Raw genomic sequence first — 112,011 nt, 5'->3', positions numbered from 1 at the left:
TCAGCGTGTGATAGATCGCGCCGATGCCGAGGATGCCGTACCAGCATTCGAGGTGGCGCCAGGTATTCCAGGCCAGGGTGGCAACGCGATCGCCGAGCTTGATGCCGTCGCGCTCCAGCCGCTGGGCGAGTTGCAGGGACCGCGTCCGGACCTCGCTGTAATTGGTGCGGTGGATCGGCCCCTCGACCGAGCGCGTGACGATTTCACGGCGCGGATGATAGGTCGCGGCGTGATCGATCACCTTCGAGCAAAGCAGTGGCCATTGCTGCATCAAACCCTGCATGAATATTCCTCCCTGGCGTCGAGGGTTCCAGACGGTTCCCGTTCGCGACGCCAATGTCGGCAACGGCCCGGCGTTTGTCCAGACGCCGCGAGCGAGACCTGACCGTCGCCACAGTTCGGCCGCTTGCCGGAGTCAGGTTTCGATCCCACGCGAGTAGGGACTAGGAGCGATACGATGCAGGTGGACGCACAGACGGCAATCGGCGCGGGGTCTGGAAACGAGGCTCTCGGCGCGGTCGAGTTCGAACTGGCCCTGGACATGCAGGATCCGACACGGATCGCTTTCGACGAATGCGTGCGTTCGGCTGCCGCCGTGGTCGGCGGAGAGCTCCTGTTCGACATGCCGTCGGATGGCTCTGTCGAGGATGCATCCCGCATTGCCGCAGTGCGCGTCGCCACCCCTCAGCGCGAGGACATTCTGTTCGCGATATTGAACGAGGCCGGCGACACCATCCGCAATCCGGATCGCGAGGAGATCGGCGAGCGCTTTTATGGCTTCGCCCGCGCCTTCGTCGGCGTCCTCACACGCATTCGCGACGCCATGCCCTTCGGCGGCATGGAAACCGAAGGCTCGGCCTGACGAGCGGCAGTCCCGTCTCGGTCGGACGAGTCGAGGACGGAACCGACCGCCCCGACGAACGACGCCGCAGCGGCCGAATTCAGGTCACGCCGGGAACCCTTACCGAATAATCGATATTTATCCGGCGTGATTGGCACAGCGGTCTTGTCAAACCGCCCGTTCGTCGCAGTTCTGAGTTCTGCCGGGACCTCCTCGCCGACGGAACCTCATGAACGCCTTTCTCACGGACTATTCCTCCTACATCGCGCTGGCGGTGATAGGCGTCGTTTTCGTGGCCTTCGCCCTCGAGCTCTACCCGCCGGAGGTGATCGCGGTCGGCGGCGCCGTGAGCTTCCTAGTGCTCGGCTATCTGGACGCGGACGAGTTCGCCTCGGTCTTTTCCAATCCCGCGCCGATCACCATTGCGGCGATGTTCGTGCTGTCGGGCGCATTGGTGCGAACCGGCACGCTGGAAGGGGCCGCGGGCTGGCTCGTCGCCAGCGTCGAGCGATACCCCCTCATGACCCTTGCCGTCATGGGTCTCGGCGTGATGGTCGCCTCCGCCTTCATGAACAATACGCCGGTGGTGATCGTGTTCATTCCGATCATGATGGAGATCGCCAAGAAACTGGGTGTGGCATCGACGCGGCTGCTGATCCCGCTGTCGTATCTGACCATTCTCGGCGGCACCTTGTCGTTGATCGGCACGTCGACCAATCTTCTGGTCGACGGCGTCGCGCGCGGCCAGGGGATGGAGCGATTTTCGATCTTCGAGATCACTCCGGTCGGCATCGTCGCGTCGATCACCGGAATTGTTTACCTGCTGATCGTCGGGCGGTTTCTCCTACCCGACCGCAGCTCGGCCGAAGACGTCCTGGGCGACGACGCAGGCAATCTCTATTTCAGCGAGATCGTCGTGCGGGACGGCGCGAGTTCGATCGGCAAGCGACTGAAGGACGCCGCAACCTTTTCAGCGCGCGGCATCCAGCCGATGGCCATTTTGCGCGGCTCGGAGACGCTTCGCCGCGACATCGGCGATATCGAGATCCAAAAATCCGACCGCATCGTGCTATTCGCGACAGCCGAGGAACTCTTGACGCTGAACGCCAACCAGAACGTCCGGATCGCCCGCGTCACGCTCTCCGCAGAGAAGGATGAAGAACGGGTCGTCGTCGAAGCGACCGTGGCGCCGCACCGGCGCGGCATCGGCCGCCGCATTTCCGAACTAACAGGAATTTCAGGATCCGGCGTCGCGGTTCTCGGCGTCCAGCGTCATCGGCACGTGCCGGGTCCCACGCTGCACGGTACGAAATTGCGTCCCGCCGATCGTCTGCTTCTGGAAGGACGTCCGGAGGCGCTCGCCCGCATCGCCGAGGCCAATGATCTCATCGGCATCGACGTCAGCGAGGCACGGCCGTTCCGGCGTCGCAAGGCGCCTATTGCCATCGGCGCGCTCGCCGGGGTCGTGGGCGTCGCCGCCTATGGGCTGGCGAGCATCCAGGTGCTTGCGTTCGTCGCGATCGCCGCCCTGCTTCTGGTGCGGGTGATCGATGCCGACGAAGCCTGGCACTCGATCCGAGGCGACATCCTCATCCTCATCTTCGCCATGCTGGCAATCGGTCTTGGGATGCAGAATTCGGGGGCCGTCGACTTGCTGGTCGGGGCGATAGAGCCGCTCCTGCGCGATGCCTCGCCCTTCATCGTGCTGTTGAGCATCTACGCGATCTCGTCGATCCTGACCGAGATCGTCACCAACAATGCCGTCGCCGTGGTGGTGACGCCGATCGCGATCAGCCTGGCTACCGCGCTCGGGCTTGATCCGAGGGCTGCCGTCGTCGCCGTGATGTTCGGCGCTTCCGCCTCCTTCGCGACGCCGATCGGCTACCAGACCAACACGCTGGTCTATGCCGCCGGCAACTACCGGTTCTTCGACTTCGTCAAGATCGGCGCGCCGATGAACCTGATCGTCGGCTTCACGACCTGCATTGCGATCTACTTCTACTACGGTTCCTGACGCCGCCCCCGGCCACGGAGCGAACGGCCCGCCCGGATCGCCGACTGGGCCGCGGCAAGCCGGGCAATCGGCACGCGAAACGGCGAACAAGACACGTAGTCGAGTCCAGTCTGTTCGAAAAAGGCGATCGAGGCCGGATCCCCGCCCTGCTCGCCGCACACGCCGAGCGAAATGTCCGGACGCGTGCGCCGCGCTTTCTCGACAGCGAGACCGATGAGTTCGCCGACGCCTTCGACGTCGATGGTCTGAAACGGGTCTCGCTCGATGATCCCCTGACGGACGTAGGTCGACAGGAAATTGCCGGCGTCGTCGCGCGAGATGCCATAGACGGTCTGGGTCAGATCGTTGGTGCCGAAGGAGAAGAACTCGGCGACCTCGGCAATCGTATCGGCGCGCACGATGGCCCTTGGCAACTCGATCATCGTGCCGACGAGATAGTTGATGCTGCAGCCGCGCTCAGCCATGACCAGTTCGGCGACCCGATCGACACGCTCCTTCACGAAGTCGAGTTCCTTGCGCAGGCTGACCAGCGGGACCATGATTTCGGGAACGACCGCGGCGCCGGTCTTTTCGCCGGCCTCGACCGCCGCCTCCAGGATCGCGCGCGCCTGCGTCTCGACGATCTCGGGATAGGAGATCGCCAATCGGCAGCCGCGATGGCCGAGCATCGGGTTGAATTCCTCGAGCGCCGCGATCCGGTGCTTCACGACTGTTTCGTCGACGCCGAGCATCGCCGCCGTCTCGGTAATCTCCGCATCGCTCTTGGGCAGAAACTCGTGCAGCGGCGGATCGAGCAGGCGGATCGTCACCGGTAAGCCCGCCATGATCTCGAACAACTCGATGAAATCGGAGCGTTGGATGGGCAAAAGCTTTTCGAGCGCCGCCCGCCGCCCGCTCTCGTCCGATGACAGGATCATCTCGCGCATGGCGCGGACGCGGTCGCCCTCGAAGAACATATGCTCGGTCCGGCACAAGCCGATGCCCTCGGCGCCGAAGGAGCGGGCGGAACGGGCTTCGACCGGTGTGTCGGCATTGGCCCGCACCCGCATGCGCCGCGCTCGATCGGCGAATTCCATCAATGTTGCGAAATCGCCGGTCAGTGACGGCCGGACCAAAGGCACTGCTCCCTCGATCACATCGCCGGTAGAGCCGTCGATGGTGATCCGGTCGCCCTCCCTGAGTACGCGGCCGGCGGCGTGAAGGGTTCCCTTTTGAGCATTGATGCGCAGTGATCCAACGCCGGTCACGCACGGTTTGCCGATGCCGCGGGCGACCACGGCCGCGTGACTTGTGGTGCCGCCACGAATGGTCAGGACGCCCTCGGCGACATGCATGCCGTGGATATCTTCGGGGTGGGTCTCGTTTCGCACCAGGATCACCGGGCGCTCTTCGTTCGCCAGTATCTGAGCCCGCTCGGAGGTGAACACGATCTCACCCGTCGCCGCACCCGGTGACGCCGGCATGCCCCGGCCGAGCACGACGAAATCCGCCGAGCGTTCGATGGTCGGATGCAGCAACTGATCGAGCGACGCCGGGTCGATTCGCAGAATCGCTTCCGATTCCTCGATCAGCCCTTCCTTGACGAGTTCGACCGCGACGCGGATTGCCTCCGGCGCGGTCCGACGGGCAATCCGCGACTGCATCAGGAACAGCTCGCCGTCCCCGACCATGAAATCGACCTCGACCGCATCGCCGGCATGGGCCTCGATGCGGCGAACATGACGGGTCAACTCGCTCAAATCGGTCGGAAAATCGCGACACTCGCCATTCGCGAGGTCCGCCAGGTCGAGGACCGGCGGCTTCTCGCCGATGGCGCTAGACCCCCTGGCGCCCAGTCCGAACTCTCCGGACAGCCGGGATTGCCCGCTACCCAGATCGCGGGAGACCGCGCGACCCGTCCCGGAGTGGTAGTTGCGCTCGTTGAAGATCATCGCATGCACGGTGACCGCGAGACCGGCATTTTCCGGGATACCCTGGATCAATCGGTGCGACACCGCCAGCGGATTGCGCCAGCTCGCATAGCTGGCGGCCACGACGCTGAATAACTGCTCGAGCGGCGTCTGCGGCAGCACCGCGCCGATCTCGCTGTCGAGATGGCCCTGATAACGCGCGATCAGCGCGCGCCAGTCGGCGGGCATCTCCGGCTCGACGGCCCAGCCCGCGCGATCGCGTTCCTCGTCCGCGATTTCTTCGAAGTGGGATGAATCGACGTCGAAGACCAGCGCGGCATAGCTTTCGATGAAGCGCCGGTAACTGCGATAGGCGAATGCGGGATCCTTGAGCTCGGTTGCCAGAATCTCGACGGTCCGGTCGTTGAGGCCGATGTCGAGGACTGTCTCGGCCAAGCCCGGCATCTGCGCCCGGGCGCTGCTGCGCACGGCCAGAAGCAACGGTCGTTGATCGCCGTCGAAACGCCGGCCGGTCACGCCCTCGAGCCACTCTATCGCCGCCCTCAGTTCGGCCCGCAGCGCCTGTGGCAGGCCGTCTTCGGATCCTTGCGCCTCACGCCAGACAGGTGTCGCGATGGTGAAGCCGGGCGGAACGGGCACATCGAGAGAGGCCAGCAGCGCCAGATTGGCGCCCTTCAGCCCCAGCGCTTCGGCCGCGTCGGCCGTGCGATCGGCCGCTCCGCGCCTGAAGGTGAATATCCGTTTGGACATTGAATGCCGCCGACTGTCTCCCCGGTGAGTCGGGCCTTCCGCCGGAAACCCCGCCCATCTCTAGAAGAAAATCGCCGACACGCCAATTGCTGCAATGCAAAAACTCGACGCGGTCGATCGGCGGATACCTGCCCCCGCAGGAATGGGGTACCCGCCGCGCGTTGGATCGCTGCTGTTACAGATGCGACTCGATCACCGCCGCCATCTCGTCCGGCCCAAGGGCGCCGGAGTATTTGTCGCCGTTGACGAAAAAGGTTGGCGTCGCGTTCACGCCGAACTCGTTCTGGCCGCGCTCCTGCGTTTCCACGACCTTCTGCTGCAACTCCTTGTCGTTGAGACACGCAGTGAAGTCGTCCTGGCTCATTCCGGCCAGCTTGGCGAATTTCAGCAGCGCCGCGGAGGCGTTTTCCGCCCGGGCCCATTCGGCCTGCTGCTCCATCAGGACGTCCACCATCGCCGTGCGTCTGGCGTCATCACCGGTGCAACGCGCCAGCATGGCAGCCGCCAGCGCGCGCGGATCGAACGGAAATTCCCGAAGAATCAGCTTGGCCTTGCCGGTCTCGATGAAATCCCTCTTGATCTGCGGGTAGGAATTCACATGAAAAGCCGCGCAATATCCGCAGGTCATCGACGCGTATTCGACGATCGTGACCGGCGCCTGGGGATCGCCGACGACGATATCCGGCAGCGGTCCTTCGGCCATCAGGTCGTCGACGTCGACGGAGCCCAACGACGGCGGCGCCTCGACAGCCGACGCCGGGGGCGTGGCGGGGGCGGTCTCCGACTGCGCGACCTGAATTTTCGTCGCTGACTGGGCAGAGCTGCCGGCCGCTTGGGCCAAGCCTCCGGTGCTCGCCACGAGCCCGGCGCTGGCGAGAAATGCGGCGATCTTGAAAGCCAGGGGGCGGCGGGAGGTGTCGGAAGACATACTCATCATCGATTGGAACCTTTGAGGATAGGGTGGCATCAGTCTTTGCGATCTATGGAAGAATTGCGATTTTTCCAATGAACTCTTCATGAACGGGCAAAGTGGCGTCGCAAAGGCCCATCATCCCTCATTGCGCCGTAACGTCGTCTCGGCGAAGGCCCGCAGTGCGTCGCGAAGCTTCGGATCCTCGATGCGCGCGACCATGTCGTCGATGCGGGTGATATCGCCGGGATCGAGGTCTCGCAGCTTCGGCTTACGGTTCGGACGCACCTGATTGACGGCTTTTTGCACGATCTTGATGCGCTCGACCGCCGCGAAGCCGAAGAACGCGTTCACCCGGGCGATCAATTCGCTGGTCTGATGCTGCAGACGCAGGGCCGCGGCCGCTTCGCAGGCGACCACGAGCGTCGCCGGCTCGAAAGCGTCGGTGTCGGATCGCCGCGCCGGCCAGAGCAGCTTTTCCGGTCGCGTCATGTCCTGCAGGCGGGGGCCGGCGATCTCCGACCAGGCGGCTACAAGGCCGCTGGTCATCCCCGCCTTGCGCCTCAGGATCGGGTCCATCAGGCCGCCAATGAGATCGGCAACCGGAATCGCAGAAGGCGGCCGGCGCCGCTTCACCCTCCGGCTCCGGACAGGCCGCTTCGATACCGCGCCCGGAAAGCGTCGCGGCGGATCGCGACAAGGATGAGGGTCATGAAGGAAAAGATCGACAGGATCATCCACTCGTTCAGGAGGACACCGTGGAACGATCCGAAGGTGACCACCAGAAAGACGAAGGCATAGGAGGTCTCCGGCACGAGATGGCCGGGCGAACATCGCGTGACGCGCACGAGAAAGACAGCGAAGATCGACATGAGCAGCGCCAGCCCGACAAGACCGTTGGACGCCGCCTCGTCGACGAACAGATTGTGCAGATGCGTGAAGTGGGCAACATAGGGTGCGTTTGCGGGCGCGACGGCGGCAGCGACCGCGTCCATCCGTTCCATCCCGCCGACGCCGACGATCGGGCTCTTGGACACGACATCGAAGGCCCCCGCCCACATGACCAGGCGAACGTCCATCGATCCGATCGCAGCGCCCGACCCGTTCATCTGCTCCAGTTCCACCATCCCCGCGCTGATGCGTTGGCTAACAATCGAACTTGCGGGGACCGCCGCCACGATTAGAACGGCGGCGGTCGGAAGCGCCAGCGAACGCAGCCGAAACGGAATTTTCCGCCAGTGCCGAATCAGCTCCAGTCCGTCGAACAGGGCGACCAGCAGGTAGACGAACCACGCCGCCCGGGTGCCCGACAGCAGGACCGGTACGAAGGAGAGGTAGAACCAGAGTCGGCTGTTGGGAAGAAGAGAGGCTGGGCGTCGGGCGTCCAGCCGGGCGGCAAGACCGGCCGTCGCGGCCAGGAATGCGACGATCGCCGCGTTGCCGCCAAGATCGATCCGGCCGCCGATGACCATCGGGTCGAAGGGAATCAAAGCCAGGACGGCGAGAATGGCCGCGCGCGAGCCGAGGATCAGCGCATCCAACGGTTCTCGCACCAGACTGATCGAGAGCGGCAGAAAGACAAAGCCGAGCATGATGAGGCTGTAGGAGAACATTCGGTTGCCGTCTACGGATTCGTTCCGGAACACCATGAGCCCGATCGACCAACTCGCATAGGCGATGATCGCAGCGCAAAAGGCGGTGTCGGCATAGCGCCAGGTCCGATGCCGGGCAAAGCCCAAATTGGCGCCAATCAGGCCGAAGAAGAGAAAGGCTCCCTTCGCGATGGGATTGCCGATGGCCAGCAGGGCGATCGCCAGGGCAATGAGCGGCGCATCGAAGGACCGCCGCGCCAGGAGCCAGCGTTTGATCATCGTTTGGTGCGCGCAATGAGGCCGAAGCGGGCGCGCCGCACCACTTCCGCCGTCCGGAAGAGCAAGGTCGTCAGACGCCGCCACGGCGCCAGCTTCATCGCTGAGTATTTTGCTCGCCCGCCGATCAGGCTCTGCTGTGTGAGCGGATTGCCGGCAACCAGATCCGGTTTGACGTGGCGCACCCTGACGCCGAGCGCCCAGCCGCGTTCCAGCGCCACATCGTAGGGCAGTTGCATCGGAACGAGCCGCTGCCGCAGGGTTTTCGCGCCCCGCCGGTTGACCAGGTAGGCGGCCGAGCTACCGGTCGGGCCGAACAGCGACGTCCCCAACCGGTGACCACCGCCGATCGAACGGTGCGCGCGGAACACCGGCAGGCGATGGTGCATCAGTTTCACGACGTCCCAATCGTCCACGGCAACGATCCGATCGAGTACCGGCAGGAGCGCAGGCGTCAGTCGCACATCGTCCTCGAAGATCACCGCGATGTCGGCGTCGCTGGCCAGGAAGGCATCGAACACGTCGATATGGCTTTGATAGCAGCCATATTCCCCGTCCATCGGGATCTTGCCGTGCAGGCGGCGAAACCCGCTCTCGTCGAGGATCTCGCGCGCCTGAGGCGGCACTGTCTTCCCATCGACCGCCTTGACCCGTATCAGGTCGATGCCGATCGTGGCGGCATCGGCACCGATCGCCGCAAGGCGCTCCGGAGACCGATCCAGATTGATGACGTAGTAATTGGTCTTCAAGACAACTCTTTCGTGGACGGGCCGCCGGTCCCCGTTTCGGGAGTCGATTGCGCGAACATCAAGCAATGTCAAGGCAAGCTCAGTCGATGCTCAAGCCAGATCCACCGACCCCTTCGGACAGCGTTCTTCCCTCCATCGCCGAGCCGCTTCTGTCCTGGTACGACGGTCACGCCCGAAAATTGCCGTGGCGCGTTTCGCCGCAAGAGCGCGCGGCTGGAATAAGGCCGGAGCCCTATCGCGTCTGGCTTTCGGAGATCATGTTGCAGCAAACCACGGTCGCGGCGGTGAAAGCCTATTTCGCCCGCTTCCTCGATCGCTGGCCGACGGTTGAGGACCTCGCCGCCGCCCCGGAAACGGATGTACTCGGCGAGTGGGCGGGCCTCGGCTATTACGCCCGCGCCCGCAACCTTCACGCCTGCGCCAGGACCATCACCGAAACCTTCGCCGGCGGCTTTCCCCGCAGCGCGGCCGAACTCAAAATGCTACCCGGCATCGGCGACTACACATCAGCCGCGATCGCGGCGATCGCCTTCGACGAGCCGGCAGCCGTGGTCGACGGCAATGTCGAACGGGTCGTCACGCGGCTGTTCGCGATCGAGGCGCCACTGCCGGGGGCGCGGAAGACGATTCGCGGCCACGTCGCGGCACTGACGCCGGATCGGCGCCCCGGCGACTTCGCGCAAGCCATGATGGACCTCGGCGCGACCGTCTGCACGCCTACCGGTCCCGCCTGTATCCTTTGCCCCCTCCGCGCCCACTGCCGGGCTGCGGCCGAAGGTCGCGCGGAGCAGTTTCCCGTCAAGAAGCCCAAAGCGGCCACGCCGGAGCGAAAAGGCGCCGCCTTCGTCGCCGTGCGGCCGGCGGACGGCGCTGTCTGGCTGCGCCAACGCGCCCGTAGCGGCATGCTTGCGGGCATGAGCGAACCGCCGACGACCGAGTGGCATGCCCGCGCCGACGGAGCGACCGGCGCCAAGGCCGCGCCATTCGCGGCGAATTGGCAATTCCAGGGCATGATCGCCCACGCCTTCACGCATTTCCGCCTGGAGCTCGAAGTCTACCGGGCCGAACTGACGCAGGATCCGCCCATCGCCGGATGGTGGTCGCACGAGGCCACGCGCGACAGCGAGGCGCTCCCCACGCTTATGCACAAGGTGCTCGTCCGCGCGCTTGCCGACGGGACCGCGCCAAAACCGTCAAGAAAGAGAACCGGATGACCGTCACGCATGTCGTTTTCGACATCGGCAAGGTGCTGATCCACTACGATCCGCACATTCCGTTTCGCCAGATCATTCCGACGACGACCGCCGGGCGTTCTTCTTGAGCGAGGTCTGCTCGCACGCATGGAACCTCGAACAGGATCGCGGCCGGCCGTGGCCGGAGGCCGAAGCCGAAGCGATCGATCGTCATCCCGAGATGGCCGCGGAGATTCGCGCCTTTCGCCGCAACTGGCACCGGATGGTGCCGCATGCCTATGAGGGGAGCGTGGCGATCCTGCGCGGCCTGATCGCCTGCGGTGTCGATGTCACCCTATTGACCAATTTCGCCTCGGACACGTTTCGCGAGGCGCAGGCGAAATTCCCGTTCCTGACGGAAACGCGGGGCGTGACCGTCTCGGGCGACATCGCGCTGATCAAGCCGGACCGCGCGATCTACGACCACCACGCGGCAAGCTTCGACATCGCCCCGGCGAGAACGGTTTTCATCGACGACAGCGCGCCGAATGTCGACGGCGCCCGCCAGGCTGGCTGGCAGGCGATCCACTTCATGGATGGCGAGCAGCTTCGCCACGAACTCGTCGCCCTCGGCCTGCCGGTCCCGTCACGTTCAGCCCCGGCGGACTAATCGGACTCAAACGCTGACAGCGCCCAGTCCGTCGCGGATGCGCTGTCTCAACGCGTCGATCGGGGTCAGCGATTCACCCGAGCGCACATGCCAGAACGTCCAGCCATTGCAGGCGTCGAGACCTTGAACCTTCGCCCCGATCCGATGGATCGACGCGGCGTCCTCGCCGATAGAGATGGTTCCGTCGGCCCGGACACGTGCCGTCCAGCGACCTTTCGCGTCGGTGAGTTCGGTGCCCGGCGCGACAAGGCCGGCCTCGAGAAGGCTGGCGAACGGAATCCGCGGCTCCGCCCGTTTGCCGCCCGTCATCTTGAGCGCCGCGGCATCCAGCGGCTCGACTGCCGCAATCCGGGCTTCGGCGGCGCGAATATAGGCGTCCTCGCGTTCGATGCCGACGAAGTGGCGACCCAGCCGCTTGGCGACGGCGCCCGTGGTGCCGGTGCCGAAGAACGGATCGAGGACGACATCGCCGGGCTTCGTCGAGGCGAGAATGACCCGCGCCAGCAGCGCCTCGGGCTTTTGCGTTGGATGGGCCTTGCGTCCCGCCTCGTCCTTCAGCCGCTCGGCCCCGGAGCAGATCGGAAACAGCCAGTCGGAGCGCATTTGCACGTCGTCATTCGCCGCCTTCAGGGCGTCGTAGTTGAAGGTGTAGCCCTTCGCGTCCGCGTCGCGGGATGCCCAGATCATCGTTTCATGGGCATTCTGGAAGCGCCGGCCACGGAAATTCGGCATCGGGTTGGTCTTGCGCCAAACGACGTCGTTGAGCATCCAGTAGCCGAGGTCCTGCATCGAGGCGCCGACGCGGAAGATGTTGTGGTAGGAGCCGATCACCCAGATCGTGCCGTTCGGCTTCAGCACCCGGCGCGCCGCCAGCAGCCAGGCCCGGGTGAAGGCGTCATAAGCCTGGAAGCTCTCGAACTGGTCCCAGGCATCGTCCACCGCGTCGACCTTCGACTGGTCGGGGCGATGCAGGTCGCCGCCCAATTGCAGATTGTAGGGGGGATCGGCGAAGATGACGTCGATCGAGTTCGCCGGCAGCGCCTCCATGCGGGCAACGCAGTGCCCCTGATGGATCCGATCGAGCCAGTCGGGCTGCTCGACCCGCACAGTCGCCAAGGACGCGGAACGCTTGCTAATCATCTTCACCACCGGTTACGCAAAAACATCAAACCGAGGACATGGTTACCGAACGGCGTAAATAATCGGTGAAACCCGGGCTTTGTCGTTTCCGGCGCCCCGTGGTAACGGAGCCGGCGCTTGCCGGTCGCCGGCCCCGATACGGCTTTCCGGGATCGGGCGCATGACCCAACCATCTGATACGCCGGAGCCTTTCATGTCCGAACCTTTGTTGGTGATCTTCGACTGCGACGGTGTGCTGGTCGATTCGGAAATCATCGCCGCCGCGGTTCAAACCGAGATGCTGGCCGAGCACGGCATCGAGGTCGACGCCGCGGAGTTCGCCACCCGCTATGCCGGACTCACCTGGCAGCTGGTCATGGAGCGGCTGACCGCCGAGACCGGAACCCGCTTCCCGGACGACTTTTCCGCCCGCATCGATGCCGAAATCGATCGGCGGCTTGGCAGCGACGTCGAGGAGATCGCCGGGGCCCGGACCGCTCTCGATCTCATCACGCTGCCCCGTTGCATCTGTTCGAACTCGTCATCGCAGCGGCTGGAGCTGGAACTCGAGCATGTCGGCCTCTGGGATTATTTCCATCCGCACGTCTTCAGCGCGCCGGAAGTGGGTACCCAGAAGGTCAAGCCGGAGCCGGACGTCTTTCTGCATGCCTGCGAAACGTTCGGGGTGCCGCCACGCGCGGCGATCGTCATCGAGGATTCCGTCCATGGCGTCGCGGCGGCTTCCGCCGCCGGCTGCCGGGTGGTCGGCTTCACCGGCGGACGCCACACCCATCTCGGCCATGCCGAATCCCTGAGCGAAGCCGGCGCCGAGACGGTGATCAGCCGGCTGGCGGATTTCCCCGCGGTCGTCACCGCCTTTGCGAGTTGGCAAGACGCCTGATGGCGGAGCGTTATCCCGCCGGCCCTTCGTCGTAACCCGCATAGATCACGACGCTTCGCGCCGATGCCTGATCGATCGCGATCGCCTCGTCGACATAGACGAACGTCTGCGCGCCCGCGTTTGGCGTGACCGGCACGCTGGTTTTGCCGAGCCGGGAATAGATCACGTCCTCACCGTTGAGAATCGCGATCCGGATCGGCAGCGACACGGTCCGGTTCGTCGCCGCCGGTCCGGGCATCACCCTTCCGGCGATGCCGATCTTCATGCGCAATTTTCCGTCGACGATCCGGCAGTCGCGCGTGGTGTCGGTCACGGACGCCACATAATCGACGTCGTCGCCGACCTTCTTGGTCAGAATGGCGGTTCCCTCGCGCAGGCTCACATTCGGACAATACCGCGCCTCGGTTCCCTGCGCGGCGGCTAGGGACGCTGCCGGCGGCGCGTTACCCGCGAGATCGGCGCCGGAATTCGTCGATGAGCAGGCCGACAGTAGCGCCAGCGCGCCGCCGAATGCCAGACCCCTCGCGGCGATCACCATATGCATCAGTCGGTTCTTCCCTTATTGTGGCGTGCCGTTCTATATCAGCCCGTGAACGGATAGGCGACTGATCGAAGCCATGCCAGACGGACAACCGACAAACCGGTCGTCCCGATCACGGGCGGCTCCGATCCGAAGCGAAGTGGAGACGATGTGCAATATGTGAGTTCGCGGGGCGAGGCGCCGGTGCTCGGCTTCGCCGACGCCCTGCTGGCAGGTCTCGCGAGCGATGGTGGGCTCTATGTGCCCGAGACCTGGCCGGTCCTGTCCGCCGACACCATTCGCGGTTTCGCCGGACGCCCCTATGCCGAAGTAGCCTTCGACATCCTCACCCCCTTCGTGGGCGACGATATCGCGGCCGCGGATCTGAAACGGATGGTGGAGGAGGCCTACGCGACCTTCCCACATCCGGCGGTCGCCCCCCTCGTCCAGATCGGCCCCTCGCACTTCGTGCTGGAACTGTTCCACGGCCCGACTTTGGCCTTCAAGGACATCGCGATGCAGCTCATCGCGCGCCTGATGGACCATGTGCTCGGCCAGCGGAAGCGGCGCGCCAGCATCGTCGGCGCGACCTCGGGCGACACCGGAGGAGCGGCGATCGCGGCTTTCGCCGCAAGCCAACGGACCGACATTTTCATCCTGTTCCCGCATGGGCGTGTCTCACCGGTGCAGCAGCGCCAGATGACCACGTCCGGCGCCGACAACGTCCATGCCGTCGCCGTCGACGGAACCTTCGACGACTGCCAGGCCCTGATCAAGGCGATGTTCAACGACCGCCGATTCCGCGAGACGGTCGCTCTCTCGGGCGTCAACTCGATCAACTGGGGCCGGATCATGGCCCAGATCGTCTATTATTTCACCGCCGCGGCCAGCCTCGGAGCGCCGGACCGGAAAGTCTCCTTCACCGTCCCGACCGGCAATTTCGGCGATATCTTTGCAGGCTATGGTGCCAAGCGCATGGGCCTGCCGATCGAGCGGCTGGTGATCGCCACTAACCAGAACGACATCCTGGTTCGCACGCTCGATCGCGGCCGCTACGAGACCACCGGCGTCCACGCCACCATGTCGCCATCGATGGACATCCAGGTTTCATCCAATTTCGAGCGCCTGATCTTCGAGGCGAGCGGACGTGATGGCGAGATGGTACGGCGACTGATGCAGCAACTGTCCCAATCCGGCAGCTTCACCCTTCCCGAACCGGTTCTGACAGCGATCCGCGCGGAATTCGACGCCGGGGCGACCGACGAACCGGCAACCGCCGAGACGATCGCGCGGATGCTGACGACGACGGCCTATCTCCTCGACCCGCACACCGCCGTCGGCGTGGGTGTTGCGGAAACCCGCCTCGGCCCCGAGCCGATGATCACCCTCGGCACCGCCCATCCGGCCAAATTCCCGGCCGCGATAGAACGGGCAACGGGCATTTCGCCGGCGCTTCCGCCCAGTCACGCCGACCTCATGCAAAAGCGCGAGACGCTGGACCGTTTGCCGAACGAGATCGGCGCCGTCCAGGACTATATTCTCGCGCGATCGCGCGCCGTCAGTCAGGGAGCCGAAGCATGAGCGTCGACATCACGAAGCTCTCGAACGGACTGATCATCGCCACCGAGACCATGCCGCATCTGGAAAGCGCCTGCCTCGGCATCTGGGTGAAGGCCGGCGCCCGCGACGAGGCGCCCGAGGAGCACGGCATCGCCCATTTGCTCGAGCACATGGCATTTAAGGGCACGAATCGGCGCAACGCCCGCCAGATCGCCGAGGAAATCGAGGACGTCGGCGGTGAAATCAACGCCGCGACAAGCGTCGAGACGACATCCTATTACGCCCGTGTCCTGAAAAACGACGTGCCGCTGGCGCTCGACATTTTGACCGACATCCTGATCGACTCGCGCTTCGACGAGCAGGAGCTCGAACGCGAGCAACAAGTGATTCTGCAGGAGATCGGCGCGGCCGAGGACACGCCGGACGACATCGTCTTCGACCATTTCCAGGAAGCGGCCTATCGCGGCCAGATCGTTGGCAGGCCGATCCTCGGCACGCGGCAAACGGTCAAATCCTTCAATCCGGGGAATTTGCGGACCTATCTGTCCCGGCACTATTCGCCCGACCGGATGATCGTTTCGGCAGCGGGCGCCGTTTCGCACCAGGCGATCGTGGACCAGGTGCAAGCCGCGTTCGGATCGAGCGCGGCCCCGCCCCTGCCGCTGCACTCGGAACCGCGGACGCCAGCCGCCTATACCGGCGGCGAGTTTCGCCAGGAGCGCGACCTGATGGACGCGCAGATGGTCCTCGGCTTCGAAGGGCGTCCCTACTACGCCCGCGATTTCTACGCCTCGCAGGTGCTGTCGCTGATTCTCGGCGGCGGAATGTCGTCGCGGCTGTTCCAGGAAGTGCGCGAGCGGCGGGGCCTTTGCTACGCCATCTACGCCTTCCATTGGAGCTTTTCCGATTCCGGCATTTTCGGCGTCCATGCCGCGACGGGCGAGGCGGAACTCGCCGAGCTCGCGCCGGTGATCATCGACGAACTCCTCAATGCAGCGGCCGGGATCACCGAGGTGGAGGTGACGCGCGCCCGCGCGCAAATGCGATCGAGCCTGTTGATGTCGCAGGAGAGCCCTGCCTCCCGTGCGGCGCAGATCGCTCGCCAGCTTCTGTTCAACGGATCGACGATCGCCAATGAGGAGTTGATCGGACGTCTCGACGCGATCACGGCGCCGCGCCTGTCCGACCTCGCCGAGCGGTTGTTCATGGGCCAGACCCCGACGCTCGCCGCCATCGGCCCGGTATCGCGCCTGCCGGGCACGGGCGAGATCGTCGCCCGCCTCAATAATCGAACGGGATCCGAGGCCTTGGTCGCCGCAGGTCACTGACGCGGGCAATGAGCATTCTCGACCATCTGACTGGACCGCAGCTTCCGAGCCTGGAAGGCGACGGGATCTTGCTGCGCATGCCCCGGCGCGGCGACTACGCGGCCTGGCGAGCATTGCGAGGCGACAGTCGCGAATTCCTGAAGCCGTGGGAGCCGTTATGGACGGCCGACGAATTGTCGTGGGAGGCCTATCGCCTGCGCCTTCGCCGCTACAGTCAGGACGCGCGCGAAAACACCAGCTTCTCCTTCTTTCTGTTCGACGCGGAAGGCAGAACCCTGTACGGCGGCACCACCATCGGCCAGATCCGGCGCGGGGTCGCGCAGTCCGGCACGTTGGGCTACTGGATGGGCGAGCGTTATGCGGGCTCCGGTCTGATGCCGCGCGCGGTGGATCTCATGAAGCTGTTCGCCTTCGACGTGCAGGGGCTGCATCGCATCGAGGCCGCCTGCCTGCCGTCCAACACCCGGTCGATAAGATTGTTGGAAAAATGCGGTTTCACGCGCGAGGGTCATCTGCGAAACTACCTGAAAATCGCCGGGCGGTGGGAGGACCACTATCTTTACTCTCTGCTCGCCGAAGAATGGTCGCGATCGAGGTCCAGGGAACGGCTCTGTGCCCTACCCGCGGAATGATCGCGGCATGGCTGTGACGCAGAGACGCAAGAAGGCTTCGCGAACGGCTATGCGATCCACACTCCCGTCCGGGAAACTGATTCTCGCGCTGATCGCGCTCGTCCTGGCGTCTTTCGTGACCGCGGTACCATCGCGGGCGTTGGAGCCGGTCAGCATTTCGCGCGACGATACCGCCATCGACCTGAAACCCGCGGTCGACATCCATCGCGACCAGGGACGCAGTTTCCAGGTGGCGACCGTCCCAGGCGCCGACGGGATCGTACGCCGGATCGAGATCGAGGCGAATTCGCCCGACGCCTCGGGCAATTGGGCGGTCTTCGCTCTTGCCAATAACGGCGACGAGCAGATCGACCGCCTCGTCGTGGCGCCGCATTTCCGTCTCGTCGGATCGGGCATCGTCTGGCCGGATCTCGGATCCCAGCGCATCGCCTCGATCACGCCCTCACAGGGCTTCGCCCTGGAACGCCAACCGAGCTCGGACGCGGACGTCTTTCTGGTGACCCTCGATCCGGGAGCGATCGTCACCTTCGTCGCCGAACTGACGGCGTCCAATCTCCCGGACATCCGGCTTTGGGAGCCCAACGCCTACAAGGACACGATCAACGCCTTTACCCTTTACCGCGGCATCGTTCTCGGCATTTCCGGCCTGCTCGCGGTGTTCCTGACGATCCTGTTCGTGGTCAAGGGCTCGGCGATGTTTCCCGCGACGGCCGCACTCGCCTGGGCCGTGCTCGCCTATATCTGCATCGACTTCGACTTCTGGCAGAAACTCGTGCCGGTCCTGCCGGGCCAGGAACGAATGTGGCGCGCCGGAACGGAGGTGGCCCTCGCCTTCACGCTGGTCGTCTTCCTGTATGCCTACCTCAACCTCAACCGCTGGCACGGCCTGTTGTCGATCTTTACCGTGCTGTGGCTCGCCGCGCTCGGAACGCTGGGGGCCGTAGCCGCTTTCGATCCCGTGATCGCGTCAGGGATTGCCCGCCTGTCGCTCGCAGCCACCGCCATTGTCGGGCTTGGGCTGATCGCGACGCTCGCCGCCCAGGGCTTCGACCGGGCGATCATGCTGATCCCGACCTGGTGCCTCATTTTGCTATGGCTCGTCGCCGGGTGGATGACGACGACCGGCCGCATCGACAACGACATCATCCAGCCGGCGCTCGGCGGCGGCCTGGTACTGATCGTGCTGCTCATCGGCTTCACGGTGATGCAGCATGCCTTCGCCGGCGGCGGCTTCGCGCAGGGACTTCTGTCAGACATGGAACGGCGCTCGCTGGCGCTGGCGGGCACCGGCGACGCGATCTTCGATTGGGACGTCAGCCGCGACCGCATCTTCGCCGGCGCCGACGGCGACGCCCTCGCCGGCATGCCGGTCGCGTCGATGAACGGCCCGGCGCGGGACTGGCTGCCGATCCTCCACCCCGACGACCGCGATCGTTTCAGGATGACGCTGGACACCATCCTGGAACACCGCCGCGGGCGCATCTCGCAGGAATTCCGTTTACGCGACGAAGATGGCCACTATCACTGGATGGCGCTGCGCGCGCGCCCGGTCCTCGGCAGCGACGGCGAGGTTGCGCGCTGCGTCGGAACGCTGAAGGACGTGACCGAGCGCAAGAAGGCCGAGGAGCGGTTGCTGCACGACGCGCTGCACGACCAGTTGACCGGACTGCCGAACCGCGAGCTGTTCAAGGACCGGCTGGATGCAATCGGCGTTCTCGCGGCAACCCGCCCCGACGTGCATCCGACGATCTTCGTGATCGATCTCGACCGCTTCAAACAGGTCAACGACGATTTCGGCATCGCCACGGGCGATACCATCCTGCTGACCTTGGGACGGCGGCTGAAGCGCCTGCTGAAGCCCGAGGACTCGCTCGCCCGCTTGGGCAGCGACCAGTTCGGGCTGATCTTGCTGTCGCAGACCGAGGTCGGGGCCGTCGCGGCCTTCGCCGAGACGCTGCGCGACGGCATCAAGGCGCCGATCGCCTTCGCCAACCGGGAGATCGTGCTAACCGGCGCGATCGGCCTGACCGGCTGGACGGAGTCATCCAGCCCGGACGAGGTGCTCAAGGAGGCGGAACTCGCCATGTACGAGGCGAAGCGGGGCGGCGGCGACCGCATCGAGCCGTTCCGGCCCTCCTACCGCAGCGCCGGCTATGGCCGCCTGCAAGTGGAATCGGACCTGCGCCGCGCCTTCGAACGCAAAGAGTTGTCGCTGGCGTTCCAGCCGATCATCCGGCTCGACGGCGAGGAAACCGCCGGCTTCGAGGCGCTGCTGCGGTGGGAGCACCCGAGACGCGGCGCCATCTCGCCAACCGAGTTCGTGCCAATCGCCGAGAGTACAGGCCTGATCGTCCAGCTCGGCCAGTTTGCCCTCGAGGAAGCCGCCCGGCGACTGAGCGACTGGCAGCGAATGACCGGGAACCAGAAGCTGTTCATGTCGGTCAACATCTCCAGCCGGCAGCTCATTCGCCAGGATCTGATCGCCGACGTCAAAACGGTTCTGGAGCGTTACCGCCTGCCGCCGGGGAGCCTGAAGCTGGAGCTCACCGAATCGATCGTGATGGACAATCCAGAGCGCTCGGCGCAACTGCTGACGCGGCTGCGCAGCCTCGGCGTCGGGCTTTCGCTGGACGATTTCGGCACCGGTTACTCCTCCCTCGCCTATCTGATGGGCTTTCCCTTCGACACGCTGAAGATCGACCAGTCGTTCCTGAAGAACAACAGCCAGCCGCAACGCCCGATCATCCTGCACTCGATCGTCACGATGGCCCATGACCTCGGCTTGCAGGTGGTCGCGGAAGGCGTGGAAAGCGATTCCGACCTCGTCCTGCTGCGTCAGCTGAACTGTGAATACGCCCAGAGCTTCATGTTCTCGCAGCCACTGACGGCGGAGCAGGCGCGCAAGGCGCTGCACGATCACATGGTCGGGTTGAAACGGGCCAGCTGACGCGCCGGCGGGATCCGCGCGGGACGCGAAAAAGCGTGAAGCGGTTGTCGTCCGATGCTCTAGGCGTGGCCGGCATCGCTGGCCAGGAACGCCGCGTCGACCCCCAGCAAGGCCAGGGCGCGGCCGTATTTCTGGTCGAGCTGATTATCGAAGACGATGCCGAGATCGGCCTTGCAGGTCAGCCAGCCATTCGCCGCGATCTCGTTTTCCAATTGCCCCGGCGCCCAGCCGGCATAACCGAGCGCCATGATCGCGGTGCGAGGGCCGATGCCTTGCGAAATCGCCTTGAGGATATCGAGCGTCGGGGTCAGCGAAATCCGGTCGTCCACCGGCACGGTCGAGTCGGAATCGTAATCGTCCGAATGCAGCACGAAGCCTCGGCCCTTTTCCACCGGGCCGCCCATGCAGACTGAGACCTCCAGCCCTTTCTCCGGCAGGTGGATGTCCGTCTCGCTGGCGACGATGCCGAGCTGGGTCAAAAGGGCTGGAAAACTGACCGGCTGCGGCTTGTTGATGATGAAGCCCATCGCCCCATTCGCCGAATGGGCGCAGAGATAGATGACGCTGCGCACGAAGCGTTCGTCCTCCATGCCCGGCATGGCGATCAGAAAATGCCCCTCGAGCGTGGTATCGATGCTATCGTGTCCGATGTCGTGATCCATATTCATGCCAACCACATGTCGTGCCCGGATGTCGTCACAAAGGTTCTCATCATTCGGACGATTAGACCAGAGCAAGTGGGCCACGTCTCTGGGTGGAAATTCCCTCTTCTCGTTATTTTGAATGGCGGGCGGTCCGCCGTCGGGTCTATCCACGCTTGACCGCGCACGGCTTCGCGCGTTTGTACAGGCAGGACGAAGGAGTGGAACCGATCATGATACGGACCATCCGGATGGCATATGGCCTTGCCGGCGTGCTTGGCCTCGCTCTTCTGGCCGGCGAAACCCACGCCGCGAGCGACGGCGCGACGCTGGCGACGGATCAGGTCACGATAAGGTTGGCGCGCGAGACCGCCATGCCGGACGGCACGGTTCGTGGTGCGCTGGTCGTCGACCTCGCGCCAGGCTGGAAGACCTACTGGATCGACCCCGGCGCCTCCGGCATCCCGCCCACGATCGACTTTTCCGAAACCAGCGGACTCGGCACAGCCAAGCTGCGCTTCCCCGCCCCGCATCGCCTGGGCGAGGATTTCAGTCGCGCCAACGGCTACAAGCAACCGCTGTCGATCGTCTTCGAACTCGCGCCCGAGCCGGACGCAACGATCGGACCGATCGAAGCGCAGATCCTGCTCGGTGTCTGTGCCGAAATCTGCATTCCGGTGCAGGCGAAGCTCACCGGCGGGAGCGACGCGGCCGCCGACGCGACCACCGTCGCCGCGGCCTTCTCGGCCCTGCCGGATCGATCCGGCGATATCGGCCGAATCCGATCGGTCGTCGCCAATGCCAAGGGCGATGTGCTGACGATCACCGCCGAATACGCCGGAGCAACCGAAACGCCGGATCTTTTCGTGCGGGGCCCCGAAGGCTGGTATTTCGACGAGCCGGCCGCCCCGGCCTGGCGGGACGGCAATCTGGTCTTCGAGGTCAAGGTGGTGGACCGACCGCGTGGCGCAAAAGGCGCTCCGGAGACGATCGACGTCGTCTTCACCGATGGTCCACGCGCCTTCGAGGCCAACGACATAGCGGTTGCGGCCAAACCGCCGCAGGGCTGACAGGCTCGACAAAAGCATGGGGCGCCCCACATCCGGGCATCGCTGGCGCTTGGCCAGGATCAAGCCGCTTGGCGGCGTACGAGAGGGATGACATATGGCTATCGGCGTAGGCGACAAGATTCCAAATGCGACACTGAAGACCAAGGTGCCGGATGGCCCCGCCGATCTGTCCACCGACGAGATCTTCGCCGGCAAGACGGTCGTGCTGTTCGCCGTGCCCGGCGCGTTCACGCCGACCTGCTCGATGAACCATCTGCCCGGCTTTTTGAACCACAATGACGAGATTCGCGCCAAGGGCGTCGACACGATCGCCGTCGTCGCGGTCAACGACATCTTCGTCATGAGCGCCTGGGAAAAGGCCAATGACGCGGCCGGCAAGATCCTGTTCCTGTCGGATGGCAACGGCGAGTTCACCAAGGCAGTCGGGCTCGATGTCGACCTTTCGGTGGCAGGCCTCGGCGTCCGGTCCAAGCGCTATTCGATGATCGTCGAGAACGGCGTCGTCAAAGCCCTCAATATCGAGGAATCACCGGGTCAGGCTGACAAATCGTCGGCCGAGGCGCTGCTCGAGCAGCTCTGAGTCAACCCGGCAAACGCATGGAGAACGGGCCGTGAGGATGTTACCTCGCGGTCCGTTTTCCAGTCTTGAACGGCTCCATGCCGGCGCGGGCGAGTTCGTCGGCGCGCTCGTTGAGTTCGTCGCCGTCATGGCCCCGGACCCAATGGAACGCCACTTCGTGGCGGCCCTTCTCCGCTTCGAGCCGCTGCCATAGCTCGGCATTCTTCACCGGCTTCTTGTCGGCGGTCTTCCAGCCGTTGCGCTTCCAGCCGTGAATCCATTTGGTGATGCCGTCGCGCATATAGGTCGAGTCGGAATACAGATCGACGGTGCAGGGGCGCTTCAGCGCGGCGAGCGCCTCGATCACGGCCGTGAGCTCCATGCGGTTGTTGGTGGTCTGCTCCGCGCCACCCTTCAACTCCTTCGCCGCCCCGTTGAAGCGCAGGATCGCGCCCCAGCCGCCCGGCCCCGGATTGCCCGAACAGGCCCCGTCGGTATGGATCTCGACCCGGATTGCCTCGCTCATGCCTTCACCCGTCCGGTATCGAACCCATACCCCGCAGAACTTCCGACCGAACGGTGGAAGCGCAGCTTGCGCAAATATTCCTTCGGGTCCTTCTTGGTGACGAAGGAGCCCTCCGGCGTGTTCAGCCAATCGTAGAGCCGCGTCAGCAAGAAGCGCAGGGACGCGCCACGGCAAAGGACGGGAAGCACCGCGAGTTCCTCTTCCAGCAACGGCCGAACCGCGGCGTACCCCTCAAGCAGCGCCCTGCCCTTGGTCACGTTGAAGCTTGCGTCCGATTCAAAGCACCAGGCGCATAGCCCGATCGCCAGGTCGTAGGCCAGGAGGTCGTCGCAGGCGAAATAGAAGTCGATCAGGCCGGACAACTCACCGGAGAGGAAGAAGACGTTGTCGGGGAAGAGATCGGCATGGATGATGCCGCGCGGGATATCCGTTGGCCAGTTTGCTTCCAGGAACGCCAGTTCCGCCGCGATCTCGTCGGACAGACCCGGCTCCACCTCATCGGCGCGGCCATCGCAACTCGCAAACAGCGGCCGCCAGTCAGCGAGCGCCAGGCCGTTTGCCCGATGCAGCGGGAAATCCGCGGCTTCCGCGTGCATGCGCGCCATGGCGCCACCGACGGCCCGGCAATGGTCCGCCGACGGTCGGCGGGTCCACATGCCTTCCAGAAAGGTAAAGATCGCCGCCGGGCGGCCCGACAGTTCTCCGAGCGACTCGCCGGCGCGCGTATGGACCGGCAGCGGGCAGGACAGCCCGCGCTCGGCCAGATGCTCCATCAGGCCGACGAAGAAAGGCAGGTCGTCGCGGTTCACCCGCTTTTCGTAGAGCGTGAGGATGAAGGTCCCGCCGCCGGTGCGCAGCAGGAAGTTCGAATTCTCGACGCCCTCGGCGATGCCCTTGTAGCTCAGCAGCGGGCCGAGGTCGTAGTCGGCGAGAAACGCTGTCAGCTGCGATTCCGAAACGTCCGTATAGACCGCCACGCTCAGACCTGACCGTTCACGAAGGCCATGTCGGCCGCCGTCAGCGGCGTCTGGCGAAGGCTGCGCATGACCGGGAAATTCTCGTTCTCCTCGGCCGTCCGCACCAGCTCGATGGCGACCTCGAACCGTTCGCGGAACGCCGCGACGATGGCGTCGATGAGAATTTCCGGCGCCGAGGCACCGGCCGACATCGCGATGGTGCCGCCCGGCACGATCGCATCCCAGGGAATGTCCGCCACGCCTTCGACCAGAACCCCCTCGGCCGCGCCGAAGCGTTCCGCCACCTCGACCAGCCGGCGCGAATTCGACGAGTTCGGCGCCCCGACCACGAGGAAGACGTCGGCGCCGGGAGCGGCTGCCTTCACCGCCTCCTGCCGGTTGGTCGTGGCATAGCAGATCGATTCCGACGAGGGCGCGTGCAGCGCCGGGAACTTCGCCTGCAATGCCTCGACGATCCCGATCGTGTCGTCGACCGACAGCGTCGTCTGGGTGACGAAGCCAAGGGTGGCCGAATCGCTCGCGACATAGGCGGCGACATCCGCCTCGGTCTCGATCAGGGTCACCGCGCCTTCGGGCAGTTGGCCCATGGTGCCCACGACCTCCGGATGACCGCGATGACCGATCAACAGAACATGGCGGCCGAGCCGCATGTGCCGCATCGCCTGCTTGTGGACCTTCGAGACCAGGGGACATGTGGCGTCGAGGTAAAGCATCTCACGCGCCTCGGCCGCTGCTGGAACCGACTTCGGCACGCCATGCGCCGAAAAGACCACCGGTTGGCCATCGTCGGGAATATCGTCGAGTTCCTTGACGAAGACCGCGCCCATGTTGCGCAGGCCTTCGACGACATAGCGGTTGTGGACGATCTCATGGCGCACATAGACCGGAGCGCCATATTTCTTCAGCGCCAGAACGACGATCTGGATTGCCCGGTCGACACCGGCGCAAAAGCCGCGCGGCTCGCACATGCGGATTGTCAGTTTCGGCTTTGCGGCAGGGACGGACAAGAATGGCTCCGGTGTTGGCGGTATCGCTCGATCGGCGGGCCGAATGAAGGGATCGACCATGTGCGTGTCAAGTCTCGCCGTGCCTACAGCATGTTGGTGAAAACCGGAATCCGTTTTCGGAGCACTGCTTCGCGGGACCTGATCGGTCGTTCCACTGCGCCGCCGGCGTTAAGCCTAACAACATCCAAATCTTGGCAGAGGCGTCTTTCGAATTTACTCAGGATACCGAATGAATTCGGGAGAGATCCAATGCTCGAACAAAGACGCAATCGCCGACGCCGTGTCTGCCTGGCCGGCGCGGTCACATGCGGCCCCGAAAGCGCGATCCTGCCCGTTCGGATCAAGAACCTGTCCGACCATGGCGCCGAAATCGTCGCTGCGGATGGACACATTCCCTCGCGCGATGTCGAGTTTTCCGTTCAGCGTGCCGACGCGCGGATCAGATCGGCCAAGGTCGTGTGGCGCAGAATGCGGAATTTCGGCCTAGAATTCAGCGACGGCCGCGACGATCGGGGCGATACGGACGCCACGGTCCGTCGGCTCTTGTCAGATCTCGGCAGGTTCGGTTCGACCCGCGGCGACTGAACGGTTCAGCTTGAGGCGCCGGTGGCTGCCCGAGCCGCGCGTCGATCCCGCACCACGAGCAACACCGTCATTACCGCCAGCACGAAGGCCAGCCCGTACCAGGTGATGGCGTATTGCAGATGGCTGTTCGCGATCTCGATGACAGTCGTCCCCCCCACCGGCCAGCCGCCGGGCGCCCGGCCCGGCCCGGCATCGACGAAAAACGGCAGCACCCGCGCGTCGCTTGTGAGCGTCAGGCCGGCGGCCATCGCATCGAGATCGCGCCAGAAAAACATCTGCTTGGCCGTATCGTTGTCGGGCACGAAATAGCCCGACTTCTGGGTCGGCGCGTTCCTTGCCAGACCCGTAATCGTCACGCTTCCCTCGACCTGCCCCTCCGGGCGCGTCGCCGGCTCGCGCAGCTCATAGGGGACGAAGCCGCGATTGACGAACACGACATCCCCGTCCCCTGTCACGAGCGGCGTATAAACGTTCCAGCCGGCCTGGCCGTCGAAGGTCGACAGAAAGTAGCGCTCGCCCTCATGGAGGAAGCGGCCGTTGACCGTCACTGGGATGTAGTCGACATCGCCTGTGGCGGCATACGCCGCGCGAAGCGCCGTCAGATCGACGGGTTTTGTGTCAACTCGCTGTTCGATCCGGTCGATGAGGCCTTGCTTCCAGGCGAGCCGTTCGACCTGCCAGGTGCCCAGACCGGCGAGGATCGCGATCCCGGCAAGGCAGAAACCCAGCGCCAACCAGAAGCGCGCGCGGGACATGCGGCTGCCCATAGCGTCGTTGGCGGCAGGGCTCACGGGCGCGATATCACCGGTCAAGATCGAGACGGCCTTCCGATGCCCGGTGCTTGTATTGCAACGCGATCATCAATCCCTTGAGACTGCGCAGGAGCGGCAGGCTGAGGATCAGCGTCAGCGGCAGCCAGAGCAGGAAATGCACCCACAAGGGCGGGCCCACCGTGACCTCCAGCCAGAGGGCCAGTCCAACGACGATAAAGCCGATGATCAAAATCACGAAGACCGCCGGACCATCGCCGCTGTCGATGAAAGCGTAGTCCAGATCGCAATTGGTACAGCGCGGCGCGACGGACAAAAAGCCGGAAAACAATCGCCCCTCGCCGCAGCGGGGACAGCGTCCCCGCAGCCCGGCCTTGGCCGGGTCGGCCGGCGTATGCGGCGCCCTGTCTTGGCTCATCGGTTTGCGGTCTCCCAAAAATGGCAGAGGCGGCTGCTTGCGCGCCGCCTCTGCCATAAACCATCGGCTCGCCGTCGACCGGCCGAGACAGGTTTCAGCCTTCGGCGATCGTCGCGCCCCAGCTGCCCCAGATATAGATGCAGAAGAACAGGAACAGCCAGACGACGTCGACGAAGTGCCAGTACCAGGCGGCGGCCTCGAAGCCGAAGTGCTTCTGCGGGGTGAACTGCCCCTTCATCGCCCGGATCAGGCAGACGGTCAGGAAGATCGTCCCGATGATGACGTGGAAGCCGTGGAAGCCGGTCGCCATGAAGAAGGTCGAACCGTAGATCGACCCGGCAAAGGCAAACGGCGCGTGGGCGTATTCGTAGAACTGGACGTAGGAGAAGATGACGCCGAGGATGATGGTCAGCGCCAGCCCCCAGACCAGGCCCTTGCGGTCGTTATGCAGCAGGGCATGGTGCGCCCAGGTGACCGTCGTGCCCGACAAGAGCAGGGTGATCGTATTGAACAGCGGCAGGTGCAGCGGATCGAGCACGTCGATGCCGACTGGCGGCCATTGCCCGCCCAGGACTTCCGCCCGCATTGGCTGAACGGCTTCGCCGGGAAACAGGCTGGCGTCGAAGAACGCCCAGAACCAAGCGGCGAAGAACATCACCTCGGAGGCGATGAACATGATCATGCCGTAGCGCAGATGCAGCGATACCACCCGCGTATGGGCGCCCTCGCGGCCCTCCTTGATGGTGTCCGACCACCATGCATACATCACGTAAAGAACGATCGCCAAACCGAGGAAGAACAGCCAGGGACCAGCGAGATCCAGGCCGAAGACCACAAACTGGTTGCCGGCGGCGCCACGCATGAAGCCGACGAGGCCGAACAGCATGACGAACGCGCCGATCGAGCCGATGAACGGCCACGGGCTCGGATCGATGATATGGTAGTCGTGGTGCTTGGCGTGCGTGTCTGCCATTACGGGTCCCCGGTCTGATCCTCTATGCCCGGCGATCTGCCTATCGGAGATCGCGAGCCAATTCCAGCTTCACTCTTGCCTGCCGCGCGCGTCCGATATCCCGGTCGCTCGCGGGTCTCACAGTTTGTTCGTCGTGTCCGTGCTCGTCCCGTTTTGCGGCGCCGCCGCAACCGACTCATCGGGATCGTCGACCCTGAAGAACGTGTAGGACAAGGTAATTCCCGGCGCATTCTTCAATTCGTCCGCTTCCAGCATGTCCGGATCGACGTAAAAGACGATCGGCATGTCCAGCTCTTCCCCCGGCTGGAGCGTCTGGTTATCAAAACAGAAGCAGGCGATCTTGTTGAAATAGACCCCGGCGGCGTTGGGCGTGACATTGAACGTCGCCTGCCCCGTGACCGCCCGGTCGGAATTGTTCTTCACATGAAAGCTGGTCTCGCGCGTCTCACCGAGTTTCACCGTGACCTGCCGGTCGTTCGGCTGAAACGCCCAGGGAAGGTCGCCGTCGACGTTGCCGTCGAAGCGCACGATCACCGTACGGTCGATGACGCGGCTCGAACCCGCCTCCGCCCGCTGTGTGGTGCCACCATAGCCGGTGACCTGACAGAACAGCTGATAGAGCGGCACGGAGGCATAGGCGGCGCCGACCATGCCGACGGCGAAGGCCGCGCAGGCAACGGCGATAACGATGCCCTTGCGGCCGGCTGTGCGGGGCGCCGGCTTTCCCGCGTCACGTTCCATCCCGCTCATGACGCCATCTTCGCGATCGAGACGACGTAGAAGATGACGACGAGCGCCACGAGGACGACCCCGATCGCGATCGACCGGTGCCGTCGCGCCCGCTGTTCCGCCTCGGTGAGCCTTACGCGATCCTCTTCCACATCAGGCTCCGATCATGGTCGACACAGGCCGCAAAAGCGCTTCGGCGAGAAGAATCACGAACAGGCCGAACAGATAAAGGATGGAAAAGGCGAACAACCGCTTGGCCGGAATCATCTTCGGATCGCCGTCGGCCATGCGCAGCGTCGCATAGGCATGACGAAGAAAGTTCGCCCCGAGCAGGACCGAGGCAATTCCGTAGACCGGCCCGGCGAAGCCCAGGAGCCAAGGCGCGACGCCGACCGGTACAAGCACCAGTGAGTAGATGAAAATCTGGATTCGCGTCGTGCGTTCGCCGGCGACATTCGGCAGCATCGGCACGCCGGCGTTGTCATAGTCTTTCAGCTTGAACAGCGCCAGCGCCCAGAAGTGCGGCGGCGTCCAAAGGAAGATGATGAGAAAGAGAACGATGCTCTCGACCGCGACGCCGCCCGTGACGGCGGCCCAGCCGATCATCGGCGGGAAGGCTCCCGCCGCGCCGCCGATGACGATGTTCTGCGGCGTCGAGCGCTTCAGCCACATGGTGTAGACGACGGCGTAAAAGAAGATCGTGAAGGCGAGCAGCCCGGCGGCGAACCAGTTCGAGGCGAGACCGAGCAGCGAAACCGCGAGCAAAGACAGCCCGAGCCCGAAGGCCAGCGCCGTCTCCGGCTCGACACGCCCGGCCGGGATCGGACGCTTCGCCGTGCGCGTCATGACGCGGTCGATGTCTGCGTCATACCACATGTTGAGCGCGCCCGAAGCGCCCGCGCCGATCGCGATCGACAGGATCGAGATAACCGCGAGCGTCGGATGCAAAGAGCCAGGGGCCAGCGCGAGGCCGGTGATCGCGGTGAGAACCACCAGCGACATGACCCGGGGCTTGAGTAGCGCCAGGAAGTCACGCGGCTCGGCAAGGCTCACGCCGTTGGAGCGCACCTCGCTGTTGGTGGGGCCGAGAAGCGTCAAGTCGAACCTCGAACTCGTCCATCTGACCGGTGTCCGGTCGCATTGGGCGCCCTCCCGAATGGGAAGGCCCCGAATATTGGTGCGCCCGGTCCGAAGACCGTAGCGCATTTACCGTGCGGCGTCAGCCGGCGCGTCTCACTTCACGCGCGGCAGCTCTTCCCACTGGTGGTAGGGCGGCGGCGAGGACAGCTGCCACTCGAGCGACGTCGCTCCCGCACCCCAGGGATTGGGGCCGGCGATCCGCTTTTTGGCGAAGGCTTCCCAAATTCCATAGAGGAAGATCGCGACGCCCACGGCCGAGATGTAGGAGCCCATCGACGACACGAAGTTCCAGCCCGCGAACGCCTCCGGGTAGTCGGCGTAACGACGTGGCATGCCGGCGGCGCCGAGGAAGTGCTGCGGGAAGAACAGAATGTTGACGCCGACGAAAGTCGTCCAGAAGTGTATCTTGCCGATCATCTCGTTGTACATGTAGCCCGACATTTTCGGGAACCAGTAGTACCAGGCCCCGAAGATGGCGAAGACCGCGCCGAGCGACAGCACGTAGTGGAAGTGAGCGACGACGTAATAGGTGTCGTGCAGCACGCGGTCCAGGCCGGCATTGGCCAGCTTGACGCCGGTGACGCCGCCAACGGTGAACAGGAAAATAAAGCCGAGAGCCCACAGCATCGGCGTCTTGAACGACAGCGAGCCGCCCCACATCGTCGCGATCCACGAGAAGATCTTGATGCCCGTTGGCACCGCGATGACCATGGTTGCGAACACGAAATAACGCTGTGTGTTAAGCGAGATGCCGGTCGTATACATGTGGTGCGCCCACACAACGAAGCCGACGACGCCGATCGCGACCATGGCGTAGGCCATTCCGAGATAGCCGAAAACCGGCTTCTTGGAGAAGGTCGAGATGATGTGGCTGACGATGCCGAAACCGGGCAGGATCAGGATGTAGACCTCCGGATGTCCGAAGAACCAGAACAGATGCTGGTACAGGATCGGATCGCCGCCACCCGATGGATCGAAGAAGGTCGTACCGAAATTGCGATCGGTCAGCAGCATGGTGATCGCGCCGGCAAGCACTGGCAGCGACAACAGCAGCAGGAAGGCAGTCACCAGCACCGACCAGGCGAACAGCGGCATCTTGTGCAGGGTCATGCCCGGCGCGCGCATGTTGAGGATGGTGGTGATGAAGTTGATGGCGCCGAGGATCGACGAGGCGCCGGCAATATGCAGCGAGAAGATCGCGAGATCGACGGCCGGGCCGGGGTGACCGGATGTCGACAACGGCGGATACAGGGTCCAGCCGGTGCCGGCACCGTTGGAACCGGGAGCTCCCTCGACGAACATCGACAGAATCAGTAGCGGGAAGGAAACGGCGAGCAGCCAGAACGAGATGTTGTTCAACCGCGGAAAGGCCATGTCCGGCGCGCCGATCATGATCGGCACCATCCAGTTGGCGAAACCGCCGATCAGCGCCGGCATGACCATGAAGAAGATCATGATCAGGCCATGCCCGGTGGTGAGCACGTTGTAGAGCTGCGGATCGCCGAAGATCTGCAAGCCGGGCTCCTGGAGCTCCATGCGCATCGCAACGGAGAGGCCACCGCCGATGATGCCCGCACAGATCGCGAAGATCAGGTAGAGCGTCCCGATGTCCTTGTGATTCGTCGAATAGACCCAGCGCGTCCAGCCGGACGGCTTGTGAGCGTCATGGGCGTCGTGGGTGGCGCCATAGGCCATTGTCGATCTCCCTCAAACCCTGTTGGTGTTCAGCGACCGGCAACGGCGATGCCGTCCGCGGAGTCGATCTCCGCGGTCAGCTGCGCGTTGGCGTTCTCCAGATCCTGCGAAGCAGCGGCATACCAGCTGGCGAACTGCTCCTTCGAAACGACCCGGATGGCGATCGGCATATTGTAGTGAGCCTGGCCGCAGAGCTCCGAGCACTGGCCGTAGAAGATGCCCTCCCGCTGCGCCTCGAACCAGGATTCGTTCAGGCGACCGGGAACCGCATCGACCTTGACGCCCATCGACGGCATCGCGAAGGCGTGAATGACGTCAGCCGACGTCGACAGCAGGCGAATCACCGTATCGACGGGAACGACCACCTCGTTGTCGACCGCCAAGAGATGGGGATAGGTCCCCTTGTCCTGCTTGCCGGCGCCATCGCGATCTTCCTCCAGCAGAGGATAGGATTCATACGAGACCGTCTCGGCCTGCGCCTGCGCGGTGCCATCCGCCGGCTGATATTCGTAACCCCAATACCACTGATAGCCGGTCGCCTTGATGGTCAGTTCCGGCTCGCTTGGCGGATTGTACTGCGCCGTCAGCAGCTGGAAGGACGGGATCGCCAGGAACAGGAGGATGATCACCGGCGCGACGGTCCAGACGACCTCGATCAGCGTATTGTGGCTGGTGCGGGACGGGACCGGATTGCGGCTTTCGCGGAAGCGGTAGATGCACCACCCCAAAAGCGCCGCAACGATGATGGTGATCGGGATGACGAAGGCCAGCGCGTACCAGTTGAACCATTGAATCTGGCTCTCGATAGGCGACATGGCGTCCTGAAGCAGGATCTGCCAGGGATGCGGCTGTCCGGGAAGCAGGTCCGCTTCCTGCGCGATGGCAGCCCCGGCCGTCGAAAGAAACGCCGTTGCAGCAAAGATCGATCGTCTCACTCGCATTGTCTCCTGTCGCTCTCGCGTCAGTCCCTGATCCGGAACGGATACTGCTTGGAACCAGCGAACGCCAGCACCAAAACATATGATAATCCGAATATGTCCGGTAGCCCAGTGCTTCAAACCACGAAACCCGGTTTTCCGCAACATCTTAGAACGGCCATCCACTTGCGACATATTCGCGATGCCGCGGGCATAATCCGAGCAACATCAGTCGCTAGCGAGGCTTTGTGCGAAAGGACGGTGCTCGCGCGACGCGCGTTTTATGCGATTATCCCCGCGCTATGGACATCCGCCTCGCCGGCAAGCGGCATCGCCGGTAACCAATTATTTGCCATAGAAGCGGCAAATGAGAAGCAAGCCTGATTCGGATTTTACGATGACACATGCCTTTCTGCCGCGACTCGCGGCCCTCGTCCTGATGGCCGCCGCAACTGCGACCCAGCCCGCCGCGGCGCAATCCGGCGCCACCGGAACGGTCAAGTCCCAGCACGGGGCGTGGGCCATTGTCTGCGATCAGCCGGCCGGCGCCTCCGGCGAACAATGCGCCCTGCTTCAGAACGTCGTTGCCGAGGACCGTCCCGAAGTCGGCCTCTCGATCGTCGCGCTGAAGACAGCAGACCAGCAGGCGCGCATCCTGCGCGTGCTCGCCCCGCTCGGCATTCTTCTGCCCAATGGCCTCGGATTGTATGTCGACGGCAACGACATCGGCAGAGCGCAGTTCGTGCGCTGCTTCCAGGACGGATGCTTCGCCGAGGTGGTTCTCGCCGACGAACTGCTGGAAACCTTGTCCAGCGGCAAGATGGCGACCTTCATCGTCTTCCAGACGCCAGAACAGGGCATCGGTATCCCGGTAGACCTCGACGGCTTCAAGGACGGCTTCGCCGCCCTGCCGTGATCGCGGCGAACGCCGGCCGGAGCCGCGCGGCTGTCTCGTGCCCCCAGCCGTTGGCATACGGCCCACCCGCTCTTATGTCGTGGCTCTGAATCTTTCGACCGAGGAGCCTGCCATGACCGCGTCGCTGATCGAGCGCTTCGACATTTCCAGAGCCGAGATCGACACCATCCTTGGCGAAGCGCTCCAAGGCGCGGACGATGGCGAACTGTTTCTCGAATACCGCGAGTCGGAATCGCTGGTGTTCGACAATGGCCGCCTCAAGGCCGGCAATTTCTCGACCGACCAGGGCTTCGGCTTGCGCGCCGTCGCCGGTGATGCCGTCGGCTACGCCCATGCGGGTGACTTTTCCGACGCCGCCCTGAAACGCGCGGCACAAGCCGTCACCGCCGTGAAAACCGGTCATCACGGGACCTATGCCGAGCCGCCCGCCGGCACCAATCGCAAGCTCTATGGCGACGAGAACCCGATCCCCTCGCCGGGATTCGAGGCGAAGATCAAGCTTCTCCAGGACATCGACGCCTATGTGCGGGCCAAGGGCGAGGATGTGCGCCAGGTTTCGGTGACGCTCGGCTCGCAATGGCAGACGGTCGAAATCCTGCGCGCCGACGGACGGCTGGCCAAGGACGTGCGACCGCTGGTGCGGATCAATGTTTCGGTGGTCTGCGGCAAGGATGACCGGCAGGAATCGGGCTCGTTCGGCGCCGGAGGACGGACTGGCTTCGGCGAGTTTTTTGTCACCGAAAACTGGCAGCATATCGCCGACGAGGCGCTGCGCCAGGCCCGGGTCAATCTCAGCGCCGTTCCCGCCCCCGCCGGCACTTTCGACATCGTGCTAGGGTCCGGCTGGCCGGGCGTCATGCTGCACGAGGCGGTAGGCCACGGACTGGAGGGCGATTTCAACCGCAAGAAGACCTCCGCCTTTGCCGGCCTGATGGGCAGCCAGGTGGCGGCCAAGGGGGTCACCGTCGTCGATGACGGCACCATCGCCGAGCGGCGCGGCTCGCTGACGATCGACGACGAAGGCACGCCGACGAACCGGACCGTGCTGATCGAGGACGGCAAGCTGGTCGGCTACATGCAGGACCGCCAGAACGCCCGGCTGATGGGGATGGCCGCCACCGGCAACGGTCGGCGCCAGTCCTACGCCCATTCGCCGATGCCGCGTATGACCAACACCATGATGCTGGAGGGGTCGCACACGCCGCAGGAGATAATCGCCTCGGTCAAGGACGGCATTTATGCCGTCTCCTTCGGTGGTGGCCAGGTCGACATCACCAGCGGCAAATTTGTCTTCGGCTGCACCGAGGCCTACCGGATCCGCGACGGCAAGGTCGAGGAGCCGGTAAAAGGCGCGATGCTGATCGGCAATGGACCGGAGGCGATGCACCGGGTGTCGATGATCGGCAACGACGTCGCCCTCGATACCGGGATTGGCATGTGCGGCAAGAACGGCCAGGGCGTGCCCGTCGGCGTCGGCCAGCCGCATCTGCGCATGGACCAGGTAACGGTCGGTGGCACCGAGGCGTGAGACGCCCCGGTTCGATCGTTATCCTGACGGGCGCTGGAATCTCGGCCGAATCCGGCGTCGACACCTTCCGCGACAAGGGCGGGATCTGGTCGCGGGTGAAGCTGGAGGACGTGGCGACGCCGGAAGTCTTTTCCCGCGATTCGGCGATGGTTCACGCGTTCTACAATGCTCGCCGCGCGGGGCTTGCCGCGATCGAGCCCAATGCGGCCCACCACGCCCTCGCCAAGCTGGAACGCGTCCATGACGGCGCCGTCACGCTGGTCACGCAGAATATCGACGATCTGCACGAACGCGCCGGCTCGCGAAATATCGTCCATATGCATGGCGAACTCACCAAGGCGTTCTGCGCGACCTGCGGAGCCCACTTATTGGCGGACGGTGATTTGAGCGCCGATCTGGTCTGTAGCGCCTGCGGACATGCCGGCGGCATGCGCCCGGACGTCGTCTGGTTCGGCGAGATCCCCTATCATATGGACGACATCTACAAGCGCCTTCTGGCCGCCGATCTCTTCGTCTCCATCGGCACCAGCGGTGCGGTCTATCCGGCGGCGGGCTTCGTCGCCGAGGCGCGCGCCGCCGGAATCCGAACCCTGGAACTCAATCTCGAGCCGTCGGACGGCACGCCGCTTTTCGACGAGGCCCGTCACGGCAAGGCAAGCGTCCTGGTGCCGGCGTTCGTCACCGAGATCCGAGCAGGGATCTGACGCGCCAGCCGCCTTGGCCTGAAGCCAGCCTCCACGCCGATCAGGCAGCCGCTGTTATGGATACACGCGTTCGACAGTCCAGGGCGCACCTGGCTCCGTTCGCCGGAAGATCGCCCGATCGTGCAAGCGAAACTGGCCATCCTGCCAGAACTCGATCTGGACCGGCACCAGACGAAATCCCGACCAACGGGCCGGCCGCGGGATGTCACCATCGCCATACTGTTCGCCCAATTCGGCGACACGCTTCTCCAGGACCGCGCGGTTATCGAGCGGCCGCGACTGGTCCGACGCCCAGGCCCCGACCCGGCTGCCCCGCGGCCGCTCGGCAAAATAGGCATCGGCTTCGTCGTCGCTGACGATCTCGACCGGCCCGCGCAGCCGAACCTGCCGGCGTAGCGACTTCCAATGGAAGCACATGGCGGCCTTGCGGCTGGCGAGAATCTGCCGACCCTTATCGCTCTCGAAATTGGTGTAGACGACGAAGCCCCGTTCATCGAACCCCTTCAGGAGCATCATTCTGACATCGGGCAGCCCGTGTTCGTCGACGCTCGCCAGCGCGGTCGCGCCCGGATCGTTCGACTCGCTCTCTCCAGCGGCGTCGAGCCAGGTGGAAAACAGGGCAAACGGATCGTCGCCGACAGGCGTTTCACCAAGGGTTAATAGTTCCTTCGCCATATTGGACCTGTCTTACCTTTCCGGAACACCTTGCCGAATCGCGCGCGGCAACCTTAGACATAAAAGATTGATGGCACTGTTCAAAACTCTTTCAATGATCGCTCTTCTACTCGGCCTCGGCGGATGCGTCGTGTCGGGACCGGGACTTGGCGACATGGTGGATAACAGCTTCATCACCGGCTCGATCGCGCCGGCCGTCGACGCCGCGCCGACCCAGGTGGCCGCACAGCCGGACCAGGTCTCGGACCGGCGCACCGTGCGCAACGCCGTCTCCGCTGCCGATATCGAGGGCGCCGGCGGGCGCTACGCCTGGGCCAACCCGCAGACCGGTGCCAACGGCGTCATCACGGCGCTGCAGGAAGTGCGCGCGGGACGGCAGATCTGCCGGAAATTCCAGACCTCCCGTCAGCGCTTCGACGGCATCGCCCTCTACAATGGCGAGGCCTGCACGGTCGGGGAAGGCGAATGGGCTCTCGTGCGGTTCGACGAAAATCGCTGATCCGCCTTCGTCAGCCTACGCTCCGCCCTTAAATTTCCCACCTCCCGCCTACATATAGGCTTTCGGCGCGGCCCGGCCGCTGTCCCTCGTTCAACATCCGTCCGCATCGTGAAGGACCCATTGCCTCATGCGCGATCCTTACGCCGCTCTTGGCGTCGCAAAATCCGCGAGCGAGAAGGACATCAAGTCGGCCTTCCGCAAGCTCGCCAAGCAGTACCACCCTGATGCCAACGCGAAGGATCCAACCGCCGCGGCGCGTTTCAACGAAGCCAACCAAGCTTACGAGATTCTCGGTGACAAGGAGAAGCGGGCGCAATTCGACCGCGGCGAGATCGATGCGGAAGGCAAGCCGAAATTCCAAGGCTTCTCCGGATTTGGCGGGGGCGCGGGCGGCAGTCCGTTCGCCGGACGGCGCGCCGGTCAGCCGGGAGGCTTTGAATTCCGCTCCACGGGTCGGGCGGAGGATTTCGGCGAGGAGAGCACGTTCTCCGACTTCTTCGAACAGGCTTTTCGCGGCGCGGGCGCCGGCAGGGGGGGTGATCGCGCCGGGTTTTCTGCGGCACGCGAGGCAGCGGCCAAGGCACCCGACATCAAGGCCAACCTCAGGGTGCGGCTCGCCGACATCGTCTCGAACGAAAAGGTCGAGGCCATCTTCCCGAACGGGAAACGGCTGGCGATCCGGCTTCCCGATGGCGTCGAGGACGGACAGGTTATCCGGCTGAAGGGACAGGGCCAGCCGGCGGCCTATCCGGGCGGCGCGGCCGGAGACGCGCTCGTGACCATCAATTTCGCCGCGCATCCGCGCTTTCGGGTCGAGGGGCGCGATCTCGTCCATGATCTGCCGGTTCCGCTGACGACGGCGGTACTCGGCGGCAAGGTCGAGGTCGAGACACTGGACGGGCGGATCGCCTTGTCGATCCCGGCCTGGACCGATTCCGGCAAGACCTTCCGCCTTCGCGGCAAGGGCCTGACCGCCAAATCCGGCGGCCGGGGGGACCTTCTCGCCACCGTTCAGGTCATGTTGCCGGCCGGCGATCACGAACTCGCGGATTTACTAAGACAGCGGGCCGAGAGCGAGAACGCGGCCGGATGACGGGTCGCATTGCCATGCGTCTGTCAACCTCGTGCGCAGGGATGCGCGGGAGGGCCGCGCTTGATGGCCGGCCGGGCCTATGTCATACCCGCCGCCGCAAAACTATCCATCGCCGAGACATCTGAAGGAACAACACCATGGCCCAGTCGACCGGTCTGATGGACGGCAAACGCGGCCTCGTCATGGGTGTTGCGAACAACCGTTCGATCGCCTGGGGTATCGCCAAGGCCCTCGCCGCGCAGGGAGCGGAGATCGCGCTGACCTATCAGGGCGACGCCCTGAAGAAGCGGGTCGGACCGCTCGCCGACGAGATCGGCGCGGTTCTTGCCGGACATTGCGACGTGACCGACGAGACCACGATCGACGCGGTCTTCGCCGATGTCGAACAGCGCTGGGGCAAGATCGATTTCCTCGTCCACGCCATCGCCTTTTCCGACAAGGACGAGCTGACCGGACGTTATGTCGAGACGTCTCGGGAAAACTTCCGCAAGACGATGGACATATCGGTCTATTCCCTGACGGCCGTCGCGGCGCGAGCGGAGAAGCTGCTGGTCGATGGCGGATCGATCCTGACGCTAACCTATTACGGCGCCGAGAAGGTGATGCCGCACTACAACGTCATGGGCGTCGCCAAGGCCGCTCTCGAGGCGTCCGTCCGCTATCTCGCCGTCGATCTCGGCAAGCAGGCGATCCGGGTCAACGCCATCTCGGCCGGGCCAATCAAGACGCTGGCCGCCTCGGGCATCGGCGACTTCCGCTACATTCTCAAGTGGAACGAATACAATTCGCCGCTCAAGCGCACCGTGACCACCGACGAGGTCGGTCAGTCGGCGCTGTATCTCTTGTCCGACATGTCGCGCGGCGTCACCGGGGAAGTTCACCATGTCGATTGCGGATACCACACCGTCGGCATGAAGGCGGTGGACGCGCCGGATATCTCGGTGGTGAAGGATCTTCCGTAGGCGGCATCCCGGCTCACCATGACGCTCCCGAACCTCTATCTCTGCCGCCATGGCCAGACGGACTGGAACGCTGAAGGCCGCCTGCAGGGCCAGGAGGACATCCCGCTCAATGCCCTCGGTCGGGCTCAGGCGAAGCGCAATGGCCGCTATCTGCTCAGCGTCCTCGGTGACGGCGCAGGGGAATTTCGCTTTCTATCGAGCCCACTCTCTCGCGCCACTGAGACGATGCGGATCATTCGCACCGAACTCGGCTTGGCCGAGAGCGATTTTACAACCGACGCGCGCTTGGTCGAATTGCATTTCGGAGACTGGCAAGGATCGACCATCAAGGAAGTGCGCGCCCGGGACCCCGAGGGTATCGCGGCGCGCAAGGCCGACAAATGGAACTTCGTGCCGCCCGGCCCCGATGCGGAATCATATGCGATGCTCGCAGAGCGCGTGCGGCCGGTCTTCGAAGACTTGGGCGAGCCGACCATCGTCACCGCTCATGGCGGCGTCACTCGCAGCTTTCTGCGCTGTTACGACAACCTGGGCGCCGACGAGGCGTCGCATATCGGCATTCCGCAGGACCGCATCCTGCATTACCGGGACGCGATCGTCAGCTGGGTTTGATATCGCTCCGGGTCAGCCGGCATCCACCAGACGCAAATTGTCGGCCTCGTCGAAGATCAGCACGACGTTCATACCCGGCCGGACCGCTTCATAGTCGAAATGATCCGGCAGATCGTAAATCAGTCCGTCGCTTAATTTCAGCTGCGCCCGGTCGCGATCGATCGATTCGATCGTGCCGTCGACCTCCTCCGCTAACGAGGGGATCGTCATCGCCACTGTCAGGAAGGACGTTGCGAAAAATGCAAGAATTTTTCTGGTCACCAGCTTGCCCTCGTTCCGATGTGCGTGCGTCTGCGACCCGTCTCGGTCGCGGCACTCGCCGGCCGCCCCTGAAGCAGCTTGCCGACAAGGACGGAAGTTCGCGCCGGATTGTGTCAATTCTCGTACCGTCCGGTTACGTTTGATGTCGATCGGTTGCATTTGACGGAGTTGGTTAAGCTACCGTAATCGAACCAGCCCCCTACTCTCTCTTCTCCTGGCGGAGTTTCATGTCTCACAACAGTTTCGGTCACCTGTTCCGCGTCACCACCTGGGGCGAAAGCCACGGTATCGCGATCGGCTGCGTCGTCGATGGCACCCCGCCAGGAATCCGCTTTTCGGAAGCCGACATCCAGGCGTTTCTGGACAAGCGCCGCCCGGGCCAGTCCCGCTATACGACCCAGCGCCAGGAGCCGGATCAGGTGCGCGTTCTGTCCGGCGTCATGCCGGGCGACAGCGAGGGCGAACTGGTCTCGACCGGCACCCCGATCGCGCTTGAAATCCAGAATGTCGACCAGCGCTCGAAGGATTATTCCGACATCGCCCGGCGCTACCGCCCCGGCCATGCCGACATCACCTACGACATGAAATACGGCGTCCGCGACTATCGCGGCGGCGGTCGCTCCTCGGCCCGCGAGACCGCGACGCGGGTCGCGGCCGGCGCCATCGCGCGGCGCATCGTGCCCGGTCTCGTGGTGCGGGCGGCGCTGGTGCAGATCGGCACCATCGCCATCGACCGCGAGCGCTGGGACTGGGCCGAGATCGATCGCAATCCCTTCTTCTGCCCGGACGCGGAAACCGCCGAACGCTGGGCAACGCATCTCGACGCAATCCGCAAGCAGGGCTCATCGGTCGGCGCGGTCGTCGAAGTGGTCGCCGAAGGCGTGCCAGCCGGGCTCGGCGCGCCGATCTACGGCAAGCTGGACAGCGACATCGCCGCCAACCTCATGTCGATCAACGCGGTCAAGGGTGTCGAAATCGGTGACGGCTTTACGGCCGCGACGTTGAGCGGCGAGGACAATGCCGATGAAATCCGCATCGGCGCCGACGGCCAGCCGCAATTCCTGTCCAACCACGCTGGCGGCGTTCTCGGCGGCATCTCTACCGGCCAGCCGGTGGTGGCGCGCTTCGCCGTCAAGCCGACCTCGTCGATCCTGACGCCGAAGCGCTCGATCAACGCCGATGGCGAGGAAGTCGACGTCATGACCAAGGGCCGCCACGACCCTTGTGTCGGCATCCGCGCGGTCCCGATCGGCGAGGCCATGGTCGCCTGTGCGATCGCCGACCACTATCTGCGCCATCGCGGCCAGACCGGACGCGGGTAAGCGGATGCGCAAGGACGTGCCCGCCACGGAATCGCGCGGTTGTGCCTGGCTCACAGCCTGCCTGTCGAGCGCCGTCCTGTTCGCCGCGACGCTGTCGCCCTTGCCGGCGGCCGAGCGCCTTCCCGACGGCGAGAACGCCACGTCGGCCAGCGGCGATATCGCGGCCGCCTGGTTCGCCCGCCCGACCACGCGCTATGCCCACGGGATTCTCGGCGACGCGATCGAGGCTGGCTCGCTGGTTGCAAAGACGCGCGACGGTCGGACGATCGAAGCGGTTCTTCCCGAGACCCAGGTCTTCGAGGATCTGACGCCGCGCCTTATCGATCTCGACGGTGACGGCCGCAACGAGATCGTCGCCATCCGCTCCGATGTCGCCAAGGGAGCCGCTCTGGCCGTCTACGGGCTGGCCGGTGGGCAACTGGTCGAGCGCGCCGCGATCCCGCCGATCGGCCGGCCGAGCCGCTGGCTGAACGTCGCGGCGCTTGCCGATCTTAACGGCGACGGCCGACGGGACATCGCCATCGTGAAGACGCCGCATATCGGCGGGACATTGGAAATCTACGCCTGGCAAGACGGCACGTTGCGCTTACGCGCCAGCCGATCCGGCTACAGCAACCATGTCATCGGCTCGCGCGATCTCGATCTGGCGGAGGTCGTGAGCCTCAAGGGCGCGCCGGCGTTGATCCTGCCGAATGCCGCGCGCGCGGCGCTGGAGGTCGTGCGGGTCGGGCCGGAAACGATCACGCCCGTCGCCAGCATCGCGCTTGCGTCGCGGGCGGTCGGACGCCTTCGGCTCAGCGCCGACGGCGAGTCGGTCGAGGTTCGAACCGAAGACGGCAGAACGGTGCGAATCAGCCTGACGCAGGTAGAGAATTGATCCGCAGGACAAAGGCGCTAGCTCGTAGGCCATGACAACCCGACTCTATCACCATCCGATCTTCGTCGAGCACCTCACCGGCTCGGGTCATCCCGAGCGGCCGGACCGCATGAAGGCGGTCGCCGCCGCCTTGGAAGACGAAGCGTTCCAGCATCTCGACCGGGTCGAGGCGCCCGAGGGAACGCTGGAGGCGATCTATCGCTGCCACCCGGAAGCCTTCGTCCGCAAGATCGCGACGGCGATCCCGGATGACGGCCTGGCGCGCATCGACGGCGATACCATCGTCAGCCCGAAGAGTTTTTCCGCCGCGTTCCATGCCGTCGGTGCCGCCATGGCCGGCGTCGACGACGTGATGTCGGGAGCGGCCGACAACGTCTTCGTCGCCTCGCGGCCGCCGGGTCACCACGCTGAAAGCAGCACCGCAATGGGCTTCTGCCTGTTCAACCAGGCCGCCATCGCCGCCCGCCATGCCCAGGCAACGCATGGCCTCGAACGCGTCGCCATCGTCGACTGGGACGTCCATCACGGCAACGGCTCCCAGGAAATCTTCTGGTCGGACCCATCGGTTCTGTATTGTTCGACCCACCAGATGCCGCTCTATCCGGGCACCGGCGCCAAGAACGAAACCGGCGCCGGTAACATCGTCAACGCGCCCCTGTCGGCCGGCGACGGCGGGCCGGCGTTCCGCGAGGCGTTCGCGTCGCGCATCCTGCCGGCGCTTGAGGCGTTCCAGCCCGATCTCATCATCATCTCGGCCGGCTTCGACGCGCATCGCCGCGATCCGCTGGCCAATCTCATGCTCGAGGACACTGATTTCGACCAGGCGACGGCGGAACTGATGGCGATCGCCGACACCTATTGCGGCGGCCGGGTTGTGAGCCTCCTGGAAGGCGGCTACGACCTCGAAGGGCTCGCGGTCTCGACCGCCGCCCACGTCAAGCGCCTGATGACCGGCTGACGCCGCACACTAGCCCGACCAGACTGAAAGACGCCAACGCCATGACAGACATCGACGAGGCGGCCCTTCCGGCCGACGATTCCGACATCAAGCGCATGAGCTTCGAGGACGCCCTCGCGGCGCTGGAGCGGATCGTCTCGGATCTCGAACGCGGCGATGTACCGCTGGACCGCTCGATCCGCATCTACGAACGCGGCGAGAAGCTCAAGAACCATTGCGACCGGCTGTTGTCGGCGGCCGAGGACAAGGTCGAAAAGATCAAGCTGAACCGGCAGGGCAAGCCGGTGGGGACGGAGCCGCTCGACCCGGGCTGAGAGGTCCTCGTACCCAGGTGCGGGTCATTTTATTGCGAAAGCAGCGCGCGCAAGCGTTCGCGGTCGTCAACGCCGCCCAGTTCTCGGATCGCCTCATCAATCCGTCGCGCCACAATGTAGCTCGCGATCGCTCCTTCCCCAGGAGATTTCCCGGCCGCGGCAACAAAGCGTTCGGCGAAGGGCGCAAGTTCGTTTCCCGCCGCGGCCCGCAAGAATGCGCCAGCCGTTATTCCGTCCGGATCCAACGGGCCAACCATGGCCGCGCCCGTGGCCTTGGCCACGTCATCCAACCCGGCTTCGACTGGCAGTAGTGCGGCAATGACGTCCGGCGCCGCGTTCGCGATATCGGCCAGTTCGCCAGCCCGAACCGGGACGAGATAGACGTCGAGTCCGCCCAGATGTCCGTCCGACTCCTCGTCGGCGTGGCCGTCACGCTCGTCGGCCGCGAGCAAGAAGGCCGCGACGATCTCGGATCGGGCAGTGTCGGGCGTATCCGGCTGCACGATCAGAACGGTCGTGAAGCTATGACCCCGTGCCGGCGAGACGAGGCCGCCCACGAGCGCAAGCGAGCCCAGCACCAGGGGGAGTGTAAGGAGTCGGATCAGTCCGGTCAGCATGGCGAATCTCCTGATAATCGGGTAAATGATGAGGCTATTGGAAATGCCGGCTTGGCGAAATTGCTAGATGCGCTGCGTGGGCTCGTCAGCCGGCCACCGGCTTTTGCCGCGGTCCGTTTGCGCCTCAGCGCTTGAATGGCGCAGGCTGGAACCAATTTAAACTGGAGACGCGCCGTTCCAGCGCAACGATACGACCGGCGAGGTGACGAAGTGCCCAACGAGTTGACGACACCGCTGCTCGACCAGATTCACTCCCCGGCCGACCTTCGCCGGTTCAAGGAGAGCGAGCTGCGGCAGATCGCCGACGAATTGCGGGCCGATCTGATCGACGCCGTCTCCAAGACCGGCGGGCATCTCGGCGCGGGCCTCGGCGTCGTCGAACTGACCGTCGCGCTCCATTACGTCTTCAACACCCCGGACGACCGGCTGATCTGGGATGTCGGCCACCAGGCCTATCCGCACAAGATCCTCACCGGCCGGCGCGAACGCATGCGCACGGTGCGCCAGGAAGGCGGCCTGTCGGGCTTCGCCAAGCGCACCGAGAGCGAATACGACCCGTTCGGCGCCGGCCACTCCTCGACCTCGATCTCGGCCGGCCTCGGCATGGCGGTGGCACGCGACCTGTCCGGCGGCACCAACAACGTGGTGGCGGTGATCGGCGACGGCGCGATGAGCGCCGGCATGGCCTATGAGGCGATGAACAACGCCGGCGCGCTTGACGCGCGTCTCATCGTCATCCTCAACGACAACGACATGTCGATCGCCCCGCCGACCGGCGCGATGAGCGCGTATCTGGCGCGGCTGGTTTCGGGCAAGACCTATCGGACCCTGCGCAACCGGGCGAAATCGCTGAGCCAGCATTTGCCGGAATTCATGCGCGAGGGCGCCCGCAAGACCGAGGAATACACCCGCGGCTTCTTTACCGGCGGCACCTTGTTCGAGGAACTCGGCTTTTACTATGTCGGGCCGATCGACGGCCACGATCTCGACCACCTCTTGCCGGTGCTCAAGAACGTCCGCGACGTCCAGACCGGGCCGATCCTCGTCCATGTCGTCACCCGCAAGGGCAAGGGCTACGGACCGGCGGAGGATTCCGACGACAAATATCACGGCGTTTCCAAATTCGACGTCATCACCGGCGCCCAGGCGAAAGCCAAGGCCAACGCACCGAGCTACACCAACGTCTTCGCCGAAACGCTGATCCAGGAGGCGGACGAAGACGACAAGATCGTCGCCGTTCATGCCGCCATGCCCGACGGCACCGGCCTCGACAAGTTCGGCGCGATCTTCCCGGCCCGCACCTTCGACGTCGGCATCGCCGAGCAGCACGCCGTGACCTTCTGCGCCGGGCTCGCCAGCGAGGGCTACAAGCCGTTCGCGGCGATCTATTCCACCTTCCTGCAGCGCGCCTACGACCAGATCGTCCATGACGTCGCGATCCAGAAGCTGCCCGTGCGCTTCGCCATCGACCGCGCCGGCTATGTCGGCGCCGACGGGCCGACCCACGCGGGCGCCTTCGACACAGGCTTTTTATGCCCCCTGCCCGGCATGGTGGTGATGGCCGCCGCCGACGAGGCGGAACTGCGCCACATGGTCCGCACCGCCGCGCTGTACGACGACGGGCCGATCTCCTTCCGCTATCCGCGCGGCAACGGCACCGGCGTCGACCTGCCCGAGCGCGGCGAAGCGCTCGCCATCGGCCAGGGCCGCATCGTCAAGGAGGGCAGCAAGGTGGCGATCCTCTCCTTCGGCAGCCGGCTCGCCGACAGCGTCGCCGCGGCCGAGGAACTGGATACGTTCGGCCTGTCGACGACCGTCGCCGACGCCCGCTTCGCCAAGCCCCTCGACGCCGATCTGATCGCGCGCCTCGCCCGCGATCACGAGGTGCTGATCTTGGTCGAGGAAGGGGCGAGCGGCGGCTTTGCCACCCAGGTGCTGCAGCATATGGCCGTGCGCGGCCTCATCGACCACGGGCTCAAGGTCCGGCCACTGGTGATGCCGGACCGTTTCGTCGACCACGCCGCGCCGGAAGCGATGGTCAAATCCGCCGCTCTCGACCGCAAGGGCATCGTCGACGCCGTTTTCCGGGCGCTGGGGACGGAAGCGGAGCGGGTGCTGAAGGCTTGAGGGCCAAGCTGCCGCTGAAAAGCGGTCGCGCAATCTGACAGGACAGGCCCGGGGATATCCCTTCCCCGCGAGGCGAGGTCCGCCTTAGCGGTTGTTCGTCAGAGTGCGAGCATAGGTCTCCAAAACGGCGTTCATGCGTGTCTGGTAGCCCTTCCCCTGCGCTTTATAGACATCGAGGACGGACTTCTTGACCCGCAAGGTGACCGGCTGCGTCAAGTCCGGCTCGACCAGCCGAGCCTTGCTCCAGAACGCGTCGTCGAGTTCGGGAATATCGCTGGTGTCGATGTCTTCATCCTTCACCGCCGCCAGATCGGCCGCGGTCATTTCCTTCTCGTATCGCTTCTTCATAGCGGTGCCTTTCTCCGCGCTTCGCAGGACGCGCGGAAATGATACGGATGTTGCCGTCGCGATCGGTATGAACCACCGTCAGGAAAGTCGCGCCGCCAATTCGTCCGATGCTGATCTCTCGCGCTTCGCCGTAGTCGCGGCGGTCATCGATGACCGAAAATACAACGCCCTCGAAAATCCGGCTGGCGGTCGCGAAGCTCACGCCATGCTTTTCGATATTGGCCTGATTTTTCGTCTCGTCCCATTCGAACATGCCACATTATTGTTAGTACATATTGTACGTACATTTCAAGATTTTACTTGCACCTCTTGCCGAAGCGATCATTCTCGCCAGGCTCCCACTCCGCTCGCCGTCCAATCGTCGCTTGCCATTTGACCGCGCGGGCCGCATGACCTGCCGATGGCCTCCACCGAAGAACAGCATCTGTCGCGCGTGCGGCTCGACACTCTCGTTTCCGACCGCGGGCTCGCGGCAAGCCGGGCGCGCGCCCGCGACGCGATCCTGCGCGGCCACGTCAAGGTCGACGGGCACGTCGTTACCAAGCCGAGCCTCAACGTGCCGCCCGAAAGCGAGATCACCCTCGACGACCCGGCCGCCGATTACGTCTCGCGCGCCGGGCTGAAGCTGGAAGCGGCGCTCGACCATTTCGCGTTCCCCGTCGAAGGCCGCACCGCGCTCGATCTCGGCGCCTCGACCGGCGGTTTCACCGAGGCGCTGCTCAGGCGCGACGCGGCGCATGTGGTGGCCATCGACGTCGGCCACGGGCAGATGCATCCGCGCGTCGGCGCCGACAGCCGCGTCACCGTGATCGAGGGGCTCAACGCCCGCGACCTCACCCGCCTCGACCTCAACGGCCACCGCTTCGATCTGCTCGTCGCCGACGTCAGCTTCATCTCGCTGCGGCTCGCCTTGCCGCCGGCGCTGGAACTGGCCGAGCCGGGGACATCGGCGGTGATCCTGGTCAAGCCGCAATTCGAGGCCGGCCGCGAGGCGATCGCCAAGAACGGCCTCTTACGCGATCCGGATAGCGCGCCGGCCGTCGCCGAGGCGCTTCGCGACTGGCTGGCCGCGCAGCCCGGTTGGCGCGTGATCGGCCTCATCCCCTCGCCGATCGCCGGCGGCGACGGCAACCACGAATTCCTGCTCGCGGCGGAAAAGCCATGAGCGAGCGCGTCACCATCGATCGCCTCGGTGCACAGGGCGACGGCATCGCCGAGACCGGGGCCGGTTCGATCTTCGTGCCGTTCACGCTTCCCGGTGAGACGGTCGAGATCGCCGCCATGGGACCGCGTGCGGAAGCAGCGGCGATCATCGCGGCCTCGCCGCATCGCCAGACGCCGCCCTGCCCGCATTTCGGTACTTGCGGCGGCTGCGACCTGCAACATGCCGACGACGCCTTCTATCGCGCCTTCAAGCGCGATCTCGTCGTCGAGGCGCTGGGCCGCGCCGATGTCACGGCCGATGTCGGCGACCTCGTCCCCTGCCCGCCGGCGTCGCGGCGGCGCGTGGCCTTTTCCGCCGTTCGCGCCGGCAACCAAGTCATGCTCGGTTTCAATGCCGCGCATTCCAACCGCATCGTGCCGATCGCCGTCTGCCCGATCGCCCTGCCGGAAATCGAGCGCGCCTTGCCGGCCCTGCAAAAGCTGGCTGCGATCCTGGTCGACCGCAAGCGGCCCCTGAAGTTGACCGTGACCGCGACGCTGACCGGCCTCGACGTCGCGATTGCCGACGCGGCGAAACTGTCGGAGCCAATGCGCCGGCAGGCGGTGTCGCTGGCGCTGGGCGAAGGTTTTGCGCGGCTGTCGGTCAGCGGCGAGACGCTGGTGGTGACGCAACCGCCGACCATGGACTTCGGCGGTGTGACGGTCGAATTGCCAGCGGGCGCCTTCGTCCAGGCCGTCGCGGCGGCCGAGGCGACGATGGCGTCGCTGGTGCTATCGCATCTGGCCGGGGCCAAGCGCGTTGCCGACCTCTTCGCCGGCTGCGGAACCTTTGCCCTGCGTCTGGCGCCGCAAGCCACCGTTCACGCGGTCGAGGCCGAAGCGCCGCAGCTCGCCGCGCTCCTCGCCGCCTGGCGCTCGCGGCCCGGCCTGAAGCCGCTGACGACCGAACGGCGCGATCTCTTCCGCCGCCCGATCCCGGCGAAGGAGCTCAAACCCTATGACGGCGTGGTCTACGACCCGCCGCGCGCCGGGGCGGAGGGTCTTGCGCGCGAGCTCGCGGCCTCGACGGTCGGGCGGATCGCCGCGGTCTCGTGCAATCCGGCGACGCTCGCCCGCGATCTCAAAATCCTCACCGACGGCGGCTACCGCGTGACATCGGTGACGCCGATCGACCAGTTCTTATGGTCGCGGCATGTGGAGGTCGTCGCGCTTTTGGAGCGCTGAGCCGGGCGGTGGCGGCGCGAGGCTTGCCGTCATGGGCCATTCGTGCGAGCCAGCGTGGCATCGCAAGTCATGAGACGCCGACGCCTTGACCGAATTTCTCATCCAGTACGGCTACGGGTTCATCTTCGTCGTCGTCCTGCTTGAATCGACCGGCCTGCCGCTTCCCGGCGAAAGCCTGATCGTCGCCGCTGGCATGCTGTCGGGGGAAGGCTCCTTCAACATTCTCGCGGTGCTGATCGCGGCCTTTTCCGGTTCGATCGTCGGCGACAATCTCGGCTATCTCGTCGGGCGCCGCTACGGCCGCAAGATCGTGGTGCGGTGGGGCGCGCATTTCGGCCTCGGCGAGAAGCGTTTCGCCATGGTCGAGGAGCGCTTCCAGACCTATGGCTTCGCCGTCGTTCTCGTGGCGCGTTTCGTGATCATCCTGCGGCAGCTCAACGGCTTTGTCGCGGGCACCATGCGGATGAACTGGCCGGTCTTCCTGTTCTACAACTGCATCAGCGCGGCGCTCTGGGCCGGCGCCTACGGTCTCGGCGCCTATGTCTTCGGCACCGCGTTCCGGCATTTCTTCGCCGAATTCGGCACGTGGCCGATTATCCTGATTGCCGGCGGCGTCTGCCTCGTCGGTGTCGTCGGCACCTATCGCTTCCTGTTCAACGACGCGGATAACGAGGGCGGCAAGGCCGAGGAGCCGACCGCCCCCGACTCGCGTGGCTGACCCGCTGGGGGACGCCCCTCTACCGCGCCATGAACGCCCGAAACGCAGCCTTGGCCTCGTCGGAGGTCATTCGCTCGGAAAAATGTTCGACTTCCAGATCGATGCGCTCGACGATGTCCTCGCGCTGGCCGCGCAGCAGTTCGCGCGCGATCCGGAGCGCCTTCGGCGGCTTGGCCGCGAGCCGCAGGGCGGCATCCCGCGCCCCGGCCTCCACGTCCCCTTCGACGATTTCGTAGACGAGCCCCGCCTCGCGCGCGGCCGCCGCGTCGAAGGTGTCTCCGAGCACCAGCAAGGCGAAGGCGCGCTGGTCGCCCATCAGCTTCGGCGCGATCAGGGTGGAGCCCGCCTCCGGCGTGATGCCGAGGTCGAGAAACGGCGTCCTGAAGATCGAGCCGGGCGAACAATAGGCCAGGTCGCAATGCATCAGGATCGTCGTGCCGATGCCGATGGCGAGCCCGTCGACGACGGCGACCAGCGGCTTGGAAAAGGTCGCGATAGCCCGCAGGAAATCGTGGACCTCACCATGGCGTGTGCCGCCCTCGGCGATGGCGATGAAATCCTTGATGTCGTTGCCGGCGGTAAAGGCGCCGGAGCCGCCGCACAGCAGCACCGCCCGGACGGCATCGTCGTTCCTGGCCGCTTCCAAAGCATCCGCCATCGCCCGGTACATGTCGCGGGTGATGGCGTTCTTCTTTTCCGGCCGGTTCATGCGGATGGTGAGGACGCCGGACTGGGTGCCGGTCTGAATGAATTCGCTCATGATGGGACCTACTGAAGAATCGCGTGGGCGGCGGCGAGGCTGGCGGCGCCCGCAACGACTTGGCGCTTCAGCGCACTCGTTTCGGTCAGGAGATTCTCCGCCATGAAGCGGGCGAGATGCGTGCGCTCCGTGCGGCCGGTTTCGGCCAGCGCGCCCTTGGCGAGATAGACGGCGCCGGCGGTCAGGCCGAATAGTCTGAGGTAGGACGTCGCGCCGGCGAGCGCGGTGTCCATGTCCTTGTCGGCGAGCGCTTTTGCAAGAAACGCCGTCGTCTCCTTCAGATCGTCGAGCGCGGCCGCCAAAGCCTCGCCGGTCGCGCCGAAATCCTCCGCGTTCCGGCCGCGCACGGCGTCGACCGTCTCGGCGAGTTCGGCCAGATAGGCGCTGACTGCGGCTCCGTCCGACTGGCCGATCTTGCGGGTGACGAGATCGATCGCCTGGATGCCGTTGGTGCCCTCGTAGATCGGCGCGATGCGCGCGTCGCGCAACAGCCGCGCGGCGCCGGTCTCCTCGATGAAGCCCATGCCGCCATGCACCTGGATGCCGAGCGAGGCGACCTCGACGCCGATATCGGTGGCAAACGCCTTGGCGATCGGCGTCAAGAGATTTGCACGTTCCTTCCAGGCCCGCGCTTCGCTCGCCTCGTCGCGGGTCGCCTTGGCCATGTCGCTTGCGTGACCGCAGGCATAAGCGATGGCGCGTGCGGAACCGGTCAGCGCCTTCATCGTCAGCAGCGAGCGGGCAACGTCGGGATGCTCGACGATCGGGCTCATCTGCCCCGACGGCTCGGCGCCCTTGGCGAGGCGCGTCGAGCGACCCTGGCGGCGCTCGCGCGCATAATCGAGCGCCATCTGGAAAGCCGCCTCGGCGACGCCGACGCCTTGCACGCCGACCAGAAGCCGGGCGTTGTTCATCATCGTGAACATGCAGGCGAGGCCGCGATTTTCCTCGCCGATCAGGTAGCCGACCGCGCCGGCCTCCTCGCCGTCGACACTGCCGTCGCCGTAGATCATCGTGCAGGTCGGCGAGCCGTGGATGCCCAGCTTGTGCTCGACGGAATGGCAGAAGACGTCGTTGCGGCGGCCGAGCGACCCGTCTGCCTCGACCAGGAATTTCGGCACCAGGAACAGCGAGATGCCCTTCACGCCGGCCGGTGCGTCCGGTAGCCGCGCCAGGACGAGATGCACGATGTTGTCGGTGAAATCGTGCTCGCCATAGGTGATGTAGATTTTCTGGCCGAAAATTCGGTAGCTGCCATCGCCGGCCCGTTCGGCCTTGGTCTTCAGCGCCGACAGGTCGGAGCCCGCCTGCGGCTCGGTGAGGTTCATCGTACCGTTCCACTCGCCGGAGACGAGCTTGGCCAGATACGCCGCCTTCAACTCATCCGAACCGTGCGTCTCCAGCGCCTCCACCGCTCCGACGGTCAGCGTCGGACCAAGGGCAAAGCCCATCGACGCCGAGTTCCACATCTCGAAAACGGCGGCTGACAACGATGTCGGCAGGGCCTGACCGCCATATTCCTCGGGGCCGGTCAGGGCGTTCCAGCCGTCGGCGATCCAGTCGGCATAGAGCTCCTTCCAGCCCGTCGGCGTCGTCACCACACCGTCGGTCACGGAGGTGCCCTCGCGGTCACCCACCTCGGCGAGCGGCGCGACCTTTTCGCTGGCGAAGCGGCCCGCTTCCTCCAGAACCGCGTCCAGGAGATCAGGCGTCAGTTCGCCAAGCAGGCCTTTTTCCATGGCCGGCTCCAGGCCGGCCACTTTCTTCAGGGCGAAAGCGATCTCGCTGATGGGCGCCTTGTACATGAAATCTCCCTTAGAACCGGCTGCCGGAGCCGGAAATCACCGCAGAACGAGCGATTCTAACGATCCACATCTTACGTAAAAGTCAACTCAACGCAAGGAACCGAACCTTGGTCTCGACCATTTCCATGTAACAGTATTGGGGAGGAAATTGATGCGGTTTGTACGCTTTGGCCACCGCGGTTCCGAGCGGCCGGGCTTGATTGACGACGACAACCGCATTCGCGACCTTTCCGAGCATGTTTCATCGTTATCCGGGGCCTCCCTGGACCCCGACGAACTTGTTGCCTGCGGGCGTCTCGACCCTGCTTCGCTGCCGCTCGTGCCCGAAGGGGTTCGCTTGTGCCGTCCGGTCCAGAAGATCGGCAAGATCGTCGGCGTCGGCCCGAACTATCACGACAGCGCCAGCCTCGCGGGCTTCAAGGTCAATCCGGAGCCGACGATTTTCCTGAAGGCCGCGACGGCGGCCTGCGGTCCCACGGATTCGATCGAGTTGCCCAAGCTTTCCACCCGGGTCGACTGGGGGGTGGAACTGGCGGTGGTGATCGGCCGCCGGGCCAAATATGTAACCGTTGAGGACGCGCTGCAGCACGTCGCGGGCTTTACGCTCTGCAACGACGTCACCGAGCGCAGCTTCCAGCTCCAGCGCGGTGGCCAGTGGTCGAAGGGCAAGTCGCACGACACCTTCGCCCCGCTTGGCCCGTGGCTGATCCCACCCGACCAATTGCCCGATTACGATGAGATCGACCTTTGGCTCGACGTCAATGGCGAGCGCCAGCAGTCGGGCAATACGGCGGACATGATCTTCAAGGTGCCGTATCTCATCTCCTACATCTCGCGCTTCATGCGGCTCGAGCCCGGCGACGTGATCCTGACCGGAACGCCCGGCGGCGTCGGACTTTCCTACGACCCGCCACGTTTCCTGAAGTCCGGCGACCGGGTGACGCTCGGCGGCACCGGGCTCGGGTCGCAGGATTGCCCCTGCGTCAGCCTGTAGCGGCGGTGGATTTTTCCTTCAGGCGGTCCCATCCCGCATCGGGCTTGAAACGAGCGCCGTGTTTGTCCGCCAGCGCGTTCAGCTTGGCGACGATCTCATCGACGCCGCGCTTCTTGGCGTAGTGGATAGGCCCACCCCGGAACGGCGCGAAGCCGGTGCCGAAGATCATCGCCCCGTCGGCAACATCCTCGCTCTCGACGACGCCCTCGCGCAGGCACGCGACGACCGCGTTCAGCATCGGCAGGATCAGCCGGTCGAGAATATCCGGGTCGCCCTTGGCCGAATCCGGCAGCGCGTCGACCGGCTGCTTCTTGGGCTTGCCGTCGGAGTCGTACTCGTAGAGTCCGCCGCCGGTTTTGCGGCCGAGCGTGCCGTCCGCGACCATCTTCTCCAGCCAGTCCGGCGTTTCCGGAAAGTCGCTGTCCAGCCGTTCGCGTAGCGAGGCGGAAACCTCGACAGCGATATCGAGTCCAACCTGATCGGCCAGTTCCACCGGCCCCATCGGCATGCCGAAATCCTCGGCAACGCGATCGATCCGCTCCTTGGGTATGCCCTCGTCGACCATGATCAACGCCTCGGCCATGTACGGCGTCAGTGCGCGGTTGACGAGGAAGCCCGGCGCCGAGGCCACGGGGGCCGGCAGGCGCGACAATTCGACGGCGAATGCGGTGGCCCGGCGCGCGGTCTCTGGACTGATCTTGTCGTGGCTAACGATCTCGATGAGTTGCATCCGGGAGACCGGGTTGAAGAAATGCAAGCCGACGAGGCGCGATGGATCGACGAGCCCCTCGGCGAGGTCCGCCAGCGGCAGCGCAGAGGTATTGGTCGCGAGCAACGCGCCCTCTTTCAACCTGGGTTCGATGTCGGCGTAAATCTTTCGCTTCAACTCCAGCTTTTCGGGCGCCGCCTCGATGACGAGGTCGGCGCGAGCAATTCCGAGGCCAGCCGGGTCCGGCGTCAAGCGGTCCAGCGCGTCGCGGACCTTTAGCGGGTCCTTGAGCGTCGCGGTCAGCATCTTCGTCGCCGCGCGGATCGCCTTGCCGATGGGCTGCGTCGCAACATCGCTGAGCGTCACATGAAAGCCCTCGCGCGCCGCCCAGGCGGCGATGTCGCCGCCCATGGCGCCGGCGCCGATGACATGGACGTTCTTGATCGCCGATTCGCCCTGCTTCAGCCCGCGCATCGTCTCGCGCAGGAAGAACACCCGGACGAGGTTCTGGGCGGTGTCGGTCTCGATCAGTTCGGCGAAGCTGTCGATCTCCGCATCCTGCATCGCCTTGGCACTGCCGCCATGGGCTTCCCACAGGTCGATCAGCCGGTGCGGCGCCGGATAATGCGTCTTGGCGGCCTTCTCCGCCGTCTTCTTGCGCATCTGGCTCGCCGCCAGCGCGCGGGCCGGGCGGAGCGAGAAGGCCTGGGTCTTGAAGCCGCCTCCAGCCGTCTTGAGCTCGTTATAGAGCGCGGCCTGCACGGCCGCCCCGACATGCCGCTCCTCGACCACCGCGTCGACGAGGCCAATCGCCTTGGCCTTCTTCGCGGTGACCGATTTGCCGGTCAGCATCATTGTCATCGCTTCCAGCGGGTCGGCGATCGCTGTCGAACGATAGGTGCCGCCTAGGCCAGAATGCAGGCCGAGCATTACTTCCGGAAAGCCCAGGCTGGCGTCGGAGACCGCAATCCGAAGGTCGCAGGCCAGTGCCAATTCGAGCCCGGCGCCGAGGCAATGACCGTTGATCACCGCGATCGTCTTCGCCTGGACCTTGGCCAGACGGTCGAGGACCAGATGCGCCTCCTTCAACATGCCGCGGATCTCGCCGGTCGAAGCGCCGGCGAATTGCTGGATGTCGGCACCGGCGGCAAAGCCGGAAGGCTTCGCCGAACGGATCACCACGGCCGAGGGCTTCTGATCGATAATCCTGTCGACGTGCTGCGACAGCTCCTCGATAACGCTCCGGTCGATGGTGTTGACCGCCTTGCCCGGACGGTCGAGCACCAGCCAGTAGACGTAGTTCTCGTCCGTGGCGGCCCGCCAGTTACCGTGCTGCTCGACCGCGCGCGCCGGCCCGAGTTCGAGGGCGCGATCGGAAAGTGCGTTCAGCATTCTGCCCATGGTTCTGATCTCGTCTTCTTGTCGGAACGCGCCGCGAAGAGTTTGGGACCTCGCGGCGCCGAATGGGGTTTCGGGCGAACAGCCGGCGCGAAGTCCCGCGCCGGCATGGTGTCTCGTCGCGCGCTCAGGCGGCTTCCAGCAGCATCGCGCCGCCGAGCCCGCCGCCGATACATTCGGTCGCGATGCCGCGCTTGCGGCCGAGCCGCCGCATGGCGTTGGCCAGATGCAAGGTGATGCGATTGCCGCTGGTGCCGACCGGATGACCGAGCGAGATGGCGCCGCCGTCGACATTGATGTTGGCGTGATCGATCCGACCGCCGCGACCTTCCAGGCCGAGCACCGGATCGACCAGGCTCGGATCGTCGAACGCCGCGAGGCAGGCCAGCACCTGGGTCGCGAAGGCCTCGTTCAACTCCCACAGATCCACGTCGGCCACCGTCATGTTCTGGCGCTTCAGGATCGGCGCCGTCGACACCACTGGGCCAAGACCCATGATCGACGGGTCGAGCCCGCCCCATTCTGAATCGACGATGCGCGCCAGCGGCGTCATGCCATGACGCGTGACGGCCTCCTCCGACGCCAGCACGACCCACGAGGCGCCGTCGGTGATCTGCGAGGAATTGCCGGCCGTCACCTTGCCGTAAGGCCGTTCGAAGACCGGCTTCAGCTTGGCGAGGGACGCGGCGGAGGAGTCCGGCCGCACCCCGTCATCGTGATCGAAGACCTCGCCGTCGCGGGAGAAGGCCGGCAGCATCTCGTCCCGCAGCCAGCCCTGCTTCGTCGCGTTGGCCAGCCGGTTATGGCTTTCGGCCGCATAGGCGTCCGCCTCACGCCGGGACACGTCGAAGAGATGGGCCAGCACTTCGGCGGTTTGGCCCATATTGAGATTGGTGATCGGGTCGGTGAGACCGCGCTCCAGCCCGATGACCGGCTTGAGGAACTCCGGCCGCAAACCGGTGAAGGCCTTCAGCCGGTCGGTCGTGGAGCGGGCGCCGTTGAGCGCCGCGAACCAGTCGACGGCGCCGCGCCTGAGGACGAGCGGCGAATGGCTTAGCGCCTCGGCCCCGCCGGCCAGCACGATGTCGGCCGTACCGCGCTCGATATAGCGAAACGCCGTGTCGATCGACTGCATGCCGGAGCCGCAATTGATCTGGACCGTGAAGGCCGGAATCTCGTCCTTCAGGCCCAGACGCAAGGCCGCGACGCGCGCCGGGTTCATCTCGTCCGCGACGACATTGACGCAGCCGAGGATAACCAGATCGATCGCATCCGCTGCAAAGCTCTGCCGCATCAACAGCGGCCGGCCGCACTGGACCGCGAGGTCGACGGGCGAGAACGGACCCGGCTTGCCGCGTGCCTTAATGAACGGGGTGCGGGCGCCGTCGACCAGATAGACCGCTTTCGCCATTATTCCGCTGCCTCTCGCTGTTCGCCCTTGCCGCCATTTTTGGCCGGACGATCATGTTGGGATGCGATCGGAGAGACCTCCGCCATCGGGAAAGCGTCCACCGCGATGACCTTGTCCACCGCCTCCTTGGCCTCCGCCAGCCGCACGAACTCCGCATTGGAGATCACGCCAGCCTCCCTCGCTTCCTCGGGATCGCGGATGTTGGCCTCGCGCAGCTTCTTCTCGATCGGCGCGGCCTCGCTCACCAGTTCGAAGGCGAGTTCCAGATCCTTGATCGGATGCTGGGCGTGTCCCTCGCCGAGATAGAGGTCCGGCGTCAGCCGGTCGCGCTGCGAGGACGGACGCATCAGAATCGCCGCGACCTCGCTGGTCAATTCGTCCGACGGCTCGTGATAGGGCACGCCCAGCGGAAAGGCGATCGCCCGGGTCAGGATCGCCGCCCAACGCGCCGGCAGATTGTCGAGGACGCCGTTGAAGGCAAGAGCCATGCGATTGTAGCCCTTCTCCATGATGTACTCGACCAGCGGCTTGTCGGCCTCCGGCCGCCCCTCCGTCTCGAAACGCTTCAGGACGGCGCCGAGCAGATAGAGTTCGGAGAGAATGTCGCCGAGCCGCGCCGACAGCATTTCCTTGCGTTTCAGCGCGCCGCCCAGGGTCAACAGCGACAGGTCGGACAGAAGCGCGAACGCCGAGGCATAGCGCGACAATTGCCGCCAATGGCTGGTGAAAGCCGCATTCTTCGGCGCCGGGGCGGCCAGACCGCCGGTCCAGCCGCGCACGAAGCAGCGCAGGGCGTTCTTGGCCGAATGGCCGACATGCGCCCAGAAATGTTTGTCGAAGTCGTCCAGCCCCTTCTCCTCGTCCTCGTCGGACAGGGCCAGCAGTTCCTTCAGCATGTAGGGATGGGCGCGGATCGCCCCCTGGCCGAAGATCATCAGATTGCGGGTGAGGATGTTGGCGCCTTCGACCGTGATGCCGATCGGCACCGACCGGTACTGAGAGGCGAGATAGTTCTTCGGGCCGTCGATGATCGCCTTGCCGCCATGAATGTCCATGGCCCGCTCGATCGACTCGCGCATGCGATAGGTCGCGTGCGCCTTCATGATCGCCGACACCACCGACGGCTTATGGCCTTCATCCAGCGCGGCAACGGTCAGCCGGCGGGCGGCGTCGATGAGATACGCATTGGCGGCGATGTCGGCGAGCGGCTGTTGGATGCCCTCGAACATGCCGATCGGCACGTTGAACTGGGTGCGAACCCGCGCATAGGCCCCAGTGGTACGCGCGCAGATGGCGGCCGCGGCGGAGGATTGCGAGGGCAGCGAAATGCCACGGCCGGCGGCAAGCGCCGTCATCAGCATCGTCCAGCCCTGGCCGATCTGGTCTGGCCCGCCGAGAATCCAGTCGAGCGGAATGAACACGTCGTCGCCGTAGAGCGGGCCGTTCTGGAAATAGGTCAGCAGCGGGACATGCCGGTCGCCGTGCCGGACGCCCTTGGTCGCAGTCGGCAGCAGCGCCACCGTGATGCCGAGATCCTCGCCCTTGCCGAGATGGTTCTGCGGATCGAACATCTTGAAGGCGAGGCCCATCACCGTCGCGACCGGGCCGAGGGTGATGTAGCGCTTGTGGAAATTCAGCCGGATGCCGAGAACGCGCTCGCCATCATGCTCGCCATATTCGACCATGCCGGTGTCGAGCATCGCCGCCGCGTCGGAGCCGGCTTCCTGCGAGGTCAGGCCGAAGCACGGAATCTCGCGCCCGTCGGCGAGACGCGGCAGCCAGTAATCGCGCTGCGCCTGCGTGCCGAAATGCAGCATCAATTCGCCCGGTCCGAGCGAATTCGGCACCATCACGGTGACGCCGGCGACGACCGAACAGGAGGAGACCTTACGCACCACCTCCGAATGCGCGGTATTGGAAAAGCCCAGGCCGCCGTATTCCTTCGGGATGATCATGCCGAAGAATTTCTTCTTGCGCAGGAAGTCCCAGACCTCGGGCGGCAGATCGCGATCTTCCCAGACCAGCTTCCACTCATCGATCATCGCGCAGAGTTCGTTGACTGGACCGTCGAGAAACGCCTGTTCGTCCGGCGACAGCCGCGCCGGGGGCATAGCGAGCAACTTGTTCCAGTCGGGATCGCCTGTGAAGAGTTCGCCGTCCCACCAAACCGTGCCGGCGTCGATCGCCTCCCGCTCGGTTTCCGAGATCGGCGGCATGACGCCCTTGGCCCATCGATAGATCGGCCGTGTCAGCTTTTCCTGACGAAATGACATGGCTTCGCTCCGGGGTTCGCCGCATTGTTAACGAGGAATGTATGGCCCCGTGGATGGTTTCCCACCCACGGGCCAAGACATTTCCCACATTTTACGTAAAGGTCAACGTAGCCGATACGGTCGGGAGGGGCCCCGAACGCTAAATACCCGGCCGATCGGAGACTTCAGACGCTTTCGGTCATGATCGCGCGGTGGCCGATGTCTGAACGCCAGAATCCCTCGCCCCATTCGACGGCTTCGACGACCTCATAGGCGCGGCGCGCGGCTTCCTTCACGCTGGCACCGGTGGCGGTGACGTTGAGGACACGTCCGCCGACAGCGAGCAGTTGGTCGCCATCGCGTTGTGTCCCGGCCTGGAAGATACGTGTCGTTGCACTCGCCGCCGGCAAATGGCGGATCGCGGTGCCCTTGGCATGGGCGCCCGGATAGCCCTCCGAAGCCATGACCACGGTCAGGGCCCGCTCTTCCGACCATTGCGGCACGACGGCCGAGACGTCGCCCTTGGCGGCGGCGAGAAGAATCGGCAGCAGATCGCTTTCCAGCCGCATCATCAGCACCTGGCATTCCGGATCGCCGAAGCGAACATTGTATTCGATCAGCTTGGGACCGGACTCCGTCAGCATCAGCCCGGCATATAGAATGCCCTGGAACGGGGCTCCGGCCGCCTTCATCCCGGCGAGCGTCGGCTCGACGATCTCGCGCATCGCCCGGCGCACCATCGCATCGTTCATCGGCAGCGCCGGCGAATAGGCGCCCATGCCGCCTGTGTTCGGGCCGCGGTCACGGTCGAAGGCGCGCTTGTGATCCTGCGCCGTGCCGAAGAACAGCGCCCGCTCGCCATCGCAGATGCAAAACAGGCTCGCCTCCTCGCCCTCGAGGAACTCCTCGATGACGACCTCCGCGCCCGGCCCGCCGAAATCGCCCTCGAAGCAGGCGTCGATGGCCGCAAGCGCGTCCTGACGCGTTTCGGCGACCGTGACGCCCTTGCCGGCGGCAAGCCCGTCCGCCTTGATCACGATCGGCAGACCGCCGTCGCGGACATAGTCGCGCGCGGCGGCCACGTCGTCGAAGCGACGGTAGCGCGCCGTCGGAATGTCGTGGAGGGTGCACAGATCCTTGGTGAAGCCCTTCGAGCCCTCGAGCCGCGCCGCGGCGGCGGAGGGGCCGAACACCGGAATACCGGCGGCGGCAAGGCTATCGCCGAGGCCGGCGACGAGCGGCACTTCGGGACCGACGATTACAAGGCCGATCGCATTGGAGCGACAGAACGCCACGACGGCCGCTTGATCCAAGATGTCGAGTTCGACGGTCTCGGCGTGCTCGGCGATGCCGGGATTGCCCGGCGCGGCGTAGAGGCGCCCAAGATCGGGCGATTGCGCGAGTTTCCAGGCAATCGCGTGTTCGCGGCCACCGCCGCCGATGAGAAGAACGTTGATCGTCATGGCTTCGCCCCTGTCAGCGCATTTCTGCCGCCCAGGCCGGCCGACCGCTGCCGATTACGGGGGCGCAACGGCCGCGGTCAAGTTCGGCGCGGCAAATCTTAAGCGTTGATAAAGCGGAAAACCCTTGACTGCGGCCTTTCGGCCATCAATCTCGGTGCCATGTCGAATCTGAAAGGAAGCCTCGCGGACCAAATCGACCGCGTGGCGGATGCACCGTCCAACAATTGGGTCTACCGCACGTTGCCGCGCGGCCTCTGGCCCTATGCGCAGTTGGCGCGATGGGACCGCCCGATCGGCTGGCAATTGCTGCTGTGGCCGTGCTGGTGGGCGGCGGCGCTGGCACCGCAGGCGGTGCAGACGGGGGCCGTTCACACCGGCCTTCCCAGCCTTTGGCAACTGTTGCTCTTCCTCATCGGTGCGATCGCCATGCGCGGCGCGGGGTGTACCTATAACGACCTCGTCGACGAGAAGATCGATACGCTCGTCGCACGCACCCGGTCGCGGCCGCTGCCTTCCGGCCGGGTTTCGCGCCTCCAGGCGAAGTTGTTTCTCGTCGTCCAGGCGCTGGTCGGGTTCCTGGTACTGATCCAGTTCAACCTGTTCGCGGTCCTGCTCGGGGTCGCCTCGCTCGGCGTGGTGGCGATCTATCCATTCCTGAAGCGCTTCACCGACTGGCCGCAGCTGGGGCTCGGCCTCGCCTTTTCCTGGGGCGCGCTGATGGGATGGGCGGCATATTGGGGCACGCTGTCGCTCGCTGCCGGCCTGCTTTACGCCGGCAGCATTCTCTGGACCGTCGGCTACGACACCATCTATGCGCATCAGGACAAGGAAGACGACGCGCTGGTTGGCGTCCGTTCCACGGCCCGGCTGTTCGGCGAGCGAACCAGACTGGCGCTGACAATTCTGTATCTCGGCGCAATCGCCCTGTTCGCGGGCGCCTTCGTGCTGACCGGCTATGGCACGGGGGGCGGACCCGAATGGCCCGCCTATGCCGGCCTTGCCGCCGGCGCCTTCCAGATGATCTGGCAGATCCGCACCCTCGACATCGAGGATGCGGACCAGTGCCTGAGGCTTTTCAAGTCGAACACGGTGTTCGGCTGGATCATCTTCTTCGGCTTGATCTTCTCGTCCCTGTGGGCGCTGTCCTTCCCGCTGGCGGCGGTCTGACTCCACCGCCCGGCGCTACTGACGGGCGATGATTTCCTCTCCGGCAACCACCATGCGCATCCCGAGCCCACCGGGCTTGCGACGCGCCAGGAAGCGCGGCCGGCGCTGGCGGTTGGGCGACCGGCGACGCGGCGCCGGCGCGGCAGCCCGGATGTGCCCCAGTGTCTCTTCAAGCGTGCGCAACGCGCCATCCGCCTCGATCATCAGCATCGGCAGGTTGAACAGTTCCGCCCATCCCCGCCAGTCTGCGGCGACGTCGTAGAGATCGCTGGCAACCAAGAGCGGCACCGTGCAGCGCGGATCGCTGTGATGCAGCTCAAGCGTCACCGTCACCTCGCCGTTGCCGTCTTCCATGGCGCGGGCCGCGACACCCCGGAAGGCGCGTGGCGGCAGCGCGATCGAAACCGGCAGTCCGGATTTCTCCAGACGCCGATGGACGACGGCCCCGCGGCGGTCGACCTTGTAGGTGATCAATTCCCCGTCCTCGACCATTTCGATCGTCTGGCGACGATCGCAAGCAGCCGGGTCAAGGCGGACCGGGACGTTCGCCCATTCGGGCTTGGTCGCGAGTGGGTTCGGAGCAATGCTCATGAAATGACGCCTTCTGCCTCTCCTGAGAGCCGATGTTTCGGTCTCTCGTTCGGGCCGATGTAATCCCGGCCTTCGATAAAGATGACAGTAGGGGCGCCGCCTTGAAGTCGCGCTAAGAAAGTCGGTTAAGTCTTCATGACGGAAAAGACGGTTAGCAAGTCGAAAACTTGAATCAAGTCTAAACGAGCTTGCCAGGATTTAAGATGTTGTCAGGATCAAACACCGCCTTCAGCCGCCGCATCAGATCGATCTCGACGCCCTCTTTGGTCCGGGCGAGCTCGTCGCGCTTCAGCTGGCCGATGCCGTGCTCGGCGGAAAAGCTGCCGTCCAGGGTGCGGACGATGCCGTGGACGAGATCGCTGATCTCGTGCCAGCGGTCCAGAAAGGCGTCCTTGTCGGCCCCGACGGGCTGCGAGATGTTGTAATGGATATTGCCGTCACCGAGATGGCCGAACGCCACGATCCGCGCCTGCGGTATCGCCTCGAGCACCGCCTTGTCGGCGGCCTGAAGAAATTCCGGGATAAGGGCGACCGGCACGGACACATCATGCTTGATGGATCCGCCCTCGGGCCGCTGCGCCCAACTCAACTCCTCGCGCATGATCCAGAAGCTGTTCGCTTCGGCGAGCGATTTGGCGATCGCTGCATCGGCGACGACATGGCTCTCGAATCCGGCCTCTAGGATTCCCTCCAATGTCTCGCGCGCGTCGCCCTGCGAGCGGCCGGAGGAGATCTCCATGAGAATGTACCAGGGATGCGGCGCCTCCAGCGGGTCGCGGGAACCGATCGTATGGCGGAGCGTGAACTCCATGCCGAGGCGCGGAATCAATTCGAAGGCGGTGAGCTGCGCTCCCGCCCGTCGCTCCGCCAATTGCAGCAGCGTCAGGGCGGCTTCAGGCGACGCCAGCCCGACATAGGCGACTTCGCGGCCGGCGGGCTTGGGGAACAGCTTGAGCACGGCGGCGGTAATGATCCCCAGCGTCCCCTCCGACCCGATCAGCAAATTGCGAAGATCGTAGCCGCGGTTGTCCTTCTTCAGGCGTCGCAGCCCGTGCAGAACCTCGCCCGACGGCAGCACCGCCTCGATGCCGAGGCAGAGCTCGCGGGCGTTGCCATAGGCCAGAACGCCGGTTCCGCCGGCATTCGAGGCGAGATTGCCACCGATCTGGCAGGAGCCTTCCGAGCCGAGCGACAGCGGAAACAACAGGTCCGCCTCGTCCGCGGCCTCCTGGATTCGCTTCAGGACGACGCCCGCCTCGACGGTCGCCGTGCGGCCGATCGGGTCGACATCGCGGATACGATCGAGCCGCGACAGGCTGACCAGAACCTCGGATTGCGAGCGGGGTGATTGACCGCCGACAAGGCCGGTATTGCCGCCCTGGGGCACGATCGGCGTCCGCGTCTCGCTGGCGAGGCGCATGATCGCGGCAACCTCCTCGACATTGCCTGGCCGCAGCACCAATCCCGCGCGGCCATGAAACAGGTCGCGCGGCTCGTTGAAGTAGGCCTCCATCATGTCGGCATCCCGCAGCGCGTTGGCGGAACCGACGATGGCCGCGAAGCGGGCCAGGAGGACGGCAGGGATTTTCGGATCGGTCTCTTGCATAAGATCGAGACATAGAAGGCCGGCGACGATCCGTCGAGCCGGCTGTCGTTCGCGGCGTCAGTCCCGCGGCGCGGCGGCGCGGCGAAGCCGGTCGTTGATCGCCTCGCCCAGCCCCTCTTGCGGGATCGGCGCCACGGCGATGCGCGCGATCTCCGGCCGGTCGAAGCGGGCCAGCGCCGCGAACAGATTCGCCGCCGCCTCGCGCAGATCGCCGGACGGGCTGAGATTGACGATCTCGGCCGCCCCATCCGCGCCGGGCACAGGCGCATCACCAAAGGCAATCAGATAGTCCCCCGGCTCCACCTGAGTCACGTCGAGCCGGACCGAGCCGTGCGGCGCGTAATGGGATCGAAGCTGGCCGGGCGCCTCGATGCCCGAACCCGCATCCGGCGCGACGACGGCGAGCCCGGTCGCTTCGTGTAAGGCCTCTCGACCGACAAGGCCGGCGCGCAGGAGCACCAGGCGGCCCCGCTCCAGCTTGACGATGGTCGATTCCAGGCCGAGCTCCGACGGACCCGCGTCGAGGATCATTTCGATCCGGCCGCCGAGGCCACGCATCACCTGGCCCGCGCTGGTGGCGCTGACCCGCCCGGAGGGATTGGCGCTCGGCGCGGCGAGCGGACGGCCGAGGCGCGCAATGATGTCGCCGGCGATTCCCTTCGGCTGACGCAGCGCGATGGTGGCAAGGCCGCCGGTCGTCAGCGGATGAACCGGCGTTCCCCCCGCCTGCGGCAGGACGATCGTCAGCGGCCCGGGCCAGAACCGCTCCGCCAGCGCCCGCGCCATGTCGTCGAAGACGGCCAGGCGTGCCGCCATGTCGCGGTCGCTGACGTGACAGATGAGCGGGTTGAAGCGGGGACGGCCTTTGGCCTCGAATATCCGTGCGACGGCCTCGCCATTGGTGGCGTCGCCCGCGAGCCCATAGACCGTCTCGGTCGGCAGGCCCACAAGGCCGCCGCCGCGAAGGCAGGCGACCGTGCGCTCGACAGCGTCGTCGCTTTCGGCCGGAAGGCAGGTCGTCTCGATCGCACCGGCACGAGCTTCGCCCAAACAGACCGAAGCGACATCGGGGGCAGCGCGTTCAGACGTCATGGCCGGCTTCCAAACGAGACCTCATGCGGCCCCAAATGTGGAGCAGCCCGAAAATAAAAAAAGGCAGTGGCTTTCGCCACTGCCTTTTAGGGTTCTTACTGGAACCGCAGGCGGCTCGCCAGAACTTAGTTGGCGGGCTTGTCGGTCTCCGGAGCCGGCTGGACGTCGATCGTCGGAACCTCGATCGTCTTTTCTTCCGTGCCGACGTCGATATCGCCCGTCGTGACATCTGCCTTGGGCAGCTGACCGCCTTCGACGCTAACTTCCGGCAACGCGCCTTCCTCGGTCACATCCACATTGATCATCGTGAAGGCGAACCAGACCACGATCAAAAGGACGATGATACCGACGACCCAGCCAATTGTTTTATTCATTTGAAGCACCCGTACTCTAGCATGTTGGCGTAATTGTTCGGGTCTGAAACGGTTGTCTTGAGCTTTGGTTCCACGTTGATCCGATAAAATTTTGCTGAACGCCTAAAAAAGCGAAGAGCGCGGGATCAGCGCGTCGCTTCGAACGCCGCGTCGATGCGGCGGGCCGGCATGTCGAGCCCGGCAAAGCGTTGCCCAGCACCGGGTAGAGCGACGCGCGACCCGCGGTCGCCGCCCTCGGCGCCCAGCTGCGACAGAATTCGCGCCGGCATCGGCAGGGCACCGGCCTTCTTGGCCGCTTCCGCCGCTTTGACGATTTCGGCAAAACGCGAGCGCTGCCGCGAATCCAATGCGGCACTTTCGTCGCCGCCTTTGATCGGCCGTGCCTCTTCCCGGCGCGTCGCCGCTTCCGCGCGGCCGATGAACAGCCGGTCGACTTCGTTGGCGGCGTAGGCAACCGCCTCTTGCAGCGCGGCGAGATGGGTCTGGAACTCGCGGACGGCTTCACCCGACGGCTCCTCGGCCGGGGCGACGGCGTCTGCCACAAGCGCCGGCTTGTCAGCCTTCGTTGCGCCACGGGCGGCATTGGTCAGGAGTTTCAGCGGGTCCAGCCGCGCGTGCTGCTCAGCGGGGCCATAGGCGGCGACCAGCGGGCTCGTCGTCGGCTTGGCACCAGGCTTGGGCGGGGTCGTCGCGTCGGCTTCCGTCGCGACAGCAACCTTGGCCACCTCCGCCTTGGTCGTCTCGTCCAGCGAGGCGATCATCATCGCCGGATCGTCGGCGTCCGGCGCCCGCTCGATCAACTCGTTGAACGGCCAGGCGGCCTTGAGGCCGGCGACGTCCATCGTCGAAACATTGACATCGATGTCGGTCTTGGCGCCCTTCACCCGGTACGGGCAGCTGCGGCTGTCGCAATTGTGCATCGAGGAGAACTGCCACAGGGCATAGCTCGGCCAGGTTTCCTCGGGAAACTTGCCGGTAATGTCGTCCCGGTAGCGCGCATACCAGAGCGGCAGACGCGACAGCAGCGGATATTGCGCCCGCTGGGCGGAGATCGCCTTGGCGGTCGAGCCGTTGGTGTAGAGCACGGGATAGCGACCCGTGCGGATCTTGATCTGGTCAGCGAAGATCTCGGCATCGGCGAGGCTCATCCACTCCTCGGAATTGTCCTCGATGTCGAGCGCGATCAGATCGTCCTCGGCCGGCTCGGCGAAATCGACAAAATGGTCGGCCTGCTCGCGCGGATTGCCGGGACGGCCGAGATGATAGGCGCCCCAGAGGAGTCCCTTCATCTTCGCCATCTCGCGGCGGGTCATATAGAGTTCCTTGGTGACCGAATATTTCCACCAGCGGTTCTTGCACAGCTTGTAGGCGTCGTCGTCGCTCTTGCCGCAGCTCCACGCTGGCGGCAGGCCATCAGAGGCCTTGTTGATAAAGCCGGCGATGCGCTTGTCCGAGGTCAGTTCCTGCCAGTTGATCGGGTTGAACTCGTAGGCATCGATCACAAGCGCCTTGTCGTCCGATTTCCACGGAGCTTTCCATTCGGCATGAGCCGAACTGCTGATCAACAGCGTGCCCGCGACGATGGCGCAGGCAAATTTCACGGCAGCCGTCGTAACGGCGCTGAGCTTCATCATTCGCTGGTTTCCCCTCGAAGTCGCTCGAAGTCTGGTTTCGGGACGGCCCCCTGAACCCGAAGGTTCAAATCCGTCCCAAGCGGCTGAGCGCAGCTATCCCCTTCAAATCTGGCGGGTTCCGGGCAAAGCCGATCACGAAATGTTTCAGTCAGGCGTTCAGGAAGCCACAGTAAAGGCAAGACCTGACGATTTTACCACAAAGTCCCGGAAACCCTCAACTTTGAGTTAATTTTTGGTTAACGCTGCCCACTCCATCGAGCCTCGAAACACGGGGATGTGATCGCGTCGCCTGCCCCGGTAAAGGCGTTCGGGTTGAATGAAGCGCCGAATGTGGCGCCTTGCCAGCTCAGCCGGCGATCTTACCGAAATCGGCGACCTTTCGCGTCGCCGCGCGGATGCGGGCGAGCAGCGCCAGCCGGTTGGCTCGCACGGCTTCGTCCTCGGCGTTGACCAGCACCTTGTCGAAAAACGCGTCGACGGGAATGCGCAAGTTCGCGAGCCCGGCCATGGCGTGTTCGTAATTCTCGACCGCCAGCGCCTCTTCCAGCTCGATCTCGGCCCGGTCGACGGCGCCGGCCAATACCTTTTCCTCGTGCTCGGTCAACAGAGCGAGATCGACGGTTTCGGCGATGCGGGTGCCCTTCTTCTCCTCGGCGGCGAGAATGTTCGCCGCGCGGCGGGTGCCGGCGAGGAGGTTCTGACCGTCCTCTGAGTCGAGGAATGTACCCAGCGCCTCGACGCGGCGGGTAATATCGAGGATGTCGTCGTTCGGCGCGGAACCCTCGCCGCCCGACAGCACGGCATCGACAAGATCGTGCCGCGCGCCGGAGTCGCGAAGTTGCACCTTCAGACGGTCGTGGAAGAAGGCGAGGAGGTCATCGAGTAGCGCATTGGCTGAAGGATACTCATTCACTGCTGCTTTCGGAGTACGTCCCCCCGACAACTGCACGAACCACTTGCTATCCGCAGCCTTCTCCTCGATGACTACGATAAAGGGCTCGTTAGTATCGAGTTCATTTTTTGGAAAATCTTCCAGAAAATCAGGCGTTTTCAGGGCAGTTATTGTCGCATAATTCAGCCAATCTGGCTTAGAAGAGCGGATCCTGTAATAAATAACATTCCGCCCGCGCTGCTGGCTTACAAGAATATTGACATAAGATTCGAAAATCACGGGCGACAATCTCACGGTGAATTCGGACAACAACCGGATCATCCCCAGCGCCGCCCGTCTCAGCGCATAAGGGTCCTTCGAACCTGTCGGCTTTTCGTCGATCGCCCAGAAGCCGACCAGCATGTCGAGCTTGTCGGCCAGCGCCACGCAGATCGCCACCGGGTCGCTCGGCACGCTGTCCGTCGGCCCCAACGGCTTGTAATGCTCCTCGATCGCCGCCTGCACCGACGGATGCTCGCCCTGCAGCGCGGCATAGTAACGGCCCATCAGCCCCTGCAACTCGGGAAACTCGCCGACCGCCTCGGTGGTGAGGTCGGCCTTGGCCAGCACCGCCGCGCGTTTCGCCAGCGCCGCCAGTTCGTCGGCCGAAACCGCCTCGCCGCCGAGCGTCGCCCCCTCGGGATAGGCCGTCCGCGCGATTTCCTCGGCCAGTGTCGCGATGCGGGCGACCCGCTCGCCCTGCGTGCCCAGCTTGGCGTGGAAGGTCACGCCCAGCGCGTCGAGCTTGGCCATGCGCTGGTCGAGCGGCTTTGTCAGATCGAGGTCGAATTTTTCCGCCGACGCCGCCAGGCTCTTCAGGTCGGGCAAATCGGCCTGGTCGGTCTGCCAGAAATACAGAGCATCCGACAGCCGCGCCCGCACCACCTTGCCATTGCCGCTCGCGATCGCCGCGCCACCGTCGCTCGCCTCGATATTGGAAACGAGGACGAAATGGTTGGAGAGAGACGCCCCCTCACCCGGCTGCTTCGCAGCCACCCTCTCCCCGCCGGGGAGAGGAATGGCGCGCTTTTCTGCCACGTCGGAGGGGGCACGCGTGACAAAGCACTTCTGGTTGGCCTTGATGGTCGAGCGGATGATTTCCGGCGGAATCTCGAGAAATTCCGGCTCGAACTCACCCATCAGCGTCACCGGCCATTCGACCAGCCCCGACACCTCGTCCAGCAGCCCGTCATCCGGCACCACTTCGAGGCCCTTGGCGAAGGCGAGGTTTTCCGCGTCGTGGCGGATCATCTCCCTGCGCCGCTCGGCGTCGAGCACGACGAAGGCCTTTTCCAGCTTCGCCGCGTAATCGTCGAAGCGGCGGACGGAGAATTCCTCCGGCGCATGAAACCGGTGGCCCCGCGTCGTGTTGCCGGCCTTGATGCCGTCGACGGAAAAATCGACCACCACCGGCTCCTCGGTCTCCGGACCGAAGGTGCACAGGATCGATTGCAGCGGCCGCACCCAGCGCAAGGAACCCGGCTCGCGCGAGGCGGCGCCCCAGCGCATGGATTTCGGCCAGGGAAAGCCCTTGATGATGCCCGGCATCGCGTCGGCGATGATCCCCTCGGCCGGCCGACCCGGCTTTTTGATCGTCGCGACGTAGAAATCGCCCTTCTTCGGGTCCGAGCGGATTTCCGCATCGTCGATTGAGGCGAGCCCCGCGCCGCGCAGAAACCCTTCGATGGCCTTTGGCGGCGCGTCGGTGCGCGGTCCCTTGCGCTCCTCGGCAACGTCCTTCGAGCGGGCGTCGACGCCGCGAATGTCAAGGGTCAGGCGCCGCGGCGTCCAATATTCCCGCGCGCCCTCATAGGTCAGCCCGGCGTCGACCAGCGCATCGGCGACCAGCTTTTTCAGATCGCCCGCCGCCTTGCGCTGCATGCGGGCGGGAATCTCTTCGGAGCGCAGTTCAAGCAGAAGGTCGGGCATCAGTGTCTCTCCGCCCGCATGCCATTCGCCTGGTTGTGCTTCCTCGCGCCGATGGCGCTGCGGGAGCGCGGGCGGGCGGGAATCTCTTCGGAGCGCAGTTCAAGCAGAAGGTCGGGCATCAGTGTCTCTCCGCCCGCATGCCATTCGCCTGGTTGCGCTTCCTCGCGCCGATGGCGCTGCGGGAGCGCGGGCGGGCGAGAATCTCTTCGGAGCGCAGTTCAAGCAGAAGGTCGGGCATGGCTCGGCATTTCTCCACCCTCCCCTCGATGGGGAGGGTCGGCGCGTCAGCGCCGGGGTGGGATGGAATGAACAGTCGAGAGCCCTCCACCCGCCGTGGCGTCTGTCCTCGGGCTTGCCGAAGGCAAGACCCGGGGGCGGCGACCTCCCCACCAAGGGGAGGTTGGGAGCATGATCATCGATCGTCCCGCATTTGGCGACGCTCTTCGACCACGGCAAAGATCGTGTCAAGGACGGCATCCCGTTCAAGCCGGACCTCGTCGTTCCAGAAGCGCAGCACCCGGTAGCCTTGCGAGCCGAGCCAGTCCTCGCGTTGCCGGTCCTTGGCCTGGCTGGCGTGCCAGCGTCGACTTGCCGGCGCCGGGGCTGCCGACGATCATCACCGAGCGACCGATGGCTGGCACGCGTCCCTCCCCGACAGCGTTCTCACTGATGCGATCGAAACCCAGTTCCGGCCGCCGATCAACCGGCGGTCGGATCGCCCCAATGGGGGAGGGTCGAACAAGGATCCTGCCCGATCCTCGACGATCCACGTCAGGACGTTCCGGGTTTCGGCCGCGGGCGCTTCTTGCCGAGAACTTTCGGCTTGGCCGGTTCCTCCCCGGGTGGCAAATGCCGCCGCTCGTCGACCACGGCACGGATGGATTCGAGCACCGCGGCGGAATCGGCGCGGACCGTATTATTAGCGAAGCGCACGACCAGATAGCCGCACTCGCCGAGCCAGCGGTCACGCGCGGCGTCCCTAGCCTGCCGGTCGGCGCGCGCATGCTGGGCGCCGTCGACCTCGATGATGAGGCGCAGGCGATGGGAGACGAAGTCGGCGAGGTAAGGGCCGATCACCACCTGCCGATGGAAATGGCCGCCCTCACCCGGGATCGCGCGGATACCGCGCCAGAGGTGCTCCTCCAGCGCGGTTGTCTGCGCGGCGATGGCGCGGCGCGCGCGATGCGCCTTCGCCTCGAGGCGGGTCATCGCCATCACTGCGACGCCCGACGCGCCTCAGATCGCACCGCTCAGCGTATCGCAGGCGCCGAAATCGCCGCTATCGAAGCCGCGCCGGAACCACTCCTGGCGCTGCGCCGACGTGCCATGGGTGAAGCTGTCCGGCACCACGGTGCCCTGGCTGCGCTTTTGCAGCGTGTCGTCGCCGATCTGCTGGGCGGCGTTCAGCGCCTCGTCGATATCGCCGGCCTCCAGATATCCGGCTTGCTGACTGCCATTCGCCCAAATGCCGGCATAGCAATCGGCCTGCAACTCCACCCGCACCGACATGGCGTTCGCGTCCGACTCGCTCATGCGCGAGCGCGCCTGGTTGAACTTCGGCAAGACACCGGTGAGGTTCTGGATGTGGTGGCCGACCTCGTGGGCGATAACATAGGCTTGGGCGAAATCGCCCGGCGCGCCGAGCTGGTTGCGCAGTTGGTCGAAGAAGCCGAGATCGATATAGAGCTTGGAATCGGACGGGCAGTAGAATGGCCCGGTCGCCGCGCCGGCGATGCCGCAGGCCGAATCGACCCGGTCGGTGAACAAGACGAGGGTCGGCGCCGGATAGGTTTCGCCCGCCTCCTGGAAGCGCTGGGTCCAAACATCCTCGGTGTCGGCAAGGACGGTCGCGACGAAATCATCGGTCGTGTCGGCGGTGCCTGCGACGCCCGGGCCGGTGCGCTGGCTGGTCTGATAGCTGCTGCCGCCGCCATCCGCCATGCCGAGAAGCTGCAATGGGTTGATCCCGAAGCCAAGCCACAGCACCGCCGCCACGATGAGCAGGCCGATGGTGCCACCGCCCCCGGCCCGTATCGGCAGCCGCAAGCCCCCGCCACCGCGCCGGCCGAAGCCGCCGCCCGAGCCCCGCCTGTCCTCGATATTGCTCGACTGCCTGCGTCCGCGCCACTGCATCGCGACCTCTCGTGATTGAAAAGCTTCTCCGTATGACGGGGGGAAATAAGCCGTCCGGTGGAAAAGCAAATGCGATGTCGCATCCGGTGACACGGATACAGCGTTGGACCGAAAGATTATTATGGCGTATTAACGTGCATATCTATTTTACCTGAATGGATGGCAAACATGTCGAAGCCTTTGCCGAAACCGGTGGTTTCCCTCGATCAAGCGCAAACGCAGATCATCCGCTACGGTGACGCGCTGGATCGGAGCCCGGAACTCCTACGCCGCGTGTCTTTCACCCGCTCCTGGTACGCCCTGCGCGATGGCGAAACCTGGCGTTTCGCACCCAGCAAGTTTCTTCGCCGGCAATTCGAAAGGGCTGAGGACTATCTCGCAGTCAAAGGTCATCCGGACGCTGAACCGGACGGCGATCGAACCGAAAAGATGCTCAGGCAATGGTTCGCCGTCGTGCCACCGGACACGCGACTGGCGAGCGAGGTGACCGTGGCTCTGGAGGCATTTCTCGCAGCCTACGGAAAGCGAAGACGGGAAGAAGACCGGATCAATGTTCTGCATGACGAGTTGGAACAAATCCGACCCGGCGTACTCCGCCGCGCCGACGATGACAGAGCCGGCCGCATTGTCTCGGATCCCGCCATCTGCGGAGGGCGGCCGACGATTCGCGGCACGCGCGTGCGTGTTACCGATATCCTCGAAATGCTGGCCTCGGGAGCGGCACGCGGGGATATTCTAAGAGATTTCGACTATCTCTCGGAGAAGGATATCGGCGCGGCGCTGGGCTATGCCGCCGGAATGATCGACCACCGCGTCATCCGAGCGGCCTAGTCGTGCGTTTCCTGGTGGATGCGCAGTTGCCCCCCGGCTTGGCTGATTACCTGCGGGAGGCTGGACACGAAGCCGATCATGTCAATCGAATCGGCCTTGGCGCTTCCGACGATCGCTTGATTTGGGATCACGCGTGCCATACCAGAGCGGTCCTGATCACTAAGGACGCTGATTTCCTCAGCCTGGCCAACAACGAGGAGTCCGGTGTTCCAGTCGTTTGGGTGAGATTGGGAAACGTAAGCAATCCGGTCTTGCGCCACGTCTTCGAGGCCGCCTTGCCGGAACTGGTCGCGGCGCTGGACGCCGGAGAGCGAATTGTCGAGATTCGGTAGCCGTCAGGCGGCCGCGGCCAGTGCCCCGCCCGCGTCGGTCAGCAAAAACGCCTCGCCGCAGGCCTTGGCGAGGGTGCGCACGCGCAGAATATAGCTCTGGCGCTCGGTGACCGAAATGACGCCACGCGCGTCGAGCAGATTGAAGACGTGAGATGCCTTGATGCACTGGTCGTAGGCCGGCAGCACGCATTGATGCAGTGTGCCCGGATCGCTCGGCGCCCCCGCCTTCAGGAGCGCCAGGCATTCCGCCTCGGCGTCGTCGAAATGCTTGAGCAGCATCGCCGTGTCGGCGAACTCGAAATTGTAGCGCGAATATTCCTGTTCGGCCTGCACGAAGACGTCGCCATAGCTGACCTTTTCCTCGCCCTCGCGGCCGTTGAAATTGAGGTCGTAGACGTTGTCGACATTCTGCACATACATGGCGAGGCGTTCCAGGCCATAGGTCAGTTCGCCCGCCACCGGGGCGCATTCGATGCCGCAGACTTGCTGGAAATAGGTGAACTGCGACACCTCCATGCCGTCGCACCAGCACTCCCAGCCGAGGCCCCAGGCGCCCAGCGTCGGGCTTTCCCAATCGTCCTCGACGAAGCGGATGTCGTGCAACAGCGGATCGATTCCGATTGCCTCCAGCGAGCCGAGATAGAGCTCCTGCAGGTTCGACGGGTTCGGCTTCAGGATCACTTGATACTGGTAATAATGCTGCAGCCGATTGGGGTTCTCGCCGTAACGCCCGTCCTTGGGCCGCCGCGACGGCTGGACATAGGCCGCGTTCCACCGCTTCGGGCCGAGCGCGCGCAGCGTCGTCGCCGGATGGAAGGTGCCGGCGCCGACCTCCATGTCGTAGGGTTGCAGAACCACGCAGCCATAGTCGGCCCAGTAGCGGTGGAGCGTCAGGATCAGCGCCTGGAAGGAGCGGCGCGGGTCCATGTGGGAGGGCGTGTCTGACATGATAGGAGCGGTCCGGATTGGGGCCCGCGGGCGATCGCGGCGGGCGGAAACGATTGCCCGCGAGTTGCCACGCGGGCACGAGGCCGGTCAAGGTTTGGGTGGGCCGCGTCTCGGTGGGCCTGACCCGGACAGGGAATCCCGACACTAGCGTTTCCCGGGGGACGGTAGATCGGAGAGGTCGCCCAAGCCGGCTACGGACCCTTCTTCTCTTTCCGATCGATCAGGACAGCCTGCTGCCAACGGCCGGGCGCCTTGTCGGTGCGGTGAATGCACCCCGCCCAGCAGCAGGGCCGCTTCTTGCCCTCCAACAGTTCCTCACGGGTTCGCTCGATGCGTCGCCGGCGCGTTTTCGGCTGTTTCGCGTCCTCGACCCAGCAGATGAACTCGTTGCGACCGAGCAGCGTCAGGCTTTCCCACAGCGCGAGGATTTGCGGATCCGACCGCAGCGCCGCCTGAAGATCTTCTCCTGCGTCATGGACGGTGCCATGGGAAAAGGGGTTTGCCACGAGACCTCCCGGCGCGTCGCCCCGACTGGCGAGTTCGCCAATCCGCGGAACCATGGCGCAAGCTTGCCCACTGGATAAAAGAATGTCCACGATGGAGCGCGGGCATTCCGGGGAATCTGCAACAGAATTATGCATTCTGTTTCAGATTTGGAGAATACGAGGCCCTTCAAGAATTTCGCCAAAATGGCCATATGAAGTTTTGTTGTAGGACGACCTCCCCCCGTAAAGGGTAGAACTGCCGGGACGGCCCGGTTTGTCGCAATAGAGGGGAGTCCCATGCGATCGACCAGCGACCGAGTTCGCCACGCGCTCAGTTTCGAAGTCATCGGCTTGATGATTGTTACGCCGCTTGGCGCTTGGGCTTTTCACCTTCCCACCTCGCAGATCGGTGTCGTGGCTCTTATCGGGGCGACAATCGCAACGCTTTGGAATTACGCCTACAACCTCGGGTTCGACCACATGATGTGGCGCTTTTACGGGCGAACTTCTAAGACGTTGAAATTGCGGGTAGTTCATGCATTCGCCTTCGAGGCGGGATTGCTCGTTTGGGTGCTTCCTCTGTTCGCTTGGTATCTTGGCGTCGGGTTATTTCAGGCGTTCCTGATGGACGTGAGTTTCGCACTTTTCTACCTCGTTTACGCGTTCGTTTTTAACTGGGCATACGACAAGATTTTCCCACTTCCCGAGTGGAATCAGGCTGCCGAAGGGTCGATTTAAAAACTTGTGATCCGCTCAGAACTGAAACAGAATCACTGTATTCTGTTTCAAATCGCGGACCTCCGCTCGCGGCCATGCCTGGCGAGGTCCTCAACCGCCCAAACTGAACCGGATCAGAGTCGACATCCCGTCGGCCGCCGCGGCCAAAGCAGGCTTTTTGTCTCCGATCACGCGGGACGCCCGCTCAATCCTTCTTGATGCGATAAATCCCGTCGTCGCCGCGCACCAGCGTGCCTTGCGCGCCGGTCTTCATTTCGGATTCGGCGCGGCGATTGCGCTCAGCCAGACGATCGGCGTCCCGCTTCATCTGCTTGTAGCCAAACAAGGCGGCGGCCCCGACGAGGCCAAGAAGAAGAAACTGCGGCATCTTCGACCATTCTCCTGAAGGTCCGGCGATTATGCGCTGAGGCGCGCGCCTCGGCAATAGAAAGGAACCGCGCGCCCCGCGGTTCCCGCCCGTTTCAAAGCCCGAAGCGAGCCCACAGGGCGCGCTCCTCGGCGGTGCTCAATATTTCCGAAGCGAAGCCGGCGCCGATCGAGGCCAGCCCGGCGCCCGCGACCATGTCGGCGCGAATGCCCGGCTGCTTGCGGCCGAACAGGCTGCGGCTCGCCTGGATCAATACCGGTTTGACCTTGTCGCCGAAGCGGGCGCGCAAGGTGCCGCGCAGGTCGCCGATCTGATCGACAAGGCCGAGGTCACGCCCGCGCAGTCCCGACCAGAACAGGCCGGAAAACAGGTCGTCGTCTTCGACCAGCCTAGCGCCGCGACTTTGCTTGACCAGATCGATGAAGGTCTGGTGGACCTCGCGTTGCAGCGCCTTCAGATGTTCGACGTCCTCGGCCTTTTCCGGCTGGAACGGGTCGAGCGTCGCCTTGCTGGTGCCGGCGGTATGCACCCGGCGCTCGATGCCGAGCTTGGCGATCGCCTCGACGAAGCCGAAGGAGCCGGAAACCACCCCGATCGAGCCGACGATGGAAGACGGGTCGGCGATGATTTCGTCGCCGGCGCAGGCGATCATGTAGCCGCCGGACGCCGCGACATCTTCGACGAACACGAGAACCCGCTTGCCCTTCTCCTCGGCGAGATCGCGAATCCGCTGATGGATCAGCCGCGACTGTACCGGCGAGCCGCCGGGCGAATTGACGACGATCGCCACCGCGGGCGCCTTCTTGTAATCGAAGGCCTTCTGCAGGACCGGCGCGGCGGTTGCCAGCGACAGCGTCGGCCGCAGCGCGCTCTGCGAGGTCATGATCGCACCCGACAGCCGAACCACGGGGATCACGGTGGCATCGGAGCGGAAGCGCTTGGGAAGGATTTTCTGGAGGGGATTCGCCAACGGAAGGCCTTTGTTGCTGGGACAAGATCAGGCTTGGCATGTAAGCGCGATCGGCCGGTTCGCAACGCGCCGACCGCGCGTTCCGTCGAATCAGCAATCGAGCGCGATATCCGCCGTGCCCGCCGCGATCGCCTCGGCGAAGGGCTCCAACCCGCCGTCGGGCGCATGCAGCGTGCGGCCGGGCAGCACCGCGAGGGGTGCGCGTGATCCCTTGCGCCCGGCAACCATCAGGCGAATCGCCGGCGCCGCGGAGCGTGAATGAATGGGCAACACGCGAATCCCGCCCAGCCGGCCTTCGCTTGCCTGCAGCATCGCCGGCAGCGCGTCCGGCCGCACGATGGCCGTGAACCGACCGCCATGGCCGAGCAGGGCGGCACAGGCGCGCACCCAGCGCGGCAAGAAGTCGGCGTCTGTGGCAGTGAGGGCCTCGGCGCGCAACGGGTCGGGCGAGGCGCGGTGGCCGTGCGGATAGAACGGCGGATTGGTGAGAACATGCTGAAACGCACCGTCGCAAAGGCCGGCGGCCTCACGACCGGCACGACCCGCGAGGATGTCCGCCGCGACGACGCGCACGCGATTTTGATGCGCCACGTTCTCCGGCAAGGTCAGTCCCCGTCGTGCAAGGTCGGCCATGGCCGCGCTCTTCTCGACCAGCGTCACCTCGACCCGTTCGGCCCGGCAGGCCGCGGCGAGGCCGACCACCCCTGCCCCGGCGCCGATATCGGCAACACTGCCCGTCGCCGATTCGGGCAGCGTCGCGGCCAGAAGCATCGCGTCGAGACCCGACCGGTAGCCGCCGCACGCCGGCTGCAGCACCACGAACCGGCCACGATAAAACGCGTCGCGGCGAACCTGCGACGGGTCCGTGTCGTCGGCGGTGGATGCCCGATCAGGACAGTTCATGGCCGAGTTCGGCGTCTTTGAGGATTCTGCGGGCTTGGTCGAGGTGATCTGGGTCGACCAGAACGCGGCGCGGCAGCACGCCGATCGACCCATCGAGAATACTCATGTGGACATCGGCGACAAAATGCGGAATGTCCGCGTCATTCAGGAGAGCGTCGACAAAGGATATGAGAACGGCGTCATTGGAACGCATGAGTTCTTGCATGATGTGAACCGCTTCGAAAAAAGGGGCGACCGAAGCCGGGGAAAGGTGGGGCCGCATGCGGGCCGACCGGGATATAGGTGCCCGAATTGCGCCGGTCATAGCAAGGGCTGGGGCGAAACCGACGCACGTTCTCCCGGCGTGGCGGGGTCGAGGCCTTTATATCGGCGGCGCCGACGCCATCTTCGGGATCGATGTTCGGCAACACCCTCGCGGCCCGCGAGGGAAACCAACGGAGTGACATGGTGAGCTTGGCCAGCCCCGTCGGGCGAACTGATACCCGCGGTTCGATCGAACCGATCCTCGCGGTCACGGCGTCCGACATGACCCGCGTCAACGAGTTGATCCTTTCGATGGCCGGCTCGAATGTCGAGCTGATTCCAGAGATCGCCGAGCACCTGATCTCCTCTGGCGGCAAGCGGCTGCGGCCGATGCTGACGATCGCGTCGGCGCTGGCGCATGGCTATGACGGCGACGCGCATGTGAAACTCGCCGCGAGCGTCGAGTTCATGCACACGGCGACGCTGCTCCATGACGATGTCGTCGACGAAAGCGATCTCAGGCGGGGCAAGAAGACCGCCCGTACGATCTGGGGCAATCAGGCCAGCGTTCTCGTCGGCGATTTCCTGCTCGGCCAGGCCTTCAAGATGATGGTCGAGGTCGGCTCGCTCGCCGCGCTCGACATTTTGTCCACGGCGTCGGCTGTCATCGCCGAGGGCGAGGTCTGGCAGCTTTCGGCGGCCAAACACATGACGACGAGCGAGGCCGACTATCTCGCGGTCGTCGACGCCAAGACCGCGGCGCTGTTCTCCGCCGCGGCGGAGGTCGGCCCGGTCGTTGCGGGGGCCGGCATGGCCGAGCGCGAGGCGATGCGCCGCTATGGACGCAACCTCGGCCTCGCCTTCCAGCTGGTCGACGATGTGCTCGACTACGATGGATCCGCCACCGATCTCGGCAAGAACACCGGCGACGATTTTCGCGAAGGCAAGATCACCCTGCCGGTGATTCTCGCCTACCAGGCGGGTGACGAGACGGAGCGGGCCTTTTGGCGCGACGCCATGGAGGGCGGTCGCAACGACGACGAGGCGCTTCGGCAGGCCAAGGGGCTGATTCGCGCGCATGGCGCACTGGAAGCGACGATTGCCCGGGCCCGGCTCTACGGCGAGGCGGCACACGAAGCCGCGACCTCGCTGCCAGCCTCGCCAAGCCGCGAGGCGCTTCTCGGCGTTGTCGCGTTCTGCATCGACCGTGTCAATTGACACGGGCGAGCCGCCATTGCCCACCGCCGTCGCGCGGGCCGCAATCCCGACAATCTCTCGGTGCAACACCGTATTGACCCTGCATTCGCGACCGTCGCGGCTTCACCTCGGTAAGCCGCTGGACTAAGGTCAGCCAGGATTTCGGCAAGAAGTCGCCGCGCTTCATCACCGGTCGGCGTGGCCCGGAAAGAGGATTTTACGTGCAGACATCGCGCTTTCTGACATTGCTGACAGCAACCGCCCTCTTCGCCGCCACGGCGGCTCCCGCCGCGCGAGCCGCCGGCGATGGAGCGACGGCGAAACCGGCCTTGGCCCAGGCCCAGTCGCTTTCGGGCGCCTATCTCGCCGCCAAATCGGCGCAACGCGACGGCGATCTCGAGGCCGCCACCGATTTCTTCGCGCAAGCCCTGTCGATGGACCCGACCTCCGACCTGTTGCAGCAGGACGCAATGTTCGCCTTTATCGCCGACGGGCGCTTCAAGGACGGCGTCGACATGGCCGCGAAGCTGCGCGACGCGCCGGAGGCCAGCAAGGTCGCGCGCATCGCGCTGGGTATCGATGCCCTGAGCAAGGGCAATTTCGATGCCGCCATCACCGAATTCGATCTGCCCAAGCCGAGCGATCTCGATGCCCTCCTGATCGGCCAGTTGATCGCCTGGTCCGAGCTTGGCGCCGGGCGGACCGACGCGGCATTGTCGCGACTCGACACGCTCACGGGGGCGCCTTGGTTCGCGATCTTCAACGATTACCAGAAGGGCCTCATCGCCGATGTCGCCGGGCGTCCGGACGTTGCCCGCATCGCGCTTCGCAAGGTTGTCGATGACGAGGAATCGGCCCGAACCTCGCCGGACGCCTATCTCGCCGCCGCCGAAGCGCTGGCGCGGCTGGAGACTCGCGCCCGCAACACCGATGCCGCGCTTCAGGCGATCGAGGCCGGGCTGAAACTCGTGCCGACCTATGACCCGCTGCTGCTTCTGAAGGAGCGCGTCGAGAAGGGCGAGACGATCGAGCCCGCCGTTACGGGTGTCCAGGAAGGCGCCGCCGAAACGCTCTACATTCTCGGGCAGGCGATCAATCGCGGCGACGGCCAGCAGGTCGCGCTCCTGTATTTCCAGTTGGCTCGCGCCGTCGCCCCGCGCAATCCGGCGCTGCTGACCGCCCTTGCCGGGATCGCCGAGCGCTCCGAACGGCTGGATCTGGCGATTTCCTATTATCGGGAAATCCCGGAAAACTCGGCCTATCGACGCACCGCCGAACTGCAGATCGGTCTCGATCTTTGGTATGCCGAGCGCAAGGACGAGGCCAAGGCCCATCTGACGCGGGCCGTGCGCGACTATCCGGACGACATCAAGGCCCATACCGCGCTCGCCGACGTGCTTGCCGCCGACAAGGAATTCAAGGGGGCCGCCGACGCCTTGAACAAGGCGATCGCCCTTTCCGAACCCGGAAAGACGGCGAACTGGAACCTCTATTACCAGCGCGGCATCGCCTTTGAACGGACCAAGCAGTGGGACAAGGCCGAGCCCGACTTCAAGACGGCGCTCGAACTTTCGCCGAACCAGCCGCAGGTCCTGAACTATCTCGGCTATTCCTGGGTCGACATGAACGAGAACCTGAAAGAGGGCCTCGACATGATCAAGAAGGCCGTCGAGTTGCGCCCCAATGACGGCTACATCATCGATTCGCTCGGCTGGGCCTATTTCCGCCTCGGCAGTTTCGAGGAGGCGGTCGAGCAACTCGAACGCGCGGTACTGATCACGCCGATGGACCCGACCATCAACGACCATCTCGGCGACGCCTATTGGCGGGTCGGCCGCGCGCGGGAGGCCAGGTTCCAGTGGGAGCGCGCCCTCGTCGGCGAGCCGAAGCCGGAGCAGGCGGCCGCCAAAACCATCCGCGCCAAGCTCGCCCGGGGCCTCGATCCGGCGGACGTGAAAGCGAAGGCACCCGCCGACGGTGCGGCAACGGACGTCGAGCGGGCGGCCCGCAACAGTTCTTCTGGCGGTCCGATCAAGGCGCCCGGCTCCGACACTAAGGCCGATTGAGCCCGGGCGGCGGGTTCTTGCCTCCTCTCGCCATACCGCCGACCCAGCTGCTGGCCCCGGCGAAGATCAACCTGGCCCTGCATGTCGTCGGCCGCCGCGCCGACGGCTACCACTGCCTGGAAAGCCTGGTCGTTTTCGCCGCCGATACCGGCGACAGCATCACGGTCGCGCCATCTCCAGATGCGCTAGATCGACTGGAGGTCGGCGGCCCCTTCGCCGTCGACGTGCCGGTCGGCGCCGACAACATTCTGCTGCGCGCCGCCAGTTTCGCCAGAACATTGCTAGCCGAACGGGATTTGGCGCTGCCGCCGCTCGCGATCCACCTCGACAAGCGACTTCCGGTCGCTGCCGGCATCGGCGGCGGATCGGCGGATGCGGCGGCGCTTCTTCGGATTATCGCGGATCGCGTGCCCGATGCGGCGCGACGCCTTACCCACGAATCGATCGCGCTCGGCGCCGATGTGCCGATGTGCCTCGACGGGCGGGCCGCGCTGGTTACCGGGATCGGCGAAACCGTGTCGCCGCTGGCGGTTCTTCCTCCCCTGCCCCTGCTCATGGTCAACCCGCGCGAGCCGGTGTCGACCGCCGCGGTGTTCGCGAAGCTGCCACGTTGCGACAACCCGGCCTTGCCCCCGTTGCCGCCGGGCGGATTCCCCGATATTGCGGCACTCGCCACATGGCTTTCGCAGACCCGCAACGATCTGGAGCCGACGGCGGTGGACATGGTCCCGACGATCGACGCCGTGCGCGAACGGCTTATTGCCGAAGGTGCCCGCTTCGCCCGCATGTCCGGCTCCGGCGCCACGGTCTTCGGCCTCTTCGAGGACGCGGGACACATGCGACGGGCGCGAAGCCGGATCGAATCGACCTGTCCCGGCTGGTGGGTGTCGGGACCGAACCGATATAAGGATTTGCGCGAGACATGAGCACGGACAAACCCTTCATTCCTCTGTCGATCGCGGTCCTGACCGTGTCCGATACGCGGTCCATCGACGACGACAAGTCCGGCTCCGTTCTCGTCGCCCGGCTTGAAGAGGCCGGTCATCGCCTCGCCGACCGCAAGATCGTCCGCGACGAGATCGAGGAAATCCGCAACGTCGTCACCGCTTGGTGCGAACGCGACGACGTCGACGTCGTCATCACCACCGGCGGCACGGGGTTCACCGGCCGCGACGTCACGCCGGAGGCTCTGGAGCCGCTGTTCGAAAAGCGCATGGACGGCTTTTCCGCCGTCTTCCACCGGATTTCCTACGACAAGATCGGCGTCTCGACGATCCAATCCCGCGCCACTGGCGGAGTCGTCGCCGCCACCTTCGTCTTCGCCCTGCCCGGCTCGCCGGGCGCCTGTCGCGACGGATGGGACCATATTCTCAAGGCGCAGCTCGACTACCGGCACAAGCCATGCAACTTCGTCGAGATCATGCCCCGACTCGACGAACATCTGCGCCGTGGCGGCGGCGGCAACGCCTGAGAGCTATTTTGTCTTGAGCGCTGGCCTGATCTCCACCGCCAGACGCTCGACCGCCACGCCCTTGGCGACCTCCTCCAGATTGAAGGCGAGCCTGGAGAGGCCGATCGCCTGCGGCTTTTGCACAAGGAAGCCCTCGGCGAGCGCGGTGCGAATCTGCCGGAATCGCTGCAGGAAGCTCGGCCGGTCCATCCGCGCTCGGCGAAAACGCGCCGTCGCGATCTTCGCCGTTCCGCGCGCCACATCCTCGCCGTGGTCCGTTACGGCGCCGATCCATCCTGGCATCAGCCGGGCGCCGGGCTCCATCAGCAGCAGCCAATCCCCCTTGGCCGTCTCGATCGCCACGCGGAACTCCTCCTCCGCGACCACCCGGCAGCCGGCGTGATCGGCGACCTTGCGCGCCGCAGGCCCCATTCCCCGATCGACCAGCACGACCTCGCGAACGACGCCCTCGACCGCGCCCGGGATGAGCGTGGCGAGACTCGCCGCAAGCTGTCTGTCGTCCGGTCCGCAGTCCATCAACACGCTGAGCATATCCCCGCTTAGCCGAGCCTGCCCCCAAAAACCAGCGGTGGAACTTTTTTGTTCTTGTATTGTTCTCATTTCCGAATTAGGACTCTATTCATACATCGAACGAGCGAGCCGGAAGGTTCCGACCATGCAGGACATCAAGAGCGCCGATCGCGCGGCTTTCGCCGCCCCTGACGGCATAGATATCGCCAATCACATCGTCGCCGAATCGGGTCTGCGGATCGGCTTCGAGCGGCGGCGCGGGCGTGGCGCGGGGATCAATCCGAGCGGCCGTTACGAGCCCTTCGCGCGCAGCGCCGTCGACGACGGGTGGAACAGTCTCGACGAACTTCCGGCGTTCAAGACCGACGTCCAGGTCGAAAAACCCAAGACGATCATCACCCGCAACAGTTCGCCCGACATCTCGTTCGACCGTTCGGTGAATCCGTATCGGGGTTGCGAGCACGGCTGCGTCTATTGTTTCGCGCGGCCGACCCACGCCTATATGGGGCTCTCCGCCGGGCTGGACTTCGAATCCAGGCTGTTTGCCAAGCCGAATGCCGCCGAGCTTCTGGAAAGAGAGCTTTCCAAGCCAGGCTACGAGGTGAAATCCATCGCCATCGGCACCAATACCGACCCCTATCAGCCGGTCGAGAAGACCTGGCGGATCATGCGCGAAATTCTCGAAGTGCTGGAAGCCGCCAACCATCCCGTCGGGATCGTCACCAAGTCCGCCCTCGTCCTGCGCGACATCGACATTCTCCAACGCATGGCGGCGAAGGGATTGGCGAAGGTCGCCCTGTCGGTGACCACCCTCGACCGGACACTTGCCAGAGCGATGGAGCCGCGCGCGGCGACCCCGGCAAAGCGGCTCGAGGCGGTCAAGACGCTCAGCGAGGCCGGCATTCCGACGATGGTGATGATGGCGCCGATCATTCCCGGCCTGACCGATTCGGAAATCGAACGTGTGCTCGAATCGGCCAGCACGGCCGGCGCACGCGAGGTCGGCTACGTGCTCTTGCGCCTGCCGCTCGAAGTCTCGCCGCTATTCAAGGAATGGCTGCTGCGCCATTACCCCAATCGCTACCGGCACGTCTTGGCGCTGCTGCGTTCGATGCGTGACGGCAAGGACTACGACGCCGAGTGGAACAAGCGGATGCGCGGCACCGGACCCTATGCATTCCAGATTCGGCGACGCTTCGAAATGACGGCCCGGCGGTTGGGTCTCAACGAAACGCGCACCGAACTCAGATGCGACCGGTTCACGCCGCCGAAGGGGGCCGGCGTCCAACTGGCGCTGCTCTGATCCCACCCCGGGGAGACTTTTCCCCGCTCGATCGTCTGGCCGCCAGCCCCTCGCGGTCCGGCGCACTCGCCGGTTCTTCCCCCGGGAGGCGGCGAGACTTGTGGAGAATCGGAGAATGCGCGAGTCTTGCCGCATCATGGCTCGCCGTTCCTCCGATTCTCCGGTTCCTTCCATGCCCGCCGCGCGCCGCAAGGTCGCGAGACGGGCCGGTCCCGACTATGTCCGGGAAGCGGGGTTGATCGCACGCGGCTTGCGGCACATCGCCGGCATCGACGAGGCGGGCCGTGGTCCGCTGGCGGGTCCCGTGGTCGCAGCGGCTGTCGTGCTCGACCTGCGCCGGCTGCCGGACGGCCTCAACGACTCCAAGAAACTGGATGCTGCCAAGCGCGAGTGGCTGTTCGCCGAAATTCTCGCATCGGCCCATGTCGGCATCGCTTCGGCGAGCGCGGCGGAGATCGACCGCTTCAACATCCGCGGCGCGACGCTGATCGCCATGCGGCGCGCGCTGCACGCGCTGCCTCAGACGGCCTGCCATGTTCTCGTCGACGGCCGCGACATACCGCCGCTGTTGCGCTGTCCGGGCACCGCAGTGATTTCCGGTGACGCGCTGTCGCTGTCGATCGCGGCCGCCTCGATCGTCGCGAAGGTCACTCGCGACCGAATCATGTGCCGCGTCTGCGGCGCCTTCGACGGCTACGGCTTCTCCCGCCACATGGGCTATGGCACGCCCGAGCATCTCGCGGCGATCGCCCGGTTGGGTCCGACCCCACTCCACCGGATGAGCTTCCGGCCGTTGCGCGCCGATCTTCTGGACGCCGCCGAATAGAGCGTTCGTCCGGTCGTGGAGGACCATCCGGAACGAAAAAGGGCCGCCAATGGCGACCCCTTCGTCAAAGTCTTTCCGCGCGCCGCGGGTGTCGCGGCAGCGGTCAGTTCAGATGCTTGCGAACTTCGCCGATCGATTCGTCGATGAAACGGCCAGCCTCGCTACCCGAATTGCGGTCCGCCAGAACCTTGGCGGCCGCGGCGACGGCGAGATTGACGGCCGATGCCCGCACCTCGGCCACGGCGTCGCCTTCGGCCTGGGCGATCTTGGTCTCCGCCATGGCCGTGCGACGGGCGACATATTCCTCGTTCTTGCGATTCGCGTCATCGAGCAACAGCGTCGCTTCCCGCTTGGCGGCGGCGACGATGTCCTTGGCTTCCTGCTCGGCTTCCTGGCGACGACGCTGATATTCGGCCAACTGCTGCTTGGCCTCCTCCTTCAGCTCGCGCGCCTCCTCGATCTCGTTGCGGATCCGCGCCGCCCGGTCGTCGAGCGACTTTCCGACCTTGGTCGGCGCCTTCAGATACCAGACCAGCGCCAGAAAGATGACGAGGGCGACGAAGGCCCAGAATGAATTGTCCATCGTCGTCTCCTCAGCTCCGAATGGCCGTCAAGGCGCCAGCGATCTCATCACGCGAGACCTCGAGCTGTGCGACTTCGCGCAGGATGGTCTCGGCGGTGTCCTCGGCGATCACGCCGACATCCTTCATCGCCTCGGTCTTGATCTCGGCGATGCGGATCTGGGCCGCTTCCAGTTTTTCGTCCAACTGCCGGTCGAGGCGCTTGCGCTCCTGCTCGGCATCTTCGCGTGCCGAGTCGCGAGCGTCATGAGCGATCTTGTGGGAGCGATCGCGTGCCTCCGCCAGCTCTTGCTCGTAGGCTGCCTGGGCTTCATCCGCGTCGGACTTCATCCGCTCGGCGGCCTCGAGATCGAGCGCGATGCGATCGCGTCGATTTTCCAGGACGCCCGCGATCCGCGGCAGAATCACCTTCTGCAGAACCAGGTAGAAGACGCCGAAGGTAATCGCCAGCCAGAGCAGCTGCGAGGCGAAGAATTCGCTGTTGAAGGGCGGGAAAACACCTTCGTGTTCGCCTTCGATGGCGATCGTCTCGCCATGCGCGGCCGCCGTGTCGTTGGCGGGAGGCAGATCGACGGCGTCTGGGTTTTCAGTCTGCGCCAAGGCTTGACTTACGAACATCGGTGGCTCCGGCAAAGCGGACCGGCGGCAGGATTTGCCGCCGGTCGTCTCGTCTCAAATTGGCGAATGCCGATCAGACGGCGAACAGCAGCAGAAGCGCGACCAGCAGTGCGAAGATGCCGAGCGCTTCCGTCACCGCGAAGCCGAAGATCAGGCGGCCGAATTGGCCGTCAGCGGCCGACGGATTGCGCAGCGCGCCCGCCAGATACTGACCGAAGATGTTGCCGAGGCCAATGGCCGCGCCGCCCATGCCGAGCGTTGCAAGACCTGCGCCGATGAACTTTGCTGCGTCCGCTTCCATGTCAAAACTCCTTTGAAATTGTCCGATTGCGGTGGATGTCGGCGACCTCGCGGCCGCCATGGGTTATCTGGAGACCGGTTCTTAGTGGCCCGGATGTATCGCGTCGTTCAGATACATACAGGTCAGAACGGCAAAGACGTAAGCCTGTAGCGCGGCGACCAGAAATTCGAGCGCCGTCAGCGCGACCGCCATGGCCAGCGGGAGGATCGAACCGGCGATCCCGAGGGCGCCGAAGGCGCTCAGCGACACGACGAATCCGGCAAATACCTTCAGCGTAATGTGGCCCGCCAGCATGTTGGCGAAGAGACGAACCGAGAGTGAAACCGGCCGGGACAGGAACGAGATCACCTCGATCATCACCACCAGCGGCATCAGGATGCCTGGCACGCCCTCCGGCACGAAGAGTTTGAAGAAGCCCAGCCCGTGCTTCATGAAACCGTAGACGACGACGACGCCCATCACCAGCATCGCGAGCGCGAAGGTCACGATCAGATGGCTGGTCACCGTAAAGAAATACGGCACCATTCCCAGAAGGTTCGCGACCAGAATGAACATGAACAGCGAGAACACGAAGGGGAAGAATTTCATGCCCCCGGTGCCCGCCGCGTCACGCAGCATGTTGGCGACGAACTCGTAGGAAAGTTCCGTCATCGACTGGACGCGGCTCGGCACGAGGCCACGGCCGCGTGTCGAATAATACAGGAAGGCCGTCGTGATCGCGACGGTCAGCACCATGAACAGCGCAGAATTGGTGAACGAGAAATCCAGATTGCCGATCTCGATCGGCACGATCTTGGAAATCTCAAACTGGTGGATCGGATCGGTTGGATTGGTTGCCAATCTCTCAGGCCCTTCATCAATTCACGGCGTGGCCCGGCGAGGGCCGCCATGCCCATAGCGTCCCCAACCGCGCTTCGCAACTCCCTAGAGCATCAGATGAGAATATGGACGCGAGTTTGTGAGGAGGAATCCATAATCAGAGAGATCAGAGTTGGCCGGGGTCGCCGGGCGAGCCGGTGCCGGAAATCCCCCGGATCACATTCAAGACGCCCGCGGCAAATCCGAGCAGCAGAAAGACGATAAGGCCGAAGGGGCTGGTGCCGGCGAGCTGATCGATGAAATATCCGATCGCCGCCCCGACCAAAATGCCGGCGACAAACTCGCTGGCGACCTTGAGGCCCTGGGCCGCACCGCGCATGCCCTGGGAGCGGTTTGCCGGCTCACGATTTTCCGGAAGACGCCGACGTTGTTCGGCCAGCCGTTTCGACAGGTCGTCGCGTCGCGCCGCCCACTCGGCATCCTCGCCCGGGGACGTCGTCTCCGGCTCGACGCTGGTCGGGTCGCGTTCCGATGGCATTGGCAATCCCCAGTTTTCGGTCAGGCTTGCTCTTCGGCCCGTTCCGCATGCTTGACCGATTTCGATCCATTCCGGCTCGCGACGAGACTCGCGATCGTCGTGATGGCGAGAATCGACACGATGACCGCAAGCGACAGCCACGTCGAGATGTGGGGTACCGCCTCGATACTGTCGCCCCCGTTGATGAACGGCAGCGTATTGGTTTCCATCGCGTGGAAGATCAGCTTGACGCCGATAAAGGCAAGGATCAACGCCAGACCCGCGCCCAGATAGACAAGCCGATCGAGCAGCCCGCCAATGAGAAAATAGAGCTGCAGAAGTCCGAGCAGCGCGAAGGCGTTCGCCGTGAAGACGATATAGGGCTGCTCGGTCAGGCCGTAGATCGCGGGAATGGAATCGAACGCGAACAGCAAGTCTGTCACGCCGAGAGCGACGATAACCACGAACATCGGCGTCACCAGCAGCCGTCCCTTTTCACGGACAAAGAGGGCGGCGCGCCGATAATCGTCGGTCACCGGAAACCGCCGCTCGATGAATTTGACCACCGCGTTAGGCTCATAGTCCTCACCCTGGATATGGCCACCGGTCAGGCTCTCCTTGGCCAGGGTATAGGCGGTCCACAGAAGGAAGATGCCGAAGAGATAGAACACCCAGGAAAATTGCTCGATCGCGGCGGCACCGACGGCGATGAAGACGCCGCGCATGAGAAGCGCGATCACGATGCCGATCAGAAGCGCCTTCTGCTGGAAGTTCGCCGGCACCTGAAACTTCGCCATGATGATGACGAAGACGAACAGATTGTCGACCGACAGGCTCTTTTCGGTAATGTAGCCGGCCAGATATTCCACCCCGTGGTCGTGTCCCCACACCCACCACAGCCCCGCACCGAAGATGAGTGCGACGACAACGTAGAAGGTCGACCAGATGCCGGCTTCCTTGAGCGAGGGGTGATGAAGCTTGCGGACGTGGACAAGAAAATCGAACAGGAACAGAGCGGCGATCCCTCCGATCGTCGCCAACCACACCCACATCGGCACATCCATGCCATCACCTTTCACGGCCGTCGCACAATTGGTCCGACGACATCATCCGACCGGACCGTCGATCGAAACAGCCGGCACTGCCTATCACCCCGGAACGTTCGGCTTCCCCGCCGCGCCGCCCGCTCGCCCATTGCATAGATGTGACGCCGGAGGCGGGTTTGAAAGGTGCGCCGGCGATTTCGCCGAGCCCCCGGCGGATCGCGGGTCTTCCGTCTGTCGAGAGCGGCAAGCATTGGTCTTGTGCGAGGGAAGCTCGTAAGCGGCCGCTTACCCGGTCCTTCATACGCGCCTGTCGGATCGCGCCCGTCCGCTTCAAGGGCCAATGCTGGATCATCGGTGGAGCCTTTCGCCGTTGGTCCAGAATTGAGGAGATTGACATGAAACGCATTGCATTCGGAGCGATCGCCGCCTCGGTGGTTCTCGCGGGCACCGCTTTCGCCGCCGAACCGACGATGGGCGCAAAGCTCGGTGTCTCCGCGCAGGAGATCGGACAAGCCCTCGCGGAAAGCGGCTATGACATGACCCGTTATGAGCGGGAGAATGGGCGGATCGAAGTGACCGCCGCCAAGGAGGACCGGCGGCATAAGCTGTATGTCGACGCAGTAGCGGGCGACGTCGTCGAGATCGACGACAGCGTGCGGCGGGGTCCATGGCCGCGCCCCGGCACCAAGGATGACGACATCCGCGCGTCCCTGGCCGCGGACGGATATGAAATCGTCAAGTATGAAAGTGAGCGTGGCGACATCGAAGTCTATGCGCTCAAAGAGGGGCGTCGCTGGGAGATGAAGATCGATCCGGCGAATGGCCAGGTTCTGCGCGTCGAGGAAGAGGACTGATGGCCTCTAAGGTCGACGGGTCGGAAGGCGAGCGGGTGTGGGATCCGCTCGTTCGCCTGACACATTGGACGATCGCCCCGGCGGTGCTGCTCAACGGAGTTTTCATCGAAGAGAAGTCGCTTGCGCATGTTTGGATCGGATACGCAGCGTTCGGCCTGTTGGCACTGCGGCTCGTCTGGGGTGTGATCGGCACGGAGGAAGCGCGGTTTTCATCCTTCCCGCCAAGCCTTTCCGCCGCGTTCGGTCACATCCGCCATATGTTTTCCGGCACGCGCCGCGCGCATCGCTCGCACAATCCGCTTGGCGCATTGATGGCGTACGCGCTCTGGGGCACGCTTTTGACCGTGTCGATCACCGGGGTGATGCTGGAAAGCGCTCCCTTTCCCGATGACGATACAGGCGAGCATATTTCGCAATCCTACGGCGAACGCGAGGAGGAGGGTGAAGAGTTCGTTGAAGAGATTCACGAGGTGACGGCGAATTTGCTATTGTTGCTCGCCGCGCTCCATGTTGGCGGCGTTGCGCTCGAATCTCGCCTCTCCGGCAGAAATCTGGTGGGCGCCATGATTGCGGGCGTGAGAAAGCGAAAACACCGCAGTTGACCAAGTCTTCGCAATCAAAATCCTCGCAATCCAGTTCGCGGAGAGCCGTCCTTCTCGCCGCCTTGCTCGCCATTCAAACGCTCTGCGCCGTCTTTTTCGTCGCCGATGTGGCGAGCGATCTGCGATGGGGTGGTCTTACTGCCCACACCGCGCTCGAGGGCGCTGTCGCTTTCGCCCTTATTCTCGGGATTGCGTTCGCCGCCTTCGAAATGCGTCGCACGCTCGAACGCAACCGGCGCGCGGAAGCCGCCCTTTCGTCCGCCTCTGGCGCTTTCGCGGAGTTGATCGACGCCTACTTCGAAGACTGGGGGTTGACGCCAGCGGAGGCGGATGTCGCGCTGTTTGCGCTCAAGGGCCTGGATGTGGCCGAGATAGCAGCTTTTCGCGGCGCGGCTTCGGGCACGGTCCGGGCACAACTCGCCCGTGTTTATGCCAAAGCCAAGGTCTCGAACCGGCCTCAGTTCATTTCGCTGTTTATCGAGGAACTGCTTTGCGCATCGATCGTCAAGCCGTCCGCCTCGGCCAATTAGAGTATCGGGCTTTGTGAAGCCGGCTGCCCGCTTATGCACAGCCGTCCTTCCCCGCCAAGGCCTTGATCGACAGGGCACTGCGCCGGCAATCTCGGCCGCATTCCCTGGCCGTCGCCAAACGACCGGGCAACGCCGGCGGGCCGATTTCCGCTATTTGAAACCGGCCACCGCACGCGGCTGATAGGGCGCTTCCAGTGCGGCGATCTCGTCCGCGGTCAGTTGGATATCGAGGGACGCCACGGCATCGTCGAGATGTTGCATCTTGGTCGCGCCGACGATCGGCGCTGTCACGCCCGGTTTCTGGCGCGTCCAGGCCAGCGCCACCTGCGCCCGCGCCACGCCGCGCGCCTTGGCGATCTCGCCAACCGCGTCGACGATCGCCTTCTCGGCATCCTCGTGGACGCGGTACAGCTTCTTGGCGACCTCGTCGGTATTGAAGCGGTGGGTGGTCTCGTCCCAGGCGCGAGTCAGGCGCCCACGTGCCATCGGCGACCACGGGATGACGCCGATGCCTTGATCCCGGCACAGCGGCAGCATCTCGCGTTCCTCTTCGCGATAGAGCAGATTCAGATGGTTCTGCATGGTCACGAATCGCGTCCATCCATGCTTTTCCGACAGATGCAGCGCCTTGGCGAACTGCCAGGCATGCATGGAGGACGCACCGATATAGCGGGCCTTACCGGCCTTGACGACATCGTGCAGCGCTTCCAGCGTTTCCTCGATCGGCGTGCGGTAATCCCAACGATGAATCTGGTAGAGGTCGACATAGTCGGTCCCGAGCCGCATCAGGCTCTTGTCGATCTCGCTGAAGATCGCCTTGCGCGACAGACCCATGCCGTTCGGGCCGTCATGCATGCGGTTGAACACCTTGGTGGCGATGACGACCTCGTCGCGCTTGCCGAAATCCTTCAGGGCCCGACCGAGGATCTCCTCGCTGGTGCCGGCCGAATACATGTTCGCCGTGTCGAAGAAATTGATGCCGAGTTCGATCGCCCGGCGGATGAACGGCCGGCTTTCCTCTTCGGGTATCGACCAGGAATGCGTCCCGGCGTCGGATGCACCGTAGCTCATGCAGCCGAGGCAGAGCGGCGTGACATCGAGGCCGGTACGGCCGAGCTTGATCGTCTTCATGGCGGATTCCTCGTGGAGGGCGAGACGGTTGCGAGCAAATGCGAGCCGTTTCCGGCCGGCGGACCATACAACGCAATTCGCCGAGGAAAAGACCGGGCCGGCCACAAACCGACCGACGACAACGCTTGCGACCGGCCAGCGATGGGGAACTTCGGGCCTCACGGCTGGGCTGACGATCGTGCCTCTTGACCTTCCAGCTACCGGAAGGACCAAATAGCCTGAACGACCCATCGATCCTAATTTCGCCAGCCTTCCTCTTTTCCAGAAGGACTCCCCGCATGTCCGACACCAACACCCGCGACGGCACCGCCGCCTCGCATGGCGATCACAGCCATGATCATCCGGAATCTGCCGGTCCCGGCGCAAACGCCGAGACCGCTCTGTTCCGTGATCCGGTCTGCGGCATGACGGTCGATCCCGAAGCCGGCAAGCCGACGGCGACCCATGACGGCCATACGTTCCACTTTTGCAGCGAGGGTTGCCGCACGAAGTTCGAGGCGGCGCCCGAAGACTATGTCACCGCCAAGGATCCGGTGTGCGGCATGACCGTCGAGCGGGCCAGCGCCAAGCACATGGCCAAGCATCAGGGCGAGCGATTCTATTTCTGCTCGCAGCGCTGCCATGAAAAGTTCGAGGCCGAGCCCGAGAAATATCTCGGCGATCGACCCGCCCCGGAGCCGATGCCGGAAGGCACGATGTACACCTGCCCGATGCATCCCGAAATCGTCGAGGACCATCCTGACGACTGCCCGATCTGTGGCATGGCGCTGGAGCCGATGGGGGTGCCGACGGGCGATGAAGGCCCGAATCCCGAATTGGTCGATTTCACACGGCGGTTCTGGGTCGGCGCGGTGTTGACCGTTCCGTTGCTCGTCATCGCCATGGGGCCGATGCTAGGTCTACCGGTCGGCGAATGGATCGGCGAGCGTGCCGCTCGCTGGATTGAACTCGTCCTCGCGACGCCGGTCATCCTGTGGGCCGGCTGGCCGTTCCTGGTGCGCGGCTACAAGTCGTTCAAGACGATGAACCTCAACATGTTCAGCCTGATCGGCATGGGCGTCCTGGCGGCCTATCTGTTCAGCGTCGTTGCCGTTCTGTTTCCCCAGATCTTCCCAGCCGGCTTCCGCACCGCCGAAGGCACGGTCGGCGTCTATTTCGAGGCCGGCGCGGTGATCGTCGTCCTGGTCCTGCTCGGTCAGATCCTCGAACTGCGCGCTCGCGAGCGCACCGGCTCGGCAATCCGTGCGCTGCTCGACCTCGCCGCCAAGACGGCGCGCGTTATCCGCCCGGACGGCACCGAGGAAGAGATTCCGCTCGAAGAGGTCGTGCTTGGCGACCGGCTGCGCGTGCGCCCCGGCGACAAGGTGCCGGTCGACGGCACAGTCGTCGACGGCCGCTCCTCGATCGACGAATCGATGCTCACCGGCGAACCGATCCCGGTGGAGAAGACACCGGGAGACAAGGTCACCGGCGCAACCATCAACAAGAATGGCAGTCTGGTGATCGAGGCAAAGCGCGTCGGCAAGGACACGATGCTCAGCCAGATCGTCGAGATGGTCGCCAACGCCCAGCGCTCGCGCGCGCCGATCCAGAAGCTCGCCGATGCGGTGGCGGGCTATTTCGTCCCGGCGGTGATCGCGGCGGCGGTCATCGCGTTCATCAGTTGGGCCATTTTCGGGCCGGAGCCAGCGCTGGCCTACGCCCTGGTCTCGGCGGTCGCGGTGTTGATCATCGCCTGCCCCTGCGCGCTGGGTCTCGCCACACCAATGTCGATCATGACGGCGACCGGGCGCGGCGCCCAGGCCGGTGTCCTGATCAAGAACGCCGAGGCGCTGGAGCGTTTCGCCAAGGTCGACACGCTGATCGTCGACAAGACAGGCACTCTGACCGAGGGCAAGCCGCGCCTGGTGGCGGTACTGCCGGAAGCCGGCCATGACGAGGCCGAGGTGCTGCGCCTCGCGGCCTCGCTGGAACGCGGCTCCGAACATCCGCTCGCCGAGGCGATCGTCGCCGGGGCCGAGGAGCGGGGCGTCGAGATGGTGAGCGCCGACGATTTCGAGGCGGTCACCGGCATGGGCGTCAAGGGCGTCGTCGACGGCAGGTCGGTCGCGCTCGGCAACAGCCGTTTCATGACCGAACTCGGTCTCGACGGGGCGGCGCTGATCGAGACCGCCAATTCCCGGCGCGATCAGGGCGAGACGGTGATGTTCGTCGTTGTGGAAGGAGCGATCGCGGGGCTCGTCAGCGTCGCCGATCCGATGAAGGAGACGACACCGGCGGCGATCAAGGCGCTGCACGCGGAGGGATTCCGCATCGTCATGGCCACCGGCGACAACGAGCGCACGGCCAAGGCGATCGCCGGCCGGCTCGGCATCGACGAGATTCGCGCCGAGGTGCTGCCGGAGGACAAGGCCCGCATCATCAAGGAAATGCAGGCCGAAGGCCACAAGGTCGCGATGGCCGGTGACGGCGTCAACGACGCGCCGGCTCTGGCCCAGGCCGATGTCGGCATCGCCATGGGCACCGGCGCCGACGTCGCCATCGAGAGCGCCGGCATCACCCTGGTGAAGGGCAATCTCGACGGTATCGTGCGGGCGCGGCGGCTGTCGCAGGCGACCATGCGCAACATCAAGCAAAACCTGTTCTTCGCCATGGTCTACAACGCCGCTGGCGTGCCGGTGGCGGCGGGTATCCTCTACCCGTTCCTCGGCATCCTGATCTCGCCGGTCTTCGCGGCGGCGGCGATGAGCCTGTCGTCGGTCTCGGTGATCAGCAATGCGCTGAGGCTCCGGTCGGTCCGTCTTGACGCGCGCTGACGGCGCTCCGTCGCCAACCGTCCCTTTCGTTACCCCACCCCAGAAAAACTAGGAAAATTTATCGTATGTCGCCTTATCTCAAGCTGTTCCTCATGGTCGGAACCTCCGTCGTTCTCATGTTCGGCATCACCTACCTAACGAGCTTCGACATCGTCGATCATGCGTTCTTCAGCGAGACGCGCGGTTACGTCGCCTTGTTGATGGGGTCGACGATGTTTGTCGTAATGCTGGCCTATATGATCGGGATGTTTCCCAATAAGGGCGCAAATATCGGCATCTTCGTCGGTGCGTTCCTGGCCTTCGCGGCCGTCCTCTATCTGGTGCGGAGCCAGGTGACGGTGGACGATGTCGATTACATGGAAGCGATGATTCCCCACCACTCCATCGCCATTCTGACCAGCGAGCGGGCGAAGATTACTGACCCCCGCGTGCGCAAGCTCGCCGACGAGATCATCAAGGCGCAGGTGCTCGAGATCGCCGAGATGAAAGCGCTCATCGCGGATCTCAAAGGCGGGCCGAAGGCCACCCCGGAAAAAGACGGCAAGTAACAAAACGCGCCCGCCAACCAGCTTAGCTCAGCCGGCCGTAGCGCAACCCGTCATAGATCGCCGCGTGGATATTGCGCGCGGCGATCGCATCGCCGATCCGCCTGCGAAAAGGTGATTTAATTGACGCGGAAATCGGTCATCTTCATGCATCGTCCACCGGCGGGATCAGGACGATCTTTCCCGGATAGGTCTTGGCCATGAAGGCATCCTGCGCGAGGCGGATCTCCGAAAGCGGATAGGTCTTCGAGACCAGCGGCCGCAGCCTGCCGGCATTCACATGATCGACGATCGCCGAGAAGACGGACGCCGGCTGGTAGGTGCTGCCGAAAAGCGTCAGGTCCTTTAGATACAGATCACGTACGTCGAGTTCGACGATGGGTCCGGCGATCGCCCCCGCAGTGACGTAGCGGCCACCGCGCTTCAACAGTGCAATCACGGTCGGGAAGGCCGGCCCGGCCACCACATCGACGACGACATCCATGCTCCGCGCACCAGGATATGTCAGCAGATCGGCGTCGCGATCGACGACCTCGTCCGCGCCCGCCGCGCGCACCGCCTCGGCCTTGCCGGCGCTCGCCTGCGCGACGATATGCGCTCCCCGTAACCGCGCCAGCTGAACGGCGGCCATGCCGACGCCGCCGGACGCACCGGTGACGAAAATCCGATCCGCGCCGGTCACCCCGGCCCGCTGCAGCATGCCCTCGGCTGTCGAGAAGGCGCAGGGGATCGCGCCGAGTTCAATGTCGCTGAGTTCGGTCTCAACGGCGTGGGTTTCAGTGGCCAGAGCGACGCAATACTGTGCAAACGCGCCATCGCGCTCCGAACCGAACGTGCCGAAGTCGTAAACGCCGCCTTCTCCGAGCGAAGCCTGCATTGTCGCCACGAGCACGCGCTCGCCGATCCGGCCCTCGTCCACTCCCTCGCCGACTGCGACAATCGTTCCGCAGCAATCCGCGCCCTGGATCCGGGGCAATTGTAGCGGCACGCCTGACCACGCGGCATCGCCGGCGTCTCCCGTCCCGCCCTCGTCGCCGCTCGCACCGGTGACGGCCTTGGAGTACCAACCGGTGCGGGTATTGATGTCGGTGTTGTTGACCCCGGCGGCATGCACCCGGATCAGGACCTCTCCGACGCCCGGCTTTGGCACGGCCAGATCAGTGCGATAGTCGAGTTTATCCAGGCCGCCATGCCCGGTCAGCAGGACGCCATGCATTGTTTGCGGGATGGGTCTCGTTGTCGGTACCATGCGTCCTCCATCGAGCGCTTCTCGCGCTCGACAAAATCCGTCAACGACCGCAGAGGGGTCGCGGCGCTTCACAAACGCGAATGTGCGGAGAGCAGCTGCGGCACGCAGGCGCTGTCCCCTGGGCCACTTCTGATTCGCCTCAGCCCTTCGACAGCTTGTCCAAGATCGCCGAGAAGTCGCGACCCTTGCCGCCCGCAGCGACGAAGGCGTCGTAGATGTCGCGGGCGTGGCGGCCGAGTTCGGTGGTCGCCCCGGCGCTTTCCGCCGCCTCCTGCGACAGGTTCAGATCCTTCAGCATCAGATCGGCCGCAAACCCCGGCTTGTAGTCGTTATCGGCCGGGCTCTTCGGCCCGATGCCGGGTGCCGGGCAATAGGTATTGATCGACCAGCACGAGCCCGACGAGGTCGAGGCGACGTCGAACATCGCCTGCCGGTCCAGGCCGAGCTTGTCGGCGAGATGAAACGCCTCGCAAACGCCGATCATCGAAATGCCGAGGATCATGTTGTTGCAGATCTTCGCCGCCTGCCCGGCCCCCGCCGCGCCGCAATGCACCGCCTTCTGGCCCATGATGTCGAACAGCGTCTTGCCCTTGGCGAAGGCGTCCTTGCCGCCGCCGACCATGAAGGTCAGCGTACCGGCCTCCGCCCCGCCGGTACCGCCGGAGACCGGCGCGTCGAGCGATAAAAGCCCCGCATCCTCGGCGAGCTTATGCACCGCGCGGGCACTGTCGACGTCGGCCGTCGAGCAGTCGATGATCAGCGCGCCCTTGTCCGCGACCTTGACGATGTCGGCATGAACGGCCCGGACGATCGCGCCGTTCGGCAGCATGGTGATGACGGCGTGCATGCCGCGCACCGCGCCCTCGGCGGAATCCGCTGGCGCAACGCCCGCGACCGCGACGCCCGCCGGGTCGAAACCGGTCACGTCGTGGCCCGCCTTGGCGAGGTTCTTCGCCATCGGCGCGCCCATATTGCCGAGACCGATGAAGCCGATCCTCATGCCCGTTCCTCCCATGTGAGTTCGTTATCGCCGAGCGGCGCCAAGATCGCATCCACCCGCTCCCGCGGCAGATCCTCGATGCGCGCCACCGACCATTGCGGCTGGCGGTCCTTGTCGATGACCGCCGCGCGGATGCCTTCGAGGAAGTCACCCTCCTGTTGGCTGCGGAAGGTGAAGCGGTATTCGCGTATCAGCGCGTTCTCGATTGTCGGGTCGTCGCGCACCGCGCGCAGGATCGCCAACGTCGCCGCCACCGAGATCGGCGAACCGCGCCGGAGCGTCTTGAGCGTCGTTTCGGCGAATTCGCCGCCGTCGGCTTCCAGCCCGGCGACGATCGCGGCGGCGGAGGACGCGCCGAACAAGGCGTCGATCGCCCCGCGCCGTCCCGCCAGTTCGCCCTCGGGCGGCGTCTCGGCAAAGGCCTCGATCACCGCCGGATCGCCTGTCTCGACCAGCCGGGCGACGAGTTCGGCCAAGCGCTCGGACAGCACGTAAACATCCGCGAAGCCGGCGAGGATCGCGTCCGCCGGGCCCATGCGAAAGCCGGTCGTGCCGAGATATTCGCCGAGCCGCCCCGGCGCCGTCGCCAGGATCAGCGAGCCGCCGACGTCGGGCACGAGACCGATGCCGCATTCGGGCATCGCCACCATCGAGCGTTCGGTCACGATGCGGTGGCCGCCATGGGCCGCCAGTCCAACGCCGCCGCCCATGACGATGCCGTCCATCCCCGCGACATAGGGCTTGTCGTAATGGGCGATCAGCCGGTTCAGCCGGTATTCCTCGGCCCAGAAGCGCTGGCCGTAGGCGAACTCGCCAGCGCGGCCGTGCTGGTAAAGCTCGGCGATGTCGCCGCCGGCACAGAACGCCCGCTCGCCGGCCGCGTCGATGATCACCAGCGCCACGGCCTCGTCCACCGCCCATTCGCGCAACGCCGCCTCGATCGCCCGCGCCATTTCCCAGGTCAGCGCGTTGAGCGCCTTCGGCCGGTTCAGCGTGATCCGCCCGGCCCAACCCTCGACCCGGATCAGTACGTCGTCGGTCGTCGTCTCGTCCCGCATCGCGCTCATCCGTGCTCGGCCAGAAGCGCGCGGGCGGTGATCATCCGCATGATCTCGTTGGTGCCCTCGAGAATCTGATGGACGCGCAGGTCGCGGACGATCTTCTCGATGCCGTAATCGGCGAGATAGCCGTAGCCGCCATGCAGCTGCAGCGCCATGTTGGCGACGTTGAAGCTCGTATCGGTGACGAACCGCTTGGCCATGGCGCAATGCTTGGTCGCGTCCGGCGCCTTGGTGTCCAGCTTCCACGCCGCCTGGCGCAGGAAGATGCGCGCCGCCTGCAATTCGGTCTCCATGTCGGCGAGCCGGAATTGCAGCGCCTGGAACTCGGTCAGATTCTTGCCGAAGGCCTTGCGCTCCTTCATGTAGGCGACCGACTTGTCGAGCGCGGCCTGCGCCGCGCCGAGCGCGCAGGCCGAAATGTTCAGCCGGCCACCGTCGAGCCCCATCATGGCATAGGCAAAGCCCTTGCCCTCCTCGCCGAGCAACGCGCCGCCCGGCACCTTGCAGTCCTCGAAGCGCACTTCGGCGGTCGGTTGGGCCAGCCAGCCCATCTTCTTTTCCTGCGCCCCGAACGACAGACCGTCCGCTCCGTTCTCGACCAGAATCGCCGAAATGCCCTTCGGTCCCGCCTCGCCGGTCCGCGCCATGACGACATAGAGGTCGGAAAAACCGGCACCCGAAATGAAGCTTTTGGTGCCGTTCAGCACATAGCCGTTGCCGTCGGGCTTGGCGCTGGTTCGAAGCGCCGCCGCGTCCGAACCCGAGCCCGGCTCGGTCAGGCAGTAGCTCGCGACCTTGTCCATGTTGCCGAGCTTCGGCAGCCACTCGGCCCGCTGCTCGTCAGTCCCGAACGCGTCGATCATCCAGGCGACCATGTTGTGGATCGACAGGAACGCCGACACCGACGGGTCGCCATAGGACAGCGCCTCGAAGATCAGCGCCGCGTCGAGCCGCGACAGGCCCGAGCCGTAATCGTCGCGGACGACGATCGCCGCCATGCCGAGGCCGGCGAGTTCCTTCAGCACGTCGCGCGGCAGTGCCTTGTCTTCCTCCCAGCTTGCCGCGTGGGGCGCCATCTTCTCGACGGCGAAATCCCGCGCCATTGCGAAGATCTGGCTCTGCTCGTCTGTCAGCGCGAAATCCACCGGCGTCTCCTCCCCTGCCGCGGCCGGAGTGCGCCGCTGCCGAGAACAGGTCTAGAAGGCTGAGGGCAGCGCTTCAAGGGCGGGTGGAAAGCACCATTGCTAACAGCCGCCAATCCAGAGCATAGCTGCGCCTCGACCCAAAGCCGAAGGAGCAGAGATGCTGGAAAAGCCAAGCCCGCGACCGGCCGGAGCCTTCGACGATGCGGAACGCGCGGCGGTCTATCGCGCGATCGAAACGCGGCGTGACGTGCGCGACGAGTTCCTGCCGCGACCGTTGCCCGACGACGTCCTTCGGCGGCTGCTGGAGGCCGCCCATCATGCGCCCTCGGTCGGCTTCATGCAGCCGTGGAACTTCGTTCTGGTCCGGGATTCGGCGGTTCGCCACCGCGTTCACGCCGCCTTCAGCCGAGCCAACGAGGAAGCCGCGGAGATGTTCGCCGATGGGCGGCAGGCGACCTACCGATCCCTGAAACTGGAGGGTATCCGCAAGGCGCCGCTCAATATCTGCGTCACCTGCGACCGAAGCCGTGGCGGCCCGGTCGTCATCGGCCGCACGCACAATTCGGAAATGGACCTTTATTCGACCGTCTGCGCGGTCCAGAATCTGTGGCTCGCGGCGCGGGCCGAGGGCGTCGGCGTCGGCTGGGTCTCGATCTATCACGAGCCGGAATTGCGCGAGATCCTCCAGATCCCGAAAGAGATCAGCGTCGTCGCCTATCTGTGCGTCGGCTATGTCGACCGGCTGTATGACGAGCCCGAGTTACAGGCGAAGGGCTGGCGACGGCGCCTCGATCTCGACGACCTCATCTTCGACGACGCCTGGGGGCAAAGGGCGGGCGGCTTGGAATAAAAACCGCGCGGGCCTTTTCGGCATCGCGCGGCAACAGGGCATCCTGAGAGGGAAGAGCTCAGGCGGCCTTCGACACCGCCCCCGCCGCCGCGCGGATCGCTTTCATGTTGGCTTCGTAATGCGCCGGCGTGCCACCCTTGAAGATCGCCGAGCCGGCGACGAGCACGTCGGCGCCGGCCTCGACCACCAGCGGGGCCGTCTCGGGAGTCACGCCGCCGTCGATCTCGATATGGATGTCGCGGTCCCCGATCATCGCCTTGACCCGGCGCACCTTGTCGATGACCGAGGGAATGAAGGCCTGCCCGCCGAAACCCGGATTGACCGTCATCAGGAGAACGAGGTCGAGCCGGTCTAGCACGTATTGGATGACGCTTTCCGGCGTCGACGGGTTGAGCGAGACGCCGGCCTTCTTGCCGAGCGCTCGGATCGCCTGCAGCGAGCGGTCGAGATGCTTCGTCGCCTCGGCATGCACCGTGATGATATCGCAGCCGGCCTCGGCGAAGGCCTCCAGATACGGGTCGCACGGCTCGATCATCAAATGACAGTCGAACACCTTCTTCGAGGCGCCGCGGACGGCTTTGACGATCGGCGGGCCGAAGGTGATGTTCGGCACGAAATGGCCGTCCATCACATCGAGATGGATCCAGTCGGCGCCGGCCTTGTCGACCGCCGCAACCTCCTCGCCGAGGCGCGCGAAGTCCGCTGAGAGGATCGAGGGGGCGATGATGACGGGCTTGGTCATGGGGTCTCCTGCGTGCTGTCGTCGTCCCGGCCGGGCGGGTCGTTGAAGACGCGGCTGGCGGAAATGTCTTCCGCCTCGATGCGCGAAAGCGTTTCGGCGTTCAAGGGCCCCTCGGCGGTTTCGAACAGCCGGTTGGCCTGTCTGAGCCGCGCCCGGTCAAGTGCATTGCGGATCGAGCGGGCGTTGGCGAAATGCGGTTGCGCCCGGCGCCGCTCGATATAGCGCGCCAGCACCGCCTTTGCTTCGTCGGCGAGGTGATAGTTCTGCCGCTCCAGCATGCCGACCGAGATTCGCAAAAGCTCGTCGTTGGAATAGTCGGGAAAGTCGATGTGGTGGGCAATGCGCGAGCGAAATCCGGGATTCGACTCGAAGAACGTGTCCATCCGGTCGGCATAGCCGGCGAGGATGACGACAAGGTCGTCCCGCTGATTCTCCATCACCTGCAGCAGGATCTCGATCGCCTCCTGCCCGTAGTCGCGCTCGTTCTCCGGGCGGTAGAGATAATAGGCCTCGTCGATGAACAGGACACCGCCCATCGCCTTCTTGAGGATGTCCTTGGTCTTCGGCGCGGTGTGGCCGATATATTGGCCGACAAGGTCGTCGCGAGTCACCGAGACGAGATGGCCCTTGCGGATGTAGCCGAGCCGATGGAGGAGGTTCGCCATTTTCATCGCCACCGTCGTCTTGCCGGTGCCGGGATTGCCGGTGAAGCTCATGTGCAGTGTCGGTGTCTCGTGGGCGAGGCCGAGCCGGCGGCGGGCCCGCTCGACCAGAAGCAGCGCCGCAGTCTCGCGAATTCGCTTCTTCACCGGCGCCAGACCGATGAGATCGCGATCGAGCTCTTCCAGCACGTCCCTGACGCCGGCATCCTCGTATTCGCGCTTGAGGTCGACGGTTATGGGGACGGTTTCGTCAACGTTGTCACCGATCGCGGCTGCTTGTGGCTCCGCCGTCGTCTTCGAGGGCGCGGTCTCGCCGTCAGACTTTCCGCCCTTGTTCAACTCGTCGAGGTAGCTCATTCGATGACCTCCCGTTTGCCCGGCTTTGTGCCTCGGACTTGTCCGTTGCGGCAGCCCGCTCCTTGCAGAGCGGCCGCTCGATCCGATGCTTCGTCATCCCCGCCCGTCAGGTCGGGGATGACGATGGCGGCGTGATGTCTCAGCCCGAATACCGCTCGCCCTCCGGCTTGTCGGTGGCGTAGGTCTCGGTGGTGTAGCGGATGTTGCGACCCTCCATCTCCTGCCGGCGCAGGCGGAAACCGGGCTCTTCCTTTGGTCGGTTGACGATGAAGCTGAGCTTCACCGATTCCCAGCCATGGGTGGAATCGAAGGCCGACATGCGGATGTAGCGGTCGCCATACGCCTTGCGGCACGCCGTCAGCTCCATCATCACGCCGGCCGCGTCCGCGATGTCGAACATCGGATGGCCCCACATGTCCCAATAGGTGTTCCGGGGATGCGGGTCGTCGGTGTATTCCAGATTCACTGCCCAGCCATTGTCGAGACAGTATTGCACTTGGCTTGTGATCTGCTTGTCGGTCAGGTCGGGCAGGAACGAAAAGGCTCCCTGGGTAACGCGCATGGTGTGATCTCCTGATCTGTCTGAGTTCTATGAAGCCCTCACCCGGCTGCTCGCTAACGCTCGCATCCACCCTCTCCCCGCTGGGTAGAGGAACGGGCGCGCCGCGTTCGAACGCGGCAACAAGGAAGGCGCCGAGGTCAACGGGTTCCTCTCCCGCCTGCGGGAGAGGGTGGCCAAGCGAGGCGGAGGCCGGGTGAGGGTCGATTCCATTGTTCTAAAGCCGATTAAGCCGAAGCCGTCGCCGTCACCTGATAATCGGGCGAGTCGGTCGATGTGTAGTTGAAGGTCACGTCCTTCCAGGTATCGAGCGCCTGCTTCAGCGGCGTACAAGTCTTGGCCGCCTGGTTGAGGATATCCGGCCCCTCGTTGAGAATGTCGCGGCCCTCGTTGCGGGCGAGGATCATGCATTCCAGCGCCACGCGGTTGGCCGTCGCGCCGGCCGCGATGCCCATAGGGTGACCGATGGTGCCACCGCCGAACTGCAGCACCACGTCCTCGCCCAGAAGGTCGATCAGCTGGTGCATCTGGCCGGCGTGAATGCCGCCGGAGGCGACCGGCATCACCTTGTTCAGCGAGGCCCAGGGCTGATCGAAGAAGATGCCGTTTTCGAGTTTTTGCGGCGTGAACTCGTCGCGGCAAATGTCGTAATAGCCCTTGGTCGTTGCCGGATCGCCCTCGAGCTTGCCGACGACAGTGCCTGCGTGGATGTGATCGACGCCGGCCAGCCGCGACCATTTGGCGATGACGCGGAACGACACGCCGTGGGTCTTCTGGCGCGTATAGGTCGAGTGGCCGGCCCGGTGCAGGTGCAGGATCATGTTGTTGCGGCGCGCCCACTTGGCCATCGACTGCATCGCCGTCCAGCCGATGACGAGGTCGATCATGATGATGCTCGACCCGAGTTCCTTGGCGAACTCGGCGCGCTCGTACATGTCTTCCATCGTCGCCGCGGTGACGTTGAGATAGCTGCCCTTGATCTCGCCGGTGGCGGCCTGCGCCTTGTTGACCGCCTCCATGCAGTACAAGAAGCGTTCGCGCCAATCCATGAAGGACTGCGAGTTGATGTTCTCGTCGTCCTTGGTGAAGTCGAGCCCGCCCTTCAGCGCCTCGTAGACGACGCGGCCGTAATTGCGACCGGAGAGGCCGAGCTTCGGCTTTACCGTCGCGCCGAGCAGCGGCCGGCCGAACTTGTCGAGGCGCTCGCGCTCGACGACGATGCCTGTCGCCGGCCCCTGGAAGGTCTTCACATAGGCGGTCGGCAGCCGCATATCCTCGAGCCGAAGGCCCTTCAGCGGCTTGAAGCCGAAGACGTTGCCGATGATCGAGGCGGTGAGGTTGGCAATCGAGCCCGATTCGAACAGGTCGAGATCGTAGGCGATATAGGCGAAATACTGGTCCTCGGTGTTCGGCACCTGGTCGACGCGATACGCCTTGGCGCGGTACTTTTCCGCCGCCGTCAGCCGGTCGGTCCACACCACGGTCCATGTCGCCGTGGAGCTTTCTCCCGCGACGGCCGCGGCCGCCTCGATCGGATCGACCCCGTCCTGGGGGATGATCCGGAAACAGGCGATGACGTCGGTTTCCTTCGGCTCGTAGTCGGGCTCCCAGTAGCCCATCTTGCGGTATTCCATGACGCCGGACTTGTAGCGGTCCTTGCCCTTGATGGTTTGTGAGGCCTGTTGCATAGCGGTCTCCTTCCTGGATCCGTGGTGGCGTGCGACCCTGCCGGCTCAGCAATTTCGGCACGCCTTCTCCGTTCGCCGCGAGGAGAGCCCCCGCGCCGTTTCGATTCAGCTTTGTCTCGGTTCGTTTGCCGCCCGGCCGACTACCCGGCCAGGTGGCGGTCCGCCCTACTCGGCGGCTTCGCGCATTGCGATGCGCGGTTCGAGTTCGCCCTTGGCGTAGCGCACGGCCATCTCATCGAGTGGCATCGGCCGGATCTTGCCAGCCTGACCGGCGCAGCCGAAGCGCTCGTAGCGATCGAGGCAGAGTGTCTTCAACGCCTCCATCGCCGGCACCAGGAACTTGCGCGGATCGAATTCCTCCGGCTTTTCCATCGCGACCCGGCGGAACTGGCCGGTCATCGCCATGCGGCAATCGGTGTCGATATTGACCTTGCGGACGCCGTGCCTGATGCCCCGGACGATCTCCTCGACCGGCACGCCATAGGTCTCGCGCATCTTGCCGCCATACTTGTTGATGATCGCCTGCAGATCCTCCGGCACCGAGGACGAGCCGTGCATGACCAAATGCGTGTTCGGCAGCTTCTGGTGGATCGCCTCGATGATGTGCATGGCGAGGATCTCGCCGTCGGGCTTGCGGGTGAACTTGTAGGCGCCGTGCGAGGTGCCCATGGCGATGGCAAGTGCATCCACCTTGGTCCGGCGGACGAAGTCGACGGCCTGCTCCGGGTCGGTCAGAAGCTGGTCTTCCGACAGCTTGCCCTCGAAGCCGACGCCATCCTCTTTCTCGCCCTCGCCGGTCTCCAGCGAGCCGAGCACGCCGAGTTCGCCCTCGACCGAGGCGCCGACCCAATGGGCCATCCGCGTCACCCGCTCGGTGATGTCGACATTGTAGTCGTAGGAGGCGGGCGTCGTCATGTCGGCCTCCAGCGAACCGTCCATCATCACCGAGGTGAAGCCGTGGCGAATCGCGGAGAGGCAGGTCTGTTCGTTGTTGCCGTGGTCCTGATGGATGCAAACCGGGATCTGCGGGAACATCTCGACCAGCGCCTCCATCATCTTCGACAGCATGATGTCCTTGGCGTAGGAGCGCGCCCCGCGCGAGGCCTGCATGATCACCGGCGCGTCGCTCTTGGCGGCCGCTTCCATGATCGCCAGCCCCTGCTCCATGTTGTTGATGTTGAAGGCGGGGACGCCGTAGTCGTTCTCGGCGGCGTGATCGAGAAGCTGGCGGAGGGTGATCTTGGCCATAGGGGTCTGGTCTCCTTGGAACGGGCCGCGTCGGTCCTGGTCGACGGGCGATCCCGTCGATCAGCGCTCAGGACGCGCGGCGCTTTTTTTCCATCAGCTGCATGATCAGCGGCGTCAGGATGAGTTGCATGGCGATGTCGAGCTTGTTGCCCGGGGCGACGATGGAATTGGCGCGCGACATGAAGCTGCCGGGAATCATCGACAGCAGATACGGAAAGTCGATGCCGCGCGGGTTGGCGAAGCGGATGACGATCATCGATTCATCCGCCGTCGGGATCCAGCGGGCGATGAACGGGTCGGACGTATCGACGATCGGCACGCGCTGGAAGTTGATGTTGGTGCGGGCGAATTGCGGGCAGATGTATTTCACGTAGTCCGGCATGCGGCGCAGGATCACGTCCATCACCGCCTCGGTGGAATAGCCGCGCGAGGCCTTGTCGCGGTGGATCTTCTGGATCCATTCGAGATTGATCACCGGCACGACGCCGATCTTCAGATCGGCGAGCGCGGCGAGATCGACCGCGTCGGCCTTCACGCAGCCATGCAGGCCCTCGTAGAACAGAAGATCGCTGCCCTCCTCCAGTTCCGTCCAGTCCGAAAAGGTGCCGGGCGCCGCGCCGTAGAGCTTCGCCTCGGCCTCGTCATGGACGTAGTGCCGGGTCTCGCCGCGCCCCTCGCGCCCGTAGTCCGAAAACACCGCCTGCAACTTGTCGAGGACGTTCGCCTCGGGGCTGAAATGCGAGAAGTGGCGGTTTCCCTGGCGCTCCTCGTCGGCCATCTTGTCCTTCATCGCCTGACGATCGTAGCGGTGGAACGCGTCGCCCTCGATGAACACCGCCTTCACCTGCTCGCGGCGGAAGATCTGGTCGAAGATGTTCTTCACCGACGTCGTCCCGGCGCCGGACGAGCCGGTAATGGCGATGATCGGATGCTTGGCCGACATGTCTTGGCGTCTCCTCCCGGTGCCGGGGCACTCCCTCCCAGGCAACCGTCTTAAATCAGGCTCTGAACAGGCTGCGCTTGCCGAACAACGGCGAGCGCTCGCTCAGCGCCGCCGGATCGGCGATGTAGCGGCCGACCCGTTCGACCTCGCGCCGCGAGCCGAACACCAGCGGCGTGCGGGCATGCAGTCCTTCCGGCACGATGTCCAGAATGCGGTTGATGCCGTCGGTCGCCACTCCCCCGGCGTTCTCGACGCAGAAGGCGACCGGATTGGCCTCGTAGACCAGCCGTAGCCGGCCCTTGGCGTAGCCCTTCCTTGCATCGCCCGGATAAAGAAAGATGCCGCCGCGCACCAGGATGCGGTAGCCGTCGGCGACCATCGAGGCGATCCAGCGCATGTTGAACTCGCGCTCGCGCGGCCCCTCCGCGCCGGCCAGGCAATCGTCGATATAGTTGCGGATCTGCGGGTCCCAGTGCCGATAGTTCGACGCGTTGATGGCGAACTCGCTGGTCCGGTCGGGAATCTCTACCGCCCCCTTCAGCTCGACGAAGCCGCTAGAGCCGGGCGAGAAGATGAAGACGCTGGTGCCATTGCCCAGCGACAGCACCAGCAAGAGCTGCGGCCCGTAGATGAAGAAGCCGGCGCCCAATTGGCGCGAGCCCGGCTGCTGGAACACCGATGCGGGGTCCGCCCTGTGTTCGTCGGTCGCCGGCAAGATCGAGAAGATCGTACCGACCGAGACATTGGTGTCGATGTTGGACGAGCCGTCCAGCGGATCGATCGCCAGAGCCAGCGTGCCGGCCGGGTCGAGCGTCACCGGTTCGTCCTGTTCCTCCGACCCGTAGAAGGCGATGGCCGACGCCTTGGCGGCGTCCATGAACAGCCGGTCGGCGACGACGTCGAGTTCCTTCTGCACGTCGCCGCCGGCGTTGGTCGCCTCGCGCGACGAGCCAAGATTGTCGCCGCCACCGTTGATGATGGTGTTGCGCAGCTTGACGGCGGCGTCGGCCAGATGGCGAACCGTTTCGGCGACCTTCTTGCGGGTCGGGTCCGCGCCTGCGGCGGACTGAAGATAGGCGTCGAGAGACGAGGGCATGTTTTCCTCCTGGGTGGCGTCGAAGCTCTGCGTCGCCGTTCACCCGTCGTTGGAAGGATGTTGGATGGCGCATGGAGCTAAGTAAAATTCATTATCTTTACCCGATCGATAAATTAAATTATGGATCAGGTATGCGTAACCTCACATTGCGACAGCTGCGATCAATTCAGGCGATCGACCATCACGGGACGATCGCCGCCGCCTCCCGGCAGCTCGGCCTGACGGCGCCGGCGGTGACATTACAGGTAAAGCAGCTGGAAGACGATTGCGGACTGGCATTGTTCGATCGCACCCGCGAGGGCATGCGGCTGACCGTGGCCGGCGCGGCGGTGCTGGAGGCGGCGAACGCCATCGAGACGACGCTGCGGGCGCTCTCCGACGAGATCCTGGCGATCAAGGGCGTGCGCTCGGGCACGATTCGGCTCGGCGTGGTGTCGACGGCGAAATACTTCGCGCCCCGGCTGATCGCCGCGTTCCGGCGCGAATATCCGGCCATCGAGATCAAGCTGACGGTCGGCAACCGGCTGGAGATCATCCGCGACCTGAAATCCTATCAGCTCGACATCGCGCTGATGGGGCGCCCGCCGATCGAGTTTCCGGTCGAGGCGATGGTGTTCGGCGACCATCCCCTGGTGATGATCGCACCGCCCGATCATCCACTCGCCAACGCCCGCGACATCGACCGGGCGCGGCTGCTCAAGGAGACGATCATCATCCGCGAGCCCGGATCGGGCACCCGCGCCTCGCTGGAGGGCTTCTTCGCCGGCCATCCGGGGGAACTGGACGAGGTCAGCGTCGAGATGGGCTCCAACGAGACCATCAAGCAGGCGGTGATGGCCGGGCTCGGCATCGCCTTCATCTCGGCCCACACCATCGCCTTCGAGGTGGAGATGGGGCGGCTGGTCATCCTCGACGTGGAGCACCTGCCGATTCGCCGGCAATGGCACGCGGTCGGCCGCAAGGAGCGCATGCCGGCGCCGGCCGAGATCGCCTTCAAGGATTTTCTCGTCAAGCGCGGCGCCGTCCATTTGCCGCTGCTGGGCAAGCTCTACCCGGCCGAGGGGATGGTAGCGGAGGGGTAAGGGGCGGGCGTAGGATGGGCGGGCTGTCCGATTTCGATCCTGATAAAATCATGGAACGAGGAGGTAATTTTCGGCGTCAAACCTGTCTTTCCAGCGATTGTTCGAGCAGCGCGATTTCCTCGGGCGTCAGGTCGAACGCCGCGTAGACCAGCCGGTCGATTTCGCGCTCGGCCGCCGCGATCTCGGCCGATAGCCGTTGAATTTTGGCCGACGCGTCGGCGTGCAGCGCCTCCCAGTCGCCGCGTTCCTTCGGGGCGATGTCGGCCTTCAGCGCACGTTTCACCTCCGCCCGGAATGCGGAAAAGTCCAGTTCGTGGAAGTTCTCCAGCTTGCGCGAGAGCTTCGCGCCCGGTGTGGCGAGGTCCGTCAGCAGGCGGTGGTGAAAGGTATCCTGACTAGCGAGCCGGGAGTGAGCGCTTCGGAAAGCGTTCAGCGCGTGCTCCGCGAGTTCTTTTGATCGCTTTCCGAAGTCAGGAATCGGTAGCTTTTCCACATACTGGACCCGCAATTCGTGCCAGCCATTCCGCACTGCCGGTGAGATTGATGTGAGAAAGCTCCATGCCAACGTCGAGTTTAAGAATCCAAGAAGCAGATAGTCAGCGTCGGGAATGAAGTAGGACTTATCGTTTGAGTATGCGCCAGTTTCCTCGACCGTGAACATCCTTTCGTTTTGAAAGTGGGGATAGGAAACCTTCCGCCCCTCGAATTTCGGCTGATAGGCCAGTTGCGCTTGCTGGAGCTCCCACCATTCCTGTTGCGTCGCGCGTGCCTCCAGCCGATCCTTGAACGGCAGCAGCCAATCGCGCACCGCCGGATAGGCGTCGATATCCACCTTGCCGCGCGGCGTATTGATCAGCCACAGCCCTTCCGGCTCGACCCGCCAGCGCTTGATGTTCTCGCCCTTCAGGAACGGCTTCAGCAGCTCCGCCGATTTCGCGTCGGCGGTCACCAGCCGGTCGCGGGTTTCCGTGTCGATGACGAAGGCCTCGTTGAGACCGGTCTTGATGCCGTAGAGCGGCGCACCATAGACCTCGCCTAGCGTCTTGCGGCCGGTAACGATCTTGTCGCGCAGGCTGGCCAGCGAATCGTCCTCGAATTGCCACGAGCCGCCGGTGAGCCGCGCCCGCGGCATCGGCACGGAGTCCTCGGCGAAGGCGGTGCCGATATCGCCCGGCGCAGTGCCGACGATGTTCAGAAAACGCAGCTCGCCCTGAGGCGGGCCGACCTCCGCCTTCTTCCGCATTGTCAGGATCGCCGGATAGGTGGTGACGCCCTCGAAGATCTGAGCATCGCCGAAATCGACCACCGTTTCCAGGTCGGTACGTTCGCCGAGCAGCAGCCGCAGTCTCTCGCCGTAGCCGGCGCGAAAGAAGCTCGACGTGGAGATGTAGCCGAGCCGGCCGTCGGTTTTGAGCAGCCGCACGCCCTTTTCGAAGAAGTACGCCGAAAGGTCCGTGCGCTCGTCGGCCACCGTGTAATGCTCGGCCAGCCACGGCTTGACGGCTTTGAGATGCTCCATCCGCACATAGGGCGGATTGCCGATGACGATATCGAAACCGCCGCGCTCGAACACCTCCGGAAACGCCGTTTGCCAGTCGAACGGCCGGTCCGCCGCCTTGGCGTCGTCGATCAGGCTGTTGCCGGCGCGGATCGTGTGGTCGAGCTTGGCCAGCCGGTGCTTTCGCCGCGCCGTTTTCAGCCACAGCGCCAGCCGGGTGATCTCAGCCGATTCCACGTTCAGATCGACGCCGTACAGATTCTTCGACAGGATTTCGTCGAAGCTGTCGAAATCCTGCTCCTCGCCGAGATCGGCGAGGCGCTCCGTCACCCGGCGGTATTCAGCCGCTAGCGCGTCGAAGGCCGCGACCAGGAACGCGCCGGACCCGCAGGCCGGGTCGACGATCGTCAGATCGCGCAGCGTCGCGAGGTAATCCCGCCAGAACGGGCGCTCCGATGCCTCGTCCGGCCACGGCCCGTCGCCGCTTTCGAGAAGGCTGCGGGTCCCCGTGTGCGTTTCCAGAAGGTCCGCGAAGCGTTGGGCGAGTGTTTCGCCGATGGTTCGCTCGACGAGGAACCGCGTGACGTGATCCGGGGTGTAGACGACGCCCTCGCGCTTGCGCTGTGACACCGCGATCGGCTCGCCCTCGCGCAGCTTCTCGATGTCGCCGATCGACTGCTCGAAGATATGCCCGAGAACATTGACCGAGACTTCCTTGCCGTAATCCCATCTGGTCAGACCCGCGATGTCCTCGGCCAGATGGTCCGGCACCACCACGTGGTCGGCAACCGCGTCATCGGCGAACAGGCCGCCATTGTACGGCCAGACATCGAAGGCGGGATTGCTGGTGGAATTGCCCTTGTCGATCCAGCGGAAGAGGCGGCGGACATTTTGCCAGACCGGTTTCGGATCGAAATTGTCCTGCTGCTCGATGGCGGTCGTGAAAATGTGCTGCGGCAGCATCCTGTTGCCGCAGGCAAAAGCGATGAAGATCACCCGATCCAGCAGTTTCTGTGCCGTCTCGATCGCCTTTTGCCGAACGAGTTTAGGACCGTCGGCGGAATCCGTCAGAAACGCCACGAGCCGGCCGCGCAAGTCCCGGAAGTCGATATAGAGTTGATCCGTGACGTCCTTCAGCGCTTCGTCGGAGGTCCGTAGTAGTGCCTCGGTGTCGCCGCCAATCAGGCGCCGCGCCTCGAGCATCAAGAGCAGACGTTCCAGTTGGCTGCGCTCGCCGAGACGCGTGAGATCGAACCGTTCGTATGCCTCGCGTCCGCGTCCGAGCCTGTAGAGCCTGATTTCCAGACAATTGGAGACCAGCACCCATTTGGCCCCGGGCGCGTCGGCCGCGTAATCCCAGGCCTGCTGCACCGGACTGACACCCCGACCCGGCATGATCTTGTCGAGGTCTGGCGTATCCGGTCCCTTCATCTCGAAGGGAGCGAGAACATGGTCGCCTTCGCCGTCCGGAAAGAACCGCCCGAGCGCCACATCGACCGGTTTGCGCCGAAGCATGCGCTCGAAGGCGAGGCTGTACTCCGCCTCGGCGGAAAACCCCTTGTAGCCCAGCAGTCCGGTCAGCACCTCGTCGAAGAAGACGTTGCGGACCTGGGTTTCCTTCTGCGCCCGAAACTTCGCGTTGCCGGCGCGCTTGGCGTAGTCGCGGGCCAGCGCGATCTGCTCGTCCGTCGGCGCGATCGCCTTCGTCGACAGAGCGGCCTGAACGGCCTTTTCCACAAACAGGGGGATATGCGGCAATGGCGCCGGAACTCGCGTTCTGGCTTTTCCCGAAGAGGGAATATCAATGCCTGCTGCCATGAAGAGATTCATGGTGTCAGTTAATAGACGGTCGCCAAAGATCGCAACGCGGATCGTTCACGGACGCGAGCTTCCTCACATGTCTTTTTCTCCGAACCGCTGTCACCGTCGAAAAAATATTTATCCCCACCCCTTTCACTCTCCCACACAATCACGTCACCGCCGGCCCATCCTGAGCCAGTCGAAGGAACGGGCGCGGACGATCGCCGGGATCGTTCGTTGGGCCAAAGGGGAGTGATCCCTGGCGGGCGGTGCCGGTTTCGGCCGCTTCCGGAGCGGCGGGAACCGGGCCTTGTGACGGCCGCGCCTGCCTTCCGTTCTGCGGGGAAGGCGGCATGCCGCCGGCCTGGAGGTCGTGCTCCTCCCGGCGGCATCCCACAGCCCGTCCGGTCCTGGC

General features: G+C 64.7%; 110 protein-coding genes and 2 pseudogenes (1 of these 112 only partly in view). 45 read left to right on the top strand and 67 right to left on the bottom strand.

Annotated elements, in window-relative coordinates:
* Positions 1 to 283, bottom strand: the 5' end (the start) of a protein-coding gene (locus tag VQ045_RS05610; RefSeq protein WP_327622295.1) for a fatty-acid--CoA ligase. Its footprint begins 1,346 nt before the window's first position; 283 of the gene's 1,629 nt are visible here — the first part of the coding sequence; it begins with the start codon at positions 281 to 283; its stop codon lies off the left edge, out of view.
* A 174-nt stretch (positions 284 to 457) separates the two neighbouring features.
* On the opposite strand from VQ045_RS05610, the gene VQ045_RS05605 reads away from it, so the two are divergent.
* Positions 458 to 862, top strand: coding sequence for a hypothetical protein (locus VQ045_RS05605; protein ID WP_206455406.1), 405 nt, complete (start codon positions 458 to 460; stop codon positions 860 to 862).
* 208 nt (positions 863 to 1,070) lie between these two features.
* Positions 1,071 to 2,855 carry an SLC13 family permease gene (locus VQ045_RS05600; RefSeq protein WP_327622296.1) on the top strand — a complete coding sequence of 595 codons (1,785 nt, stop codon included), beginning with the start codon at positions 1,071 to 1,073 and terminating at the stop codon, positions 2,853 to 2,855.
* Here VQ045_RS05600 and ppdK read toward each other — a convergent pair.
* The 5 genes from ppdK to VQ045_RS05575 all read right to left on the bottom strand — a co-directional run bounded on the left by ppdK (position 2,843) and on the right by VQ045_RS05575 (position 9,042).
* Positions 2,843 to 5,515 (bottom strand): pyruvate, phosphate dikinase, encoded by a 2,673-nt coding sequence (gene ppdK, locus VQ045_RS05595; RefSeq protein WP_327644890.1) that lies wholly within the window; start codon positions 5,513 to 5,515, stop codon positions 2,843 to 2,845. The two genes, VQ045_RS05600 and ppdK, sit on opposite strands and share 13 nt — an antisense overlap.
* A 175-nt stretch (positions 5,516 to 5,690) precedes the next feature.
* Complete coding sequence (locus tag VQ045_RS05590; protein ID WP_331829407.1) at positions 5,691 to 6,452, bottom strand: DsbA family protein; 762 nt, start codon at positions 6,450 to 6,452, stop codon at positions 5,691 to 5,693.
* Between the two features lie 111 nt (positions 6,453 to 6,563).
* Complete coding sequence (locus VQ045_RS05585; protein WP_327644894.1) at positions 6,564 to 7,061, bottom strand: DUF721 domain-containing protein; 498 nt, start codon at positions 7,059 to 7,061, stop codon at positions 6,564 to 6,566.
* A complete protein-coding gene (locus VQ045_RS05580; RefSeq protein ID WP_327644895.1) occupies positions 7,058 to 8,296 on the bottom strand; it encodes an O-antigen ligase family protein in 1,239 nt (412 codons plus the stop codon). Before VQ045_RS05580 ends, VQ045_RS05585 begins: the two co-directional genes overlap by 4 nt.
* Positions 8,293 to 9,042 carry a glycosyltransferase family 25 protein gene (locus VQ045_RS05575; RefSeq protein ID WP_327644897.1) on the bottom strand — a complete coding sequence of 250 codons (750 nt, stop codon included), beginning with the start codon at positions 9,040 to 9,042 and terminating at the stop codon, positions 8,293 to 8,295. The genes VQ045_RS05580 and VQ045_RS05575 overlap by 4 nt, the downstream gene beginning before the upstream one ends.
* A gap of 86 nt (positions 9,043 to 9,128) precedes the next feature.
* Here VQ045_RS05575 and mutY point away from each other — a divergent pair, with 86 nt between their 5' ends.
* Together mutY and VQ045_RS05565 are read left to right on the top strand one after the other, a co-directional pair.
* Complete coding sequence (gene mutY, locus VQ045_RS05570; protein ID WP_327622302.1) at positions 9,129 to 10,256, top strand: A/G-specific adenine glycosylase; 1,128 nt, start codon at positions 9,129 to 9,131, stop codon at positions 10,254 to 10,256.
* Positions 10,253 to 10,884: pseudogene (locus VQ045_RS05565) on the top strand (HAD family hydrolase). Before mutY ends, VQ045_RS05565 begins: the two are co-directional and overlap by 4 nt.
* A gap of 6 nt (positions 10,885 to 10,890) precedes the next feature.
* Here the strand turns inward: VQ045_RS05565 and VQ045_RS05560 are convergent.
* Positions 10,891 to 12,024: a site-specific DNA-methyltransferase gene (locus VQ045_RS05560; protein WP_327644900.1), complete on the bottom strand. Its 1,134-nt coding sequence runs from the start codon at positions 12,022 to 12,024 to the stop codon at positions 10,891 to 10,893.
* 193 nt (positions 12,025 to 12,217) lie between these two features.
* Between VQ045_RS05560 and VQ045_RS05555 the strand changes: the two genes are divergently transcribed.
* Positions 12,218 to 12,904 carry an HAD family hydrolase gene (locus tag VQ045_RS05555; protein WP_327622305.1) on the top strand — a complete coding sequence of 229 codons (687 nt, stop codon included), beginning with the start codon at positions 12,218 to 12,220 and terminating at the stop codon, positions 12,902 to 12,904.
* Positions 12,905 to 12,914: 10 nt separating this feature from the next.
* On the opposite strand, the gene VQ045_RS05550 is transcribed toward VQ045_RS05555, so the two are convergent.
* Complete coding sequence (locus tag VQ045_RS05550) at positions 12,915 to 13,448, bottom strand: hypothetical protein (protein ID WP_327622306.1); 534 nt, start codon at positions 13,446 to 13,448, stop codon at positions 12,915 to 12,917.
* Between the two features lie 147 nt (positions 13,449 to 13,595).
* Between VQ045_RS05550 and thrC the strand changes: the two genes are divergently transcribed.
* The 4 genes from thrC (at position 13,596) to VQ045_RS05530 (ending at position 19,891) form a co-directional block, all read left to right on the top strand.
* Complete coding sequence (gene thrC, locus VQ045_RS05545) at positions 13,596 to 15,005, top strand: threonine synthase (RefSeq protein WP_331829406.1); 1,410 nt, start codon at positions 13,596 to 13,598, stop codon at positions 15,003 to 15,005.
* Entirely contained in the window at positions 15,002 to 16,312 is a 1,311-nt protein-coding gene (locus VQ045_RS05540) for a M16 family metallopeptidase (protein ID WP_331829405.1), read from the top strand. Before thrC ends, VQ045_RS05540 begins: the two co-directional genes overlap by 4 nt.
* Positions 16,313 to 16,389: 77 nt before the next feature.
* Positions 16,390 to 16,944, top strand: a complete 555-nt coding sequence (locus VQ045_RS05535) for a GNAT family N-acetyltransferase (RefSeq protein WP_442873792.1) — start codon at positions 16,390 to 16,392, stop codon at positions 16,942 to 16,944.
* Between the two features lie 49 nt (positions 16,945 to 16,993).
* The gene (locus VQ045_RS05530) at positions 16,994 to 19,891 is read left to right on the top strand and encodes an EAL domain-containing protein (RefSeq protein WP_327622310.1); all 2,898 of its coding nucleotides are present in this window, start codon (positions 16,994 to 16,996) and stop codon (positions 19,889 to 19,891) included.
* Between the two features lie 59 nt (positions 19,892 to 19,950).
* Here the strand turns inward: VQ045_RS05530 and VQ045_RS05525 are convergent, their stop codons facing one another.
* Complete coding sequence (locus tag VQ045_RS05525; RefSeq protein ID WP_442872837.1) at positions 19,951 to 20,553, bottom strand: YqgE/AlgH family protein; 603 nt, start codon at positions 20,551 to 20,553, stop codon at positions 19,951 to 19,953.
* Between the two features lie 212 nt (positions 20,554 to 20,765).
* Here VQ045_RS05525 and VQ045_RS05520 point away from each other — a divergent pair, with 212 nt between their 5' ends.
* A complete protein-coding gene (locus tag VQ045_RS05520; RefSeq protein ID WP_331829404.1) occupies positions 20,766 to 21,602 on the top strand; it encodes a protein-disulfide reductase DsbD domain-containing protein in 837 nt (278 codons plus the stop codon).
* Between the two features lie 94 nt (positions 21,603 to 21,696).
* Complete coding sequence (locus tag VQ045_RS05515) at positions 21,697 to 22,182, top strand: peroxiredoxin (RefSeq protein WP_331829403.1); 486 nt, start codon at positions 21,697 to 21,699, stop codon at positions 22,180 to 22,182.
* Positions 22,183 to 22,222: 40 nt separating this feature from the next.
* On the opposite strand, the gene rnhA is transcribed toward VQ045_RS05515, so the two are convergent.
* Genes rnhA through ispH form a run of 3 tightly spaced genes read right to left on the bottom strand, consistent with a single transcriptional unit; the run spans position 22,223 to position 24,632 of the window.
* Positions 22,223 to 22,687: a ribonuclease HI gene (gene rnhA, locus VQ045_RS05510; RefSeq protein WP_331829402.1), complete on the bottom strand. Its 465-nt coding sequence runs from the start codon at positions 22,685 to 22,687 to the stop codon at positions 22,223 to 22,225.
* The gene (locus VQ045_RS05505; RefSeq protein ID WP_331829401.1) at positions 22,684 to 23,664 is read right to left on the bottom strand and encodes a homoserine kinase; all 981 of its coding nucleotides are present in this window, start codon (positions 23,662 to 23,664) and stop codon (positions 22,684 to 22,686) included. The genes rnhA and VQ045_RS05505 overlap by 4 nt, the downstream gene beginning before the upstream one ends.
* A gap of 2 nt (positions 23,665 to 23,666) precedes the next feature.
* The gene (gene ispH / locus VQ045_RS05500; protein ID WP_331829416.1) at positions 23,667 to 24,632 is read right to left on the bottom strand and encodes a 4-hydroxy-3-methylbut-2-enyl diphosphate reductase; all 966 of its coding nucleotides are present in this window, start codon (positions 24,630 to 24,632) and stop codon (positions 23,667 to 23,669) included.
* Positions 24,633 to 24,920: 288 nt separating this feature from the next.
* Here ispH and VQ045_RS05495 point away from each other — a divergent pair, with 288 nt between their 5' ends.
* Positions 24,921 to 25,256, top strand: coding sequence for a PilZ domain-containing protein (locus tag VQ045_RS05495; RefSeq protein WP_327644919.1), 336 nt, complete (start codon positions 24,921 to 24,923; stop codon positions 25,254 to 25,256).
* A 5-nt stretch (positions 25,257 to 25,261) separates the two neighbouring features.
* On the opposite strand, the gene VQ045_RS05490 is transcribed toward VQ045_RS05495, so the two are convergent.
* The 8 genes from VQ045_RS05490 to coxB form a co-directional block, all read right to left on the bottom strand.
* Positions 25,262 to 26,047 (bottom strand): SURF1 family protein, encoded by a 786-nt coding sequence (locus VQ045_RS05490; protein WP_327644921.1) that lies wholly within the window; start codon positions 26,045 to 26,047, stop codon positions 25,262 to 25,264.
* A gap of 10 nt (positions 26,048 to 26,057) precedes the next feature.
* A complete protein-coding gene (locus VQ045_RS05485) occupies positions 26,058 to 26,444 on the bottom strand; it encodes a DUF983 domain-containing protein (protein WP_327644923.1) in 387 nt (128 codons plus the stop codon).
* A 94-nt stretch (positions 26,445 to 26,538) separates the two neighbouring features.
* Positions 26,539 to 27,417, bottom strand: coding sequence for a cytochrome c oxidase subunit 3 (locus tag VQ045_RS05480; protein WP_327622320.1), 879 nt, complete (start codon positions 27,415 to 27,417; stop codon positions 26,539 to 26,541).
* A gap of 117 nt (positions 27,418 to 27,534) precedes the next feature.
* Positions 27,535 to 28,158, bottom strand: coding sequence for a cytochrome c oxidase assembly protein (locus VQ045_RS05475; protein WP_442872840.1), 624 nt, complete (start codon positions 28,156 to 28,158; stop codon positions 27,535 to 27,537).
* Positions 28,159 to 28,163: 5 nt separating this feature from the next.
* Complete coding sequence (locus tag VQ045_RS05470) at positions 28,164 to 28,298, bottom strand: protoheme IX farnesyltransferase (RefSeq protein WP_327644925.1); 135 nt, start codon at positions 28,296 to 28,298, stop codon at positions 28,164 to 28,166.
* Position 28,299: 1 nt separating this feature from the next.
* Positions 28,300 to 29,244: a heme o synthase gene (locus VQ045_RS05465; RefSeq protein ID WP_442872836.1), complete on the bottom strand. Its 945-nt coding sequence runs from the start codon at positions 29,242 to 29,244 to the stop codon at positions 28,300 to 28,302.
* Positions 29,245 to 29,379: 135 nt separating this feature from the next.
* Complete coding sequence (gene ctaD / locus VQ045_RS05460; RefSeq protein ID WP_331829400.1) at positions 29,380 to 30,981, bottom strand: cytochrome c oxidase subunit I; 1,602 nt, start codon at positions 30,979 to 30,981, stop codon at positions 29,380 to 29,382.
* Between the two features lie 29 nt (positions 30,982 to 31,010).
* The gene (coxB, locus tag VQ045_RS05455; RefSeq protein WP_327622324.1) at positions 31,011 to 31,922 is read right to left on the bottom strand and encodes a cytochrome c oxidase subunit II; all 912 of its coding nucleotides are present in this window, start codon (positions 31,920 to 31,922) and stop codon (positions 31,011 to 31,013) included.
* Positions 31,923 to 32,337: 415 nt separating this feature from the next.
* Between coxB and VQ045_RS05450 the strand changes: the two genes are divergently transcribed.
* From VQ045_RS05450 to VQ045_RS05440, 3 genes are all read left to right on the top strand, one after another.
* Positions 32,338 to 32,814 (top strand): invasion associated locus B family protein, encoded by a 477-nt coding sequence (locus VQ045_RS05450; protein ID WP_331829415.1) that lies wholly within the window; start codon positions 32,338 to 32,340, stop codon positions 32,812 to 32,814.
* A 112-nt stretch (positions 32,815 to 32,926) separates the two neighbouring features.
* Positions 32,927 to 34,342 (top strand): metalloprotease TldD, encoded by a 1,416-nt coding sequence (gene tldD / locus VQ045_RS05445; RefSeq protein WP_327622325.1) that lies wholly within the window; start codon positions 32,927 to 32,929, stop codon positions 34,340 to 34,342.
* Entirely contained in the window at positions 34,339 to 35,046 is a 708-nt protein-coding gene (locus tag VQ045_RS05440) for an NAD-dependent deacylase (RefSeq protein ID WP_331829399.1), read from the top strand. The genes tldD and VQ045_RS05440 overlap by 4 nt, the downstream gene beginning before the upstream one ends.
* A 54-nt stretch (positions 35,047 to 35,100) precedes the next feature.
* Here VQ045_RS05440 and pdxH read toward each other — a convergent pair whose 3' ends face one another.
* On the bottom strand, positions 35,101 to 35,721 hold the full coding sequence (gene pdxH / locus VQ045_RS05435) for a pyridoxamine 5'-phosphate oxidase (protein ID WP_327622328.1): 621 nt from the start codon (positions 35,719 to 35,721) through the stop codon (positions 35,101 to 35,103).
* A gap of 94 nt (positions 35,722 to 35,815) precedes the next feature.
* Between pdxH and VQ045_RS05430 the strand changes: the two genes are divergently transcribed.
* The 4 genes from VQ045_RS05430 (at position 35,816) to VQ045_RS05415 (ending at position 38,887) form a co-directional block, all read left to right on the top strand.
* Positions 35,816 to 36,220: an RT0821/Lpp0805 family surface protein gene (locus tag VQ045_RS05430; protein WP_331829398.1), complete on the top strand. Its 405-nt coding sequence runs from the start codon at positions 35,816 to 35,818 to the stop codon at positions 36,218 to 36,220.
* A gap of 127 nt (positions 36,221 to 36,347) precedes the next feature.
* Entirely contained in the window at positions 36,348 to 37,313 is a 966-nt protein-coding gene (locus tag VQ045_RS05425; protein ID WP_331829397.1) for a DnaJ C-terminal domain-containing protein, read from the top strand.
* Positions 37,314 to 37,450: 137 nt separating this feature from the next.
* Positions 37,451 to 38,275, top strand: a complete 825-nt coding sequence (gene fabI / locus VQ045_RS05420) for an enoyl-ACP reductase FabI (RefSeq protein ID WP_327622331.1) — start codon at positions 37,451 to 37,453, stop codon at positions 38,273 to 38,275.
* Between the two features lie 18 nt (positions 38,276 to 38,293).
* Complete coding sequence (locus VQ045_RS05415) at positions 38,294 to 38,887, top strand: histidine phosphatase family protein (RefSeq protein WP_331829396.1); 594 nt, start codon at positions 38,294 to 38,296, stop codon at positions 38,885 to 38,887.
* A gap of 12 nt (positions 38,888 to 38,899) precedes the next feature.
* On the opposite strand, the gene VQ045_RS05410 is transcribed toward VQ045_RS05415, so the two are convergent.
* Positions 38,900 to 39,307, bottom strand: coding sequence for a DUF1344 domain-containing protein (locus tag VQ045_RS05410; RefSeq protein ID WP_327622333.1), 408 nt, complete (start codon positions 39,305 to 39,307; stop codon positions 38,900 to 38,902).
* 68 nt (positions 39,308 to 39,375) lie between these two features.
* On the opposite strand from VQ045_RS05410, the gene aroC reads away from it, so the two are divergent.
* From aroC to VQ045_RS05390, 4 genes are read left to right on the top strand one after another with little or no spacing between them, the layout of a single operon-like run.
* The gene (gene aroC / locus VQ045_RS05405; RefSeq protein WP_327644939.1) at positions 39,376 to 40,470 is read left to right on the top strand and encodes a chorismate synthase; all 1,095 of its coding nucleotides are present in this window, start codon (positions 39,376 to 39,378) and stop codon (positions 40,468 to 40,470) included.
* A gap of 4 nt (positions 40,471 to 40,474) precedes the next feature.
* Positions 40,475 to 41,347 (top strand): FG-GAP repeat domain-containing protein, encoded by an 873-nt coding sequence (locus VQ045_RS05400; RefSeq protein WP_327622335.1) that lies wholly within the window; start codon positions 40,475 to 40,477, stop codon positions 41,345 to 41,347.
* Positions 41,348 to 41,378: 31 nt separating this feature from the next.
* On the top strand, positions 41,379 to 42,305 hold the full coding sequence (locus tag VQ045_RS05395) for a histone deacetylase family protein (protein ID WP_327622336.1): 927 nt from the start codon (positions 41,379 to 41,381) through the stop codon (positions 42,303 to 42,305).
* A gap of 41 nt (positions 42,306 to 42,346) precedes the next feature.
* Positions 42,347 to 42,619 carry an exodeoxyribonuclease VII small subunit gene (locus tag VQ045_RS05390; RefSeq protein ID WP_327622337.1) on the top strand — a complete coding sequence of 91 codons (273 nt, stop codon included), beginning with the start codon at positions 42,347 to 42,349 and terminating at the stop codon, positions 42,617 to 42,619.
* Between the two features lie 29 nt (positions 42,620 to 42,648).
* On the opposite strand, the gene VQ045_RS05385 is transcribed toward VQ045_RS05390, so the two are convergent.
* Entirely contained in the window at positions 42,649 to 43,236 is a 588-nt protein-coding gene (locus tag VQ045_RS05385) for a hypothetical protein (RefSeq protein WP_327622338.1), read from the bottom strand.
* 210 nt (positions 43,237 to 43,446) lie between these two features.
* Here VQ045_RS05385 and dxs point away from each other — a divergent pair, with 210 nt between their 5' ends.
* The gene (gene dxs, locus VQ045_RS05380; protein WP_331829395.1) at positions 43,447 to 45,363 is read left to right on the top strand and encodes a 1-deoxy-D-xylulose-5-phosphate synthase; all 1,917 of its coding nucleotides are present in this window, start codon (positions 43,447 to 43,449) and stop codon (positions 45,361 to 45,363) included.
* Positions 45,364 to 45,447: 84 nt separating this feature from the next.
* Here the strand turns inward: dxs and VQ045_RS05375 are convergent, their stop codons facing one another.
* Both VQ045_RS05375 and VQ045_RS05370 read right to left on the bottom strand, forming a co-directional pair.
* Positions 45,448 to 45,687 (bottom strand): BrnA antitoxin family protein, encoded by a 240-nt coding sequence (locus VQ045_RS05375; RefSeq protein ID WP_327622340.1) that lies wholly within the window; start codon positions 45,685 to 45,687, stop codon positions 45,448 to 45,450.
* Complete coding sequence (locus VQ045_RS05370; protein ID WP_331829394.1) at positions 45,653 to 45,964, bottom strand: BrnT family toxin; 312 nt, start codon at positions 45,962 to 45,964, stop codon at positions 45,653 to 45,655. The genes VQ045_RS05375 and VQ045_RS05370 overlap by 35 nt, the downstream gene beginning before the upstream one ends.
* Positions 45,965 to 46,111: 147 nt before the next feature.
* Here VQ045_RS05370 and VQ045_RS05365 point away from each other — a divergent pair, with 147 nt between their 5' ends.
* From VQ045_RS05365 to VQ045_RS05355, 3 genes are all read left to right on the top strand, one after another.
* Positions 46,112 to 46,876 carry a TlyA family RNA methyltransferase gene (locus tag VQ045_RS05365; protein ID WP_327622342.1) on the top strand — a complete coding sequence of 255 codons (765 nt, stop codon included), beginning with the start codon at positions 46,112 to 46,114 and terminating at the stop codon, positions 46,874 to 46,876.
* Complete coding sequence (locus tag VQ045_RS05360; RefSeq protein ID WP_331829393.1) at positions 46,873 to 48,099, top strand: class I SAM-dependent RNA methyltransferase; 1,227 nt, start codon at positions 46,873 to 46,875, stop codon at positions 48,097 to 48,099. The genes VQ045_RS05365 and VQ045_RS05360 overlap by 4 nt, the downstream gene beginning before the upstream one ends.
* 85 nt (positions 48,100 to 48,184) lie before the next feature.
* Complete coding sequence (locus VQ045_RS05355) at positions 48,185 to 48,817, top strand: DedA family protein (RefSeq protein WP_327622344.1); 633 nt, start codon at positions 48,185 to 48,187, stop codon at positions 48,815 to 48,817.
* Positions 48,818 to 48,836: 19 nt separating this feature from the next.
* Here VQ045_RS05355 and VQ045_RS05350 read toward each other — a convergent pair whose 3' ends face one another.
* The gene (locus VQ045_RS05350; RefSeq protein ID WP_327622346.1) at positions 48,837 to 49,577 is read right to left on the bottom strand and encodes a crotonase/enoyl-CoA hydratase family protein; all 741 of its coding nucleotides are present in this window, start codon (positions 49,575 to 49,577) and stop codon (positions 48,837 to 48,839) included.
* 8 nt (positions 49,578 to 49,585) lie between these two features.
* Entirely contained in the window at positions 49,586 to 51,382 is a 1,797-nt protein-coding gene (locus VQ045_RS05345; protein WP_331829392.1) for an acyl-CoA dehydrogenase, read from the bottom strand.
* A gap of 151 nt (positions 51,383 to 51,533) precedes the next feature.
* Here VQ045_RS05345 and VQ045_RS05340 point away from each other — a divergent pair, with 151 nt between their 5' ends.
* Positions 51,534 to 52,376 carry a fumarylacetoacetate hydrolase family protein gene (locus VQ045_RS05340; protein ID WP_331829391.1) on the top strand — a complete coding sequence of 281 codons (843 nt, stop codon included), beginning with the start codon at positions 51,534 to 51,536 and terminating at the stop codon, positions 52,374 to 52,376.
* Here the strand turns inward: VQ045_RS05340 and VQ045_RS05335 are convergent.
* The 4 genes from VQ045_RS05335 to purD all read right to left on the bottom strand — a co-directional run bounded on the left by VQ045_RS05335 (position 52,366) and on the right by purD (position 59,603).
* Complete coding sequence (locus tag VQ045_RS05335) at positions 52,366 to 54,486, bottom strand: 3-hydroxyacyl-CoA dehydrogenase NAD-binding domain-containing protein (RefSeq protein ID WP_331829390.1); 2,121 nt, start codon at positions 54,484 to 54,486, stop codon at positions 52,366 to 52,368. The genes VQ045_RS05340 and VQ045_RS05335 overlap by 11 nt on opposite strands.
* Before the next feature lie 124 nt (positions 54,487 to 54,610).
* Positions 54,611 to 55,894 (bottom strand): acetyl-CoA C-acetyltransferase, encoded by a 1,284-nt coding sequence (locus tag VQ045_RS05330; RefSeq protein WP_331829389.1) that lies wholly within the window; start codon positions 55,892 to 55,894, stop codon positions 54,611 to 54,613.
* Positions 55,894 to 58,167: an acyl-CoA dehydrogenase gene (locus VQ045_RS05325; protein WP_331829388.1), complete on the bottom strand. Its 2,274-nt coding sequence runs from the start codon at positions 58,165 to 58,167 to the stop codon at positions 55,894 to 55,896. Before VQ045_RS05325 ends, VQ045_RS05330 begins: the two co-directional genes overlap by 1 nt.
* A gap of 164 nt (positions 58,168 to 58,331) precedes the next feature.
* Positions 58,332 to 59,603 (bottom strand): phosphoribosylamine--glycine ligase, encoded by a 1,272-nt coding sequence (gene purD / locus VQ045_RS05320; RefSeq protein ID WP_331829414.1) that lies wholly within the window; start codon positions 59,601 to 59,603, stop codon positions 58,332 to 58,334.
* A gap of 165 nt (positions 59,604 to 59,768) precedes the next feature.
* Here purD and ubiA point away from each other — a divergent pair, with 165 nt between their 5' ends.
* Positions 59,769 to 60,776, top strand: coding sequence for a 4-hydroxybenzoate octaprenyltransferase (gene ubiA / locus VQ045_RS05315; protein WP_331829387.1), 1,008 nt, complete (start codon positions 59,769 to 59,771; stop codon positions 60,774 to 60,776).
* 15 nt (positions 60,777 to 60,791) lie between these two features.
* Here ubiA and VQ045_RS05310 read toward each other — a convergent pair whose 3' ends face one another.
* From VQ045_RS05310 to ypfJ, 9 genes and pseudogenes are all read right to left on the bottom strand, one after another.
* Entirely contained in the window at positions 60,792 to 61,367 is a 576-nt protein-coding gene (locus VQ045_RS05310) for a DUF6101 family protein (protein WP_327622353.1), read from the bottom strand.
* Between the two features lie 178 nt (positions 61,368 to 61,545).
* Entirely contained in the window at positions 61,546 to 62,973 is a 1,428-nt protein-coding gene (locus VQ045_RS05305; protein WP_331829386.1) for an FAD-binding oxidoreductase, read from the bottom strand.
* Positions 62,974 to 63,030: 57 nt separating this feature from the next.
* Positions 63,031 to 64,065, bottom strand: coding sequence for an L-threonylcarbamoyladenylate synthase (locus VQ045_RS05300; RefSeq protein ID WP_331829385.1), 1,035 nt, complete (start codon positions 64,063 to 64,065; stop codon positions 63,031 to 63,033).
* A gap of 125 nt (positions 64,066 to 64,190) precedes the next feature.
* Positions 64,191 to 64,439: a hypothetical protein gene (locus tag VQ045_RS05295; RefSeq protein WP_327622356.1), complete on the bottom strand. Its 249-nt coding sequence runs from the start codon at positions 64,437 to 64,439 to the stop codon at positions 64,191 to 64,193.
* A 125-nt stretch (positions 64,440 to 64,564) separates the two neighbouring features.
* Positions 64,565 to 66,073 (bottom strand): GH25 family lysozyme, encoded by a 1,509-nt coding sequence (locus VQ045_RS05290; RefSeq protein WP_331829384.1) that lies wholly within the window; start codon positions 66,071 to 66,073, stop codon positions 64,565 to 64,567.
* A 346-nt stretch (positions 66,074 to 66,419) separates the two neighbouring features.
* Positions 66,420 to 68,933, bottom strand: a complete 2,514-nt coding sequence (gene glyS, locus VQ045_RS05280; RefSeq protein ID WP_442879825.1) for a glycine--tRNA ligase subunit beta — start codon at positions 68,931 to 68,933, stop codon at positions 66,420 to 66,422.
* A 412-nt stretch (positions 68,934 to 69,345) separates the two neighbouring features.
* Positions 69,346 to 69,495, bottom strand: a pseudogene (locus VQ045_RS05275) (DUF559 domain-containing protein); the annotation flags it as partial.
* A 209-nt stretch (positions 69,496 to 69,704) separates the two neighbouring features.
* Entirely contained in the window at positions 69,705 to 70,148 is a 444-nt protein-coding gene (locus tag VQ045_RS05270; RefSeq protein WP_327644972.1) for an endonuclease domain-containing protein, read from the bottom strand.
* 21 nt (positions 70,149 to 70,169) lie between these two features.
* Entirely contained in the window at positions 70,170 to 71,066 is an 897-nt protein-coding gene (ypfJ, locus tag VQ045_RS05265; RefSeq protein WP_327622360.1) for a KPN_02809 family neutral zinc metallopeptidase, read from the bottom strand.
* Positions 71,067 to 71,234: 168 nt separating this feature from the next.
* Here ypfJ and VQ045_RS05260 point away from each other — a divergent pair, with 168 nt between their 5' ends.
* Positions 71,235 to 71,897 carry a DUF433 domain-containing protein gene (locus VQ045_RS05260; protein ID WP_331829383.1) on the top strand — a complete coding sequence of 221 codons (663 nt, stop codon included), beginning with the start codon at positions 71,235 to 71,237 and terminating at the stop codon, positions 71,895 to 71,897.
* A 2-nt stretch (positions 71,898 to 71,899) separates the two neighbouring features.
* Positions 71,900 to 72,229: a DUF5615 family PIN-like protein gene (locus VQ045_RS05255; RefSeq protein WP_331829382.1), complete on the top strand. Its 330-nt coding sequence runs from the start codon at positions 71,900 to 71,902 to the stop codon at positions 72,227 to 72,229.
* A gap of 3 nt (positions 72,230 to 72,232) precedes the next feature.
* Here the strand turns inward: VQ045_RS05255 and VQ045_RS05250 are convergent, their stop codons facing one another.
* Positions 72,233 to 73,177, bottom strand: a complete 945-nt coding sequence (locus tag VQ045_RS05250; protein WP_331829381.1) for a glycine--tRNA ligase subunit alpha — start codon at positions 73,175 to 73,177, stop codon at positions 72,233 to 72,235.
* Between the two features lie 191 nt (positions 73,178 to 73,368).
* The gene (locus tag VQ045_RS05245) at positions 73,369 to 73,683 is read right to left on the bottom strand and encodes a YdeI/OmpD-associated family protein (protein ID WP_331829380.1); all 315 of its coding nucleotides are present in this window, start codon (positions 73,681 to 73,683) and stop codon (positions 73,369 to 73,371) included.
* Between the two features lie 276 nt (positions 73,684 to 73,959).
* Here VQ045_RS05245 and VQ045_RS05240 point away from each other — a divergent pair, with 276 nt between their 5' ends.
* Complete coding sequence (locus VQ045_RS05240; RefSeq protein WP_331829379.1) at positions 73,960 to 74,400, top strand: PACE efflux transporter; 441 nt, start codon at positions 73,960 to 73,962, stop codon at positions 74,398 to 74,400.
* A 184-nt stretch (positions 74,401 to 74,584) separates the two neighbouring features.
* Here VQ045_RS05240 and VQ045_RS05235 read toward each other — a convergent pair whose 3' ends face one another.
* From VQ045_RS05235 to VQ045_RS05220, 4 genes are all read right to left on the bottom strand, one after another.
* Entirely contained in the window at positions 74,585 to 74,767 is a 183-nt protein-coding gene (locus VQ045_RS05235; RefSeq protein ID WP_327644982.1) for a hypothetical protein, read from the bottom strand.
* A gap of 94 nt (positions 74,768 to 74,861) precedes the next feature.
* A complete protein-coding gene (locus tag VQ045_RS05230; RefSeq protein WP_327622363.1) occupies positions 74,862 to 75,737 on the bottom strand; it encodes a S49 family peptidase in 876 nt (291 codons plus the stop codon).
* Positions 75,738 to 75,827: 90 nt separating this feature from the next.
* Positions 75,828 to 76,640 (bottom strand): tRNA1(Val) (adenine(37)-N6)-methyltransferase, encoded by an 813-nt coding sequence (locus VQ045_RS05225; protein WP_331829378.1) that lies wholly within the window; start codon positions 76,638 to 76,640, stop codon positions 75,828 to 75,830.
* Complete coding sequence (locus VQ045_RS05220) at positions 76,627 to 76,845, bottom strand: putative signal transducing protein (protein WP_327622365.1); 219 nt, start codon at positions 76,843 to 76,845, stop codon at positions 76,627 to 76,629. Before VQ045_RS05220 ends, VQ045_RS05225 begins: the two co-directional genes overlap by 14 nt.
* Before the next feature lie 320 nt (positions 76,846 to 77,165).
* Here VQ045_RS05220 and VQ045_RS05215 point away from each other — a divergent pair, with 320 nt between their 5' ends.
* From VQ045_RS05215 to moaB, 4 genes are all read left to right on the top strand, one after another.
* Positions 77,166 to 78,101, top strand: coding sequence for a polyprenyl synthetase family protein (locus VQ045_RS05215; protein ID WP_442872839.1), 936 nt, complete (start codon positions 77,166 to 77,168; stop codon positions 78,099 to 78,101).
* Positions 78,102 to 78,301: 200 nt separating this feature from the next.
* Positions 78,302 to 80,146: a tetratricopeptide repeat protein gene (locus tag VQ045_RS05210; RefSeq protein ID WP_331829377.1), complete on the top strand. Its 1,845-nt coding sequence runs from the start codon at positions 78,302 to 78,304 to the stop codon at positions 80,144 to 80,146.
* 17 nt (positions 80,147 to 80,163) lie between these two features.
* Complete coding sequence (locus tag VQ045_RS05205) at positions 80,164 to 81,072, top strand: 4-(cytidine 5'-diphospho)-2-C-methyl-D-erythritol kinase (protein WP_331829376.1); 909 nt, start codon at positions 80,164 to 80,166, stop codon at positions 81,070 to 81,072.
* Positions 81,069 to 81,617 carry a molybdenum cofactor biosynthesis protein B gene (gene moaB, locus VQ045_RS05200; protein WP_327622370.1) on the top strand — a complete coding sequence of 183 codons (549 nt, stop codon included), beginning with the start codon at positions 81,069 to 81,071 and terminating at the stop codon, positions 81,615 to 81,617. The genes VQ045_RS05205 and moaB overlap by 4 nt, the downstream gene beginning before the upstream one ends.
* A gap of 3 nt (positions 81,618 to 81,620) precedes the next feature.
* Here moaB and VQ045_RS05195 read toward each other — a convergent pair whose 3' ends face one another.
* Positions 81,621 to 82,133: a glycosyl transferase family 2 gene (locus tag VQ045_RS05195; RefSeq protein WP_327622479.1), complete on the bottom strand. Its 513-nt coding sequence runs from the start codon at positions 82,131 to 82,133 to the stop codon at positions 81,621 to 81,623.
* A gap of 139 nt (positions 82,134 to 82,272) precedes the next feature.
* Between VQ045_RS05195 and VQ045_RS05190 the strand changes: the two genes are divergently transcribed.
* Together VQ045_RS05190 and VQ045_RS05185 are read left to right on the top strand one after the other, a co-directional pair.
* Positions 82,273 to 83,430, top strand: a complete 1,158-nt coding sequence (locus VQ045_RS05190) for a PA0069 family radical SAM protein (protein ID WP_331829375.1) — start codon at positions 82,273 to 82,275, stop codon at positions 83,428 to 83,430.
* A gap of 115 nt (positions 83,431 to 83,545) precedes the next feature.
* Positions 83,546 to 84,256 carry a ribonuclease HII gene (locus VQ045_RS05185; protein WP_331829374.1) on the top strand — a complete coding sequence of 237 codons (711 nt, stop codon included), beginning with the start codon at positions 83,546 to 83,548 and terminating at the stop codon, positions 84,254 to 84,256.
* Between the two features lie 103 nt (positions 84,257 to 84,359).
* Here VQ045_RS05185 and VQ045_RS05180 read toward each other — a convergent pair whose 3' ends face one another.
* The 6 genes from VQ045_RS05180 to VQ045_RS05155 form a co-directional block, all read right to left on the bottom strand.
* Positions 84,360 to 84,839, bottom strand: coding sequence for a F0F1 ATP synthase subunit B (locus VQ045_RS05180; RefSeq protein WP_327622373.1), 480 nt, complete (start codon positions 84,837 to 84,839; stop codon positions 84,360 to 84,362).
* Positions 84,840 to 84,849: 10 nt separating this feature from the next.
* Complete coding sequence (locus VQ045_RS05175; RefSeq protein WP_331829373.1) at positions 84,850 to 85,455, bottom strand: F0F1 ATP synthase subunit B; 606 nt, start codon at positions 85,453 to 85,455, stop codon at positions 84,850 to 84,852.
* Positions 85,456 to 85,528: 73 nt separating this feature from the next.
* A complete protein-coding gene (locus VQ045_RS05170; RefSeq protein WP_327622375.1) occupies positions 85,529 to 85,756 on the bottom strand; it encodes a F0F1 ATP synthase subunit C in 228 nt (75 codons plus the stop codon).
* 81 nt (positions 85,757 to 85,837) lie between these two features.
* A complete protein-coding gene (locus VQ045_RS05165) occupies positions 85,838 to 86,596 on the bottom strand; it encodes a F0F1 ATP synthase subunit A (protein ID WP_331829372.1) in 759 nt (252 codons plus the stop codon).
* Between the two features lie 145 nt (positions 86,597 to 86,741).
* Complete coding sequence (locus VQ045_RS05160; RefSeq protein ID WP_331829371.1) at positions 86,742 to 87,113, bottom strand: AtpZ/AtpI family protein; 372 nt, start codon at positions 87,111 to 87,113, stop codon at positions 86,742 to 86,744.
* A 20-nt stretch (positions 87,114 to 87,133) separates the two neighbouring features.
* On the bottom strand, positions 87,134 to 88,156 hold the full coding sequence (locus VQ045_RS05155; protein ID WP_331829370.1) for a TerC family protein: 1,023 nt from the start codon (positions 88,154 to 88,156) through the stop codon (positions 87,134 to 87,136).
* Between the two features lie 377 nt (positions 88,157 to 88,533).
* Between VQ045_RS05155 and VQ045_RS05150 the strand changes: the two genes are divergently transcribed.
* From VQ045_RS05150 to VQ045_RS05140, 3 genes are read left to right on the top strand one after another with little or no spacing between them, the layout of a single operon-like run.
* Complete coding sequence (locus VQ045_RS05150) at positions 88,534 to 88,992, top strand: PepSY domain-containing protein (protein ID WP_331829369.1); 459 nt, start codon at positions 88,534 to 88,536, stop codon at positions 88,990 to 88,992.
* Positions 88,992 to 89,594: a cytochrome b/b6 domain-containing protein gene (locus VQ045_RS05145; protein ID WP_327622381.1), complete on the top strand. Its 603-nt coding sequence runs from the start codon at positions 88,992 to 88,994 to the stop codon at positions 89,592 to 89,594. Before VQ045_RS05150 ends, VQ045_RS05145 begins: the two co-directional genes overlap by 1 nt.
* Complete coding sequence (locus VQ045_RS05140; RefSeq protein WP_327622382.1) at positions 89,591 to 90,124, top strand: helix-turn-helix transcriptional regulator; 534 nt, start codon at positions 89,591 to 89,593, stop codon at positions 90,122 to 90,124. The genes VQ045_RS05145 and VQ045_RS05140 overlap by 4 nt, the downstream gene beginning before the upstream one ends.
* Positions 90,125 to 90,274: 150 nt before the next feature.
* Here VQ045_RS05140 and VQ045_RS05135 read toward each other — a convergent pair whose 3' ends face one another.
* Positions 90,275 to 91,255, bottom strand: coding sequence for an aldo/keto reductase (locus tag VQ045_RS05135; RefSeq protein WP_331829368.1), 981 nt, complete (start codon positions 91,253 to 91,255; stop codon positions 90,275 to 90,277).
* Positions 91,256 to 91,533: 278 nt separating this feature from the next.
* On the opposite strand from VQ045_RS05135, the gene VQ045_RS05130 reads away from it, so the two are divergent.
* Both VQ045_RS05130 and VQ045_RS05125 read left to right on the top strand, forming a co-directional pair.
* Complete coding sequence (locus tag VQ045_RS05130; protein WP_331829367.1) at positions 91,534 to 94,071, top strand: heavy metal translocating P-type ATPase; 2,538 nt, start codon at positions 91,534 to 91,536, stop codon at positions 94,069 to 94,071.
* Between the two features lie 116 nt (positions 94,072 to 94,187).
* Positions 94,188 to 94,619, top strand: coding sequence for a DUF305 domain-containing protein (locus tag VQ045_RS05125; protein ID WP_331829366.1), 432 nt, complete (start codon positions 94,188 to 94,190; stop codon positions 94,617 to 94,619).
* Positions 94,620 to 94,761: 142 nt separating this feature from the next.
* Here VQ045_RS05125 and VQ045_RS05120 read toward each other — a convergent pair whose 3' ends face one another.
* The 4 genes from VQ045_RS05120 to VQ045_RS05105 all read right to left on the bottom strand — a co-directional run bounded on the left by VQ045_RS05120 (position 94,762) and on the right by VQ045_RS05105 (position 99,071).
* Positions 94,762 to 95,865, bottom strand: coding sequence for an alcohol dehydrogenase family protein (locus tag VQ045_RS05120; RefSeq protein WP_331829365.1), 1,104 nt, complete (start codon positions 95,863 to 95,865; stop codon positions 94,762 to 94,764).
* Between the two features lie 139 nt (positions 95,866 to 96,004).
* On the bottom strand, positions 96,005 to 96,865 hold the full coding sequence (gene mmsB / locus VQ045_RS05115) for a 3-hydroxyisobutyrate dehydrogenase (protein WP_331829364.1): 861 nt from the start codon (positions 96,863 to 96,865) through the stop codon (positions 96,005 to 96,007).
* Positions 96,862 to 97,932 carry an enoyl-CoA hydratase/isomerase family protein gene (locus VQ045_RS05110; protein ID WP_331829363.1) on the bottom strand — a complete coding sequence of 357 codons (1,071 nt, stop codon included), beginning with the start codon at positions 97,930 to 97,932 and terminating at the stop codon, positions 96,862 to 96,864. The genes mmsB and VQ045_RS05110 overlap by 4 nt, the downstream gene beginning before the upstream one ends.
* Positions 97,929 to 99,071, bottom strand: coding sequence for an acyl-CoA dehydrogenase family protein (locus VQ045_RS05105; protein ID WP_331829362.1), 1,143 nt, complete (start codon positions 99,069 to 99,071; stop codon positions 97,929 to 97,931). Before VQ045_RS05105 ends, VQ045_RS05110 begins: the two co-directional genes overlap by 4 nt.
* A 157-nt stretch (positions 99,072 to 99,228) precedes the next feature.
* Here VQ045_RS05105 and bluB point away from each other — a divergent pair, with 157 nt between their 5' ends.
* A complete protein-coding gene (gene bluB, locus VQ045_RS05100) occupies positions 99,229 to 99,921 on the top strand; it encodes a 5,6-dimethylbenzimidazole synthase (protein ID WP_331829361.1) in 693 nt (230 codons plus the stop codon).
* Positions 99,922 to 99,979: 58 nt separating this feature from the next.
* Here bluB and rpe read toward each other — a convergent pair whose 3' ends face one another.
* From rpe to VQ045_RS05065, 7 genes are all read right to left on the bottom strand, one after another.
* Positions 99,980 to 100,663 (bottom strand): ribulose-phosphate 3-epimerase, encoded by a 684-nt coding sequence (gene rpe / locus VQ045_RS05095; protein ID WP_331829360.1) that lies wholly within the window; start codon positions 100,661 to 100,663, stop codon positions 99,980 to 99,982.
* A complete protein-coding gene (cbbX, locus tag VQ045_RS05090) occupies positions 100,660 to 101,682 on the bottom strand; it encodes a CbbX protein (protein ID WP_331829359.1) in 1,023 nt (340 codons plus the stop codon). Before cbbX ends, rpe begins: the two co-directional genes overlap by 4 nt.
* A gap of 139 nt (positions 101,683 to 101,821) precedes the next feature.
* Complete coding sequence (locus tag VQ045_RS05085; protein WP_331829358.1) at positions 101,822 to 102,244, bottom strand: ribulose bisphosphate carboxylase small subunit; 423 nt, start codon at positions 102,242 to 102,244, stop codon at positions 101,822 to 101,824.
* 224 nt (positions 102,245 to 102,468) lie between these two features.
* Complete coding sequence (locus tag VQ045_RS05080) at positions 102,469 to 103,929, bottom strand: form I ribulose bisphosphate carboxylase large subunit (RefSeq protein WP_331829357.1); 1,461 nt, start codon at positions 103,927 to 103,929, stop codon at positions 102,469 to 102,471.
* 165 nt (positions 103,930 to 104,094) lie between these two features.
* Positions 104,095 to 105,177 (bottom strand): class II fructose-bisphosphate aldolase, encoded by a 1,083-nt coding sequence (gene fba / locus VQ045_RS05075; protein ID WP_331829356.1) that lies wholly within the window; start codon positions 105,175 to 105,177, stop codon positions 104,095 to 104,097.
* A gap of 67 nt (positions 105,178 to 105,244) precedes the next feature.
* Positions 105,245 to 106,120: a phosphoribulokinase gene (locus tag VQ045_RS05070; protein ID WP_327622398.1), complete on the bottom strand. Its 876-nt coding sequence runs from the start codon at positions 106,118 to 106,120 to the stop codon at positions 105,245 to 105,247.
* 55 nt (positions 106,121 to 106,175) lie between these two features.
* The gene (locus VQ045_RS05065) at positions 106,176 to 107,216 is read right to left on the bottom strand and encodes a class 1 fructose-bisphosphatase (protein WP_331829355.1); all 1,041 of its coding nucleotides are present in this window, start codon (positions 107,214 to 107,216) and stop codon (positions 106,176 to 106,178) included.
* Between the two features lie 131 nt (positions 107,217 to 107,347).
* Between VQ045_RS05065 and VQ045_RS05060 the strand changes: the two genes are divergently transcribed.
* Entirely contained in the window at positions 107,348 to 108,298 is a 951-nt protein-coding gene (locus VQ045_RS05060; RefSeq protein WP_331829354.1) for a LysR family transcriptional regulator, read from the top strand.
* Positions 108,299 to 108,374: 76 nt separating this feature from the next.
* Here the strand turns inward: VQ045_RS05060 and VQ045_RS05055 are convergent, their stop codons facing one another.
* Positions 108,375 to 111,614 carry an Eco57I restriction-modification methylase domain-containing protein gene (locus VQ045_RS05055; protein ID WP_331829353.1) on the bottom strand — a complete coding sequence of 1,080 codons (3,240 nt, stop codon included), beginning with the start codon at positions 111,612 to 111,614 and terminating at the stop codon, positions 108,375 to 108,377.
* 151 nt (positions 111,615 to 111,765) lie between these two features.
* Positions 111,766 to 112,011 (bottom strand): hypothetical protein (locus VQ045_RS05050; RefSeq protein WP_331829352.1); only part of this gene is annotated, 246 nt, incomplete at its 5' end.

The organism is Aurantimonas sp. E1-2-R+4, assembly GCF_036549515.1.
Classification (GTDB): Bacteria; Pseudomonadota; Alphaproteobacteria; order Rhizobiales; family Rhizobiaceae; genus Aurantimonas; species Aurantimonas coralicida_A.
The sequence above is the reverse complement of the archived record's forward strand: the minus strand, read 5'-3'. Positions and strand labels throughout refer to the sequence as shown.

Excerpts from the sequence above, each read along its gene's own strand:
- VQ045_RS05515 (WP_331829403.1), top strand. The coding sequence starts at position 21,697 with ATGGCTATCGGCGTAGGCGACAAGATTCCAAATGCGACACTGAAGACC.
- moaB (WP_327622370.1), top strand. The coding sequence starts at position 81,069 with ATGAGCACGGACAAACCCTTCATTCCTCTGTCGATCGCGGTCCTGACC.
- VQ045_RS05415 (WP_331829396.1), top strand. The coding sequence starts at position 38,294 with ATGACGCTCCCGAACCTCTATCTCTGCCGCCATGGCCAGACGGACTGG.
- VQ045_RS05590 (WP_331829407.1), bottom strand. The coding sequence starts at position 6,452 with ATGATGAGTATGTCTTCCGACACCTCCCGCCGCCCCCTGGCTTTCAAG.
- VQ045_RS05425 (WP_331829397.1), top strand. The coding sequence starts at position 36,348 with ATGCGCGATCCTTACGCCGCTCTTGGCGTCGCAAAATCCGCGAGCGAG.
- VQ045_RS05190 (WP_331829375.1), top strand. The coding sequence starts at position 82,273 with ATGCAGGACATCAAGAGCGCCGATCGCGCGGCTTTCGCCGCCCCTGAC.
- VQ045_RS05260 (WP_331829383.1), top strand. The coding sequence starts at position 71,235 with ATGTCGAAGCCTTTGCCGAAACCGGTGGTTTCCCTCGATCAAGCGCAA.
- mutY (WP_327622302.1), top strand. The coding sequence starts at position 9,129 with ATGCTCAAGCCAGATCCACCGACCCCTTCGGACAGCGTTCTTCCCTCC.
- fabI (WP_327622331.1), top strand. The coding sequence starts at position 37,451 with ATGGCCCAGTCGACCGGTCTGATGGACGGCAAACGCGGCCTCGTCATG.
- VQ045_RS05365 (WP_327622342.1), top strand. The coding sequence starts at position 46,112 with ATGGCCTCCACCGAAGAACAGCATCTGTCGCGCGTGCGGCTCGACACT.
- VQ045_RS05135 (WP_331829368.1), bottom strand. The coding sequence starts at position 91,255 with ATGAAGACGATCAAGCTCGGCCGTACCGGCCTCGATGTCACGCCGCTC.
- VQ045_RS05305 (WP_331829386.1), bottom strand. The coding sequence starts at position 62,973 with ATGCAAGAGACCGATCCGAAAATCCCTGCCGTCCTCCTGGCCCGCTTC.
- VQ045_RS05195 (WP_327622479.1), bottom strand. The coding sequence starts at position 82,133 with ATGGACTGCGGACCGGACGACAGACAGCTTGCGGCGAGTCTCGCCACG.
- VQ045_RS05605 (WP_206455406.1), top strand. The coding sequence starts at position 458 with ATGCAGGTGGACGCACAGACGGCAATCGGCGCGGGGTCTGGAAACGAG.
- tldD (WP_327622325.1), top strand. The coding sequence starts at position 32,927 with ATGACCGCGTCGCTGATCGAGCGCTTCGACATTTCCAGAGCCGAGATC.
- cbbX (WP_331829359.1), bottom strand. The coding sequence starts at position 101,682 with ATGAGCTACCTCGACGAGTTGAACAAGGGCGGAAAGTCTGACGGCGAG.
- VQ045_RS05600 (WP_327622296.1), top strand. The coding sequence starts at position 1,071 with ATGAACGCCTTTCTCACGGACTATTCCTCCTACATCGCGCTGGCGGTG.
- VQ045_RS05235 (WP_327644982.1), bottom strand. The coding sequence starts at position 74,767 with ATGCCGCAGTTTCTTCTTCTTGGCCTCGTCGGGGCCGCCGCCTTGTTT.
- VQ045_RS05055 (WP_331829353.1), bottom strand. The coding sequence starts at position 111,614 with ATGGCAGCAGGCATTGATATTCCCTCTTCGGGAAAAGCCAGAACGCGA.
- VQ045_RS05475 (WP_442872840.1), bottom strand. The coding sequence starts at position 28,158 with ATGGAACGTGACGCGGGAAAGCCGGCGCCCCGCACAGCCGGCCGCAAG.
- ypfJ (WP_327622360.1), bottom strand. The coding sequence starts at position 71,066 with ATGCAGTGGCGCGGACGCAGGCAGTCGAGCAATATCGAGGACAGGCGG.
- VQ045_RS05430 (WP_331829398.1), top strand. The coding sequence starts at position 35,816 with ATGATCGCTCTTCTACTCGGCCTCGGCGGATGCGTCGTGTCGGGACCG.
- VQ045_RS05130 (WP_331829367.1), top strand. The coding sequence starts at position 91,534 with ATGTCCGACACCAACACCCGCGACGGCACCGCCGCCTCGCATGGCGAT.
- VQ045_RS05300 (WP_331829385.1), bottom strand. The coding sequence starts at position 64,065 with ATGACGTCTGAACGCGCTGCCCCCGATGTCGCTTCGGTCTGTTTGGGC.
- VQ045_RS05290 (WP_331829384.1), bottom strand. The coding sequence starts at position 66,073 with ATGATGAAGCTCAGCGCCGTTACGACGGCTGCCGTGAAATTTGCCTGC.
- VQ045_RS05390 (WP_327622337.1), top strand. The coding sequence starts at position 42,347 with ATGACAGACATCGACGAGGCGGCCCTTCCGGCCGACGATTCCGACATC.
- ispH (WP_331829416.1), bottom strand. The coding sequence starts at position 24,632 with ATGTGCGAGCCGCGCGGCTTTTGCGCCGGTGTCGACCGGGCAATCCAG.
- VQ045_RS05385 (WP_327622338.1), bottom strand. The coding sequence starts at position 43,236 with ATGCTGACCGGACTGATCCGACTCCTTACACTCCCCCTGGTGCTGGGC.
- VQ045_RS05525 (WP_442872837.1), bottom strand. The coding sequence starts at position 20,553 with ATGGATCACGACATCGGACACGATAGCATCGATACCACGCTCGAGGGG.
- VQ045_RS05155 (WP_331829370.1), bottom strand. The coding sequence starts at position 88,156 with ATGGATGTGCCGATGTGGGTGTGGTTGGCGACGATCGGAGGGATCGCC.
- coxB (WP_327622324.1), bottom strand. The coding sequence starts at position 31,922 with ATGCGAGTGAGACGATCGATCTTTGCTGCAACGGCGTTTCTTTCGACG.
- VQ045_RS05360 (WP_331829393.1), top strand. The coding sequence starts at position 46,873 with ATGAGCGAGCGCGTCACCATCGATCGCCTCGGTGCACAGGGCGACGGC.
- VQ045_RS05225 (WP_331829378.1), bottom strand. The coding sequence starts at position 76,640 with ATGAACTGTCCTGATCGGGCATCCACCGCCGACGACACGGACCCGTCG.
- VQ045_RS05485 (WP_327644923.1), bottom strand. The coding sequence starts at position 26,444 with ATGAGCCAAGACAGGGCGCCGCATACGCCGGCCGACCCGGCCAAGGCC.
- VQ045_RS05060 (WP_331829354.1), top strand. The coding sequence starts at position 107,348 with ATGCGTAACCTCACATTGCGACAGCTGCGATCAATTCAGGCGATCGAC.
- VQ045_RS05530 (WP_327622310.1), top strand. The coding sequence starts at position 16,994 with ATGCGATCCACACTCCCGTCCGGGAAACTGATTCTCGCGCTGATCGCG.
- ctaD (WP_331829400.1), bottom strand. The coding sequence starts at position 30,981 with ATGGCCTATGGCGCCACCCACGACGCCCATGACGCTCACAAGCCGTCC.
- mmsB (WP_331829364.1), bottom strand. The coding sequence starts at position 96,865 with ATGAGGATCGGCTTCATCGGTCTCGGCAATATGGGCGCGCCGATGGCG.
- VQ045_RS05065 (WP_331829355.1), bottom strand. The coding sequence starts at position 107,216 with ATGCCCTCGTCTCTCGACGCCTATCTTCAGTCCGCCGCAGGCGCGGAC.
- VQ045_RS05170 (WP_327622375.1), bottom strand. The coding sequence starts at position 85,756 with ATGGAAGCGGACGCAGCAAAGTTCATCGGCGCAGGTCTTGCAACGCTC.
- VQ045_RS05080 (WP_331829357.1), bottom strand. The coding sequence starts at position 103,929 with ATGCAACAGGCCTCACAAACCATCAAGGGCAAGGACCGCTACAAGTCC.
- VQ045_RS05270 (WP_327644972.1), bottom strand. The coding sequence starts at position 70,148 with ATGGCGATGACCCGCCTCGAGGCGAAGGCGCATCGCGCGCGCCGCGCC.
- VQ045_RS05535 (WP_442873792.1), top strand. The coding sequence starts at position 16,390 with ATGCCCCGGCGCGGCGACTACGCGGCCTGGCGAGCATTGCGAGGCGAC.
- VQ045_RS05540 (WP_331829405.1), top strand. The coding sequence starts at position 15,002 with ATGAGCGTCGACATCACGAAGCTCTCGAACGGACTGATCATCGCCACC.
- VQ045_RS05120 (WP_331829365.1), bottom strand. The coding sequence starts at position 95,865 with ATGGTACCGACAACGAGACCCATCCCGCAAACAATGCATGGCGTCCTG.
- VQ045_RS05070 (WP_327622398.1), bottom strand. The coding sequence starts at position 106,120 with ATGTCGGCCAAGCATCCGATCATCGCCATTACCGGCTCGTCCGGCGCC.
- VQ045_RS05350 (WP_327622346.1), bottom strand. The coding sequence starts at position 49,577 with ATGAGCGAATTCATTCAGACCGGCACCCAGTCCGGCGTCCTCACCATC.
- VQ045_RS05240 (WP_331829379.1), top strand. The coding sequence starts at position 73,960 with ATGCGATCGACCAGCGACCGAGTTCGCCACGCGCTCAGTTTCGAAGTC.
- VQ045_RS05160 (WP_331829371.1), bottom strand. The coding sequence starts at position 87,113 with ATGCCATCGGAACGCGACCCGACCAGCGTCGAGCCGGAGACGACGTCC.
- VQ045_RS05310 (WP_327622353.1), bottom strand. The coding sequence starts at position 61,367 with ATGAGCATTGCTCCGAACCCACTCGCGACCAAGCCCGAATGGGCGAAC.
- glyS (WP_442879825.1), bottom strand. The coding sequence starts at position 68,933 with ATGCCCGACCTTCTGCTTGAACTGCGCTCCGAAGAGATTCCCGCCCGC.
- VQ045_RS05175 (WP_331829373.1), bottom strand. The coding sequence starts at position 85,455 with ATGTTCGTAAGTCAAGCCTTGGCGCAGACTGAAAACCCAGACGCCGTC.
- VQ045_RS05395 (WP_327622336.1), top strand. The coding sequence starts at position 41,379 with ATGACAACCCGACTCTATCACCATCCGATCTTCGTCGAGCACCTCACC.
- VQ045_RS05335 (WP_331829390.1), bottom strand. The coding sequence starts at position 54,486 with ATGGGCAGAATGCTGAACGCACTTTCCGATCGCGCCCTCGAACTCGGG.
- pdxH (WP_327622328.1), bottom strand. The coding sequence starts at position 35,721 with ATGGCGAAGGAACTATTAACCCTTGGTGAAACGCCTGTCGGCGACGAT.
- VQ045_RS05400 (WP_327622335.1), top strand. The coding sequence starts at position 40,475 with ATGCGCAAGGACGTGCCCGCCACGGAATCGCGCGGTTGTGCCTGGCTC.
- VQ045_RS05180 (WP_327622373.1), bottom strand. The coding sequence starts at position 84,839 with ATGGACAATTCATTCTGGGCCTTCGTCGCCCTCGTCATCTTTCTGGCG.
- VQ045_RS05215 (WP_442872839.1), top strand. The coding sequence starts at position 77,166 with ATGACCCGCGTCAACGAGTTGATCCTTTCGATGGCCGGCTCGAATGTC.
- rnhA (WP_331829402.1), bottom strand. The coding sequence starts at position 22,687 with ATGAGCGAGGCAATCCGGGTCGAGATCCATACCGACGGGGCCTGTTCG.
- VQ045_RS05325 (WP_331829388.1), bottom strand. The coding sequence starts at position 58,167 with ATGTCATTTCGTCAGGAAAAGCTGACACGGCCGATCTATCGATGGGCC.
- VQ045_RS05345 (WP_331829392.1), bottom strand. The coding sequence starts at position 51,382 with ATGTACAAGGCGCCCATCAGCGAGATCGCTTTCGCCCTGAAGAAAGTG.
- rpe (WP_331829360.1), bottom strand. The coding sequence starts at position 100,663 with ATGACCAAGCCCGTCATCATCGCCCCCTCGATCCTCTCAGCGGACTTC.
- aroC (WP_327644939.1), top strand. The coding sequence starts at position 39,376 with ATGTCTCACAACAGTTTCGGTCACCTGTTCCGCGTCACCACCTGGGGC.
- VQ045_RS05480 (WP_327622320.1), bottom strand. The coding sequence starts at position 27,417 with ATGGCAGACACGCACGCCAAGCACCACGACTACCATATCATCGATCCG.
- VQ045_RS05145 (WP_327622381.1), top strand. The coding sequence starts at position 88,992 with ATGGCCTCTAAGGTCGACGGGTCGGAAGGCGAGCGGGTGTGGGATCCG.
- VQ045_RS05125 (WP_331829366.1), top strand. The coding sequence starts at position 94,188 with ATGTTCGGCATCACCTACCTAACGAGCTTCGACATCGTCGATCATGCG.
- VQ045_RS05150 (WP_331829369.1), top strand. The coding sequence starts at position 88,534 with ATGAAACGCATTGCATTCGGAGCGATCGCCGCCTCGGTGGTTCTCGCG.
- VQ045_RS05110 (WP_331829363.1), bottom strand. The coding sequence starts at position 97,932 with ATGAGCGCGATGCGGGACGAGACGACGACCGACGACGTACTGATCCGG.
- VQ045_RS05085 (WP_331829358.1), bottom strand. The coding sequence starts at position 102,244 with ATGCGCGTTACCCAGGGAGCCTTTTCGTTCCTGCCCGACCTGACCGAC.
- VQ045_RS05250 (WP_331829381.1), bottom strand. The coding sequence starts at position 73,177 with ATGTCAGACACGCCCTCCCACATGGACCCGCGCCGCTCCTTCCAGGCG.
- VQ045_RS05495 (WP_327644919.1), top strand. The coding sequence starts at position 24,921 with ATGCTCGAACAAAGACGCAATCGCCGACGCCGTGTCTGCCTGGCCGGC.
- VQ045_RS05220 (WP_327622365.1), bottom strand. The coding sequence starts at position 76,845 with ATGCAAGAACTCATGCGTTCCAATGACGCCGTTCTCATATCCTTTGTC.
- VQ045_RS05330 (WP_331829389.1), bottom strand. The coding sequence starts at position 55,894 with ATGGCGAAAGCGGTCTATCTGGTCGACGGCGCCCGCACCCCGTTCATT.
- VQ045_RS05295 (WP_327622356.1), bottom strand. The coding sequence starts at position 64,439 with ATGAATAAAACAATTGGCTGGGTCGTCGGTATCATCGTCCTTTTGATC.
- VQ045_RS05185 (WP_331829374.1), top strand. The coding sequence starts at position 83,546 with ATGCGCGAGTCTTGCCGCATCATGGCTCGCCGTTCCTCCGATTCTCCG.
- VQ045_RS05560 (WP_327644900.1), bottom strand. The coding sequence starts at position 12,024 with ATGATTAGCAAGCGTTCCGCGTCCTTGGCGACTGTGCGGGTCGAGCAG.
- VQ045_RS05340 (WP_331829391.1), top strand. The coding sequence starts at position 51,534 with ATGCGGTTTGTACGCTTTGGCCACCGCGGTTCCGAGCGGCCGGGCTTG.
- bluB (WP_331829361.1), top strand. The coding sequence starts at position 99,229 with ATGCTGGAAAAGCCAAGCCCGCGACCGGCCGGAGCCTTCGACGATGCG.
- VQ045_RS05410 (WP_327622333.1), bottom strand. The coding sequence starts at position 39,307 with ATGCAACCGATCGACATCAAACGTAACCGGACGGTACGAGAATTGACA.
- VQ045_RS05580 (WP_327644895.1), bottom strand. The coding sequence starts at position 8,296 with ATGATCAAACGCTGGCTCCTGGCGCGGCGGTCCTTCGATGCGCCGCTC.
- ubiA (WP_331829387.1), top strand. The coding sequence starts at position 59,769 with ATGTCGAATCTGAAAGGAAGCCTCGCGGACCAAATCGACCGCGTGGCG.
- VQ045_RS05555 (WP_327622305.1), top strand. The coding sequence starts at position 12,218 with ATGTCCGAACCTTTGTTGGTGATCTTCGACTGCGACGGTGTGCTGGTC.
- ppdK (WP_327644890.1), bottom strand. The coding sequence starts at position 5,515 with ATGTCCAAACGGATATTCACCTTCAGGCGCGGAGCGGCCGATCGCACG.
- VQ045_RS05450 (WP_331829415.1), top strand. The coding sequence starts at position 32,338 with ATGGCCGCCGCAACTGCGACCCAGCCCGCCGCGGCGCAATCCGGCGCC.
- VQ045_RS05375 (WP_327622340.1), bottom strand. The coding sequence starts at position 45,687 with ATGACCGCGGCCGATCTGGCGGCGGTGAAGGATGAAGACATCGACACC.
- fba (WP_331829356.1), bottom strand. The coding sequence starts at position 105,177 with ATGGCCAAGATCACCCTCCGCCAGCTTCTCGATCACGCCGCCGAGAAC.
- VQ045_RS05370 (WP_331829394.1), bottom strand. The coding sequence starts at position 45,964 with ATGTTCGAATGGGACGAGACGAAAAATCAGGCCAATATCGAAAAGCAT.
- VQ045_RS05520 (WP_331829404.1), top strand. The coding sequence starts at position 20,766 with ATGATACGGACCATCCGGATGGCATATGGCCTTGCCGGCGTGCTTGGC.
- VQ045_RS05550 (WP_327622306.1), bottom strand. The coding sequence starts at position 13,448 with ATGCATATGGTGATCGCCGCGAGGGGTCTGGCATTCGGCGGCGCGCTG.